111 protein-coding genes and 1 pseudogene (2 of these 112 cut by a window edge) are annotated in these 115343 nt (G+C 38.6%); 49 read left to right on the plus strand and 63 right to left on the minus strand.

Translation table 11 applies throughout. From position 1 onward, the window contains the following. Positions 1-296 carry the end of an SUMF1/EgtB/PvdO family nonheme iron enzyme gene (locus A6E06_RS18715; RefSeq protein WP_065592839.1) on the plus strand. 1552 nt of this gene lie to the left of the window's left edge, so 296 of the gene's 1848 nt are visible here — the last part of the coding sequence; its start codon lies off the left edge, out of view; it ends in the stop codon at positions 294-296. Between the two features lie 59 nt (positions 297-355). On the opposite strand, the gene A6E06_RS18720 is transcribed toward A6E06_RS18715, so the two are convergent. From A6E06_RS18720 to A6E06_RS18740, 5 genes are all read right to left on the minus strand, one after another. After that, entirely contained in the window at positions 356-1255 is a 900-nt protein-coding gene (locus A6E06_RS18720) for a hypothetical protein (protein WP_065592798.1), read from the minus strand. Next, positions 1248-3662 carry a fimbria/pilus outer membrane usher protein gene (locus tag A6E06_RS18725; RefSeq protein WP_065592797.1) on the minus strand — a complete coding sequence of 805 codons (2415 nt, stop codon included), beginning with the start codon at positions 3660-3662 and terminating at the stop codon, positions 1248-1250. The genes A6E06_RS18720 and A6E06_RS18725 overlap by 8 nt, the downstream gene beginning before the upstream one ends. A gap of 31 nt (positions 3663-3693) precedes the next feature. Beyond that, a complete protein-coding gene (locus tag A6E06_RS18730) occupies positions 3694-4353 on the minus strand; it encodes a fimbria/pilus periplasmic chaperone (RefSeq protein ID WP_065592796.1) in 660 nt (219 codons plus the stop codon). 50 nt (positions 4354-4403) lie between these two features. Beyond that, a complete protein-coding gene (locus A6E06_RS18735; protein WP_065592795.1) occupies positions 4404-4910 on the minus strand; it encodes a hypothetical protein in 507 nt (168 codons plus the stop codon). Between the two features lie 144 nt (positions 4911-5054). Then, a complete protein-coding gene (locus tag A6E06_RS18740; protein ID WP_065592794.1) occupies positions 5055-5714 on the minus strand; it encodes a response regulator transcription factor in 660 nt (219 codons plus the stop codon). Positions 5715-6240: 526 nt separating this feature from the next. On the opposite strand from A6E06_RS18740, the gene A6E06_RS18745 reads away from it, so the two are divergent. From A6E06_RS18745 to A6E06_RS18765, 5 genes are all read left to right on the plus strand, one after another. After that, positions 6241-6714 (plus strand): hypothetical protein, encoded by a 474-nt coding sequence (locus A6E06_RS18745; RefSeq protein WP_065592793.1) that lies wholly within the window; start codon positions 6241-6243, stop codon positions 6712-6714. A gap of 284 nt (positions 6715-6998) precedes the next feature. Further along, the gene (locus A6E06_RS18750) at positions 6999-7268 is read left to right on the plus strand and encodes a PTS sugar transporter subunit IIB (protein ID WP_012552104.1); all 270 of its coding nucleotides are present in this window, start codon (positions 6999-7001) and stop codon (positions 7266-7268) included. Between the two features lie 12 nt (positions 7269-7280). Beyond that, complete coding sequence (locus tag A6E06_RS18755; protein WP_065592792.1) at positions 7281-8537, plus strand: PTS ascorbate transporter subunit IIC; 1257 nt, start codon at positions 7281-7283, stop codon at positions 8535-8537. After that, positions 8534-8983 (plus strand): PTS sugar transporter subunit IIA, encoded by a 450-nt coding sequence (locus A6E06_RS18760; RefSeq protein WP_065592791.1) that lies wholly within the window; start codon positions 8534-8536, stop codon positions 8981-8983. Before A6E06_RS18755 ends, A6E06_RS18760 begins: the two co-directional genes overlap by 4 nt. A gap of 169 nt (positions 8984-9152) precedes the next feature. Beyond that, the gene (locus A6E06_RS18765; RefSeq protein WP_065592790.1) at positions 9153-9944 is read left to right on the plus strand and encodes an ABC transporter permease; all 792 of its coding nucleotides are present in this window, start codon (positions 9153-9155) and stop codon (positions 9942-9944) included. A 29-nt stretch (positions 9945-9973) separates the two neighbouring features. On the opposite strand, the gene A6E06_RS18770 is transcribed toward A6E06_RS18765, so the two are convergent. Then, positions 9974-10183, minus strand: a complete 210-nt coding sequence (locus tag A6E06_RS18770) for a hypothetical protein (protein ID WP_255312108.1) — start codon at positions 10181-10183, stop codon at positions 9974-9976. 246 nt (positions 10184-10429) lie between these two features. On the opposite strand from A6E06_RS18770, the gene A6E06_RS18775 reads away from it, so the two are divergent. Beyond that, positions 10430-11482, plus strand: a complete 1053-nt coding sequence (locus A6E06_RS18775) for an aldo/keto reductase (protein WP_065592788.1) — start codon at positions 10430-10432, stop codon at positions 11480-11482. 82 nt (positions 11483-11564) lie between these two features. Here A6E06_RS18775 and A6E06_RS18780 read toward each other — a convergent pair whose 3' ends face one another. Further along, positions 11565-14621, minus strand: coding sequence for a DUF748 domain-containing protein (locus A6E06_RS18780; protein ID WP_065592787.1), 3057 nt, complete (start codon positions 14619-14621; stop codon positions 11565-11567). A 358-nt stretch (positions 14622-14979) separates the two neighbouring features. On the opposite strand from A6E06_RS18780, the gene A6E06_RS18785 reads away from it, so the two are divergent. Further along, on the plus strand, positions 14980-15888 hold the full coding sequence (locus tag A6E06_RS18785) for a M15 family metallopeptidase (RefSeq protein ID WP_065592786.1): 909 nt from the start codon (positions 14980-14982) through the stop codon (positions 15886-15888). A gap of 61 nt (positions 15889-15949) precedes the next feature. Here the strand turns inward: A6E06_RS18785 and speB are convergent, their stop codons facing one another. Further along, positions 15950-16876, minus strand: coding sequence for an agmatinase (gene speB, locus A6E06_RS18790; protein WP_065592785.1), 927 nt, complete (start codon positions 16874-16876; stop codon positions 15950-15952). After that, complete coding sequence (gene speA, locus A6E06_RS18795) at positions 16876-18768, minus strand: arginine decarboxylase (protein WP_176703493.1); 1893 nt, start codon at positions 18766-18768, stop codon at positions 16876-16878. Before speA ends, speB begins: the two co-directional genes overlap by 1 nt. Positions 18769-19111: 343 nt before the next feature. On the opposite strand from speA, the gene A6E06_RS18800 reads away from it, so the two are divergent. Beyond that, a complete protein-coding gene (locus A6E06_RS18800; protein ID WP_065592783.1) occupies positions 19112-20371 on the plus strand; it encodes a hydroxymethylglutaryl-CoA reductase in 1260 nt (419 codons plus the stop codon). 47 nt (positions 20372-20418) lie between these two features. On the opposite strand, the gene A6E06_RS18805 is transcribed toward A6E06_RS18800, so the two are convergent. From A6E06_RS18805 to A6E06_RS18815, 3 genes are all read right to left on the minus strand, one after another. Further along, positions 20419-20931, minus strand: a complete 513-nt coding sequence (locus A6E06_RS18805; protein WP_176713304.1) for a lipocalin family protein — start codon at positions 20929-20931, stop codon at positions 20419-20421. A 120-nt stretch (positions 20932-21051) separates the two neighbouring features. Further along, the gene (locus A6E06_RS18810) at positions 21052-22083 is read right to left on the minus strand and encodes an HlyD family secretion protein (protein ID WP_065592781.1); all 1032 of its coding nucleotides are present in this window, start codon (positions 22081-22083) and stop codon (positions 21052-21054) included. Further along, complete coding sequence (locus A6E06_RS18815; protein ID WP_065592780.1) at positions 22080-22391, minus strand: Mg2+ and Co2+ transporter; 312 nt, start codon at positions 22389-22391, stop codon at positions 22080-22082. The genes A6E06_RS18810 and A6E06_RS18815 overlap by 4 nt, the downstream gene beginning before the upstream one ends. A gap of 189 nt (positions 22392-22580) precedes the next feature. Between A6E06_RS18815 and A6E06_RS18820 the strand changes: the two genes are divergently transcribed. After that, on the plus strand, positions 22581-23495 hold the full coding sequence (locus tag A6E06_RS18820; protein WP_065592779.1) for a LysR family transcriptional regulator: 915 nt from the start codon (positions 22581-22583) through the stop codon (positions 23493-23495). Positions 23496-23536: 41 nt separating this feature from the next. On the opposite strand, the gene A6E06_RS18825 is transcribed toward A6E06_RS18820, so the two are convergent. The 8 genes from A6E06_RS18825 to A6E06_RS18860 all read right to left on the minus strand — a co-directional run bounded on the left by A6E06_RS18825 (position 23537) and on the right by A6E06_RS18860 (position 34655). Continuing rightward, positions 23537-24715 carry a patatin-like phospholipase family protein gene (locus A6E06_RS18825; RefSeq protein WP_065592778.1) on the minus strand — a complete coding sequence of 393 codons (1179 nt, stop codon included), beginning with the start codon at positions 24713-24715 and terminating at the stop codon, positions 23537-23539. A 141-nt stretch (positions 24716-24856) separates the two neighbouring features. Then, on the minus strand, positions 24857-26338 hold the full coding sequence (locus A6E06_RS18830; RefSeq protein WP_083190374.1) for an efflux transporter outer membrane subunit: 1482 nt from the start codon (positions 26336-26338) through the stop codon (positions 24857-24859). After that, positions 26325-29420 (minus strand): efflux RND transporter permease subunit, encoded by a 3096-nt coding sequence (locus A6E06_RS18835; protein WP_065592777.1) that lies wholly within the window; start codon positions 29418-29420, stop codon positions 26325-26327. Before A6E06_RS18835 ends, A6E06_RS18830 begins: the two co-directional genes overlap by 14 nt. 9 nt (positions 29421-29429) lie before the next feature. Further along, complete coding sequence (locus A6E06_RS18840) at positions 29430-30524, minus strand: efflux RND transporter periplasmic adaptor subunit (RefSeq protein ID WP_065592776.1); 1095 nt, start codon at positions 30522-30524, stop codon at positions 29430-29432. Positions 30525-30614: 90 nt separating this feature from the next. After that, complete coding sequence (locus tag A6E06_RS18845) at positions 30615-31505, minus strand: LysR family transcriptional regulator (protein WP_065592775.1); 891 nt, start codon at positions 31503-31505, stop codon at positions 30615-30617. A 365-nt stretch (positions 31506-31870) separates the two neighbouring features. Beyond that, positions 31871-32980 carry a GGDEF domain-containing protein gene (locus tag A6E06_RS18850; protein WP_176713308.1) on the minus strand — a complete coding sequence of 370 codons (1110 nt, stop codon included), beginning with the start codon at positions 32978-32980 and terminating at the stop codon, positions 31871-31873. Between the two features lie 52 nt (positions 32981-33032). After that, positions 33033-33686 (minus strand): hypothetical protein, encoded by a 654-nt coding sequence (locus A6E06_RS18855; protein WP_065592837.1) that lies wholly within the window; start codon positions 33684-33686, stop codon positions 33033-33035. 168 nt (positions 33687-33854) lie between these two features. After that, positions 33855-34655: a hypothetical protein gene (locus tag A6E06_RS18860; RefSeq protein ID WP_065592773.1), complete on the minus strand. Its 801-nt coding sequence runs from the start codon at positions 34653-34655 to the stop codon at positions 33855-33857. 224 nt (positions 34656-34879) lie between these two features. Here A6E06_RS18860 and A6E06_RS18865 point away from each other — a divergent pair, with 224 nt between their 5' ends. Beyond that, positions 34880-36070: a leucine-rich repeat-containing protein kinase family protein gene (locus tag A6E06_RS18865; RefSeq protein WP_065592772.1), complete on the plus strand. Its 1191-nt coding sequence runs from the start codon at positions 34880-34882 to the stop codon at positions 36068-36070. Positions 36071-36131: 61 nt separating this feature from the next. Here A6E06_RS18865 and A6E06_RS18870 read toward each other — a convergent pair whose 3' ends face one another. The 6 genes from A6E06_RS18870 to nirB form a co-directional block, all read right to left on the minus strand. Further along, the gene (locus A6E06_RS18870) at positions 36132-36581 is read right to left on the minus strand and encodes a hypothetical protein (RefSeq protein ID WP_369688549.1); all 450 of its coding nucleotides are present in this window, start codon (positions 36579-36581) and stop codon (positions 36132-36134) included. Between the two features lie 32 nt (positions 36582-36613). Beyond that, positions 36614-38758 (minus strand): LruC domain-containing protein, encoded by a 2145-nt coding sequence (locus A6E06_RS18875; RefSeq protein ID WP_083190376.1) that lies wholly within the window; start codon positions 38756-38758, stop codon positions 36614-36616. Positions 38759-38913: 155 nt separating this feature from the next. Further along, positions 38914-40692: a bifunctional protein-serine/threonine kinase/phosphatase gene (locus tag A6E06_RS18880; protein ID WP_065592770.1), complete on the minus strand. Its 1779-nt coding sequence runs from the start codon at positions 40690-40692 to the stop codon at positions 38914-38916. Positions 40693-40728: 36 nt separating this feature from the next. Beyond that, positions 40729-42198, minus strand: a complete 1470-nt coding sequence (locus tag A6E06_RS18885; RefSeq protein WP_065592769.1) for a NarK family nitrate/nitrite MFS transporter — start codon at positions 42196-42198, stop codon at positions 40729-40731. A 9-nt stretch (positions 42199-42207) separates the two neighbouring features. Next, on the minus strand, positions 42208-42540 hold the full coding sequence (nirD, locus tag A6E06_RS18890; RefSeq protein ID WP_065592768.1) for a nitrite reductase small subunit NirD: 333 nt from the start codon (positions 42538-42540) through the stop codon (positions 42208-42210). A 23-nt stretch (positions 42541-42563) separates the two neighbouring features. Further along, positions 42564-45122, minus strand: a complete 2559-nt coding sequence (gene nirB, locus A6E06_RS18895) for a nitrite reductase large subunit NirB (RefSeq protein WP_065592767.1) — start codon at positions 45120-45122, stop codon at positions 42564-42566. Positions 45123-45506: 384 nt separating this feature from the next. Here nirB and A6E06_RS18900 point away from each other — a divergent pair, with 384 nt between their 5' ends. Continuing rightward, positions 45507-47993 carry a molybdopterin oxidoreductase family protein gene (locus A6E06_RS18900; protein WP_065592766.1) on the plus strand — a complete coding sequence of 829 codons (2487 nt, stop codon included), beginning with the start codon at positions 45507-45509 and terminating at the stop codon, positions 47991-47993. Between the two features lie 103 nt (positions 47994-48096). On the opposite strand, the gene astB is transcribed toward A6E06_RS18900, so the two are convergent. Further along, entirely contained in the window at positions 48097-49431 is a 1335-nt protein-coding gene (gene astB, locus A6E06_RS18905) for an N-succinylarginine dihydrolase (protein WP_065592765.1), read from the minus strand. 347 nt (positions 49432-49778) lie between these two features. Here astB and A6E06_RS18910 point away from each other — a divergent pair, with 347 nt between their 5' ends. Then, positions 49779-50963 (plus strand): putative manganese transporter, encoded by a 1185-nt coding sequence (locus A6E06_RS18910; protein ID WP_065592764.1) that lies wholly within the window; start codon positions 49779-49781, stop codon positions 50961-50963. A gap of 111 nt (positions 50964-51074) precedes the next feature. On the opposite strand, the gene yghU is transcribed toward A6E06_RS18910, so the two are convergent. Together yghU and A6E06_RS18920 are read right to left on the minus strand one after the other, a co-directional pair. After that, a complete protein-coding gene (gene yghU / locus A6E06_RS18915) occupies positions 51075-51935 on the minus strand; it encodes a glutathione-dependent disulfide-bond oxidoreductase (RefSeq protein ID WP_065592763.1) in 861 nt (286 codons plus the stop codon). A gap of 53 nt (positions 51936-51988) precedes the next feature. Continuing rightward, the gene (locus tag A6E06_RS18920; protein WP_065592762.1) at positions 51989-52606 is read right to left on the minus strand and encodes a DsbA family protein; all 618 of its coding nucleotides are present in this window, start codon (positions 52604-52606) and stop codon (positions 51989-51991) included. Between the two features lie 152 nt (positions 52607-52758). On the opposite strand from A6E06_RS18920, the gene A6E06_RS18925 reads away from it, so the two are divergent. Beyond that, on the plus strand, positions 52759-53610 hold the full coding sequence (locus tag A6E06_RS18925; RefSeq protein WP_065592761.1) for an EamA family transporter: 852 nt from the start codon (positions 52759-52761) through the stop codon (positions 53608-53610). Here A6E06_RS18925 and A6E06_RS18930 read toward each other — a convergent pair. Next, positions 53597-54466, minus strand: coding sequence for a GyrI-like domain-containing protein (locus tag A6E06_RS18930; protein ID WP_065592760.1), 870 nt, complete (start codon positions 54464-54466; stop codon positions 53597-53599). The two genes, A6E06_RS18925 and A6E06_RS18930, sit on opposite strands and share 14 nt — an antisense overlap. 116 nt (positions 54467-54582) lie before the next feature. On the opposite strand from A6E06_RS18930, the gene A6E06_RS18935 reads away from it, so the two are divergent. Both A6E06_RS18935 and A6E06_RS18940 read left to right on the plus strand, forming a co-directional pair. Next, a complete protein-coding gene (locus tag A6E06_RS18935; protein ID WP_065592759.1) occupies positions 54583-55737 on the plus strand; it encodes a PLP-dependent aminotransferase family protein in 1155 nt (384 codons plus the stop codon). Positions 55738-55792: 55 nt separating this feature from the next. Beyond that, positions 55793-56917, plus strand: coding sequence for a M14-type cytosolic carboxypeptidase (locus tag A6E06_RS18940; RefSeq protein WP_065592758.1), 1125 nt, complete (start codon positions 55793-55795; stop codon positions 56915-56917). A gap of 90 nt (positions 56918-57007) precedes the next feature. Here the strand turns inward: A6E06_RS18940 and A6E06_RS18945 are convergent, their stop codons facing one another. Beyond that, on the minus strand, positions 57008-57976 hold the full coding sequence (locus A6E06_RS18945) for a hypothetical protein (RefSeq protein ID WP_065592757.1): 969 nt from the start codon (positions 57974-57976) through the stop codon (positions 57008-57010). Positions 57977-58125: 149 nt separating this feature from the next. Between A6E06_RS18945 and A6E06_RS18950 the strand changes: the two genes are divergently transcribed. Beyond that, positions 58126-58590: an Lrp/AsnC family transcriptional regulator gene (locus tag A6E06_RS18950; protein ID WP_065592756.1), complete on the plus strand. Its 465-nt coding sequence runs from the start codon at positions 58126-58128 to the stop codon at positions 58588-58590. A 75-nt stretch (positions 58591-58665) separates the two neighbouring features. Here the strand turns inward: A6E06_RS18950 and A6E06_RS18955 are convergent, their stop codons facing one another. Continuing rightward, positions 58666-59325 carry a hypothetical protein gene (locus A6E06_RS18955; RefSeq protein WP_065592755.1) on the minus strand — a complete coding sequence of 220 codons (660 nt, stop codon included), beginning with the start codon at positions 59323-59325 and terminating at the stop codon, positions 58666-58668. Between the two features lie 83 nt (positions 59326-59408). Beyond that, on the minus strand, positions 59409-59768 hold the full coding sequence (locus tag A6E06_RS18960; RefSeq protein WP_065592754.1) for a hypothetical protein: 360 nt from the start codon (positions 59766-59768) through the stop codon (positions 59409-59411). Between the two features lie 211 nt (positions 59769-59979). On the opposite strand from A6E06_RS18960, the gene A6E06_RS18965 reads away from it, so the two are divergent. Then, positions 59980-60321 (plus strand): helix-turn-helix transcriptional regulator, encoded by a 342-nt coding sequence (locus A6E06_RS18965; protein WP_065592753.1) that lies wholly within the window; start codon positions 59980-59982, stop codon positions 60319-60321. A gap of 173 nt (positions 60322-60494) precedes the next feature. Next, positions 60495-61538 carry an ACR3 family arsenite efflux transporter gene (gene arsB / locus A6E06_RS18970; RefSeq protein WP_065592752.1) on the plus strand — a complete coding sequence of 348 codons (1044 nt, stop codon included), beginning with the start codon at positions 60495-60497 and terminating at the stop codon, positions 61536-61538. A gap of 93 nt (positions 61539-61631) precedes the next feature. Here arsB and ccoP read toward each other — a convergent pair whose 3' ends face one another. The 4 genes from ccoP to A6E06_RS18990 are packed head-to-tail and all read right to left on the minus strand — an operon-like array spanning position 61632 to position 66164. After that, complete coding sequence (gene ccoP / locus A6E06_RS18975; RefSeq protein WP_065592751.1) at positions 61632-63788, minus strand: cytochrome-c oxidase, cbb3-type subunit III; 2157 nt, start codon at positions 63786-63788, stop codon at positions 61632-61634. Positions 63789-63790: 2 nt separating this feature from the next. Beyond that, positions 63791-64405 (minus strand): cytochrome-c oxidase, cbb3-type subunit II, encoded by a 615-nt coding sequence (gene ccoO / locus A6E06_RS18980; protein ID WP_083190377.1) that lies wholly within the window; start codon positions 64403-64405, stop codon positions 63791-63793. After that, positions 64405-65820 carry a cytochrome-c oxidase, cbb3-type subunit I gene (gene ccoN / locus A6E06_RS18985; protein ID WP_065592749.1) on the minus strand — a complete coding sequence of 472 codons (1416 nt, stop codon included), beginning with the start codon at positions 65818-65820 and terminating at the stop codon, positions 64405-64407. The genes ccoO and ccoN overlap by 1 nt, the downstream gene beginning before the upstream one ends. 5 nt (positions 65821-65825) lie before the next feature. Continuing rightward, positions 65826-66164 (minus strand): cytochrome c, encoded by a 339-nt coding sequence (locus tag A6E06_RS18990; protein WP_060992176.1) that lies wholly within the window; start codon positions 66162-66164, stop codon positions 65826-65828. A 287-nt stretch (positions 66165-66451) separates the two neighbouring features. Here A6E06_RS18990 and norR point away from each other — a divergent pair, with 287 nt between their 5' ends. The 3 genes from norR (at position 66452) to A6E06_RS19005 (ending at position 71018) form a co-directional block, all read left to right on the plus strand. Beyond that, positions 66452-67981, plus strand: coding sequence for a nitric oxide reductase transcriptional regulator NorR (gene norR, locus A6E06_RS18995; protein ID WP_065592748.1), 1530 nt, complete (start codon positions 66452-66454; stop codon positions 67979-67981). 249 nt (positions 67982-68230) lie between these two features. Next, positions 68231-69892 carry a hydroxylamine reductase gene (gene hcp / locus A6E06_RS19000; protein ID WP_065592747.1) on the plus strand — a complete coding sequence of 554 codons (1662 nt, stop codon included), beginning with the start codon at positions 68231-68233 and terminating at the stop codon, positions 69890-69892. Positions 69893-69986: 94 nt separating this feature from the next. Beyond that, positions 69987-71018, plus strand: coding sequence for a hybrid-cluster NAD(P)-dependent oxidoreductase (locus A6E06_RS19005; protein WP_065592746.1), 1032 nt, complete (start codon positions 69987-69989; stop codon positions 71016-71018). 95 nt (positions 71019-71113) lie between these two features. Here the strand turns inward: A6E06_RS19005 and A6E06_RS19010 are convergent, their stop codons facing one another. After that, positions 71114-71581 (minus strand): YhcH/YjgK/YiaL family protein, encoded by a 468-nt coding sequence (locus A6E06_RS19010; protein ID WP_065592745.1) that lies wholly within the window; start codon positions 71579-71581, stop codon positions 71114-71116. A gap of 163 nt (positions 71582-71744) precedes the next feature. Between A6E06_RS19010 and A6E06_RS19015 the strand changes: the two genes are divergently transcribed. The 3 genes from A6E06_RS19015 (at position 71745) to A6E06_RS19025 (ending at position 74486) form a co-directional block, all read left to right on the plus strand. Next, complete coding sequence (locus A6E06_RS19015) at positions 71745-72773, plus strand: AraC family transcriptional regulator (RefSeq protein WP_065592744.1); 1029 nt, start codon at positions 71745-71747, stop codon at positions 72771-72773. A 107-nt stretch (positions 72774-72880) separates the two neighbouring features. Further along, positions 72881-73270: an MFS transporter gene (locus A6E06_RS19020; protein WP_065592743.1), complete on the plus strand. Its 390-nt coding sequence runs from the start codon at positions 72881-72883 to the stop codon at positions 73268-73270. Further along, positions 73263-74486 carry an HlyD family secretion protein gene (locus A6E06_RS19025; protein WP_065592742.1) on the plus strand — a complete coding sequence of 408 codons (1224 nt, stop codon included), beginning with the start codon at positions 73263-73265 and terminating at the stop codon, positions 74484-74486. The genes A6E06_RS19020 and A6E06_RS19025 overlap by 8 nt, the downstream gene beginning before the upstream one ends. Positions 74487-74574: 88 nt before the next feature. Here A6E06_RS19025 and A6E06_RS19030 read toward each other — a convergent pair whose 3' ends face one another. Then, positions 74575-75372 carry a RecX family transcriptional regulator gene (locus A6E06_RS19030; protein ID WP_065592741.1) on the minus strand — a complete coding sequence of 266 codons (798 nt, stop codon included), beginning with the start codon at positions 75370-75372 and terminating at the stop codon, positions 74575-74577. Positions 75373-75477: 105 nt separating this feature from the next. Beyond that, a complete protein-coding gene (locus tag A6E06_RS19035) occupies positions 75478-75690 on the minus strand; it encodes a hypothetical protein (RefSeq protein ID WP_065640704.1) in 213 nt (70 codons plus the stop codon). Here A6E06_RS19035 and A6E06_RS20170 point away from each other — a divergent pair. The 4 genes from A6E06_RS20170 to A6E06_RS19050 all read left to right on the plus strand — a co-directional run bounded on the left by A6E06_RS20170 (position 75670) and on the right by A6E06_RS19050 (position 77992). After that, positions 75670-75870 carry a hypothetical protein gene (locus A6E06_RS20170; RefSeq protein WP_255312109.1) on the plus strand — a complete coding sequence of 67 codons (201 nt, stop codon included), beginning with the start codon at positions 75670-75672 and terminating at the stop codon, positions 75868-75870. The genes A6E06_RS19035 and A6E06_RS20170 overlap by 21 nt on opposite strands. 122 nt (positions 75871-75992) lie before the next feature. Beyond that, positions 75993-76277, plus strand: coding sequence for a hypothetical protein (locus tag A6E06_RS20175; protein WP_255312110.1), 285 nt, complete (start codon positions 75993-75995; stop codon positions 76275-76277). Between the two features lie 126 nt (positions 76278-76403). Further along, on the plus strand, positions 76404-77120 hold the full coding sequence (locus A6E06_RS19045; RefSeq protein WP_065592740.1) for an ABC transporter ATP-binding protein: 717 nt from the start codon (positions 76404-76406) through the stop codon (positions 77118-77120). After that, positions 77120-77992 (plus strand): hypothetical protein, encoded by an 873-nt coding sequence (locus A6E06_RS19050; protein WP_065592739.1) that lies wholly within the window; start codon positions 77120-77122, stop codon positions 77990-77992. The genes A6E06_RS19045 and A6E06_RS19050 overlap by 1 nt, the downstream gene beginning before the upstream one ends. Positions 77993-78036: 44 nt before the next feature. On the opposite strand, the gene A6E06_RS19055 is transcribed toward A6E06_RS19050, so the two are convergent. The 5 genes from A6E06_RS19055 to A6E06_RS19075 form a co-directional block, all read right to left on the minus strand. Next, a complete protein-coding gene (locus A6E06_RS19055; RefSeq protein ID WP_065592738.1) occupies positions 78037-79482 on the minus strand; it encodes an EAL domain-containing protein in 1446 nt (481 codons plus the stop codon). Continuing rightward, positions 79466-79786 carry a hypothetical protein gene (locus A6E06_RS19060; protein ID WP_065592737.1) on the minus strand — a complete coding sequence of 107 codons (321 nt, stop codon included), beginning with the start codon at positions 79784-79786 and terminating at the stop codon, positions 79466-79468. The genes A6E06_RS19055 and A6E06_RS19060 overlap by 17 nt, the downstream gene beginning before the upstream one ends. 248 nt (positions 79787-80034) lie before the next feature. Beyond that, entirely contained in the window at positions 80035-81315 is a 1281-nt protein-coding gene (locus A6E06_RS19065) for a hemolysin family protein (protein WP_065592736.1), read from the minus strand. Between the two features lie 192 nt (positions 81316-81507). Beyond that, positions 81508-82059 (minus strand): sugar O-acetyltransferase, encoded by a 552-nt coding sequence (locus tag A6E06_RS19070; RefSeq protein WP_065592735.1) that lies wholly within the window; start codon positions 82057-82059, stop codon positions 81508-81510. A 110-nt stretch (positions 82060-82169) separates the two neighbouring features. Continuing rightward, positions 82170-83555: an MATE family efflux transporter gene (locus A6E06_RS19075; protein WP_065592734.1), complete on the minus strand. Its 1386-nt coding sequence runs from the start codon at positions 83553-83555 to the stop codon at positions 82170-82172. A gap of 209 nt (positions 83556-83764) precedes the next feature. Between A6E06_RS19075 and A6E06_RS19080 the strand changes: the two genes are divergently transcribed. Then, on the plus strand, positions 83765-84208 hold the full coding sequence (locus tag A6E06_RS19080) for a dCMP deaminase family protein (RefSeq protein WP_065592733.1): 444 nt from the start codon (positions 83765-83767) through the stop codon (positions 84206-84208). A gap of 71 nt (positions 84209-84279) precedes the next feature. On the opposite strand, the gene A6E06_RS19085 is transcribed toward A6E06_RS19080, so the two are convergent. Both A6E06_RS19085 and A6E06_RS19090 read right to left on the minus strand, forming a co-directional pair. Continuing rightward, a complete protein-coding gene (locus tag A6E06_RS19085; RefSeq protein ID WP_176713303.1) occupies positions 84280-85134 on the minus strand; it encodes a mechanosensitive ion channel family protein in 855 nt (284 codons plus the stop codon). 135 nt (positions 85135-85269) lie between these two features. Beyond that, positions 85270-85464, minus strand: coding sequence for a hypothetical protein (locus A6E06_RS19090; RefSeq protein ID WP_065592731.1), 195 nt, complete (start codon positions 85462-85464; stop codon positions 85270-85272). A gap of 465 nt (positions 85465-85929) precedes the next feature. Here A6E06_RS19090 and A6E06_RS19095 point away from each other — a divergent pair, with 465 nt between their 5' ends. Genes A6E06_RS19095 through A6E06_RS19105 form a run of 3 tightly spaced genes read left to right on the plus strand, consistent with a single transcriptional unit; the run spans position 85930 to position 88268 of the window. After that, complete coding sequence (locus A6E06_RS19095; RefSeq protein WP_065592730.1) at positions 85930-86667, plus strand: nucleoside recognition domain-containing protein; 738 nt, start codon at positions 85930-85932, stop codon at positions 86665-86667. Then, positions 86667-87134: a YjiG family protein gene (locus tag A6E06_RS19100; RefSeq protein WP_065592729.1), complete on the plus strand. Its 468-nt coding sequence runs from the start codon at positions 86667-86669 to the stop codon at positions 87132-87134. Before A6E06_RS19095 ends, A6E06_RS19100 begins: the two co-directional genes overlap by 1 nt. Before the next feature lie 9 nt (positions 87135-87143). Beyond that, positions 87144-88268 carry a M20 family metallopeptidase gene (locus A6E06_RS19105; RefSeq protein WP_065592728.1) on the plus strand — a complete coding sequence of 375 codons (1125 nt, stop codon included), beginning with the start codon at positions 87144-87146 and terminating at the stop codon, positions 88266-88268. Between the two features lie 75 nt (positions 88269-88343). Here A6E06_RS19105 and A6E06_RS19110 read toward each other — a convergent pair whose 3' ends face one another. Both A6E06_RS19110 and A6E06_RS19115 read right to left on the minus strand, forming a co-directional pair. Then, positions 88344-89129: an AraC family transcriptional regulator gene (locus tag A6E06_RS19110; protein WP_065592727.1), complete on the minus strand. Its 786-nt coding sequence runs from the start codon at positions 89127-89129 to the stop codon at positions 88344-88346. Positions 89130-89177: 48 nt separating this feature from the next. Continuing rightward, positions 89178-89696, minus strand: coding sequence for a YbhB/YbcL family Raf kinase inhibitor-like protein (locus A6E06_RS19115; protein ID WP_065592726.1), 519 nt, complete (start codon positions 89694-89696; stop codon positions 89178-89180). Positions 89697-90022: 326 nt separating this feature from the next. Between A6E06_RS19115 and A6E06_RS19120 the strand changes: the two genes are divergently transcribed. From A6E06_RS19120 to A6E06_RS19135, 4 genes are all read left to right on the plus strand, one after another. Further along, complete coding sequence (locus A6E06_RS19120; RefSeq protein WP_065592725.1) at positions 90023-90238, plus strand: hypothetical protein; 216 nt, start codon at positions 90023-90025, stop codon at positions 90236-90238. Positions 90239-90423: 185 nt separating this feature from the next. Next, positions 90424-90810, plus strand: a complete 387-nt coding sequence (locus A6E06_RS19125; protein ID WP_065592724.1) for a nitrous oxide-stimulated promoter family protein — start codon at positions 90424-90426, stop codon at positions 90808-90810. Further along, on the plus strand, positions 90810-91691 hold the full coding sequence (locus A6E06_RS19130; protein ID WP_065592723.1) for a LysR family transcriptional regulator: 882 nt from the start codon (positions 90810-90812) through the stop codon (positions 91689-91691). The genes A6E06_RS19125 and A6E06_RS19130 overlap by 1 nt, the downstream gene beginning before the upstream one ends. 12 nt (positions 91692-91703) lie before the next feature. Further along, a complete protein-coding gene (locus A6E06_RS19135; protein ID WP_065592722.1) occupies positions 91704-92534 on the plus strand; it encodes an SGNH/GDSL hydrolase family protein in 831 nt (276 codons plus the stop codon). A 98-nt stretch (positions 92535-92632) separates the two neighbouring features. Here A6E06_RS19135 and A6E06_RS19140 read toward each other — a convergent pair whose 3' ends face one another. Beyond that, a complete protein-coding gene (locus tag A6E06_RS19140; RefSeq protein ID WP_065592721.1) occupies positions 92633-93292 on the minus strand; it encodes an HAD family phosphatase in 660 nt (219 codons plus the stop codon). A 154-nt stretch (positions 93293-93446) separates the two neighbouring features. Next, a complete protein-coding gene (locus A6E06_RS19145; RefSeq protein WP_065592720.1) occupies positions 93447-94061 on the minus strand; it encodes a LysE family translocator in 615 nt (204 codons plus the stop codon). A gap of 76 nt (positions 94062-94137) precedes the next feature. On the opposite strand from A6E06_RS19145, the gene A6E06_RS19150 reads away from it, so the two are divergent. Continuing rightward, on the plus strand, positions 94138-94662 hold the full coding sequence (locus A6E06_RS19150; protein ID WP_065592719.1) for a porin family protein: 525 nt from the start codon (positions 94138-94140) through the stop codon (positions 94660-94662). Positions 94663-94739: 77 nt separating this feature from the next. Here A6E06_RS19150 and fruA read toward each other — a convergent pair whose 3' ends face one another. Genes fruA through fruB form a run of 3 tightly spaced genes read right to left on the minus strand, consistent with a single transcriptional unit; the run spans position 94740 to position 98630 of the window. Continuing rightward, complete coding sequence (gene fruA / locus A6E06_RS19155; protein ID WP_065592718.1) at positions 94740-96479, minus strand: PTS fructose transporter subunit IIBC; 1740 nt, start codon at positions 96477-96479, stop codon at positions 94740-94742. Positions 96480-96509: 30 nt separating this feature from the next. Then, a complete protein-coding gene (gene pfkB / locus A6E06_RS19160) occupies positions 96510-97490 on the minus strand; it encodes a 1-phosphofructokinase (protein WP_065592717.1) in 981 nt (326 codons plus the stop codon). A 3-nt stretch (positions 97491-97493) separates the two neighbouring features. Next, entirely contained in the window at positions 97494-98630 is a 1137-nt protein-coding gene (gene fruB, locus A6E06_RS19165; RefSeq protein ID WP_065592716.1) for a fused PTS fructose transporter subunit IIA/HPr protein, read from the minus strand. Between the two features lie 272 nt (positions 98631-98902). Between fruB and cra the strand changes: the two genes are divergently transcribed. From cra to A6E06_RS19185, 4 genes are all read left to right on the plus strand, one after another. Further along, the gene (gene cra, locus A6E06_RS19170; RefSeq protein ID WP_065592715.1) at positions 98903-99880 is read left to right on the plus strand and encodes a catabolite repressor/activator; all 978 of its coding nucleotides are present in this window, start codon (positions 98903-98905) and stop codon (positions 99878-99880) included. A gap of 574 nt (positions 99881-100454) precedes the next feature. After that, positions 100455-101456, plus strand: a complete 1002-nt coding sequence (kdgT, locus tag A6E06_RS19175) for a 2-keto-3-deoxygluconate transporter (RefSeq protein WP_065592714.1) — start codon at positions 100455-100457, stop codon at positions 101454-101456. Positions 101457-101521: 65 nt separating this feature from the next. After that, positions 101522-101995, plus strand: coding sequence for a hypothetical protein (locus tag A6E06_RS19180; RefSeq protein WP_065592713.1), 474 nt, complete (start codon positions 101522-101524; stop codon positions 101993-101995). A gap of 212 nt (positions 101996-102207) precedes the next feature. Beyond that, positions 102208-102681, plus strand: coding sequence for a YhcH/YjgK/YiaL family protein (locus tag A6E06_RS19185; protein ID WP_065592712.1), 474 nt, complete (start codon positions 102208-102210; stop codon positions 102679-102681). A gap of 143 nt (positions 102682-102824) precedes the next feature. On the opposite strand, the gene A6E06_RS20180 is transcribed toward A6E06_RS19185, so the two are convergent. The 8 genes and pseudogenes from A6E06_RS20180 to A6E06_RS19220 form a co-directional block, all read right to left on the minus strand. Continuing rightward, positions 102825-102998 carry a hypothetical protein gene (locus A6E06_RS20180; protein ID WP_255312111.1) on the minus strand — a complete coding sequence of 58 codons (174 nt, stop codon included), beginning with the start codon at positions 102996-102998 and terminating at the stop codon, positions 102825-102827. A 35-nt stretch (positions 102999-103033) separates the two neighbouring features. Continuing rightward, positions 103034-103183, minus strand: a pseudogene (locus A6E06_RS20240) (hypothetical protein); the annotation flags it as partial. A gap of 8 nt (positions 103184-103191) precedes the next feature. After that, positions 103192-103827: a DUF2931 family protein gene (locus A6E06_RS19195; protein ID WP_369688557.1), complete on the minus strand. Its 636-nt coding sequence runs from the start codon at positions 103825-103827 to the stop codon at positions 103192-103194. Next, the gene (locus A6E06_RS19200; RefSeq protein WP_065592710.1) at positions 103824-104429 is read right to left on the minus strand and encodes a DUF2931 family protein; all 606 of its coding nucleotides are present in this window, start codon (positions 104427-104429) and stop codon (positions 103824-103826) included. Before A6E06_RS19200 ends, A6E06_RS19195 begins: the two co-directional genes overlap by 4 nt. Further along, complete coding sequence (locus A6E06_RS19205; RefSeq protein ID WP_255312113.1) at positions 104426-106180, minus strand: DUF2235 domain-containing protein; 1755 nt, start codon at positions 106178-106180, stop codon at positions 104426-104428. Before A6E06_RS19205 ends, A6E06_RS19200 begins: the two co-directional genes overlap by 4 nt. Positions 106181-106224: 44 nt before the next feature. Further along, positions 106225-107022, minus strand: a complete 798-nt coding sequence (locus A6E06_RS19210) for a DUF4123 domain-containing protein (RefSeq protein WP_065592708.1) — start codon at positions 107020-107022, stop codon at positions 106225-106227. A gap of 5 nt (positions 107023-107027) precedes the next feature. After that, the gene (locus A6E06_RS19215; protein ID WP_065592707.1) at positions 107028-109064 is read right to left on the minus strand and encodes a type VI secretion system tip protein VgrG; all 2037 of its coding nucleotides are present in this window, start codon (positions 109062-109064) and stop codon (positions 107028-107030) included. Between the two features lie 158 nt (positions 109065-109222). Continuing rightward, positions 109223-109741 (minus strand): Hcp family type VI secretion system effector, encoded by a 519-nt coding sequence (locus tag A6E06_RS19220; RefSeq protein WP_045104268.1) that lies wholly within the window; start codon positions 109739-109741, stop codon positions 109223-109225. Between the two features lie 366 nt (positions 109742-110107). On the opposite strand from A6E06_RS19220, the gene A6E06_RS19225 reads away from it, so the two are divergent. The 7 genes from A6E06_RS19225 to A6E06_RS19255 all read left to right on the plus strand — a co-directional run bounded on the left by A6E06_RS19225 (position 110108) and on the right by A6E06_RS19255 (position 114898). Next, a complete protein-coding gene (locus tag A6E06_RS19225) occupies positions 110108-110842 on the plus strand; it encodes a DUF1538 domain-containing protein (RefSeq protein WP_065592706.1) in 735 nt (244 codons plus the stop codon). Further along, complete coding sequence (locus A6E06_RS19230; protein WP_065592705.1) at positions 110839-111630, plus strand: DUF1538 domain-containing protein; 792 nt, start codon at positions 110839-110841, stop codon at positions 111628-111630. The genes A6E06_RS19225 and A6E06_RS19230 overlap by 4 nt, the downstream gene beginning before the upstream one ends. A gap of 23 nt (positions 111631-111653) precedes the next feature. Beyond that, positions 111654-112004, plus strand: a complete 351-nt coding sequence (locus A6E06_RS19235) for a P-II family nitrogen regulator (protein ID WP_065592704.1) — start codon at positions 111654-111656, stop codon at positions 112002-112004. Beyond that, the gene (locus tag A6E06_RS19240; protein WP_045104272.1) at positions 112001-112399 is read left to right on the plus strand and encodes a CBS domain-containing protein; all 399 of its coding nucleotides are present in this window, start codon (positions 112001-112003) and stop codon (positions 112397-112399) included. Before A6E06_RS19235 ends, A6E06_RS19240 begins: the two co-directional genes overlap by 4 nt. Before the next feature lie 233 nt (positions 112400-112632). Then, positions 112633-113487, plus strand: a complete 855-nt coding sequence (locus tag A6E06_RS19245; protein ID WP_065592703.1) for an ABC transporter ATP-binding protein — start codon at positions 112633-112635, stop codon at positions 113485-113487. After that, on the plus strand, positions 113487-114419 hold the full coding sequence (locus tag A6E06_RS19250) for an ABC transporter ATP-binding protein (RefSeq protein WP_065592702.1): 933 nt from the start codon (positions 113487-113489) through the stop codon (positions 114417-114419). Before A6E06_RS19245 ends, A6E06_RS19250 begins: the two co-directional genes overlap by 1 nt. Beyond that, entirely contained in the window at positions 114419-114898 is a 480-nt protein-coding gene (locus tag A6E06_RS19255) for a transcriptional regulator (RefSeq protein WP_065592701.1), read from the plus strand. Before A6E06_RS19250 ends, A6E06_RS19255 begins: the two co-directional genes overlap by 1 nt. A 119-nt stretch (positions 114899-115017) precedes the next feature. Here the strand turns inward: A6E06_RS19255 and A6E06_RS19260 are convergent, their stop codons facing one another. Continuing rightward, positions 115018-115343: the 3' portion of a metal ABC transporter solute-binding protein, Zn/Mn family gene (locus A6E06_RS19260; RefSeq protein ID WP_065592700.1), read on the minus strand. 559 nt of this gene lie beyond the right edge of the window; 326 of the gene's 885 nt are visible here — the last part of the coding sequence; its start codon lies beyond the right edge, outside the window — the gene reads right to left on this strand; its stop codon occupies positions 115018-115020.

The following is a 115343-nucleotide window of genomic DNA, read 5'->3' on the forward strand; positions in this document are numbered from 1 at the left end:
GTAAAGACGCTTACTGGTGGGGTTCTGACATCGGTTCAGGTAACGCAAATACTGGTTGGGGTGGATCGTCTTGGGCAAACAAATCAACGTCTCCTGTAGGCAGTTTTGGTGCTAACCCTTATGGTATTTATGATACCGCGGGTAACGTTTGGGAATGGACAAGCGCTAAATCAGGTATCGTTCGTGGTGGAGCTTGGAACTTTGCTCCAACAAAAGCAAAAGTGTATGAGTCACTAGAATTATCACCTTCGACAAGTGCAAACTATACTGGTTTCCGTGTTGTTCGTTCTTTATAATCTGCTTTAATGCATACAATAAAGCCGCTGATTCTACAGCGGCTTTTTTATATCACACTTTATTGGGCAAATAGGCTCATTGTCATCACATCTTGATAAATACCAGCCGTTGCATAAGGTGAAGCTTCATTCTCAACACCTATTTTTAAAGGTACTCCTTTCAAATTAGAGGTATTGTAAAGGTTATATTCAATTGGTGATGCTAATGTATTTCGTCGCCCACCAATGATAATAAAATAAGGGATTGTTCGATGAGGCGCATCCATATTAACCAGTTGTCCTTTATTTTCCGACGTTAACCATACCTTCACGCTCGTATTACTTTGCACAATAAAATCTAAAGTATGATGATTTTTTTTCGTTAAATTCCCTATATCTAAACGTATACTACTTCCCGTATAGCTCAACCCATTTTGACCTTGCCCATTAAGTCTCGCTTTCACATAAGGCTTGGCCGTGTATTGGAATGATGCATAACGCTCAGAGTTATGTTCTGTATTCGGGTTAATGGCAAATCGTAACTCACTGTTATACATTCCAGGAGAAAGGTGCTTTCCTTTAGAAATATATAGCCAAAAATTAATACGGCGTTTACCCAGAGTTTGTAATACATAAGATCCTTTGCCATTTTGAATTAAAGGAACTCTTTTTTCATCAGACAATGAAGACGCCACATCTCCTTGTGGTCCTCTAACAATACGATCTACTCCTCGCCCCATAGATTCAATTTCAACCGTTTTCACACACATTGCTAATGATTTACTCAATTCAATAGACGCAGGAAACCAAAAGTCGCCCCTATCTCTTAGCGATGTATCAACTGGATTATTAGAAACGGACACCGACCATTCTCCTCCACATGTCACAATATTATTAGCAAGTACTGGAGAACAAAAAATGATAATTAACCCACCTAATATATACTGAATCCACTGGCACTTATGTTCTTTACTATTCATTACATACTCCTTTACAGGTGATATGAAAGGTTCCGACATCGATCAAGTTATTCTGTCCTTTAGAAACTTGAACAGTAATCGGAGATAACGTCTTAATTCCATCAATCTTAATAACGTATTTTCCAGGAATTAAACCTTGAACAAAAAATCGACCTTTTTTATTGGTAAATATAGGAAGACTTTGCCCCTCCCCATCTATCTTTCCTTGATAATAAATAAGTGGTTCTCCATCGATAAATTCCAAGATCCCCTTTATGGTATAAGATGCATCTGACCCTATTTCCATAAAGTGCCCAGTAGCGACCCCTGGCATGAAAGTGATCTGCCCCTCTCCCCAGTCATAACCTAAAGGGGCATCTTTCATATTATAATCAATGCGATTATTAGCATAAGGTTGAGTTAATGGGTATAAACCATCAATTAACGATGTCGCTTGAGCCGTTGCCGTTCCATCTTGGTCCACATCTAAATCTGCTGTATTATTCGCCAATGAAGGATGCAAACCAGCCACAACAAATGGGCCAGATGACGCTCTTCCCCAACCAATATCACCATCAACAATACCTATTGCAGTATTGGCTCTAAAGGATGCTTGATAAGTGTCATCATCTGTTGATTTTGAATTATTCCTTGTAATTTCAACTTCAGATCGATAACGATTATTGGTATAGCTTGCTAATATATTTTGCTTCTCTTGATATGGGTCAGTTTCTATTTCTGCTCTTATACCCATATCCCCGACTTTTTCAGACCCTTCATTGCTTAAATAAAAACGAGATCTCTCATCTTTAGCATTATAAGAAAGTCCAATTCTGTAATCATCGCTTGATGAATACCAACTCCAATCTACTGTAAATAACAGTCGAGAGTCAGCCTCTGAATATTGTTCAGACTCTTCATATTCAACCCCTACCCCGATAGATAAATTATTTTTACGCCAATTAACCAAAGAAGAAGCGGTAAATTCATTTTTTAATTCTGGAAAAGTCGTTAACCTTCCTGACAGTGTAAAATCAAATTGTGGGTTTATTTGCCAATAGTAATTCCCTAAATACCGAGCAAACTGATTCATGTAATCATTCTTAGCCCAAGGTTGACTTGTGAAATCATCTGAATATTCTATTGCTAAACGTAAGTTAGGCGACTGAGTTTCACCTCGACCTATTACACTATGTTCATAGTCAATTGATACTATATTCCCTGTTTCTTGCTCCTTAATGTGGCTCATAGAGAAACGTCCTGTAATATTTCCCCAATCACTACTTAGTGTCACTACGCTACCAATAACAACCCCATCATCGGAGCTTAACCCGTTCGCACCAATAGTTAGCCAATCTAAGAAACCGTATTCAACAAATCCCGTAGTTACCCACATATCATTGTATTCAATACCACTTTCACCATAATTGAATGGCTGCCCCGTTGAGAATGAATAATCAAACAACCCTTTTTCTAGTAAGCGACTATTATAAAATTGAGTGAATACCAATGTTTCTTGCTTACCAGAAAGGTAGGTAACATAAACAGTGATGTCATTTGCACCATTGCCTAACATTAACTTTTGTAAATTATATCTCCCAGGTTCAAGTCTACCTCCAGAGATCCTTTCTCCATTAACATAAACATCAACATCGGCTGACTCTAAAAGAAATAATTGCTGACTACTCTCGGGGCTAATATCTCTATTAGGTTGAAGATCCGCATAACGACTTTCTATCGTAAGACCTCCAATGGCTATACTGCTTATATGTCCCGATTCTCCAGTCGATACATCACCAACAGAAATTCGCATTGGGGCATTAGGATTATCATAAAACGCTTTCCATTCACCTCTATGAAAATCAGTTCCAACGTCATCATTATCGATATAATTTGCCATTTGAACATTAAGTCCATTAGAACCACCGATGTTCAATTGAGATAACCAATCTATAGACGTAGCGGATTCTTGAAGTGAATCACTCCATATCGAGTCATAACGAGCATTAAAACTATTTAGCCAAGCAAAACGTCCACTTTCTGATGGTATGAATAAGGGATATTGGTTCGCTAAACTAATATTCTGTTCAGCTAAGGTTTCTGGAGAAATAAACAAAGCGACCACTAATGTATCTTGATTTAATTTAGCAGACACACCTAACTTAAAAAGTAATTCAGTACTAACAAAACCGTTTTTATCTGTATTTTTAGCTTCTAATTCTGCCCACCAACTCTCACTTAACCGCCCAGAAAGTAGTTTTTTTAAGTCTGGTATTGATAGCGCGGTTAGCGTCATGCCATCAACTCGCACTGGCAATTGCCCTAATTCAGAATCACCATAAACAATAGGAAGGGTGACATTAAATGCCGCTGTAGTTGGTAATGATAAACACAGTAAAGAACAAAATAGCAGCATCAAATGACGCATGGGCACCTACTCCACCATCCGTGGTGATAATTTACTGCTCTACTAATTCAGTAACAGGGATACTGACATTTTGGCCGGGAACCAAATAATGAAGAGGGATAAAAGGTTCAATTTGTTCCCATTTCCAAGTGTATGAATTTTCTTTCCACTCGTTTTTAAATGAATGTTTACTGATCTCAATGACACTACTACCTAAATTATCAATCTTAAGTACTGGTTCTGCTTTTTCATTTAATAATATGTGACTCACTATCTTCTCTTCAGCATTCTGAGGGGACACAAAAATTAACCCTCCTATCCTAAATAACATTTGAATGCTGTCATCGCCCATATCATCTTTTAAGGGTAACTGGCTTACGATTAAGCGATACGATTCGGCATGTTTTTTAGGAGAACCAACAAACTGAACTCTGACCGTTTGAGATGATCCCGGAGCGATCATGGCTTGAGGTGGAAAAACGAAAATATCATCAGTATTGATAAGCTCTTCGGGCTGGTCTCCACTAATCAATCTTTGATTAACCACAATTTCGATAGGAAGTTGTTGTAATGACGTATTCGTGATTTTGAAAAAACCAGACGTATTTTTTCCAGAATCACTAAAAAAATTAACCATTGGAAAAAGTTCAAACGAAGATGCTTGAAAAGAATATAAGGCTATAAATAACAGGGCATAACATTGTTTTTTCATAACAGGTCTCATTGGGGAGTCGTTTCTCTCCCCAAACTGCGAAGAGTAAATTACATATGGAATAAACTTACGTACATTGCACCATTATATTCACCGTGGCGCGCACCTTTTTGCGGTGATGATTTAATCGTTAATTCGTGTCGATCAGACATTGATTTATCTATGTCATTACTAATATCGATAACTTGATCAATACGTATAGATACTGTGTCAGCCGTATTTATTTTTTCATCGCCATTAAACTTATATGTCATTGGAATTACATCACCGTTACCATTCTTAAATTGGAAACCATCAATGACTAACTTCCCTTTACTGCCATACGAGTTACACCATGCTTTAAATGCAAATTTCTTAGTGTCTGATTTTTTTTCCAGATCAAAAGTTAATGTTTCTAAATTTTGATTCGCACGCATTTCACAGCGTTTTGGAACTTCACCATTAAATTTCACATAAAAATCTGCGCGACCTTCATCGCTACCGACAACCCACGTACTTGCACTTGCTCCTGTTGAGCATAACAATGCTAACGCAACGCCACCAATTAAACGGTTCATATTCTTCCTTCCCTAGTTGACTTATTTTGTACAATCCAAGATGATTGCATGCAACAAATATAAGGGGCAAAGGTAAAATAAAACATAGGCCAAATGGCCAGTTTGGTGCTTAAAACCGTTTATTTATGGCCTATATTGAGAAATTTAAGACACACTATATTCTGAAACATTATCTACTAATAATGAACTGAGTTGACTACGGCTGTGCTTACCTGTTTTTAATAAAATATTGGAGACATGACATTTTATTGTGCTTGGACTTACACACATCTTTAGTGCTATTTCTTTATTAGTAAACCCCTGTAATAACGATAAAAAAATCTGTTGCTCTCTTTGGGTCAGTTTATATTTCACCGCTAAGATATTTACTGAACTTCCAGAATGCTTACCCACTCGAATAATCTGCCTAAGAGATAAAGAAAGCGCCTCTCGGCTAAACCATAATTCACCATCAATAATAGTTCGTATTGCTTTAGGTAACATTTCAATTGTTGATTCAGACACAATTAAACCTGAAAAGCCTAAAGCGATTAAACCAGGACACGCTTCAATATCATCTCGCTCTCCATTCACGATTAGCCATTCTCCCCCCCTAGCCCCTGGAGATACTAATTTTAAACAAGGGTTTCCAAGGGTTTCTTTATCATAAATAACAATCGCTATATTAGATAAGTCCCATAATTCATCTATTGTCTTTACATGATAAAAAGCTGAATCATTAAAAATTCTAGAGAGCCAGCCTTTCATTGCATCAGCCCATCCAACATTCTCTGAAACAATATATATTTCATTGGTTTTAGTCATGGCCGCCTATGTATATAATTAAATTATCATTGCTGCGTACTAATAAAAATTCAGCCATATTTTCGACTTTTAAAATCACTACTAGTCCGTTGAAAACAACCTAATGCCAAATATAGAAAACTAATCATTACAAAGATATATTTTGCGAATTTTAACCATTAAAAAATTGAAGTCAGCCGCAGACATTGATTATATAAAAACACTATATATCAATGATATAATTAACATTAAGAAAATAAGAAGTCTCTAGTAATAATCAAAAAACACACTTAGAGAAGTATGATTTACGCTTTAAACCTTTCTCTTTATTTCAGCTAAAATCCTCCTTAATATTTCATACTAATGTTGTTATAAACTCAATAAAAAGTAGATTTTTTTACTCATTATCAGTTAGCATCTTCTTACTTAATACCCTATTTTTAAGTATGAAAGCGTTACCGCTCTCCATCATGCAGTAGAAAAACACAATAAAAATATTAAAAAATTACTGTGTTTAAATTTTTAGAGAGGACACGTAGTGAAGAAAATGGAAGCTCCACTTGATATGGTTAACGGAGCTAAATTCAAAACAAACAAGCATGGCTATGTAACCGTTGTAGATTATTATAATTGCCACACTGTTATTATCGCTTTTGATAACACTGGTAATGTAAGAGCCATCAGCGCTGCGAAGCTACGAAATGGTTTAGTGACTGATCGTGATGTGCCACCAGAGTCCATTATGGTAGGTGAACAATTTGAATCAGCAAAACATGGGTTATTAACGATTACTCAGGTTGAGTCTGAAAATATGGTTGTACTTACAACGGTTGATGGCGAAGAAATTCGAATGTTATGGCCTACCGTTCAAAAAATGAAAGATAAACTAGAACAACTTGATGCAGCAAGAAATACAAAAAAATCACCAACATCATTAAGTGATCTCACTAAGAGAAATAAAAAAACAAAAGAAATTAATAATATGTTTAATAAAATACTTAAAGACTATGGAAAATATTAAGCCTTCCATATAAATATCAATGGAGATGATGTTATATCGTTTCCATTATTAATCCTTGCCTAGATCACATTTCCTATAATACCGATTACCACTAAACTTATTTAGTCTAAATTATTAACTTCTTTTCTATCAATAAAGCCTCAAGTAATAGATCTCCATCACAATCTCATTCTGCGTATGTGACCAAGATCTTATTTAGATCGGTTTTATTCAATTATGATTCTCACACAAACTTCAAGCGATGCAATTTTGCATTTTGATTTATCCAACTGAGAATTAATATTATGAAAAAGATTTTAGTGGTATGTGGCAACGGTTTAGGTACTTCATTAATGATGGAAATGGCAGTAAAAGAAGTCGCAAAAAAAATCGGTTTTGAAGCCGAAATTGATCATGAAGACTTATCATCAGCAGCGTCAAGCAATGCAGACATCTGGGTTGCAGCAACTGACATCGCCGTTCAATTAGAAGACGCTGGAAAGCAAAATATTATTCGTTTAAAAAATATTTTTGATAAAGCGTCAATCGAAGAACAATTGAAAGCATTCATGTAAGGTTTTAATACTATGGCAAACTTTTTTGAATTCATGCTCGGCTTATTAAAAGAGCCAGCAATCATGGTAGGTCTTATTGCGTTTATTGGCCTAGTTGCACAAAAATCTGATCTTTCTACTATTTTAAAAGGCACCATTAAAACCGTAATGGGATTCTTAATCCTTGGCTTTGGTGCTGGCGCTCTTATTGGCGCATTGAATAACTTTTCAACCGTATTTACTGAAGCCTTTGGTGTAAGTGGTGTTATTCCAAATAACGAAGCGATTGTGGCATTAGCACAAGAAGCGTTTGGTTATGAAATGGCATTAATCATGTTCTTCTCTTTTATCGTTAATATTGTATTGGCTCGTATCACTCCTTTGAAATATATATTTCTGACGGGTCACCACACAATGTTCATGTCTATGCTTGTTGCGGTAATTTTATCAACAGCAGGGATTCAAGGAACGTTGTTAGTGGCGATTGGTTCATTAATTGTTGGTTCATTGATGGTTATCATGCCGGCGTTAGGCCAAAAGTACACAGAGAAAGTAATGGGCACTGACCAACTTGCTATAGGTCACTTCTCTACTTTGTCTTACATTGTTTCCGCTTACATTGGCAGTAAATTTGGTGATACATCAAAATCGACAGAAGACATTAACGTACCAAAAAGCTTAATGTTTTTACGCGATACACCAGTAGCCGTCGCAACAACCATGTTTGTGTTCTTTATGTTCGCATCAATTATTGCTGGTGGTGAATTTGTTGAAACCGTTTCTGATGGCCAAAACTGGGTTGTATTTACCTTTATGCAGTCACTTACCTTTGCTGGTGGTGTGTACATTGTTCTGCAAGGTGTGAAAATGCTAATCGCTGAAATCGTTCCTGCTTTTAAAGGCATTTCAGACACATTAGTTCCTGGTGCTAAACCTGCACTGGATTGCCCAATGGTATTCCCTGTTGCTCCAAATGCAGTATTGATTGGTTTCTTATCTTCATTCTCTGCAGGCCTATTAATGATGGGTGTGCAAGGCATGATGGGCTGGACTATTATTGTTGCTGGCGTTGTTCCTCACTTCTTCGTGGGTGGTGCATCGGGTGTTTATGGTAATGCAACGGGTGGTTTACGTGGCGCGGTATTAGGTGCGTTTACCCAAGGTATCTGTATTTCTATCTTACCAATGTTACTTCTTCCTGTTCTTGGTGGTTTAGGATTAGAAGCGACAACGTTCTCTGATTTTGACTTTGGTGTTGTTGGCCTACTTCTAGGATGGATTGTGTCATGAGTTTATTTGACTTAATTGGTAACGACGGCATTGTTATTACCTCAGATAAAAACCTAACGGTTGATACTGCACTTGATTTAACGTGTTCTGCGCTATTAGCAAAAGGAAAAATCAAACAAAGTTATTTAGAGGCAATTAAACAAAAACATAAAGAAATTGGTGCGTATTATGTTCTTGCTCCTAAAATTGCCATGCCACATGCTCGTCCTGAAGACGGCGTAAATGAAGCGGCACTGCAAGTCACTGTGTTTAAAAATGGCGTGAATTTAGAATCTGAAGATAACGGTGATGTGTTCATTTCTATCACGTTAGCGGCAATGGATTCAGACAGTCATATTCATACGATTATGGCGTTATCTGAACTGTTCCAAAATGACGACGATATTGAAAAAATCATTAATTCTGATTCAATCGAAGAAATTGCTGAGATCATGAAGCAATACTAATGCTCTAGCTACGTTCAAAGCCGTTGACCGATTTATCGCTCAGCGGCTTTTTTATTTCCCCTTCTATTTCATTTTTTGCACTAAAAGCCACAAAACCAATTATTATGTTTAGAAACTTACGCATTCTTGAGATAATAATTAAACCCTCAATTTTACGAGTACAACACCAATGCAATCAGCCTTAGACATTAGTTGGTCACTCATGGGTTTATTCAGCCTGACTCTCCTTATCCCATTCTCTATCAATCGTTTCTATCAATTAAATCTCGCTAAAGATATCACTGTCAGTGTGCTTCGAATGGTGGCTCAGCTTGTATTCATTGGTTTATATTTAGAATTTGTGTTTCAACTGGATAATCCCCTATTAAATGTGGTTTGGATCATCGCGATGATCTGCATTGGCTCTAGCTCTATTGTGTCTAAAGCCAAGCTTCCAAAACGTCATATTTTCTTCCCTGTACTTATAGGGCTTCTTATCGGTTTATCGCCTTTGCTCCTGCTATTGAGCGGGGTAATTATTCAACCTACTCCATTTTACAGTGCTCAATATCTGATCCCTCTTGCTGGCATGCTATTGGGCAACAGTTTGAGTGGCAATATCGTAGCACTGCAAAATCTCTTCACTTCGTTTAAAGAGCGAGAAAGTGAATATCACGCAGCGATTGCGCTAGGGGCATCTCCTCAATATGCTTCAATTCCGTTTGTTCGTGCTGCGATGCAAAAAGCGTTTGCTCCTATCATGGCATCAATGGCTACCACAGGATTAGTTACGCTACCGGGCATGATGACAGGCCAAATTTTAGGCGGTGTAAACCCAATGGTTGCCATCAAATATCAATTACTGATTTTAATCGCCATTTTTGTCATGCTGACTATTTCTGTCACCATCACTCTGCAACTCACCATTAAAAATAGCATTACAAAAGAAGGGAAAGTGTTGGTATCACTACCGACTGATTAATCCTTTTCTCTTATTATTGGGTTCTACGCTCATTTACGTTGAACCCTCTCTATTAGTTGGTATAACGCAAACAAAATAAACAACGTAACGGTAAGCTCCCAACCACGCAAAAACGTTCTTTCTAATCTATCGTTTATGCTGGTGATATAGAGTTGGATAGACAGCATCGTTGCGAGTAATGCGTCGCCATGAATGTCACGTTTGATGCCCACTTCATTGACCATTGCTTTGGCAATCACATAAATAACCATCGCTAAAGAAAGACCATAAAAGCCAATAACTGTTGTTCTATTTTATGCGTTGATACTATCAATTATGGAACAATAACAAGAACCGCAACCAACACTTCCATTTATGGGATTGAAGCAACGAATATCAACTAAAATTCATGATTATGAGATTTATTGAACACTCAAAAACAAAAAACACAAAAGATGGTTTAAGTACGATAAGATAATAATAAAATAGATTAAGGAACCCGCTCAATGGAATATTCAACACTTGGTAGCAGTAATCTCTCTGTTTCTCGTATCTGCCTAGGTAGCATGACTTGGGGTCAACAAAACTCTCAAGAAGATGCCAACCAACAAATTGACTACGCGCTTAGTCAAGGCATTAATTTTATCGATACAGCAGAGATGTATGCGGTTCCTCCTTCTCCTGATACCTATGGAAAAACAGAAACCATTATTGGTAACTGGCTTGCCGCAAATCCTGAACGCCGTAAAGAGATTGTGCTAGCAACAAAAATTGCAGGCCCTGGTTTACCTTGGGTTCGCAATGCAGGGCCTATCACAGGTGAAGCCATTATTGCCGCGGTAGATGCCTCATTAAAACGTCTGCAAACCGATTATATCGACCTGTACCAATTGCATTGGCCTAACCGTACATCACCACATTTTGGTAAGCAATTTCCGAATCAATTCAAATTCAGTGATTTTGATGCGAAGAAAGAAGAAGCCGATATGCTTGAGATCTTACAAGCATTAAACGAATGCATTAAAGCCGGTAAAATTCATCACATTGGATTGTCTGACGACACGCCTTGGGGCATCAACACTTACCTTAAACTGAGTGCTAAATACGATTTACCAAGAATGGTATCAATTCAAAATGAATTCAGTTTACTACACGCTAAAGATTGGCCTTATTTAATTGAAAATTGCCTTCACGAAGACGTGGCCTATTTACCGTGGTCGCCGTTAGCAGGCGGTATGTTAAGTGGCAAATACTTAGATGGAAAAATGCCAGAAGGCAGCCGTTGGACCTATTCACAACGTAATGGGATCTTCCGTGATACTCCCGCAGCAAACGAAGCAGTTAAGGCATACATGGAGGTGGCAAAAAAACACGGTTATACACCTTGTCAGCTTGCATTAGCATGGTGTGACCAAATTGATGGCGTGACTTCTACCATTATTGGTGCCACTTCTCTAGAGCAGTTAAAAGAGGACATTGACGCCTTTTCTAAACCATTAAATGATGAAGTATTAGCTGATGTTAATACGGTCTTTAGAAAATACCCAATGCCGTTTTAATGATAAACACTAGATAAAAAAATAGCGCATCCCTTTAATGGTGCGCTATTTTTTCGTCATTTTTACAGCTATCTAATCGATATTATTTAGCTTCTAACGATAGTAATACACTGCTCGTGTCTTGTTCTATATCGAATCGGCTATCGAGTAAAAACACACGAGATGCATCGACTTTAACGATATCTACCAAATAGGCTTTTACTGCTTGAGCGCGTTGTTGAGCCAGTTGTCCTAGCTCACCGTTATCTACTTCTTGCTTATTTAACGCTAAGTTATACAACGCGATATGCCAACGCTTCGCTAACTCTTCATCTGTTAACTCTACGCCTTTTTTATCTTGATCGTCTTCAATCTTGTCTTCTACTGAGCTTGCACTTTCCCCAAACTCTTGTTTGTATAAGCGTTGTAAGGCATCTGAAAGCTCGCCTGAAACAGGCATCGTCGTTGCACTTAAATTCGCTGGTAATTCTGTAATATTAATTTCTGCAGTATCCGCCAACAATTGATTAAACTGCGTTAGCGCTAACGCTTTACTGTCTTCTGGTGCATTCACCGCACCATCAACCGTCAATTTTAATTTTGGTCGAGTTTCTAATGCTTTACCTAACGTTTGTAGCTTCTCTTGCTCTTCCGCGGTTAACGTATTCGCACCAAAATCAAACGCAATCACATTCAATTCTTCATCTGAATCGGCAAGACCAGCAATGAAAGAAAATGGTGCAGTAACGGCTTTAGTTATGATATTAGAAATCGTACTCCAAATAGCAGCACCAAGGCTGAATTCAGGGTCGTTCACATCACCAGAAACTTCAACCCCTAAGTCAATCACCCCATTATTATCTTGCAATAAAGCGATTGCTAACTCTAACGGCAGTGAAGTCGCTATATCACTATCACTGGCTTTACCCAATTGTAGTTGGTCGATAATGACGTGATTCTCACCCTTTAATTGGTTGTTTTCTAATTTATAGTTAAGCGCTAACGTTAATTGACCTTTATCTATGTAATGCCCTGCATACGTACCAGAATATGGGTTTACCGTCGTTAATTCGACACTTTTAAAAATAACATCTAAATCCAAATAAGGCTCTTTAAGTAATGGATTGATCTCACCTTTAACCTTTACTGGTGCATATTTTTCAATATTACCGCTGATATCTACCGTTGCCTTAGTACCAGGAATACTCGATACATGACCAATATTTCCTTTTAGCTGTTCGATACCCGAAGAAAAGTTAGGCGTTAAAGAGTTATCGGCAAAGAATGCCGAACCATTATTAAACGCTATTTTCCGAACGCTTAATGCAAATGGCTTCTCTTTCTTATTACTAACTGCTTTTGTTTTTTTCTTTTTGCTCTTCGGTTGAGCAACAATTAGTTCGCCAATATTAGTAGTACGATCTTCGTTTATCACCACTCGGGCATAAGGCTGGCTTAAACTTAATGTATCAATGCTTAGTTTTGATTTTTGTAAGTCTAAATTAAACTTATTCACCGCCAGTGAACGCCACTTAACAAAGGGTTTTCTTAATTTCTTATCACGGATAGAAAGGTGATTAACTTGAATGCCACCACTCACTTCTACTTTACCTTTAGCATTAGCGTCTAACTTCGCTTGTGTATTGATTTCACCATTGGTTAGTCTCGCATTTACCGCAGTTGCTAGATAAGGTTGGAATTGCGCTAACTTCAATGATTTCACATCAATATCAGCTAATACTGCTTGTTGTTTGGCATCGGCTTGGCCTTTAACACTGATATCACCTTTACCATTTATAGAAGTAAAGAAATCAAAATCTATCGGTTTAGATAAATCACTTACGATCTGACTTGTGGTTAAGTTAATTGGAGATATCTGCCATTGGTTGGCTTTTTTAGTCACGACTTTCTCTTCGACGTTTAACTGGTAGTCTTTAATTTCTACGCCATCCAGTGTCACTAACCATGAAGGAGCATCAACAGTTGATTTTGGTTCTTTTTCTACAGGTTCTGCTTTATTTTCTTTTGGTGCTTCAGTAATAAATTTAGGAGTGAATAACCTAACAAGATCGGCCCCTTTATCATCAACCTTTGCTGAAACATTTAAACCATGAGAAGTAACAGAATCAATGTTAACGGTTTGCTTCTCTACATTCGTCGCAATACCATTGACTGAAAAATCAGGCAAAGAGACAATCGATTTAGCCTCAGCATTAAAATTCAAATCATTAACAGAGAATATGCCCTTATCTGTAGTGATGCTCATCGAATCATCACGCTCGGTATCACCGATGGTTTGAGCCAAATGGTAGTTCGATGAAAAATTCACATTACCCGAGGTTAATTTGGCAATAATGTCTTTTTCAATAAAGCCCCATAAGCGTGGTAACTGAATATGCTGAACATCAATATTACCCACAACTTCTAATGGCTTTAATTGAACCTGACCGGTCAATTCAACCGTACCAGAATCTACATCGGTAATGTGTAAGCGGTAATCGTTCTTTTTCTCTACATCCGTCAATAAACTTTGAGTCGAAAATTCACCAAGCGTGATAGTAATATTTGGGTAAGCAAGTTGAGTACCTGTGACGCCATCTAATAAGCGAACCTCACCTTGAGTTAAGGCGGTGTGTTTGATTAGCACTGGGAATAACGGGGCCTTTCTATCAATAACCTCATCCGTTTTTGGGGTTGGTTCTACGTCTTCTGAAGTAACCGTATTACGTGCAACAGCATCAATAATATCACTGAAATTAAATAATAATTCATCCGTATTATTTACACGTTCAAGATTAATGTAAGGCTTATCAAGGGAAATATTCTCAACCGAAATAGCCGCGTTAAAAATGGATTGCCAGAAATTGATCTGAACGCTGGCATGTTCAAATTTAACGAAGGGTTTGGTGTCTTCCAAAATAGCAAATTGATGAAGATCTAATTGAAGCGTAAATGGATTGATAGTGATGTCGGTTAACGTAACAGGACGCTCAATCAATTTAGACACTTGCTCTGGGATCTGTTGTTTTGCAATGTAAGGGACCAGTAACCCTAACAAAGCGGCATAGAAAAGGTATGCGCTTACTGTATACGTAGTCCATCTTACCGCTCTTGGAAAAGAACGAAAACTAGCAACTGCTTTTTTAAATTTGTTCGACATTATGACTCTCTACTCCTACGTCTATATCGACAATACTTTAATACTCATTTGGATAAATCACCGTTCAGAAACTTATCCAAATAAATATATTCTTCCGAGCGCCATAGAAGCATTAAAATAATAATAATTTTTTCGCTATGGACACCGACTAAATAGTGTCAAAATTTTATCCCTACCGCATGGTGATGTCTACAACTCTCATCTCATCTCGTCACAAAATATCAATATATTTAACTTGGGATGAAGATCACAGCAATATTCAGATAAATAATACGTATTTTCTTCTTACTAGGATCATAAAGTAAAGCATGGCATAGTCATCCAAAAACAATCAATACTCAATTCGCTAGGATGATTCATGAATAAATATTATCTTGTCAGCTCTCTGATCCTTGGCTTTATCTCTACGCCTTCGTTAGCAAATGTAGCCAATTTAAGTGCGGCACAATGCAAAGAGATGACAACTAAAACCGTAATGGCGACTAAAGCACCAATCCAATGTAACCGCTTAAGAAATGTCTCATTCAAGCACTATGATTTTAAAGGTCAGACAAAAACAGGTTCCGTTGTAGTTCTAGATGCTGTAGCCCCTTCTGTTGACCGTATTTTTAGTGAGTTATACCGACAACATTTCCCTATTGCCCAAGCAAAACCCATCGAGTATTACGCTGGCAACGATATTAAATCAATGGATGCCAATAACACCTCAGCATTTAACTATCGCCCTATTACGGGCAAATCGTCTCTCTCATTACACGCCTATGGCGTTGCGATTGATATCAATCCATTGCAAAACCCTTTTGTCGAATTTACCTCTTGGGGAACCGCAACATTTAAACCGTTAAAAGGCCACGAATATTCAAACCGAATGTTACAACGTTTAGGTAAGGAAGATAGAAAAGGATTTGCTGAAGAGGTCATTACTCTTTTTGCTAAAAACGGATTCATTTACTGGGGTGGCTATTGGGACACGCCAATTGATTTTCAGCACTTTCAGACCAGCCGAGATATGGCGTATTTGATGACAGCAATGCCAGCCAAAGAGGCATCTGCATTTTTTACGAGCTACGTTAATTGGGTTCAATCTTGCCAGAACAACTATGGCTCAGAAAATATGAATAAATTCAAAGATTACAGTTCATACTTACAAACAGAGTTAAAGACAACGACTTCGTTAAATAGACTGTATAAAGCAAATCCTAGCGCGGTTATGCAAGCAATAAACAAGAAAGCACAAGTATCAGAATCTCGCTGCTTTAAATCCTGAAAAGCATAAACCCGTTGAACTCTCATTCAACGGGTTTATTTTTACTCAAAGCTTATAATTCTTATTTGTTTAGACGATTCGCCGTCCAAACATATAATAATTCAAGAGCTATCGTCGCGCCTGCTAATGCTGTGATATCACTTTGGTCATACGCAGGTGATACTTCTACCACATCCATACCAACCATGTTGATACCTTGCAAACCACGGATGATTTTTAAGATCTTATCTGAGTTCAAGCCACCACACACAGGGGTTCCTGTACCCGGAGCAAACGCAGGATCAAGACAATCAATATCAAAGGTTAGGTAGACTGGCTTGTCGCCAACAATACCTTTTACTTGTTCGATAATTGCATCAACACTCATGTCATTCGCTTGCATCGCATTGATCACATTAAAGCCATGATCTTTTTGGTCATACTCTGTACGAATACCAATTTGCACTGAATGCTCAGGCGAAATCAAACCTTCATTCGGAGCATGGTAGAACATAGTACCGTGATCGTAACGGCTACCATGACTGTAAGTATCAGTATGTGCATCAAAATGAATCAATGCCATTTCACCGTATTTTTTCGCGTAAGAACGAAGTAATGGCAGAGTAATAAAGTGATCACCACCTAAACCTAGTACTATTTTTCCGCTATCCAGAATTGCATCAGCCGCAGCTTCAAGGCGTACAGTAAAGTCTTCAGCATCGCCAGTATCAAATACTAAATCACCGGCATCAATCACTTTAGTATGATCAAAAACGTTAAAGTCCCATGGGAATTTTTTGCCTTCCCACGCTAGATTTACCGATGCACGACGAATGGCATCAGGCCCTAAACGCGCCCCCGGACGACCAGAGGTTGCCATGTCTAATGGCGCACCTAATACAACAATATCAGCATCGTTATCAATAGGATTTTGCACCAATGGACGACGCATAAATGTCATTGCATTTGAGTACAATGAATAATCTTTTTTAGTAAATAAATCGTTCATTAAAAATCTTCCAAATAGGTGTAACCCATCAAGCCTTGCTCTAACTCTTCAAGCACGCTTTGTTGTTCTTCTTTTGCCACTTTCGCTGTTACCATGTCTTTGTAGTTTTGGCGGATCAAATCTACATCGATATGCACATAACGCATCATATCTTCAACGGTATCGCCTTCATTGATGTAATCAATATTCGCTTCGCCGTTTTCATCAACATTCACAACCACGCTGTGGGTATCACCAAATAGGTTATGCATATCACCCAAGATCTCTTGGTATGCACCCACTAAGAAGAAGCCCATTAAGTACGGTTCATCAGGATTCCATGCTGGCACTGGCAACGTGGTTTCAATACCTTGACCATCTACATATTGATCAATAATACCGTCAGAGTCACACGTAATATCCAGTACAACGGCGCGATGTTCATCGGCATTATCCAGACCACTTAATGGCAACACAGGGAAAACCTGATCAATACCCCATGCATCGGGTAATGATTGGAACAAAGAGAAATTCACAAAGAATTTATCCGCTAAACGCTCACTCAATTCATCAAGAATAGGACGATGGTAACGGTTTTTTGTGCTCATTTTTACGCTTAACTCGTAGTTAATACGTAAAGATATTTGCTCTGCCCATGCGCGGTGTTGAAGGTTAATCATGCCTGTTGCAAACTGATTATGCGCTTCGGCTACGTCACATTGAGTATCATTATAGATCTCAATTAATGCACGGTCATCACTGCCATTCTCTAGCTGTTCTAGGTTACGCCACATATTGTGTAATAACAGAGGATCATCACCATGAGGCTTTTCAATTGCTTCTGGCGTGTAACTTTCTGTACCAATAACGTTGGTAATTAACACCGCGTGATGCGCGGTTAGCGAACGTCCAGATTCAGAAATGATCACTGGCATTGGTTGTGAGTAAAGCTGACAAATGTCACCAATGGTCATCACGATATTGCGTGCATACTCAGCCAAACCGTAGTTCATAGAGTTAGATGATTGACTACGAGTACCATCGTAATCCACCGCCAAACCGCCACCAACATCGAGGTATTTTAGCTCTGCACCAATGTCACGTAATTCACAATAGAATCGTGCTGCTTCACTTACGCCATTACGAACATCACGAATGTTTGCCATTTGTGAGCCAAGATGGAAATGCACCAACTCTAAAATATCAAGCTGATCTTCTGCTTTTAGACGATTAATTACCGTCAATACTTGAGAGGCCGACAGACCAAATTTCGATTTTTCACCACCACTTGCTTGCCATTTTCCTGCACCTTGAGAAGCAAGACGAATACGCAAACCAAGGCGTGGTTTTACACCTAATGCTTTGGCTTCAGATAGAACTAAATCTAATTCTGATAATTTTTCTAGAACGATAAAAACACTGTGACCAAGTTTCTCACCAATCAACGCTAAGCGTACGTACTCACGGTCTTTATAACCGTTACATACAATCACTGAACTCGCTTTTTGAGCTAATGCTAATACGGCTAATAATTCAGGCTTACTGCCCGCTTCTAAGCCTAATTGCTTTTGTTCTAATTGTGCCTGACTTGCAAGAATTTCATCAACCACTTCTTTTTGTTGGTTTACTTTAATAGGGTAAACAAGAAGATAATGGTTTTCATATTGGTATTCTTCAATCGCTTGGTTAAATGCACTACAAATATTATGCACACGCTGATGTACGATTTGAGGAAAACGAACCAAAGCAGGCAATCCAATATTTCGCTGCTCTAATTGATCCACAATATGACTTAGTGGGACTTGATGATCTGATTCACTGCGTGGTGAAACATACACTTCACCATTATCATCAATACCGTAAAAACCTTGGCTCCAATGCTTTACATTATACTCAGCACGGATGCGTTCCAAATTAACCGAATGTTCCAAATCTAGAGACCTCACACAATAGGGCCATCAACAGAAAATACCTCGTTGGAATATCGAGGCATAACCCAACAAACATCGTAATCTAACGAAGTGTTGACGGCATTAACTAACATTATTAAAAGGTAGTCCAATAATGAATATTTATCGTGATAATCAAAAAAACTTGTCGATAAATGTGAAATATAATGGCCTTATTTACAGCCTCCTTTTAGCACTAAAAAGCATCACACATACAAGCAAAATGTAACCGTTTATATCTACCCCTTGTTTCTGATTTATTACCCAGTAAAATCATCCCCAACATTTTCTGTTATATACGTTTTTTATGCCAAAATTGAATCTGCACCGCCGTGACTATGTATCAATCTTAGGGAGTGATATCTCTGCAGATAAATTAGAGCAATTGCTCACGCCTCACTTTGAAAAACCAACCAAGAAACTGACACCGAGTCCTTACTTAACCGATAAAAACCTTATCCGTCGTTGGGACAAATTAGCAAACCCTGCGTTGCAAGCTGAACTACTTGATGTTCATACCCAAGCACAAAGCCAAGCCTACGAAAAAAACATCGAGTACTTTATTGGTACAGTCAAAGTGCCTGTTGGACTGACTAGCCCTTTACGTGTGAATGGTTTATTTGCCAAAGGTGATTACCTCGTTCCCCTTGCGACGACAGAAGCAGCATTAGTGGCTTCTTATAGCCGAGGTTCACAGCTAATCACTGCCTGCGGCGGTGCAAGTGCTATGTTATTAAATGAAGGCGTAACTCGTACTCCTGCATTTGCATTTTATAACTTAGCCGAAGCTGGACAATTTGTGGCGTGGGCCGTCACTCAATACGATACGTTCAAACAATTAGCTGAAGCGACCACTTCTCACGGTAAACTCAGCGACATTAATATCAGTATTGAAGGTAATCACGTTTACTTAGTGTTTGAATTTTTAACCGGTGACGCTTCTGGTCAAAACATGGTGACCATTGCGACTAACGCTATTTTTGAATTCATCATGGACAACTCCCCGATCACGCCTGAAAATGCGTATTTAGATGGCAACTTATCAGGCGACAAAAAAGCCAGTAGCCAGTCTCTCCGCAGTGTTCGCGGTAAAAAGGTAACCGCAGAAGTGCATATTCCCGCCGAACTGGTTAAGAAATACCTGCACACTACACCAGAAAAAATGATGCAATTTACTCAAATGAGTACGGTTGGAGCAACGCTCAGTGGCACGATTGGCATTAATGCTCATTACGCCAATGCACTTGCTGCTCTTTATATAGCTTGCGGGCAAGATGCCGCGTGTGTTGCTGAATCGGCCATTGGTATGACACGAATTGAAGTGGATAGAGATGGTGGATTGTACGCAAGTGTAACACTGCCAAACCTAATGCTAGGAACGGTTGGCGGTGGTACCGGATTACCAAGTCAAAAAGCCTGTTTGGAAATCATGGGGTTACACGGTTCAGGTAAATCTCAAGCATTAGCGGAAGTATGTGCAGCATTATGTCTTGCTGGCGAATTATCTATTGTGGGTGCATTTTGTGCGGGACATTTTTCACGAGCGCATCATAAATTAGCGCGCTAGTTAATCAGTTGGATTTACCAAACCCCATTAACTAACGCGACAATCAATTATTGCTCAACAAAGATCAGTTCATTTGTTTTAAAGCCTAGAGATTGAGCCGTTGATACAAAACGCTCAATCACTTCTTGGTCAACGTCTTTTGTTCGAGATAGTAGCCATAAATAATCGAGATCAGGGCCTGATACAAACGCATATTGATAATTTTCTTTATCTAATTCAAACACCACGTATGAACCGTAGAAAGGCCCAAAAAACGAGACTTTAAGATAGCCTTTATCTTCTGCATCAATAAACTTAGCTTTCCCTTCTGCTTCATTCCATTCTTGATCTTCTTTTGAATAGCCTCGGTTAATGACTTTAACGCTTCCATCTTCATTAACACTGTATTCGGCACTGACTTGGCTTAACCCTTCTTCAAAAGAATGGTTTAGCCGCGCCACTTCATACCATTTACCTAAATAACGGTTTAGCTCAAAGCCTGATACGGGTTCAACACCCTTTGGCATTCCCAAACAACCACTAAGCGCTAACATACTTATCCCTGCAAATAATATTCTCATTGTGTTTTTAATCATCGTTAACTCCCTTAACTTAAGTATGTAAACTATATACAGCAGCCATGATGAAAAAGGTCACTTGCCGTTATTATTCTTTTATCACACCTATTTAGCTCTATCCATTTACATTGCTTGTAAATAAGACTTTGCCGCAGTTAAACGAACGGTTGCTCCGCCAATAACATCAATAAAACCTAATAATGAATATGGTTTATTTGCACTTATCCACGCTGAACCTGTTGCCCCAATGGGTAGCATATCCATCGTATGTTGGTCTATTTCTAAAATAACAGTTCGGCCTACAGGTGCAGAACCTCGTTGAATATGGCTAGATACCGATTGCTCTTGAGGTAACAAACTGCCTTGAGCTTCACCCGTTGCATTCACAACACTGTGTACTTTTGCTCTAAAAATCTCACCTGGGTATGCCGTTACAAAAAATTCACTAAATTGTCCCGGTTTAATGTTTTTATACGCTTGATCGGGAATGCGCATTTCAACAAACTTTTTACTGGTATCCCATAAATGAAGTGAACCAATGCGAGATCCATCAGCAATAAATATGTGCGTCACCATGCCATCAAAAGGAGCGGTAATCGTTAAACGGTCTAATTCAAAATTTAGGTTTGTTAATTGCGCTTCTAACCCAAGCTGCTTCGCTTCAAGTACATGAATATCTGCAATCAACATTTCAACCAAATCTAAGGACTCTTCTGTATCACGAATCGATACGTGTTCTTTCATACCTACATTACGTTTATGATTGCGCTCTGCTTGTTGTAATGCCACTTGTTTGGCTTCAACGCTTTTTTCTACCTCAAGCTGAGCAGATTCCACCTCAATAATGGCAGACGTAATTTTGTCATCTTTAAGAAGGTAAAGTACTTCCCCTTTTTTTACGTGTTGGTTGTGATCAATATAAATCTGATCAATATGCTGCCCAACGGATGGAGAAAGTACAGCATGAGGGGCTTTTACTGTGGTTGAATTGGTTAAATCTGCTGGAGAATAAAAACGATGACCCAAAAACAGAGCCAATGCCAATATCACCCCAACAAAAGTAGTAATGAAATAATTACGACTTGTTGGTTTAAGTACCTTAAATTTAAACAATAACCACACAATTAAGATGTAAGGCAGCATAATCTCTTTCATGATTGCGCTCCTTTGAACCAAGATTGAACTTTATCCCAATCCGTCACAATTGCGAGCACAGCCAGCACCCATAATGGCTTCCATATAAGGCCTAAAATACACATCCAAAAAATCAATTTAGCTTGAGCTAATCCTTTTTCTTTTGCCAAATACTTAGGAAGCGAATGTATATGCCAAACTTTAACGACTACCCACGTGAGTATGCCGACAGTAACTAAAACGACAAACCACATAAACATAATTGAATCAAGCAATGGATAAACACTCGGCAGAGTATCAAATTCTAAACTGGTTGGATGTATTTTCATAAATCACCTATAAATAAAACGTATGACTCTTCCTGAGACGTATGTATCCATGAATAAAAACAATTCACGTTACCCAAAATCATCAACGCAACCAATGGCGAAACTGTATATCTGATATGACAAATTTGATATTTAAAGTTGTATGATATAAGTTAAAAGAATGTGTATTGTGCGAGGAATAAAATAGCAATGGATATCTCAAAACTGGATTTAAATATACTGAAAACATTACTTGTTCTGCTGCAAGAAAAAAACACAAACAAAGCAGCAGAACGATTAAATACCAGCCAACCCGCTGTTAGCCGTACCTTAGCAAAAATACGTGAAGAATTTGATGACCCACTGTTTATTCGTCAATCGAGAGGATTAAAACTTAGCCCAAAGGCTGAAGAACTGGCGATAAGTTTGCCTAAAATCTTCTCTGATCTGCAGCACACACTGCAAGGAGATTCTTTTTCTCCAGAACAATTAACAGGGCAAATGAAGATTGCGATGAATGGGTTTATTATTGAAACTCATGGTTATCAGATCTGTGAAGCAATAAACAAAGATGCACCTAATCTAAACATTGAATTACATAATTTTAGTCCAAAAACCGCTGCCGAATTGATTAATGGGGAGTTTGATTTTGCAATCAATTATTACCCATTAGATATATCAAAAGAGCTTAGACAAGTACCCATTGGCTTACTAACGTTTATAGGGATCTGTCGCGTTGATCACCCTTTAGCTCATCAGCACATTCCATTACAAGATATTTATAATTACGATTTGGTTGGCTTAATTGTTCCTGAATTCAATCTACATACTATGTTGGCACAAACGTTCTCAACTCAAGAAGTGACTAAACATCCTAATTTCCGTAGCCAAACGGTAAACCCTCTGCTTAATTACATCGAACACAGAGACAGTATTTTTATTGCCCCAAAAAGCTTGTTAGAAACATTAAATAACCACAAATTTTCTTATGTGACTATTGATGATGAACAAAAAAGAAACCAAATTAAAGTAGGCTTGTTCTACAATAGCAAGCACATGAACTCGGCCAAATTTAAGTGGATAGAAAAAATTGTGGATAATATCCTTCCTCCTAAAATGACCTAATTTAACATCACATCGTCAAGGCATCTCATTAAGCCAAAGCCTTAAAGATCAACCGAAAAGGTATTAAATTGGGGTGGTTTATCATCCCAGACATTACCGATTAGAGTTTGTTCATACCCATATTTATATAAGTGCTGCATGTAGGTAGAATCAAACGGCTGATCAGGGTCTTGCTCTACCGCCAATGCCATATCACTTTCCATGTGACTAAAATAAAAATCAATGTTTGATCGCTGTGCTAAATTATAAATTCGCATGACATCTCCTCGACCTTGATACTTAATTAACGTAGACAATGAGCGTGAAGCCACGTAATTCAAGTTCAATTCTGGATCATCGACCTTAGGCTCAAATTCCCCATTTCTTATCACATAAATATGATGGTTTTTATTTTGATTATTCACTACTGATAAAGAATCAGAGATTAAAAAAACTTGTCTTGTAACCCCACCATCAACATGAAGCTCTTGGTAAGTATCGTCTTTTCCTTCAACGTTAATCCGCACCGCTGGGAACGCTCCAGGAATTGATGCTGACGCTAAAATAATGTCTTCAAATAAGCGTTGGCTCTCGTCAGATTTTAATGCCGCAATTTCCCCCATGTTCCAAATTGACAATCGCTGACTGCCTAAATCGGTTGTGCCTACCAATAATAAGCGACCTTGGGCATTATATTCAGCCACTTTATCAAGCAATTCTGTTGTGACGGTTTCTCTTATTGTGTTTTCCAATGGTGAACTGTCTAACAATGCCGTTCCACTCAACACATTAAGGATTCGTTTTGTAATAAAAATATCATCCGTTTCAGTTGTGGTATAAAACTCAGTGAGTTCGTCATCATAGTCTTCACCTAAATACGCAAAAACTGCAATTAATGCTCCAGTACTTACCCCTGTCACGATATCAAAATCAGGTCTTCCACCCATCTCGCTCCATGCGGTTAAAATACCTGCGCCATACGCTCCGTTTGCACCACCACCAGATAGCGCTAAGTAATGATGGTCGTCTTTTTCTTGTTGGAAATTAGATAAATAAACTTCATCAAAAAACAGATCACTGCTGTCTCCCCAATAACGTAAATTGTCTTTTCCTAACGGATACACCAGATCGTTTTGTTCATTTGGAACGGCCGAAAAAGGGACGTGCGCAGCACAACCAATTAAAGATGTAGTGCATAAAATAATCAAAGGCCATTGCCTAAGTATTGAAATAATGGACATAGTGTCATTCTCTTATGTTGAGAAAACGTAAAGGAGTACGTAAACGGTACTTTGATAGCCGTAATAACGTGGTGATTTGATGCAACTCGCACCGTGAGCTATCAATGAAAGTTCACGGTGTAAGCCATTTACTGTATGACGCTAGATCTCCCACTCTCCACCCAGAGCTTTATGTAACCCCACCACTGATTGCGCGGTTTGTAACTTAGCGGCCACGACTCTGTCTTTCATCATATTGTGTTGTCGTTGTGCATCTAATACCGACAGATAATCAATCAAGCCTGCGTTATATAAAGCGTTGGCTTTGCTTAACGCGGTCTCTGTTTGTTGCTGTGCTTGAGTAATACTTGCTTGGTATTTCTGACTATTACCATAAGCAAACAGCAGTGTTTCTACTTCTGCAAAGGCGCCATTTACTGCGTGTTGATAAGTAAGCACTGATGTTTCAAGACGCGCTTCTTGAATATCAACCATTGCGGCGCCTCTACCACCATCAAATACCGTCCAACTTACGCCCGCACTTGCCATCCAACCAAAAGAGTCACTGTTAAACAAATCATCAAAATCTCCTGCAACGAGTCCTGGCGTGCCGGTTAAAAATACTTTCGGATAACGACTTGCGATAGCGGCACCTAACTCTTCATTCATTGCCGCTATTTCTCGCTCTGCCATACGAACATCAGGGCGACGTTGCAATAAATCTGACGGCAGCCCTGTAGGGATAATACCGGCTAATTCTGGAGTGACTTGTTCAATCGAATCATCACCTAGGTTTAATGAACGGGTCGGTTGCCCTAACAAAATAGCCAATCGCTGTTTGTGAATATTCGCCGCAATATCTAGTTGGGGAATAATCGCCTCTGTCGCCGCCAGCATGGCGCTTGCCTGAGAGATATCAAGCTCTGAGCCATAACCGTTATCAACCACTTTTCTTACCAGTTTCAACGTGCTTTTTTGATCTTCAATCGTTCCCATTGCAATCGCTTTACGCTCTATTGCGCCGCGATATTGCAAATAGTTACTTATCACATCCGCCGTTACCAAGGTGTTTAACCCACTACGGTAAATCTCGACTTGTTCTTTTCTTATTTCAGCGGCATCTGCTTGGCTATCAATACGACCAAATAAATCCATTTCCCAAGCGATGGTAGCCCCAACACCAAAACCATCTTGTTGTTGGTCCATTAATGTCACGCTAGAACCAACAAGAGGCTGAGCCGCAGCAGGCACTCCAATAGGGGAAACCGCAGCGCCTAATAAAGGATCATTTTCACTGATTTGATAATTGACATACCCAGCACCAAGGCTGACGGTTGGTACTTTAAATGACGACACCATTTCATGATAAGACTGCGCCATTTTAATGCGCTCAGAAGCAATTCGTAACGGAATATTCTGCTGCTGCGCGTCTGCAACCAATTGGTTTAATATTGGGTCATTAAACCCTTTCCACCACGCTAGATCACTTGATAATGTTTGTGAGCCATTTACGCCTTCAATCTGGGTATAGGCTTCACTCATGGTCATTTCTGGCGGAGTATAATCTGGTGTCATGCTACAACCTGTCAATATACCAGCCAAGAAAAATGCTTTCGTTATTGTCGATACTTTATGCATTTTCATGGTTGATATCCTTCATATTAATTTCGTTTTTGATTGATGTCATTTCGACATTTATATCGGCATTTGAGCGATCATTTTTATAGAACAATTTATACATTGCAGGCATTGCTAGCAGTGATAAGAACGTTGCTGCTGCAAGGCCACCAATAATGGTTGCTGCCATTTGGTCAAATAATCTATCTGATAATAATGGGATCATGCCTAATGCGGTGGTTAATGCGCCTAATGAAATCGCCATGGTTCTGTTTAACGTTGCATCTTTAATCGCATCATCTAATAACTTGCCCTGCTTACGTTCTAGTTCAATTTGGTCCATCAATACAATGCCGTTTTTCACTATCATGCCAGACAACGCTACTGCACCAATTAACGCCATGTAACCAAATGGTTTATCAAACAACAGTAAACTTAAACTTGCCCCCGTCGCCGCCAAAGGCACGGTGGTTAGAATAATCACTGGTTGCTTAAAGCCGTTAAACATAGCCACCAAAATAACCACCATAAAGATCAATGCTTTTGGCAGTTGTGAGAAGGTATCCATGATTGAACGATGTTCGTCATAATATTCACCACCCCATTCCAATGTGTAACCATAAGGCAGTTGAATTGCTTCAATCTCTTCGAGTACTTGTGAGCGTACTTTCGCTGCGGTTTGATCTGTAATCGCCGCTTGAGCCGTAATTGATGGCACACGGTCACGTCGCCAAATCATGCTTTCTTCATTTTTCAATTCAAATCCATCAACAACTTGGCCTAATGGTACAGAATGAATACCTAACAATGATTTTACCGGGATGGTTTCTAATGATGCCATACTTGATTCAGGGCTTTTTAATAGTAATGGAATTAACTCATCACCTTGCTGCATTGCTCCTAATATCATGCCATCTGACGAGCGTTTTAATGCCATTGCAATATCGGCACGATTAATCCCCGCACGACGCGCCTGTTCTTGGTTAATGATGGGTACTAATACTTTACTGGTTTGACGCCAATCATCACGCACGTACTTGGTGTATGGGTTCTCGTTAAAAATCGCTTGAGCTTCTTGAGACAATCCACGTAATACATCTGGATCTGGCCCTGTAAACCGCGCTTCAATGCTGAACTTATCTTTCGTTGCCAGTTTCAATGAACGGAATCTTGGTTCAGCTTGAGGAAATTCACTCTCTAACCACGCATCACCACGTTTAATTAACGGTTTAATTGCGTCGTAATCAGCCGTATTAATCACTATTTGACCATAACTTGGGTCAAACGGTTCTGGCTCTACCGTCACTGAGAATCGAGGAGCACTTGCGCCCACATAAGTTGAGATTAAATCCACTTCAGGTTGTTCTAATAACCACGCTTCTATACGCTTCATGTCTTTTGAGGTTTCTTCAATTTTAGCGCCATTTGGCAACCAATAATCAAGGAATACAACTGGACGATCCGAACTTGGCATAAAGTTAACCGAGATTTGAGGGATAACCACCGCCGTCATTAACAGCAACGGAACCACCGCAGACAACGCTTTTTTAGGATTATCTACTGTCCAACCTATCACCTTTTTAAAACGACTTGGCTTCACGACCTCTTCACTGCCCACTTCTGGTTTTAACCATAACCAACACATCAGTGGCGTAATGGTCATTGCAACAAGCCATGAAAGCAGCAACGATGAACACATGATTTTAAACACAGACCCGGCAAACTCAGCCGCATCGGTTTGAGAAAATAACACCGGGCTCGCACCCATAATGGCAATGAACGTTGCCCCTAATAATGGCAATGCCGTTTCGTGAATACAATCGGTCGCGGCTTTGGTTTTTTCAATGCCACTTTTTACTTTTGAGGTGTACATATCGGTAATAACAATGGCGTTATCAACCAGCATACCCAGAGCTAAAATGAAGGTCCCTAATGAGACTCGCTGTAAATCAATACTCGCTAGGTACATATAAACAAGCGTTAATAATATCGTAACGAGCAAGCTGGTTCCAACAATGGTCGCACTTTTGAATCCCATAAAGATCCACAATACAACGACAACAATCAGCACACTTTCTAATAAGTTTAAAACGAAATTATCAATCGATTTTTGTACTTCATCGGGCTGAAAAGCAACAACCCCAATTTCAACGCCAACAGGCAATGTTGATTGATACTCAGCAATCACTTCATCAATACTAGAGCCTAAACTCACTACGTTAATACCACTCACAGGGCTCACCGCTAACGTCACGGCATCAATGCCATTATAACGACTTAGAGATAACGCAGGCGTTTGATAACCCATTGATACATCTGCAACATCTTGTAATCGGATAAGTCCTGTACCTAGCTCACTTATCCCCCCTTTTAGGGTGAAATTTTGAATATCTTGCAGCGATTGGAATGAGCTACTTTGATCAATACGAATACGTTCATGACCTGCTGCCATACTGCCTGCATCGAACACCATGTTTTGGCTATTTAATTGGTTCAATACTTGAACGGTAGATAAACCATAAGCCGCTAAACGCTCATCGGTAATATCAATATTCACCACTTGGTTTTGAACACCATGTAGCTCAATTTTTTTAATCCCATCGACGGTTTTTAAACGACGTTGTAACTCTTTCGCGTATAAACGTAAATCGGCAGGTGACGTATCTTCTCCATAAACAGAGAAAAGCATCCCGTACACTTCAGAGAATTCATCTTGCACAATACTTATCTGTGCTGTGGCTGGTAAACCAAGCTTCACATCCGAAACTTTACGGCGTAATAAATCCCATTCTTGAGGTAATTGCTTTGATGAAATCGATTCTTTCAAATCAATAAACACCATCGACATACCCGGTTTAGATAGCGATCGTAATTTCCAAAGCGAACCCATTTCTTGTAATTTGGTTTCGACTTTGTCTGTCACTTGCTGTTCAACTTCTTCAGCAGAAGCGCCAGGATATAGCGTGACAACCACGGCACTTTTTACCGTAAAGCTTGGGTCTTCTAATTTACCCAATTTAAAATACGATAACCCACCCGCTATCACACACAACACGGTAAAGAAAATAACGAAGGTTCGTTGTCTTATAGCAAATTCAGCTAAATTCATCATAACCTCCTATTGAGTAACAAAGCGCAGTTGACCAACAGGGTCACCGTCTTTTAGATAATCAGCACCCGTAACCACTACTTTATCGCCAACCATTAGTCCCGTATTAATACACGCTTGGTTTGCATCTAATGAAGCCAGTTCTACGTGTCTGCTTTCAATTTCATGGTCATTCGCCAATAAGACTTTTTGTTCGTCTTTTTGTCCGATAAGTGCAGAATAAGGTAAACAGTACGCATTATTTGCATAGGCAAAAGGAACTGATACTTTTACGGCTTTACCCGGAAGTAAATAGGCCGGCTTTTCTGACACATCAAATCCATCTAATTGAAAAGTGACTCGGTAGGTTTGCTTAATAGGATGAGGTTGCGTTCCAACCTCTTTTAATGAGGCACTGTAAATCTGTTTTTCTTGATACCAACTGATATTGGCACTTTGATTTTCTTGGAATAAATGCGCGAGGTTTTCAGGTACATCAATCACCGCTTCTAACTGGTTTGGTTGGTGTAAGGTAAATACGCTGATCCCTGGAATCGCTTGCTCAAACTGTTCAAATTTTTGATTCGAGATCACGCCATCAAATGGGGCTTTTAATTCGGTATAACCTAACGCATCGTTTGCTCTGATTAGGTTTTGTTTCACCACTTTTACCATTGCAGCACTGCGTTTGTAGCCGCTTAATGCGCGATCAAGGTTCACTTTTGCTATCGCATCATCTTGAGTGGCTTGTTTTACTCGAAGGTATTCTGATTTCGCTAATTGGTGTGCGGCTTTGGCTTCACTTAGTCGCGCTTCTATTTCTAATACTGATATTTTGTAATCGTGTGGGTCTAACCGTGCAATCACATCCCCTTTAGAAATACGTTGGCCTTCTTGTACTAAGATTTGATGAATAGTGCCGGGAACACGGAATGACAACTCCGCAGTCTCACTGGCTTGTAACGTACCAGAAAACTGTTTAATGCTATGAGTTTGCTGTGAACTTAACTCGACAACTTCAATTGGGCGTGGTGTTTTCTTTATAACCAAAGGCTGAGTTTGATTACAGCCGACTAACGCTACACTAGATAACGCTAATACACTTATTAAATGTGTTTTTTTCATCACTGACTCCTAAGATTTTACGTTAGAGCCAGTGTATAGAGATAAAGGGCCGAGATAAGCTAGCAAACGTGACAAACACTGTCTCAAAATTCAGGACAATAATGCCAACTTAGGTATTTCAATTAATAGGTGATCTATTAATAATCGCGTTACTCGGGATATCCCTTTATTTTCAGGTGAAAGCAACCAAATATCTTCTTTTGCAGAACAATATTCTGGTAGGATATGAATGAGCTGTCCATTACGAATTTCATCACCAATCAACATTTGTGGTAAAAAACCGACTCCACGGCCATGAATAATGGAATTTTTCACAAAATCAATACTATTGCTGGTGAGTTTGGTTTTTATCTGTAGGTATTCATCATTCAAATGCCATTGGTTTTCTATTTCGCCACTTGGCCAGCGATAACAAATGCAGTCGCACCGTTCAATATCTTGTATCTTATTGATATTTTGATTCAATGCGAGGAACTCAGGACTCGCAACTAACACGCGTTTAAGTCCAAAAACTTTCCTCGCAATAATATTACTGTTATGCAATTCCCCTCCATGCATTGCCAGATCTAAACCTTGAGGGTACATCTCTAAAAAGCCATTATTAATAATGCGAATGTCTAACTCAATGTCTGGGTACTTATCTTGAAATGAAAAAATAATGTCTTGCAATGGACCGTCACTTTGCGGGAGTAAACCAAATTTTATCTTTCCTTTAGGTGAGTCGGACACTTGCTGAGCCGCATCGTTAGCTTGTTCCAATGCTTCCAAGGCTTTCAATAATTTTTGATGGTAAGCTTCACCATGTTGAGTCAGAGATAATTGTCGAGTAGTACGAAAAAATAATGCCACACCTAAATGCTGTTCTAACTCACTTATTCTACGGCTTACGTTCCCTCTTGGTAGATCCAAAGCATTAGCCGCCGCAGTAAAACTGCCAAGCTTAACGACCACAGTAAATAAGGTTAAATCTTCAACTTTCATCTTAATTCTCCAATGAGCAAGCCCTCGACTGTGTCATAAATATTGTGACAATTCTAGTCGCATTTATAAGAGGAATAATGAAATAGCGACGACTGAGAGCTATATGACAAATTTGTTATATTCTGTATAAGCAATGACGATTAGCCAGTGACCTAAAGAACCATAAGAATAGAGACAGATTCTATCTTCCCTGTTTTTGAATTATATATAGAACCTCATCAAAATTTAACCGCTATATACCATGACCGACTACCAAAAATAGAGCCAAGAAACATTCTTTTATATAGTAATTATAAATACCGTAATGACCCTTACTTTCACTGGCTACAAGGCCAAATTACGACATTAATCCAACAGATAATTAATCATGAGTAACGCAAAATACAAGCGCCATCTCGCCCATTATGCTTTACCCTGTACAAATTCTCGTCAGCCTTTTTGATAAATGCTTTTTTATCCGTAATTTTATTAGAGGCAACGGCACCACCAATACTGACAGTGACACGATCCATAAATGGGTGCTGTAGATTTAATCTACGAATATATTGATTAATATAATTAGCAAGACTCAAGGCTCCAGCAATGTCTGTATTAGGCAATAAAACAATAAACTCTTCGCCACCATAACGAGCAACTACATCGTCTTTTCGTGTTACACATTGATTAAGAGCTGTCGCTATTTGACAAATACATTGATCACCTCGTTCATGACCAAAACTATCATTTACGGCTTTGAAATGGTCTATATCAATCAATAGCACCGCCAATGAACGGCAACTTCGATTCATGCCGTTAAGTTCATCATTATAGGATTTTTCAAAGAAACGTCGGTTATATAATGTGGTTAATTCATCCACATTCGACCTGCGCTCTAGCACCATATTATGAGATCTAATCAACATACTTTGCAGAGTGATTTTGCTTAATTGGCGAGCTTGTCTTCTTTCATGTACAAACTGATTTTGCTCTTTTTTATAGTGATCTAACCCCAGATAAAGTAACCAAAGAAATAACATCATTAAGAAAAAATAAAACGGAATGCCTAAGGCTTCTATATCATGAAACTCTACAATGGTTAAAAACCCAAAAAGAACATAACTACCAAAAAGAAAAATCAACGATATCGTTTTAAGAATAAATATTTTTGCCATTAATGTAATGGCTATAACACTAATAGGAGAAAAGGTTAATGCCTCGGTTAATATGACGGTATGTATCGCTGCAAGAGTGGCGTTTAGTGAAAAAATACCTAATATATTCAAAGTTTTACTTGGTAAAAAAAACCGAAAGATCAAACCAACACATAAGCATATAATTGGTATCTGCATTAATAATGTATGATATAACACACGCACTTCATGTTCAGTATCAATAATTGCGCTTCGTGAGATCCACAAATCTAAGGTTAATCCTAAAAATACAGAAATGAGTGTAATTATCAATGAGATAATAAAAATACGTTGATGATTATGCACATTCACATAATCCGTAAATTGTTTATTATAATCTATCAACATATTCAAATGATTACTCAAACTCGTAAGTGTAAGAGACGCCGACCTTTTCATTACTACCAAAGTCATCTTCGCTGACGACTCCATAAAAATTAAACGATTGGTTTTCATTTATCTTATAGCTCAAACCACCACCGCCCCAATAACTACTGTAATCATCAGAGCCTAACGCCCCTCCACCAAAAGCAAGTACACTCCACGTGGCTGTTAGTGGTTTTAACGCAAACGCTCCTAAATAACCACTGTGGCTTGAATTAGACATCAAAACGTAATCACCCGATTGCATTTCGCTCTGTTGTTCAACGGCAAATTCACCATCATTGTAAGCGTAGCCCGCCATAGGAAAAATCTGCCATCCCATTGGTTCAATACCAAAATAAGACAATGGAATAAATGTACCAATGCTGTAATTATTTTTATAGGCATCGTTATCATATTCGGTGCGACTGAAATTGACATTAACAATACCTATCGGTAATAACCATGAACCACCAATACGCCAATCATCCCCATCAGCATTTGTTCTGACGTTCACCATTCGCACAGGGTCTAACCCAATAGAGCCAGAAATAGTAAGATCATCGTTGTAACCAAGACCCAATTTGGTCACTATTTTTGTTGGATCGTCTTGGTGTTTTTCCTCTGCAGAAACTGATGGTAATGTCATGACAAAAAACAGAAGTAAAAATGAAAATAAAGCATAATCTAATTTAGATAGGTAGTTCATTAAACGCTCAATAAAAGAATATTAATAGAAACAGAAAAACCAACCCATTTAACAATGAATTGGTTTATTAACACACGTTAGCAACGACAATGCTTAATCATGCCATTATTAAAATTGATAGTTAAATTCAATACGGTGATCGCCATCTGAATAGTGTGTATCTTCTGTCCAATTAGCAAAATAACGAACATTTGAACGCTTGGTTATTTGATAACTAATTGCAGCTTCATGAGTTAAAATTGCATCATTATCAATACCATAAGCATTATCTTTATATTCTTCAGAACCAGAAATAGTTCCTAAATACATTGGATTATAGTTAATCCAGATCTTATCGGTAATTTCAATTTTACTGTAAAGGCCGGCAACATAAAAAGATCCATGCAAGTCATAACGATCTTGTGCTTGTGCAGCCCCTTCATCTTGAGGATCGTATGCTTCACCAGCTGCCAAACCTAATCCCGCTAAAGGGTATAAACTAACAGGTCCCATTTTTGGAAGTGCCTGTATAAAACTGTAAGAAGCTGAGCCTTGATTGGTATCAAAGTTCCAATCGACATCAACCTGAGCGCCGCGCCCATTGGTTAAATCGACAGTAAAATTACGGTAGCGAAGGGAATCTATGCTGTCATCGTTATTTTTACGAGCATCCCCATTCCATCCAACCGCTTCACCACCGATGCCTTTAATTTCGATGATATTCATGCCCATACTGGTTTCGCTACCAGTATCGTATGTTTGACCTACTTTTAAGTTCAATCCTTTATCGGTATAACCCGCACCTGCTTGAGTATAAACAGCTAAAGGATCAGACATATCCTGCACTTCTTTCTCTTCTGCAATAACAACGCTTGAAAATACGCCGGTGAGCGCCACGGCTAAAATTGATTTTTTTACTATTGTCGTCATTTGGGTCTTCTCCTAATACTGCGAAGTAAGATCCCTTTACTTCTATTTCATTCATATGCATCATTTGATGCTCAATAAAACAACAATACGTTAATATTAAATATACGACTAATGCCATCTCGTTATATCATTTATACCAAAATTGATATAATAGATTTCTGACTCTAAAAACCGTACAATCCACGGCTAATTTCCGTTAACATTTCAATATTAGGAAGATAAGTTTGCATACATTAGCTCAGTTAACCTCTGGTGAATTACAAGGTATTACTCGACTTCAATTAAGTGACAACCTAACCGAATTTCCATTAGAAATTTTATCTTTGGCTGATTCTTTAGAGATCTTAGATTTATCGAATAATCAATTAACCACGCTACCAGAAGAAATCACCCAGTTAACTAAACTAAAAATCTTCTTTGCTTCTAATAACCCATTTACTGTTTTTCCTGATGTATTAGCAACACTGCCAAACTTAGAAATGATTGGTTTTAAATCATGTAACATTAAGCACGTTGCTGAAAACGTATTTCCGCCTAAATTGCGCTGGTTAATATTGACGGATAACCAAGTTGACGCCTTACCAAATACTTTAGGTGAGTGTCATTTAATGCAAAAGCTCGCATTAGCGGGGAATAACCTAACAACGCTACCTAGTAATTTATCTCAGCTACACAATCTTGAGTTATTGCGTATTTCAGCAAACCAATTAGTCGAATGCCCAGAGCAACTGTTTGATTTACCAAAATTGGCGTGGTTTGCGTTTGCGGGTAATCCATTCTGTAAATCTGATTTAAAAGTAAAATCAGTACCTAGTATTGCCTCTTCAAGCTACACCTTAGAAAAGGTATTGGGCCAAGGCGCTTCTGGTGTAATTTCTAAAGCACATTGGAATAACGAAACTACTGATTTCCCTAAAGATATTGCAGTAAAAGTATTTAAGGGCGAAGTCACAAGTGACGGTTATCCTGAGGATGAATTGCAAGCGTGTTTGAAAGTCGGTAATCACCCAAGCGTGGTGCAATCATTAGCGCAAGTAAGTGAAGATAATTACTTAGCATTAATCATGAATTTGATCCCAGCGCATTACAAAAACTTAGGGTTACCACCAAGTTTAGAAAGCTGCACGCGTGATACTTTTCCTGAAGGGTTTACCTTATCACTTGAACACATCAATAAAATGACCAATGAAATGCGTAATGTGTTTAATCACCTGCATGATAATCAAGTGTGCCATGGCGACTTATATGCGCACAATACGCTGTTTGATGCTGACGCAAATATTATCTTTGGTGATTTTGGTGCAGCAAGTATGTATCACATGCTGAACGACGATCAGCAAACAAAAATCAAAGCCATCGAAGAACGAGCACTGAATTACTTTATCGATGATTTAATGAGTGTATGCGCTAGCTAATAACGAAAAACAGCCCTTAACATTAAGGGCTGCTTTTTATCTGATTACTTTATAGGTCTTGTTAATTAATTACCCACGAGCTCTCTTTTTCGTTGTTGTGAGATAAGGTATAAATAAGAGGATCACGGTCTTGCTCCATTATCCAAATAATAGTAACTAACTCTTCACAATGGTTCGCAACACGAAGATCAAACGATCCAACACCTTGTTCTAATTTTCCTTTAAGTAAGCACATATCAAAGTCTACTTTAGATAAATCGCCTTTCGCTGTGCTGTTATCACATACCGAGATAAACGCATCCTTCGTTGAGATTTCAGATATATCGACATCAATATCCACAGTGTAAACAGAAGTCAAACGGTTCTCAGTACTTATCTCTAAATCCAATACCGACATGGAAGAAGGTGAAGACCCAGATGAATTTGATCCACCACCACTATCTGAACCGCCACTGTCGCTATTACACGCAGTAAGCAGACCAAGGACAAGTATCAAAACCAAACGGTTCATTATATTTCCTATATTATTCATAGCCTATCTCCTTAATCTATATAAGTTTTGCCCGTATTTGGAGTGATATACCAATCTGGTGCAGTTTGCCCTGTTTCATCTTGAGCGAAATCAGCAAATTGGGGATAAGCGTCTAAAATACTGACAGACTCACTTGGGTGCTTCCAATCCATTGGTATTTCAATTGCCCACGGAAGACCATTACTGGTATGAAAGTAGGTGTCATTAGCAACGTTGGTTGCATCATCACTGTGCCCAACGTAACCATAGTTAAATTTTGACGTCGGTTTGTTATTTTTAAGGTGAACCTCGACGCTTCTCCCCGGATTTCCTCCCCCTATTTGAAAACTCGTACCACCATAGTAATAACCAGGAGTAGCAAAGATAAATGGGTCATAAGGTAATTCTGGCATTTGAGATTGTGGAATAGGCGCTTCAAATGGAACGATTAATGACCATGTTGGACGGTGTTGCGTACCACAGCCAGACTGAGTTCGGTACATATCACATCCATCTTCTTCGCCTGATTCAGTAAATGACCAAAGATCTTCATGCACAATAAGCACGGCATCTATTGTTCCACTTTCAAGCACTTCCGTATTTTTTAATTCACCATTAATGAACAGCTTTGCTGAACTTGATTTGATTTTATCTGGGCTTATCCCCGGTAAACGAATCGCGAATCCTGAATGATAAGTCCCACCGATTGCGGCTATTTTACCTTCAATTTTAAGCTGAATAACTTGGTTACTGTGGCTAAACTCCGTGTATTTTACGTTCATAAGTACATCATTCATATCGTAATCACCCACTTTAGGGTACTGATCTTCATATGCAAAAGTGGTGTATCCTGATCCCGCAGGATAAAGCTCAACAGAAACGCCTTGGTCAGTAACAATGACTTGATAATCTTCAACTTCCCCAGCGCTTACCCCCCCATTAGGGCCAACATCATAAGTATGGCTTAAACGAAAACGTGCCCATGTTTCGCCTGCAAGCGCCCAACTTGGTACTTCAAAGTACAATTGGTTTTGGCCATCATCAACCCATACGCTATCAAGAATAATTTCATCATCATTAAACTCACCATTTTGGTCCCAATCAATCCACGCACTGATTACACCTTCTCCATCTGCACCATTAACGTCGGCATAGATAAAACTGGTTTCTTTGATTTCTAGAGGCACAGGGAAAGAGATACCATCATCATCATTACTTGAATCCGAAACGTCATCTGACAGTGGGTACGCATAGCCCTCACTTTCTCCATCAACAATTGCACCTAATGTTAAGCCTGTTATGCCATGACGAGCGCCAAACGAATCATACAGTGTGCCGTAAGTATCTGGAGCATCACCAAAATCACTGTTCTCATTTTGTCCAACAGGAGCAAACGCACAACGGGCGCCATCATTTGAATTACTTGATGGTCCATAAGCGAAAAAATCAGAGCTAGAGTTGAGTTCATCAATACTTACCCTGTAAATATAGCCATTACCGTTATTACTAAGGTATAGGTTGCCATCCACATCAAAATATTGCGCCCCAAACGCCAAACTATGACCAACGTTACTGCTAGAAATGACTTGGTTTAACTGAGTGCTAATGCCAGTATCGGGAGCGATTTTATACAAATAACCGTTATTATCGACACTGTAAAGAAGACCGTCATCAGGATGAAAAGCCATGTCTAAAATTCTAAGATTACCAACGGTGGCTGAACTCGCAATTTTCGTCATTACAAGTGTGACTAAATCAATTCGAAAGAACCCTTTATTCACTCGGTAGCCATACCATGCATTCTCAACGGTTGATACATCACCTACATAAAATGACGTTGGACCAAGTTCTAAATTCGCAACAGATAAGGGTGTTGATATAAAGTCAGACCCAATTCGAGTCAGTGTTTGTGCGCCATAATCCCATCCATAGATATAATCATCATGAACACTGTAACCAACACCATTGATTTTTCCGTCACCGATCTCCCAAGACAACGTATTATAGCTACCTACATCAAGGCTTATACCATAAGCAATCGGAGTTCCTGATGGGTTCTGCACCATAAAGGCTTGGCTTGGACAAGAAGCAAATGGAACAGCCGCCTGTGATTGAACACTGAAACCTAATACAACAATTAAGGCTGTCACATAAGGTATAAAATAGTTCTGCATCATAATGTTCCTTCATCATACTTAGTTTGTATAAGAGAAGAAGCACAGAGCATGCCTAAAATTTAACGCATTGTTTATTAAAGGATTTCATTTGTCACTATCAAAATGAAAGACACTATAATTCTATTTTGAGAATCAAATTGATAATAACGATGAGTCTATATTAATAACCCAAATTCAATCAGTACCATAATACCTAAAACAATCGACACACCTTTCCAAAATAGAATGGGATCTCTTTCCATTAGTGGTTGGTCTTGCTTATTACGTAATAACTGAGCATTTGGCGTATTTAAATCGGCCATAAATTCACTCATGTGCAGATACCGTTGGGATGGTAAAGCATGACACGCTTTTTTAATGGCTTCATCTACCCAAACGGGTATTTCATCTCGCTGGAATAACAATGAATGGTACGTCCATACTTGATGTCTTTTAGCGTGTAGCGATTGTTGAGTAATGTGCTTGTAAGGTAACGTTTTATCCGCTCCTCTGCCTGTCGTTCTGTTGTCACTTAGTAACTCATAACAAAGCACACCAATAGAGAATATATCTGATTGGTGTGTCGCTTTATCGCCATTAATGTATTCAGGCGCACTGTAATTCACCTCACCTAATGGGCATTGGAGTTCAATGGTTGATAATGCTTCTTCAAATCCATCAGCCGTTGCCGCACCAAAATCAATCAACACGATATGACCGTCTGGCATGATCATGATGTTTTCGGGTTTTAGATCTCGATGTACAATATGTAAACGCTGTAATACCCTCACCGCTTTCATTACACCATTAATAATTGCTCGTACTTCATCAAGCCTTGGAACAGGGTTATCAAACATCCATTGCCGTACCGTTATTCCTTCAAGGTAATCACACACATGATAAATAAAAGAAGAAGTAAGCAAGCGTGGGTAAATACGCATAATACGGTTGCTTTTTACCTTTTCTCCTATCCATTGCTCTTGAATAAAAGAACTCAAATAATCACGATCTTCTGCAAATTGTTGTGACGGAACTTTCAACACATAACGTTTAGACGTTTCTTCATCAATCACTTGATATACGTGACTACGGACACCTGAATACAAGATCTGTTGAACTCGATACTCATCAATTTTTTGACCTACTTTTAATACAGGAGGAATATGACATTGATTCAATAATTGAATTAATTCCTGTGGGGATTTACGTGGCAAGTTAACAACATCAATCAATAGACTGCTGCAATTATCTAGCGATCCTTTTTCTATCGCTAATGAACATAAATGTGACGATATAGATTCTAAAGGTCTCTTTTTCTCTGCTATTGTGACCAGTTCAACACTCAATTGATGCTCATTCAATACATCATGAATGCCATCGGTCGTCAGAATAAATTTATCGCCTTGCTCTAATGCAATGGATTGATAATCAACTTCTATATGACTATCCATCCCCAATGCTCGAGTTAAATATTGATGATGTTTAATCCCTTGTCGTTGATGATCTTTGGTTATTTGTTGCAATTTCTTATTGCGGTAAAGATACACCCGGCTATCACCCACATGAAAAATATGCGCGGTATTGGATTTAATGATCACACTAGAAAATGTGGTTAACCAACCATTATGTAGCAATTCATTGTTTTTCTGTTGCTGATACAACCATGAATTAATGGTTGATAATATACTGGTTGCGGCTTGCTTTACCCCCCAACTGTCTGGGGTTGAAAAGTAATCATCAACAAACTGTGTGACGGCGGTATGGCTTGCTTGCTGACCTTTATCACTGCAACTCACACCATCCGCAATACACGCAACGTGACCTTTAAATTGTTGCTCAGACAATAAGGCTTGCTTAACAATGAAGGCATCTTGGTTGTTCTCTCGTTTTCCTTGAGTTGAGTATCCACCAACACGTAAAACTAACTCATGTTGTAAGTCTACAACCTTCTTCATTTAACAAACCTCCCTGTCTGTTAATTACGATAATAATTAGTTAGATACATCTATTAACGTAATACTACCGTCTTCATTCACTTCCGTTATTTTTCCGTTTGGTTCTTCCATTTTAAGCAGCACCACAAAACCTAAAACGGCGGTAGCGGCAATCACTAAGAAGAAGGTTTGGTAACTAACAAAAGACAACACGGTAAGATAAACCACAGCACCTACATTGCCATAAGCGCCTGTCATACCCGCTATTTGTCCTGTCATGCGGCGTTTAATTAAGGGGACGGTTGCAAACACCGCGCCTTCACCGGCTTGCACAAAGAAAGAACACCCCATTGCGGCAGCAACGGCTAACCATAACGGCCATTCACTGTTGACTTGTCCCATCAGAAAATAACCGACGGCTAACCCTGCGGTTAATATCAATAACGTTGGTTTACGGCCAAATTTATCGGAGATCCAACCGCCACCAGGACGAGACATTAAATTCATGAAGGCATACGCTGAAGCAACCATACCCGCCATTACAGGGGTTAATTCAAAGGTGTCTGAAAAGAACAATGGCAACATAGATATTACCGCTAATTCAGATCCAAACGTTGCAAAGTAAAGCACATTTAATACCGCAACTTGTTTAAATTTATACCGATGATGTGGTGCAACATCATTACTAAAAATGGCTTTATTCACTTTCCAAACTTGTGTTATTTCGTAGATATAAATCCCAACTAACAACAAATACACCCCATTAACCACGGTATTAGATAACATTCCAATTCCCGATGACGATAACTTCCATGTTAATAATGCTAACGCCGCGTACATTGGTATTTTCATTATCAAAAGAAAATAGAAATCCCCTATAGAAGTCACTTCCATCGCAGTTGAGTGGGTTGGTTTAAAGTAAGTTGCGCCTTTTGGTGTATCAGTCACTTGAGAATAAAAAATGAAAGAAAATAACAGACTCATTACCCCCGTAATTGCTACCGCGTAACGCCACCCTTCATCTCCTCCAAACCATAACGCTAAGGTTGGTAAACTAAATGCCGCCGCTGCCGAACCAAAGTTGCCCCAGCCGCCATAAATCCCTTCAGCAGTACCAAGTTCATTATGAGGAAACCATTCAGATACCAAACGAATACCAATCACAAACCCTGCGCCAATAAAGCCAAGTAAAAAACGGGCAATAGCCGCTTCAATAAATGAATCAGCAAAAGCGAACATGAAACAAGGAATTGAACACACCGCCAATAAAATTGAATAGACCAATCTGGGCCCGTATTTATCCGTCAGCATGCCTATAATGACACGAGCTGGAATGGTTAAAGCGACGTTTAAAATCAATAAGGTTTTGATTTCTTCTGTGCTTAACCCCAAGGTTTCTTTTACCATTTGCAATAAAGGCGCGAAGTTAAACCACACCACAAAAGTAATAAAAAAGGCCATCCAGCTTAAATGCAGCGTTTTCATCTTGCCTGAAAATGAAAACAGAGAAAATTTATCTTCCATCATTAATTCCTTTTAATGAACTAGCTTAATTTGTACTTGGTTATCTGAAATACGCACAGGGTAAGTTGTTAATGTCACTTCCGGTAATTCAATGCAAACCCCTGTTTCTAAATGAAAATGATGCTTGTAAAGTGGTGATGATATATAGGGTTCGCCTTCTAGAGAGCCCATCATGCCTCTTGATATTACATTGGCTTTTCCAATAGGGTCATAATTTGATAGCGCATATAAACGTTCACTTCGTTTGCAATAAAACACTGCCACTTGTTGGTCGAGTACTTTAGCACATGCCCCCAATTGCGGCGTTAATTCATTCTTGTTGCATACCGTGATCCAATCACTCATAAATCCGTCCTTATTTTAGCTAACTAAACGTTGTTTGTTTCAATCATTTTTTCGTGCTTTCTCAAGCCTTCTTCTAATTCAGGCAGCCCTTTTTTAGGGAACTTCTGCTCGCGCTGTTTTACAAACTCCACCCCATCATCCGTCTCTTTACTATTGATAAAATGTTGGAATCGTTTTAGTTTTTCAGGATCTTCAATCGTAGTTTTCCATTCACATTGGTATTGAGCGATGTTGTGCTCCATCTCTGCCTCTAGGGTTTCGCCAAGATTAAGAGAATCATCCACAATGACCGATCGTAAATACTCTAAGCCTCCTTCTAAGTTCTCTAGCCAAACAGAAGTACGTTGCAAGCGATCAGCGGTACGAATATAAAACATTAATAATCGGTCGATGTATTGCACTAAGGTAGCTTCATCTAAATCGGTAACAAACAAGTCCCCATGACGTGGTCGCATTCCACCGTTGCCGCACACATATAAGTTCCAGCCTCTGTCTGTAGCAATAATACCAATGTCTTTCGATTGGGCTTCTGCGCATTCACGAGTACACCCTGATACGGCAAATTTTATTTTATGAGGAGATCGTAAGCCTTTGTAACGATTCTCTATTTTTATTGCTAAACCAACACTGTCATTCACTCCATACCGACACCATGTGCTGCCAACGCAAGACTTAACCGTTCGCACTGATTTCCCATAAGCGTGACCCGTTTCAAAGCCTGCATCTATCAATTTTCGCCAAATAATAGGTAATTCGCTAACATGAGCGCCAAACAAATCCACGCGTTGTCCACCAGTGATCTTGGTGTATAAACCAAACTCTTTGGCGACTTCCCCCAACACAATTAATTTGTCAGGGGTAATTTCCCCCCCAGCAATACGTGGGACCACTGAATACGTACCGTCTTTTTGCATGTTACCAAGGTAGATATCATTGGTGTCTTGCAGTTCTGCAAGGTTATCTTCAAGTACGTAATCATTCCAAAATGAGGCTAAAATAGAGCCAATGGTAGGCTTACAGGTAATACAGCCTAAACCAGAACCGTGACTCTCTAATATCTCATCAAATGTTTTGATTTTATTGATACGAATAATGTCGGCCATTTCTTGTCGAGAGTAAGAAAAATGTTCACATAAATGGTTATTAACCTCGACACCTAGTTGGCTCAATTCACTGTCTAATACTTGTTTTGCTAACGCTGAACACCCACCACAACCGGTTGATGCATTGGTGCTTTCTTTTAGCATTGTCATACTGGTGCAGCCAGAAGAAACCGCTTGTTTTATATCGCCTTTCGTCACATCAAAACACGAACAAATGACAGCAGTATCAGGCAAGGCTTCTACTCCCATTCCCGCAGATTCATCGTCTTTCACATTGGGTAAGATTAAGACCGAAGGTTGTGCAGGTAATGGCATGTCGTTTTGCTTAATTTGCAGTAATGTCCCATAGGCATCCGCATCTCCAACCAATACAGCACCAACAATTTTTTTACCGTCTTTTGAGATGATTAGTCGCTTATACACTTGCTCAATTTCATCATGATAAGTGTACGACTGTGCGCCTTCTGTTTTTCCATGAACATCGCCGATACTGGCGACATCAACGCCTAATAACTTCAGTTTGGTGCTCATATCTGCACCAGCGAATTCTACTGCTTCTCCTAAAATATGGTTAGCTGCGACTTTTGCCATTTGGTAACCCGGTGCCACTAACCCAAAAATCTGTTGCTGCCACAATGCACATTCACCAATCGCATAAATACGGTCAACCGAGGTTTGACATTGGTTATTAATGACAATGCCGCCACGCTCTCCTAATTGAATATTGGTCTCTTTGGCTAACCCATCTTGTGGACGAATACCGGCAGAAAACACAATCATATCGGTTTCTAAATGAGATCCATCTGCAAAATTCATACGATAACGAGACTCTTCACCAGTCACTATTTCTGTTGTCGCCTTCTCTGTGTGAACCGCAACGCCTAGCCCTTCAATTTTACGGCGTAATAACGCGCCACCACCATCATCTAACTGCACCGCCATTAAGCGTGGTGCAAACTCGACAACGTGTGTTTCTAGCCCTAAATTCTTAACCGCATTCGCCGCTTCTAACCCTAATAAACCACCACCAATAACCACGCCTTTTTTACTCTTCTTACTCGACGCTTCTATTGCGTCTAAATCATCAAGAGTTCGATAAACATGGCAATGTTCTTGGTTATTTCCAGGGATGGGGGGAACAAAAGGAAACGAGCCAGTAGCTAGTACCAATGTGTCATACGGTTCTGTTCGTCCACTCTCCGTAATCACCTGTTTGTTCTCAACATCAATGACGGTTACTTTTTCATTTAAAACAAAACTAACGCCATTTTCTTGATAATACGTATCGGTTGTTAACGCCAAATCCTCAGCTGTTTTGCCTGTTAAATATGACGTTAATTGCACACGGTCATACGCTAATCGAGACTCATCAGAGAAGGTAATGATTTCGTTATTTTCTTGCCCAGAAGCAAGTAACGTCTCGATGAATTTGTGACCCACCATGCCGTTTCCTACCACTACAATCCGTTGCTTTCTCATCGGCCTATCCTTTGTAAAATGTATAAACACATTCAGCAAGGAGAGTGCCAACTAATGACAACACAATTAATAAAAGTAAATTTAATTAATATAAACAATGAGATAAAACCAATCACTCCTATATAGAAAGAAAAAAACAACATTATAAATAGTAGAAATTAATAATAAATGTACTGTTGTGGTGCATTTTTAACTAAAACAGTGCAATTGTTTATTCTTTCTCATTTACATCAATTAATCCTAAAAAATAAAATCTGAACAAACATTTGTAAGTTACTGATTTAAAATTATTTATTCACTTTAAAATCTTTATTGTTAACGTATTAAATAATGGTTCATATTTTGCTCTATTTTTATTAAGCTAAAATTATTAAGGATTGGATAATGAGCAATGAAAAATGGATAAAAACGACCTGTGCCTATTGTGGTGTAGGCTGTGGCATTGATGCGATTCCGACTTCTGATGGCAAATTAGAGATACGAGGGGATAAAACTCATCCTTCCAATTTTGGACGATTATGCACTAAAGGCGCCGCATTAGGCGAGACGGTTGGCACTGAAGGTCGTCTGCTTTATCCAATGATCCGCCATGATAAAAAACAAACAAGAAAGCGCACTCCTTGGACAGACGTAACACAACATATTGCTGATAAATTTCAAAAAACCATAGATGAAAACGGGCCAGATTCTGTCGCTTTTTATGTCTCAGGCCAATTATTAACAGAAGATTATTACGTCGCCAATAAGTTGATGAAAGGATTTATAGGCAGTGCCAATATCGACAGTAACTCACGCCTTTGCATGGCATCGAGTGTGGTTGGTCATAAACGTGCTTTTGGCAGCGATACCGTTCCAATCTGCTATGAAGACATCGAACACGCCGAGGCCGTGATCATTACAGGATCAAACCTCGCATGGTGCCACCCTGTTTTATTTCAACGTTTACGCGCAGCCAAACAATCAAACCCAGATTTAATCGTTATTGTTATTGATCCAAGAAGAACTGAAACCTGTGATATTGCCGATCACCATTTAGCAATAAAATCGGGATCTGATGTCGCCTTATTTAATGGCTTATTGACTCATATTTCAGAGAATACACAACTTAATCACGAATACATTGAACAGCATACCACAGGGTTTGATGCGGCTTTAACGTTAGCAAAAAAAGAACATAGCATTGTTGATGTTACTGGTTTAAAAGAACATGAACTCACTGAATTTTATGATATTTTTACGAAAAACAAAAAAATACTGACCATTTATTCTCAAGGAGTCAATCAATCTTCTCAAGGATCAGATAAAGTTAATTCGATAATCAATTGCCATTTGGCGATGGGGAAAATTGGCTATCAAGGGTGTGGGCCTTTTTCGATCACAGGGCAACCCAATGCAATGGGGGGACGTGAAGTGGGTGGCTTAGCAAATACACTTGCAGCACACATGGAATTTAATAATCCCAAGCACCATCAGCTTATCTCCGATTTCTGGAAAACCGATACCTTAGCAACAAAAGAAGGCTTAAAAGCCATAGACTTGTTTGATGCGATGGCAGAAGGAAAAATCAAAGCCGTATGGATAATGGCAACGAACCCTGTGGTGAGCTTACCTAATAGTAAAAAAATAATGACGGCGTTAGAAAAGTGCCCATTGGTTGTCGTGTCCGATTGTATGGATAATACCGATACCATGGCTTTTGCCGATGTGGTTCTTCCCGCCCAAGGATGGAGTGAAAAATCAGGCACAGTAACCAATTCAGAACGCAGAATCTCACGTCAACGTCGGATTTTACCAAGCCCAGGAGAGGCCAAGCCGGATTGGTGGATAATCTCTCAAGTTGCTCAGAATATGGGATTTGAAACCGCGTTTACTTATCGTCATGAAGGCGAAATATTTAAAGAATATGCTCAAATGACGACACTAGGACAGGACAAGCAGCCAAGAGATTTACACTTACTTGGGTTAACTACTCTGGATGATAAAGGATACAGCGAGTTGACTCCTCAACAATGGCCAGTATTAGAACAGCAACCAAATATACAAGAAAAAGCAGATATACAACACATACGGTTGTTTTCAGACGCGCAGTTCTTTACTCCAGATAAACGAGCACGATTTGTACCGATAAGCTATTCATCGCCTCAGCATGCCACTTCTATGAGCTATCCTTTACTGCTAAATACAGGTCGTATTCGTGATCATTGGCATACCATGAGTCGCACTGGATTATCTGAAACCTTAGCTTCTCACACAGCGGAACCTTTTGTGCAAATCCACCCTAAAACCGCCATTGAGTATCAACTTGAAAACAACCATATAGCTGAAATTTACAATGTAAACAGCGCAATTCAAGCTCGCGTCTGTGTTACCGAAGAGATAAGCGAAAACTCACTGTTTATTCCTATTCACTGGAACAGCGCGACCGCACAAAACAGTAAACCTTGTTTGTTGATTAACGATGTCGTAGACCCCGACTCAGGTCAGCCAGAATTTAAGCATACCCCAGTAAATATTAAACAATGGCACTACAACAGTGAAGCCTTGTTTATCACACCTCATAAAATAGAAATGGATAATATTGAGTATTGGGTATGCGAAAAAACTAATGGGGGGTACTTATATAGAATTGCCAGTAAACAAAATACCATGGCGCTTATTATTCAACTCTCCTCTCTGCTCGATAACATAAATAAAGAGAGTAAATTAACCTCAGAGTTAACTCATGAATACCGACACGCTATCATCAGTAATACCAAATTACATTCTGCTTTTGTTGTCAGTGAAAAAACCACTAATGCACAAAAAACATGGTTATTTAATCTCTATCAACATAATGAAAAAGATAACATTAAAACCATGTTTTCATCATAATTAACGGTGTAAGCGCCATACAATGTCCATCAATATCAATAAAAATGGCTTCGATTTTATGGAATATCGAAGCCATTGGCGTATTTTAAAGACTTACGTAATGTTATTTCTGGAACGGATACACAGAGCCAAGCTGCATGATCTGCGTTAACTCATCGAGTGCAGCACGTGATTCTAATAGCAATTGAGGATCCGCAAGATCTTTGTCTTCAATACGATCACGATAGTGTTTATCCGCCCACGCATTCAACGTTGAAAATAACATATCATTCATTAATGTCTGCTGGTTTACAGCCTTCTGTTCAGCTTGATTCAATACGACACGTAAACGAAGGCAGGCTGGGCCGCCCCCATTTTGCATACTCTGTTTTAAATCAAAGGTATGTAGCTCATCAATGCCACGTTTTTGCTCTACAAGCTCGTTTAAATAAGCCCACACTCTTGGGTTCTCACGACAATGTTGTGGAAGAATGATCAAGGTTGTACCATTCGGCTTTGTTATTAATTGGCTATTAAACAAATACGTTTCTACTGCATCTTGAAGCGACACTTCATCAGTTGGCACTTCAATAACATTAAAGCCAGAACCATAAGAAGCACTTAACTCAGATTTCACTTGTTCTTGATTCAAAAACGCTTGTTGATGACAAAATAACGTATTCTTATTACCGACAGCAATAACGTCGTTATGGAAAACCCCTTGGTCGATAACGTCTGGGTTCTGTTGTGCAAAGACCGTAAATTGCTCACGTAGACCATGCGTTCGTGCAATCGCCTCACTCGCTTCTAATGTTTGTCTCGCAGGGTATTTTTTAGGTGCTGGGTAACGGTCATTAAATGCACTCTTACCAAATACAAAAAACTCGACACCTTGCTCGCCGTACTCATTACAAAAACGTGTATGATTCGCTGCGCCTTCATCGCCAAAGTAATCACTGTGTGGCAAGGCTTCGTGATGTGAGAAGTGTTTTTCATCTGCGAACGTGGCTTTTAGAATATTGCCGGTCACTTCATCTTCAATTGAGCGATGAAATTTATTAATGAGATTTGCAGGCGTAAAGTGAACTTTGCCATCCGTCGTATCCGCACTTGGGGATACGGTCGCTGCGTTTGCTGTCCACATACTTGATGCCGAGCTACAAGCCGCGAGTAACTGAGGAGAATATTGATGTGATTGTTGCAATACATTAGCGTCTGACCCAGAAAAGCCTAAACGGCGTAACGTAGCAATATCAGGACGTTCTTGAGGCGCTAATACCCCTTGAACAAACCCCATATCATACAGGGCTTTCATTTTTTCTAAGCCTTGCTTCACCGCTTGCTTTGGGTTTGAAGCACCCGATTTATTATTTTTAGAGGCAATATTTCCAACCGATAAACCACTGTAGTTATGCGTTGGTCCAACAAGACCATCAAAGTTCGCTTCAACTGCTTTCATATATTCCCTCATAATTGTTCTGTGTTTTTTCTTGGCTTACCTATAATAAAAAGTAATCGTCCAATTCACTCTATTGAGTTTGATTGTTCAAGATACTAGCAAATCTAATTCATTCGGCAGCATTTAATCTCATCAAACAAGCGCACAATCACAACTTTTATTTAACATTTATTCGCTTTTAATTAACTATTCTCTGTAATTAAATAACTATGCAGCTTTTTCTTCTCTTTTAAAATAAGAAACAAAAAACACATATCAATAGGTAATTCCTATTAAAATGATTGTTGATAATAATTCTCATTTACATATACTAATAATCATTCGCATTTACTGATGGCTTTATAATTATGATGACTACTAATTCATTTTCACAATCGTTCTCGTTTTCGCAGTTCTCACTGCAACACAAGCGTCTATTATTGCCTATTACATTACTCGCGTTAGTCGCGGCAGAAACAACACGCACCATCACTGTCACGACTCTTTCTGATGCATTTTGGGCAGTTTCTACTTATGTGGCCTTCACGTTGGTCATTTATCATTACCTATCTAATATTATGGGTAAAACCAACCGCATTACGGCCTTATATAATAAATCTCGTACCAACCAAGTTGTTTTCTCTTCTTTACTTGGTGCATTACCGGGCTGTGGCGGCGCCATCGTTGTTACCACGCAATACATTAGTGGCAAAGTAGGCTTTGGGTCAGTGGTTGCTGTTTTAACGGCTACCATGGGTGATGCGGCTTTCTTATTGATTGCTGCACAACCTAAAGTCGGATTTGGTGTGATGGCGTTAGGTGTGGTTGTGGGTGCCGTATCTGGCATCATCGTAAACGCCCTGCATAAAGACGACTTTTTACGCCCAGAAGCAAAAGAAATGGTAGAACCTAAGCGTGATATTCCTTGCTTACAAGTTAAAGCGATTAATCTACAAGGTGCATTTTGGAAGTGGGTATTGGTTCCTGCGACTGTCGTTGCGGTGTTAGGCTCTTTCCAAGTTGATATCAACCAATTGCTTCATGTTCCTGAGCACACGATTGAGTGGATTGGCGCTGCGTTAGCCATTGGTAGTATGTTGTTATGGTCATTAACCAAAGAGATCGGCGATTATCAATCAACAGTTTCTGAAGACAATAAATGTGTGACTTCTCATCCTATTCAAAAAGCAGCGCAAGACACTAACTTTGTTTCAGCTTGGGTGATTGTGGCTTTCTTAATTTTTGAACTGACTACCTATTTCTCAGGTGTCGATTTACACACCGTATTCTTAGGTTACGGTATGTGGATGCCTTTAATTGGTTTAGCGATTGGTTTATTACCGGGCTGTGGTCCTCAAATATTAGTCACGAGTCTGTACCTATCTGGTGCAATGCCGATGTCTGCACAGCTTTCAAATGCAATTTCAAATGATGGCGATGCACTTTTCCCAGCGATTGCATTAGCACCAAAAGCGGCAATGGTCGCGACCTTCTACTCAGCAGTCCCTGCCTTTGTGGTTGGTTATGGTTACTACTTCTTATTTGAAATGTAACCACCTTACTGATTCATTTAGATAGAGTAGTTAACTAAATAAGTGCGAATAAAAAACAAAGGCGACAGTATTCAACTGTCGCCTTTTTTGATCTAAACATCGTCACTATGATTATTTTGGCTTCTTGTTTAACACCACATCAATATCCGCAGCACTATGACGCTCCGGCACTTGCTCCCACTCTTCACCCCAAGAACGGTTTACAATTTTCCCTCGTTGAACGCCTTCTCTTGCATCAAGCATTTTTGCCCAACGCACTACATTGGTATAGCCCTCTACTTGCAAGAACTCAGCCGCATCATACAAGTTACCTAGCACTAGGTTGCCATACCACGGCCAAATCGCCATGTCTGCAATGCTGTACTCTTCACCTGCAACATACGTATTCGTCGCTAGTTGTTTATCAAGAACGTCTAATTGGCGTTTCGCTTCCATTGAAAAGCGGTTAATTGGGTATTCCTGCTTTTCATCAGCATACGCGTAAAAATGACCAAATCCCCCCCCTAAAAATGGGGCAGAGCCTTGCGCCCAAAATAACCAATTAAACGTTTGTATTCTTGCACTGCCTTCTTTTGGTAAAAAGTGACCGAATTTTTCAGCTAAATGAACCAAGATAGAAGCCGATTCAAAAACATGAACTTCAGGATCAATCGAATGATCCACTAACGCTGGAATTTTTGAATTTGGATTTGCATCAACAAACCCTGATGAGAATTGCTCACTTTCTCCAATATTAATCAGATACGCATCGTATTCAGCCTCTTTCACTCCCAATGCTAATAACTCTTCTAAAAGAATCGTTACCTTTTGTCCATTAGGCGTGGCAAGGGAGTAAAGCTGTAAAGCATGCTCCCCAATAGGAAGATTTTTCTCATATCTTGCACCAGATTCAGGGCTATTTATATTAGCCCACTTATTGCCACCATTAGTGTCATTAACCCAAATTTTTGGAGGAGTATAATCTGTGGTCATTATGGTTCCTTATCCACTGAGGAAATCGAAAATTTATTATTTTCTAGCATTAATCATAGACGACTTTTTAGTAAAGCAACGGTTCCTTCTGATTTTTCATAATCAATTGGCATTTCAGTAAACTCACCGTCCTTTTTAAGAAATAAGGAAGGGAAGCCATTACTGCCTATCGATCGAGTAAATGCAATTTCATCTAATAACATTTGGTGGGTATCTGGCGATAATAACGCCAATTCAAAGCGTTCCATGTTTAACCCAATATTACGGGCACATTCGAGTAAAACCTCGTTATCACTTGGGTTTTTGGCATTCAAATAATACGCTTGTTGAATAGCTTCAAGCATTGATAATTCTGCCCCTTGCTCACGAGCAGCAATTGCCGCGCGACAAGATGGATAGGTTGAACGACGAGGGGTGTTATCTTCCCAAAAATCATGGTTAAACTCAGTGCCTAGATAGTTTTCTATTTTCTGCCAGTAGGAGGCAATTTGAGTTTGCATTGCTTTAGGCATTGGTTCGTTAGAATCTGGAGCTAACCCACCAAGGACATACACGATATCAATATCACCAGACACCGTTTTTTTTACTTTATCCCAGGTTGGTTTATAGCCCCAACACCATGAACACATTGGGTCATATACGTAATAGAGTGTTGCTTTTTCTTCTGACATAATTTAATCCCTTTATATTAATATCAGCAATCGTTACTTTCATCATATGGGATGCATAACTTAATAGCAAAATTTCAAATAAGGGCATAGAATCAGCGCCACCGCAACTGTGCGTAATTATTGCTCTATTATTGATTTTAAAAAGGTTCTTTATGTATACATTTTTTGGGGCTTTAGCTTTTATGATATGGGGGTTGGTCCCTATCTACTTTCATCAATTAGGTGAGATGAGCCCTGCATTAATTCTGTCTAACCGTATCTTTTGGTCTGCCATTATTTTAATCGTTGTATTCTGCTTAAAACCGAATTTATTAGATAAAGCGCAATGTAGCGTTAGAAATATTTCTCTCGCTTTTGTAGCGGGTATTCTAATGAATTTATCATGGCTTGGTTTTGTTTATGCCACCATCACCAATAACATCATGGCCGCATCATTAGCATTTTACATTACCCCTGTTTTCGTCTTCTTTATGGGCTTTGCCTTTTTTAAAGAGACTCTAGGATCACCACAAAAAATTGCTTTATTTTTAATGGTATTCGCTATTATCAGTTATGTATATTTAGATAAGCAATTACCTGTTTTGAGCTTGGCAATTTCACTCTCTTTTGCAAGTTATATTGCGATGAAAAAATTAATGAAATTTAATACATTTGGGGCAGTTTTTTTTGAACACATCATTTTTGCACCACTTGCTTTATGGTATATCTTGACGCATTCAGAAGGGCTTAGTGTTATTAATTGGGCAACATTAATGGGTTCTGCCCCATTACAATTAATTCCTATTTTATTATTAAGTATATCTATACTTAAAACACCATTAAGTAAGATAAGTTTACTTCAATATATTGAGCCTACTTTCCATCTTGCTTTGGCAGTGTGGATTTATCATGAGCCCATTTCAAACGGTCAAAAATGTGCCTTAATTATTGTTATCATCTCAATCATGGTATCAAGCATTAAAATAAGAAAAACAGATAATCACAATCTGGCTAGTAAAAACTAATCGGCAAATAGAAATCCAATTCAAACATTTCTTCATCATTTAGAAAATGATTTCGGTGATAACGAACATACGCCGGCGTTGATCTCAATTTAAAACCTGACGCCGGTAACCATTTTTCTAATACCGTACTAATTTGTGGTAATAATTGGCCATAGACACCATACAATCGAAATACCGCATGCAACCCTCCTGGAATGACCATTTGGTTTACCACACCACGATATTTCAGCGGTTTATCAATCGCAATACACGCCACATATCGACACTTATCTAGATTAATCCATGCTGGATTTGAATGGTGTAAACCAAACTGAGTTGAGAAGTCACGGTTTTCTGAATTTGCCCACGCTTTTAATACTAACCATGCATTTCGGATAGAACGGTTATAACCATCGTGCCTCACATAAGCCGCTAATAATTCTGAAACCTCTGTAATTTTGGGTTGGGGCAACACCCTATCCGCCACACTTAAATACCCGTCAGCAATTTCTGGATCTTTCAAATACGGTTTATCTGATATTTGTAAATCATGCTTACGCCACTCTCCCGGAGACATATCAAAGGTTGATTTGAACGCTCGACTAAATGAAGACAGTGAACTAAATCCACATGTATTCGCAATATCCAAAACGGTCGATTTCGTATCAAACATTAGCTGATTAGCTGCATATTCCATGCGTGTTCGACGAATATACTGATGAATAGACTCCCCAACCACTTGTTTAAAGATGCGATGAAAATGCTGTTCAGAGTAAGCGGCAACTTCAGCTAAGTCTTTTGCTGCAAGTTCTTGGCTTATGTCTTGATGAATATAAAACAAGACGTCATTAATTCTTGATATGTGTTGTTGGCTCATAAATTCAAAATAGCATAAATGGACATATTTATAAGCATAAACGGACAAACAAAGTTAATCAACGCCTTGTAGTATCAAGAGATAAAATAAATACGTTAATTTTACTGGGAACATATATGGAAATAGCTCATTCACTGCAACAAATCCAATCGTCTTACATTCGAGAGATTTTAGCGGCAGCCACGGACAAGAATGTCATTTCACTTGCAGGTGGATTACCTGATGAAAAGACGTTCCCAATTGATTTAATGAAACCGACATTAGAAAGCCTATCTGATATGCCAGAAGTCTTTCAATACGGAGCAACAGCAGGTTATGGGCCACTGTTAGAATTACTAACGGAAAGCTACCAATTACCAGACACGCATATGCCGATGATCTGTACGGGTTCTCAGCAAGGTCTAGATCTTATTGCACGAGCTTATGTGAACCCAAATGATACCGTAGTAATGGAAGCGCCGAGCTACCTTGGCGCTATGCAAGTATTTGGGTTGGTTCAAGCCAATATTGCAACCGTATCTCAAACAGATTTTGGCCCTAATCTTGAAGAGCTAGAGCAATGCTTTATTCAAGATTCACCAAAAATGTTCTATGCCGTGCCTGATTTCCACAATCCAACGGGTGTATGTTGGTCATTAGAAACACGCAAAAAAGTGGCTGAACTGTGTATTCAATACAAGGTCGCCTTCATTGAAGATGCGCCGTACCGAGAACTTCGATTTACTGGTGAAGCGCTTCCAATGGTGTCAACCTTCTGCCCAGACGATTCTATTGTGCTGCGTTCATTCTCAAAAATTGCCTCTCCGGGTTTACGTATCGGTGCGGTAACAGGTAAGAAAAGTTATTTAGAACCACTGATTAAAGTAAAACAAGGCGCTGATTTGCATTCAAGCGTACCAATGCAAGCACTACTGGTTGGTTTATTAAAACACGCTGATTTTGGTCTGCACATGGAACAGATTCAAGCATTGTATAAAACTCGTTATGATGTTTTATTCGCAGAGCTGCAAAAGCAATTGCCTGAAACCTGCGTACTAAACCCTGTTGATGGCGGTATGTTTATTTGGTTATCTCTTCCAGATTGCGATACCTTTGCCCTAGCTAAAACATTAATAGCCAATGGCGTTGCGGTGGTTCCAAGCCCTGTTTTTTATCCAAAACCTGAAGGCGCACCGTCAGCACTACGTTTAAATTTTACTAATGCTAATGCTGAAGAATTAGTTGAAGCGGTAAGCCGTTTAGCTAAAGTATTAAATGAGACCTTAAATTAGTCCTCTTCAATTACAAACTAATGGTCATCATCTTTATAATTTGAGTAGTATATAAATGAAAATATTCAGTAATTTTGAAAGTGGTAATATCCATGTAGTCGCGGCAAATACGCCAGATGATATCCAATTAACTATCCCTGCCGATAATCAAACTGAGATCGCTCAATGGTTTCACTTTCGCCTAGAAAGCCAACCTCAACAGCAGCATTCATTTAAGATCTTAGGGTTGGCAAATTCTGCTTACCCTGAAGGCTGGCAAGATTATGATGTTGTCGCATCTTATGATCGTGAAGAATGGTTCCGCATTCCAACAGAATTTGATGGTGATACGCTTAGCTTTAATGTGATGCCAGAGTACCGTTCAATGTACTTCGCGTACTTTGCACCTTACTCGTACGATCGCCACCAAGATTTATTGCACGGTGCACAAACGCATCACAGCTGCCAATTAGAAACTCTGGGCGTTACGTTAGACAATAATGATATTAGTATTCTGACTATCGGTGAACCTGCTGAAGGTAAGAAAAATATCTGGATCACAGGACGTCAACACCCAGGCGAAACAATGGCTGAATGGTTCATTGAAGGTCTATTATCTCGTTTATTAGATGAAACTGACACCGTTGGCCGTGCCCTACTGGATAGCGCAGTATTCCACATTGTTCCTAACATGAACCCAGATGGCAGTATCCGTGGACACTTGCGTACTAATGCGATTGGCGTGAACTTAAACCGTGAATGGCAAACGCCGTCAATGGAAAGATCTCCTGAAGTATTCTTAGTTCGTGAACGTATGTTAGCTACCGGCGTGGATATGTTTTTAGACATTCACGGTGATGAAGCAATTCCATACAACTTCGTGGCTGGTGGTGAAGGTATTCCTTCTTACAATGACCGCATTGCGAAACTAGAAACTACGTTCAAACAAGCTCTATTGGTTATCACTCCTGAATTCCAAGACGAGATTGGTTACGATAAAGACGCACCGGGTACTGCAAATTTAACGGTTGGTTCTAACTGGGTGGGTGAGCAATTCAACTGTCTTTCTTATACTGTTGAAATGCCATTTAAAGATCACATTAGCCACGCGGATGAGCTGTATGGTTGGTCTCCTGAGCGAAGCGTTGCCTTTGGTCAAGACGTATTAGCTGCCGTTTGGGCAACCGTTGGCGAGCTTTAATTAGCCACTAACATCCCCAGACCGACAGGTTATAAAATGAAAAAAGCCGATCTTATGATCGGCTTTTTTGTGTCCTAATCATTTTCTACCTTAATGAGATAACGCGACGTTACGATAGAAATATTTTTCACACAATTGAGGACTTAATCTTCTCACACCCGCAGCAATGGCTGATATAACCACCACAGAAAAGACTAATCTTCCCCAAAAAATCGTATTAAAATCCGCACCGATTAATAGGATCAATAACGTATCTTCTATTAAGCTGTGCAGTAAATTGAGCAACATAATGGCAGTAAACACGTCTCTTGCAGGTATATGTCCCGTTTTTGCTTCATTAATCAATAATCCCCCACCAAACGACAATCCTAATGTAATGCCAATAATAGTTAAGTTGGTTGCCTCTTTACTTATCCCTAATATTTTCAAAAAAGGCCTTAATAAAACGGCCATCAGTTTTTCAATTCCAAGTAATTTCAGAACTTTCAACGTAAACAACAACCCAGAAATAACCCCAAAAATAACGCCGAAGTTTTTAATTTGCCCGATCCCCCATGCCAGATAACTCGTATCGGTTACTGGATCCGGCTGCCATAAGGTCACTGCAGGTTGGTTAAGATAATCACCTGTTTGATATGTTTGGTGAAGTAACCAAGCAAGTACAAAACTACCTCCAATTCTTATGAGTAAGGTCATGGATAAATTCACCCCTGCTTTTTTCGCTATCGCCGCTTCAATCGGTAACGAGTGGGCTAACAGCATCATGCTGCCCAATATAGAGACTTGAGCCACACTTAATGGCATATCGGTATTAATAAACACGATTAGCCCACCATAAATATTGGTTAATAGCGTCGTTGCCCATACTAAGCCCATTTCCTTTGGCAAACCGACCGTTTCCATTAAAGGACTTAATAAGTTACTAAGGAGTACGATCCCTCCCATCTCTTCCACTATTTTAATAAGAATAATGATTGGTATCATAATCTTAAACAGTGTCCATGTTACGTTAATAATATCTTGAAAGAGCGTTTTGAAAAAATTAAGAAAAGGAGTCATATCACGTCCATATGTGAATGTAAGAAGACTCTATTCTACCAACTTAATCGTGACGTATATTTCAAAATCAGCCATAAAAAGTACAATTAATTTCTTACTTTAATTATACTGAAAAATATTAAGTGTAAAAAATAGAGTTATAAGAAATTATGGAATTAGACAGAATTGATCGTAATATCTTAGTTCGTTTACAAAAAAATAATCGAATTCCTAATGTTGAATTAGCCGATCTTGTCGGTCTATCGGCTCCTGCTTGTTTGAAGCGCATTAAAAGATTACGCGACAATAACGTAATTATTGGGGATGTCTCCCTCGTTAACCCTGAATTAGCAGGAAAGAAATTGACCTTCTTAGTCTCTGTAGAAATGGAGCGAGATCGAGGTGATATATATCAAAATTTCCGTCAATCAATGAAGGCTGCACCAGAAGTGACCCAATGTTATCAAATATCTGGTAACTACGATTTCATGTTAATCATCATAGTTAAAGACATACAAGCCTACGAACACTTTGTAGAGCGCGTGCTTCATACCGATTTGAACATTCGTAAATTTCATACGTCCATCTCATTAAGAACCATCAAATTCTCTACAGAAATTCAAATCACAGAATAGATAACACATAAGTTTGATAGAAAAACAAAAAAGCCGATCGAATAATCAGCTTCTTTATTACTTCTCATTTGCTATTTATTGTTGCACTTTAGATTGGATCTCTGTACCTGCTTCTCTTAATAAATTAAACGGTGATAAAATCACGCCTTTTACCGCGCCTTGAGTCGCTTGCTGAGAAAGTTCTTCGGTCTTATCAATAATCTGATCCGCCTTGATCATTATAGGTGGGACTTCTTTACGTAATCTTTCCGACTCTTTGATTACCGCAGGAATGGTCGTTACCCGGTACCCCTTACTCTCTACAAACGCTTTAGGGAAAACTTGCTCACGATAATGTTTTAATTCTACCAAAGCCGCCGGCACTGTCTTGTCATTGACCGCGTTCATTACCGTAATAACATCAGGCAAAGATTCAGTGCGAATGGATTTTACTTCATTAAGAATAAGAGGGATTTTACTGTCTAGCGAGGCGGCGGTTAGGTTTACATCACCCACCGTATTTTTAACTTCATTAACTAAAGTGAGAACTTGAGGCGTCAGTTCCTCAATATGCTTTGCTAATAACAACCATTGTTCTATTTCAAGTTTCTCCGCGGTTTTATGAACTTCTTTCATTAACTCAGGGTAGCGATCAACAACCGTATTGATTGAATGCGTAAAAGAGTAAATAGTGTAGCCCAAGTAGAAAATTGAAATCGCCAATAAAGCTTGCACTGCCATTGCTAATCTAGCCATAAGTATTGCCTATAAAATAAGTTACATGACTTACCTTACGTCACTTATAAAAATAAATACAACTAGTTATAAAAAATTAATGACTACACTAACGCTAATAAGATACCGCCGACAGTAAGCGCAGCTGAAACGTATTGACCGGCAGAATAAGAAGAATCATTTTCCTCTTCGATTGTATCCGGATGATCAATACCTAGTGCACCATGAGCAAATGATTCTACTTGCTCTGTCACGTCTGTATTTTGTTGTTTTTTAAATTGATTATCTCGCTCAATTTCTTGTAGTGCATACAATAAAGCTTTTCCTTCATTAGATAATGATACTTGGTTATCTTGAACCTTAATTGTATTTATTGATGAGGTAGATACAGGGACTGAACTCAAATTCGCAATAGATCTTGAATAAGGATTTGCCATTGAATGAGTTGAAATTCCATTTAACATTTATCTACCCTACAAAATGATTATTTATCTAAATACTGTATCGGTCGTTATATGAAAAACTTGTGTGAACTTCACTATTTATTGATTAAATTTTGAACTTAATCACGATTCTACTGAAACGAATTTTATTTTTCGGTACGCATTACTTGACCTTCTTTTTTAATCAGACTATTATCAATCGTAATTTAACGATTAACTTAATAAGCAGATAATGACAACTCAATGCCAACCGACAGATAAATGCACTTTTTCAAGTTCTGGTCACGACCTAGAGCAAGAAAAAGAGTTTGCAGCCTTAGCGAAAGCCTTAGCGCACCCTGCCCGTGTTCGTATTTTAAAAATCTTATCGACATTAGAGAAATCAGGTGGCTGCTTAAACAGTGACTTAGTGTCTGAGTTAGGATTGGCTCAATCAACGGTATCCGAGCATTTAAGAGTGTTAAAACAAGCAGGTTTTATCACTGCTGAATCAATACCACCAAAAATGTGTTACCGAATTAATCGAGAATGCATTGCGCAATTTGATCAATTAATGAATCAAATTTTAATGTAATTTCTAATCATTAAAAATTCAAACATCATCACGTTACTTATTTAACGCCTATAATTAGTATGAATGAGAACGTGATTATTTTTAGTTATATCAATCGTAATTCGACGATATTCGATTGATGCGCACTATTTACGAAACTAATCATTTATTAGATAAAACCGTAAGGAGGTTTTATGCAACCTAAGCTCAGTTTTCTTGACCGATACTTAACACTATGGATTTTTCTAGCGATGGCTATCGGCGTTCTTATTGGCGTTCAGTTTCCTCAAGTTGCTGAATGGAATGAATCTATGTCGGTCGGCACAACCAACATACCTTTAGCCATTGGTTTGATTTTAATGATGTACCCACCACTGGCGAAAGTGAATTACAATTTACTTGGCCCTGTCATGAAAGACAAAAAAGCCATTACTCTTTCACTTATTATGAATTGGATTGTCGGACCTATTCTGATGTTCATTCTTGCGCTGACATTCTTAGGCGATCATCCTGGTTATATGGTGGGTATCATCCTTATTGGCTTGGCTCGCTGTATTGCAATGGTATTAGTTTGGAACGACATTGGCGGGGGTAATAAAGAGTATGGTGCGGCATTAGTTGCCATTAACTCTGCATTCCAAATCGTCACTTACAGTGCAATGGCGTGGTTGTTTATCAGCGTTCTACCACCGATCTTTGGCTATGAAAGTATGGTTGTTGATATCTCAATGATGGATATTGCACACAGTGTACTTATCTATTTGGGTATCCCTTTCCTTGCTGGTTTCTTAAGCCGTAAGATCTTAGTCTCACAAAAAGGCGAAGAATGGTACAACACGGTTTTCATTCCGAAAATCTCACCTATCACCTTGATTGCTCTATTGGGTACGATTGTTCTGATGTTTAGCTTAAAAGGTGAAATGATCCTTGAGCTACCAATGGATGTGGTTCGCATTGCCATTCCACTGACGATCTACTTTGTATTAATGTTTTTCTCTAGCTTCTTTATCGGTAAGAAAATAGGGATCCCTTATGATAAAAATGCATCTATCGCATTCACTTCAACGGGCAATAACTTTGAGTTAGCCATTGCGGTATCTATTGCGGTATTTGGTTTGAATTCAGACCAAGCATTTGCAGGCGTTATTGGGCCTCTAATCGAAGTACCCGTATTAATTGCCTTAGTAAATGTCGCATTGAGATTGAAAAGTACATATAAAGTGAAAGCAGTGGCTTAGTTTTAAGTTAAATTACCAAATTAAAATGGGTCGTTGATATTATCTATCAACGACCCATTTTTTATCTTTCTATTCTTATCGTACTAAAAATAACTATTCCACATTAATATTACGATCACGCTTATCGTACATGTCAGGCGTAGTATGGAAATTGCCAGCATAACCTGCTTGTTGTAATTTTTCTCGTACCGCTTTCACTTCTTCAATAGTCACAACCTCTGTGCGATCCCCCAAGTAGTTACGAATAAAAGAGATCAATTCAGATAACTGAGCATCCGTTAATATATTTTGAAAGCTCACCATCGGCATAAAGTTTCTTTCTTCATTAAGATAACTTGGTTCAAGCCCTCGAATGACCACCGCAATGGTATTGTATGGATCTCGGTGCATGATAATACCGTTATTTAACAGCGTCGGAGCAATAGGATCTCGCCCTTTACCGTCTTCACCATGGCACGCACCACAAGTGGATACAAATAAAGGATACATATCAGATTGTTTGGCTTCTTCTGTGAATCCTGTTGGTTGCAACTGTTTCGTATTTGGTGGAATAGTATTGTTCTCATCGCCCACCAATAGATACGTCGCCATTGCTTCAACATCTTCACGCGTCATAAAGCTGGTGCTGTTCTTAACCACATCAGCCATCCCACCAAACGCAGAGCCTTTATCTGAATGCCCAGTATGTAAGAAATCAGTCAGGGTTTTCACATCCCAACGATCTTGATATAACTCACGTGACGAAATATCTGGTGCATTCCAACCGTCAATAATATTACCTTGGAAGATCTTATCCGTTTCTAATGCCTGAGCAATATTACGTGGCGTATGACACTCCGAACAATGCCCAAGCCCCGCGACTAAATATTTACCACGAGCCCAAATATCCGCCTCTTCTTTTGTGGACCCTTCTGGTATGTTGCTGGTTAAATCAAGAGGGTCTCTGTCCATAAATACGATATTCCAACCTAACAACCCTAATCGAATATTTGACGGAAACATCATGCTATTTTCATCATTACGACGTGAAACCGCAGGTATTGATTGCAAATAATCCCACAGTATTTTTACATCTTCTTCTGTCACATATTGATAAGACGTATAAGGCATTGCAGGGTACAGGTAGCCATGTTTTCCTTTACCATCATAAAGGGCCGCTTTGAATTCTTCATAACTGTAATCACCAATCCCTTCTGTGTAATGAGGCGTAATATTGGTTGAATACACAGTTCCAAATGGGGTAACAAAAGGCAGCCCTCCTGCAAATGGCTCACCTCCTTCAGCACTATGACAAGCCACACAATCCCCTGCATAAGCAAGGTATTCGCCTTGTGTTAATTCCTCTTGTGGAATAGCGGCCATTTTTTCATCATAAGCCACACGTTGAGCAGTAATAAAAGCCCCTAACGCTAGGATATCGTTATCACTGAGTTGCTCTTCAAACGCAGGCATGATGTTATTCAAACCATAATTAATGGTGTGCTGTATTTCTTCAATGCTTCCTCCATGCAACCACACATTATCAGATAAATTTGGTGCCCCAATCGCTTGGTTTCCTTTTGCATCCACTCCATGACACGCAATGCAACTTTTCATAAAGGCGGTTTTACCAAGATCTATCTTTAATGAAGGGGCATTAAGTGGGCGCTGCTGTAAAGAAGCCAGATAATAAGAGATGTTTTGAATATCCTCTTTAGGAAGAATATTTATCCACCCGGCCATTGCTCCATAACGCCCCTTTTGAATCGAATGCAAAATGGCATCATCAGACCCGCCATATAACCACACATTATCAATTAAATTAGGGAAGTGCTTTTGACCTTGTCCATTCGCTCGGTGACACGCCGCACAGTGAGTTTGAAATAGCCCTTTACCGGAAGCCACAATGTTTGGTTCGGCAGCGAGTACCGTTAAATCAGCCTCACCTAATTGAGCTATTTGTTCATCCAGAGACTTATTGTGATCCTGAACCGTATCATCACTTTGCTGCCACCCTAACAGCCCTTGCCAGTTACCCAGCCCCGGATATAAAACGAGGAAAACCAAAGAGCAAGCAAAAGCGACAAAGTAGCCCACAAACATAATGCGTGGCGGTGGTCCGTCGTTTTCATCAATATCATCAAATGAATCAATCGTTTTGTCTTTATCGGCAAGGTGATTGGTACGCCAATATTTAATCACCACATAGACCATTAGCGCTAAGAAGATAACAGTAAGACTAATGACCCATACGTTCCAAAATCCAGTCATAATTATTCTCCCTGATCTTGCATGGTATCAACACCCAAGCTCTGCAAGTAACGGATTAACGCTTCACCTTGAGTTTTCCCAATAACTTGAAGTCGAGCTCCATCAATGTCTGCGTCCGTATAAGGTACACCAAGCGTACGTAACGCTCGCATTTTGTCAGAAATGGCCTCTCCATCGAGTGTTTGTTCAAACAACCATGGATAGCTTGGCATGATAGACGTTGGTATCACACTTCGAGGGTTCATTAAATGAATCACATGCCATTGATCGGAATACTTACGTCCCATGTTCGTCAAATCAGGACCGGTACGTTTTGAGCCCCATAAATTTGGAAACTCATAAATATCATCAGCTTCTTTATTGGCACGACCATTACGCAGTATTTCTGCTTCTAACGGACGCACCATTTGAGTATGACAAACGTGACACCCTTCACTGATATAAATATCTCGTCCTGCAAGTTCAATCGCCGTCAGTGGTTTAGCCAAGGATATTTTCTTTAAATCAGAAGCCATAAATACATTAGGCACAACCCAAACTAATAGCGAAAAAGACGCAACAATAACCGTTGAAAGAATTAAAATGAATACCGATTGGGTAAAGTCTTTACTTAAGATCATGATTTACCCTCCATTGCTGTTGTGGGAACCGAATTTGAGGTAACCGTTTTATACAGATTAAAGACCATCATCAATAAACCGACGACAAAGAACACACCACCAAGGAATCGAACAAACAACCACGGCGCTTTAAAGTCCATCGCTTCCACAAAACTGTAAGCAAGTGAGCCATTATCTAGCTGGGTAAGCCACATGTACCCTTCACCAATCCCTGCAACCCATAGGGCTATCGCGTAAAGGGCAACCCCAATATGAGCGAACCAGAAATGCCATTTTAGTAGACGGAGTGACCACAGATCTTCTTTTCCCCATAAACGAGGAATAAAGTAATAAAATACAGCAATGGCAGACATACCAACCCAACCTAAGGCAGCAGAATGCACATGACCAATGATCCACTCGGTATTATGAGCAACCATATTAAACCAACGAATCGCCAATAATGGCCCCTCAAACGTCGCTAGACAGTAATAAAGAATGGCCGAGAAAAAAAACAACATAATGTAGTCTTTCTTCAGTTTTGCTTTGTTAGAAAGTAAGGTCATCGCACTATTAAATGCGCCTGCCCATGATGGGATCCACAAAATCAGCGACATAACGATACCAATATTTTGCACCCACTCTGGTACTGAAGAATAGATCAGATGATGCGTTCCCGCCCATGTATAAAAGCCCACTAATCCCCAAAAATGAATGATAGATAAACGGTAGGAATAAATAGGACGTTCTGACACTTTAGGAATGAAGTAGTAGTTCATGGCAATAATGCCCGCAGTTAACAAGAAACCTACTGCATTGTGACCCCACCACCACTGAACAATGGCATCTTGCGCACCTGCATAGACAGAATAAGATTTCCACATCGACACGGGTAATGCCAAATTATTAATAATAAAAATCATCGCGATAACGAGAATAAATGCCCCGAAAAACCAATTGGCGACAAAGATATGGCTGACGGTTCGTTTCGCAATAGTACCGAAGAACAGGACCGCATAAAGCACCCAAACTAAGGCGATTAATATATCGATTGGCCACTCTAACTCTGCGTATTCTTTCGTCGTTGTGTATCCTAATGGCAGGGTTATCAAGGCGAGAATTAAAATAAACTGCCATCCCCAGAACACCATCCAAGACAGGCTTTTATTAAATAACTCAATCTTACTTGTTCGTTGAACAATATACAGCGAGGTCCCCATTAATATATTAACGACGAACCCAAAAATAACACCTGAGGTATGCAGTGGTCTCAACCGTCCAAACTGAAAATATTGTGAATCAAAATTGAGTGATGGCCAATAAAGCTGGGCGGCGAGCATGACACCAACGCTCATGCCAATAACCGCCCAAATCACCGCGGCAATAATAAAATAGCGTACAACTTTTGTATCGTAATCCCTGATATCTGTCATCGCCTTCACTCCATTTTATCTTGAGACTCAGAACCTAACATCGAGTAATAGTAGGCAATATCTTTCATATCTTGATTGGATAAAGTATCTGCTTGCTGCTGCATTAGAATGGCTAACCCACTCGTTCTCTCGCGGGATTTATAATCTTTTAGTGCAGACACAAGGTAAGAAGCGCGCTGGCCTCGTAGGTTTGGGTAGGGATCAATCAATGCAATGCCATCAGCACCATGACAAGTCATACATACTTTGGCTTTTTGTTTTCCAATCTCAAACTGATTTGACTCTTCAGCAGAAAGAAAACCACTAAATAAAAAAGCAAAATAAACGACAAACCACTTATTCATATTTAAAACCCTTATGAATCAACAATAACAATAAGCGTAGGTTATTTATTTCAAGAGTGCTTAATTTACGTCAGATAAAGTCGTAAACATACACGTTAAATGTGACTTACTCGTGCACAACTCACTATTTTAAATAGCCTAAATACAAGGTATAAGAGCCAATAGCGCCTATTAATGATAGTTTTATCTGCTAATTCACTTTTCCTTGATATAGATTAACCTTTGAATGATGTATTTTTAACATCATTTGATACTCTTGTTTTCTGTTTCTATTTTGGTGTATCACAATGAATCCTTCTATTGAAAAAGTCTTATTGCAAATCGCATTGGATCTTAGCTCTAACCTATCCAGTGATCTGCACTATCAACGCTTAATCTCTTCGATTCATCAAGTGTTTCCTTGTGATGCCAGTGCCCTGTTTGTATTGGATAATGATGGGTGCTTAAAACCGGTTGCCGTGCAAGGTCTATCCACCGCAGTATTAGGCCGTTGCTTTCCACCAAAGGTACACCCTAGATTACAAGCAATTTTAGAGAGTAAACACCCCGTTAGATTTGAATCAAATTCAGATTTACCAGACCCTTTTGATGGCCAATTATTAGTGGATGAACACATAAGTATTGAGGTGCATGACTGCTTAGGATGCAGCTTATACGTGGAAGATACGTTAGTTGGCGTATTAACCTTAGACGCACTAGAAGTTGGGGCGTTTAAAAAGATAGATAACATCACCATTGAAACCTTCGCGGCATTAGCGGCGGCAACCTTACATAATAAAGCCTTGATTGAGACACTTAAAAACAGTAACCAACAACAGAAATCCATCAACCAAGCCTTAATCCAACAAGCCCGAAATCAAAAAGGCGAATTAATTGGGATTAGCCCTCAAATAGAACGATTACGCAATAATATCAAAATGGTAGCTCATTCAGATTATGCGGTATTGATCAGCGGTGAAACCGGTTCTGGCAAAGAATTAGTCGCACATGCAGTGCATGAGCAATCTTCTCGAAATGACCAAGCAATGATTTATGTAAACTGTGCAGCACTGCCAGAATCTCTCGCAGAAAGTGAATTATTTGGTCATGTAAAAGGCGCATTTACTGGCGCAAATAACCATCGAGCAGGCAAGTTTGAATTAGCGGATAACGGCACGATCTTCTTGGATGAAATAGGAGAACTGCCCCTATTAATTCAAGCCAAATTATTACGAGTTATTCAACAAGGTGAAGTTCAACGTGTTGGCTCGGATAAAAACGTGATGGTGAATGTGCGTATCATCGCCGCAACCAATCGAAATTTAGAACAAGAAGTAGAAGCTGGACGCTTTCGAGCTGACTTATTTCACCGTTTAAATGTGTTCCCAATAAATGTGCCACCACTGCGTGATCGTGACGGAGACATCTCTGTATTAGCGGGGTATTTATTAGATAAAGTTCGCACCCAATTTAACGTGCCTAATCTTCATATTCATCCACGTACATTGACGCATTTAGAGAACAGTCCGTGGTTAGGAAATGTACGAGAACTTGAACATACATTAATGCGTGCAGGACTTAGAGCTATCCAAGAAAGTGATACCACCATTACCTTAGCGCACTTTCTTGGGGATATAGAACACCCGGCCGATGTTAAAAATACATCACTGCTTTTACCTAAAGAAAGCCAACCAATGCGAGAGCTTGTAGAAAGTTATCAAAAACAACTCATTGAACACGCTTTATCCGAATCGAATGGAACTTGGTCAAAAGCGGCTGAATTTTTACAAATGGACAGAGGTAATTTATATCGAATGGGAAAAAAATTCGGGCTATAAAAATCAATCAATTACCTCTAGCGATGTACTTATAACAACATTGCCGATGTTATAAGTACATCGAGCAATATTACAACCAAATAAATACACTTTAAAATCAACAACTTAAAACTGGCACACCTTGTGCAATAAGGAACTCATCAATGTCGATTCAAATCGAGACGGGTTCAGCAATCTTCTTATATAAAGTAGAACACACTGAACTAGCATGATTTGAACAATAAGTATTCAATGACTGGAGTTCCAACTATGTTCTGTATCCAATGTGAGCAAACAATTCAAACGCCGACAACGAAAGGTTGTTCTTTTGCACAAGGTATGTGTGGTAAAACAGCAGAAGTATCTGACTTACAAGATATTCTAGTTTACACACTACAAGGGGTTTCTTTCTGGGCAGAACAAGGTCGTAAAGTAAACGTAGTAATTGATGAAATCGATCACTGGGCACCAAAAGCCTTCTTCGCAACACTAACAAACGTTAACTTTGACCCTGAGCGTGTTATCGAATTCGCACTACAAGCACACGCTTACAAAAAACAACTTGAAGAACAAGTTCGTGCAGCGGCATTGTTATCAAACACAGAATTATCTGAGCTTTCTCCTGCGGCATTATTTGATTTACCAACAAACGTAGAAGAACTAATCGCATTGGCACCACAAGCGGCCGTTAACCGTGGTCACGATTCAGAGCATGAAGATGTGATTGGTCTACGTCTACTTTGTCTTTACGGCTTAAAAGGCGCAGCTGCTTACATGGAGCACGCACGTGTTCTTGGCCAAACTGATGACGCTGTTTTTGCTGAATACCACCAAATCATGGCATGGTTGGGAACGGACCCAACTGAGCTAAGCGCATTACTAGACTGTTCTATGCAAATCGGTTTAATTAACTACCGCATCATGGAAATGCTAGATTTAGGCGAGACGGATACCTTTGGTCACCCAGAGCCATCACAAGTAAACGTTAAAACCATCGAAGGTAAATGTATCCTTGTTTCTGGTCACGATTTACATGACTTAGAAAAAATCCTTCAACAAACAGAAGGCAAAGGCATCAACGTTTACACTAACGGTGAAATGCTTCCTGCTCACTCTTACCCTGAGCTGAAAAAGTACCCTCACCTAGTAGGTAACTACGGCAGCGCATGGCAGAACCAGCAAAAAGAATTTGCTAACTTCCCTGGCGCAATCGTAATGACGTCTAACTGCCTATTGAACCCAAATGTAGGTCTATACGCCGATCGCCTATTCACCCGTAGCATTGTTGGCTGGCCTGGCGTTGCTCACCTAGAAGGTGACGATTTCACAGCGGTTGTTGATTGTGCACTAGCGCAAGAAGGCTTCAAACATAACGAGATCGAACAAATGATCACGGTTGGGTTTGGTCGTAATGCTCTAATGGCAGCAGCGCCTGCGGTTATTGAACAAGTAAAAGAAGGCAACATCAGCCACTTCTTCCTTGTTGGCGGGTGTGATGGTGACAAAGCGGAACGCAGCTACTTCACAGACTTTACTGCTCAAGCACCTGAAGATTCAGTTATCTTGACGCTTGCTTGTGGTAAATACCGTTTCAACAAAAACCAATTCGGCGATATTAATGGTATCCCGCGTTTATTGGATGTTGGTCAATGTAACGATGCTTACTCAGCGATTCAACTCGCACTTGCACTCGCGAAAGAGTTTGATTGTGGCATTAACGAACTTCCATTAACGCTGGTACTTTCTTGGTTCGAGCAAAAAGCGATTGTTATTCTATTAACTCTATTCGCTCTTGGCGTAAAAGGCATTTACACAGGCCCGACTGCCCCTGCGTTCTTAACCGATAACCTACTTGCAATCATGCAAGAGAAATTCGATATGCGTAGCATTAGCAACGTAGAAGACGATTTAAAAACGATTTTAGCCGCATAATCGCTGATTTTCGCACTTAATGAATGTATGCCTCAGTTATCTGGGGCATTTTTGCTAATACCAATCCTTGAAATAAACTGAATAGAGAAAAACCATGACACAATTTATTTGGCCGACAACCGCCGCTCAACTTCGCTGTGATAAAAAATGGCTAGAGACCGATGATACTATCAGCCTTCAACTTTCTTCAGACAATAACAACACGTTTGATTTTAAGCCGGGACAATTCATCAGTCTTGGCGTTGAATTAAACGGGAAAATGGAATACCGAGCTTACTCTATTAGCTCAATACCAAATCAAGATTTCCTGCAATTCACCATTAAACGTGTTGATGGCGGTAAAGTTTCTAACTATTTAATTGATCAATTCAATGAAGGCGAGAGCATTTTAGCGCTAGCTCCTACCGGTCCATTCAACTCTGTTGATTGTTCAGCTAAACCTAAAATTGCATTATTGAGTGCAGGTTGTGGTATTACTCCTGTCATGTCGATGGCACGAACTTGGTTAGCAAATAAAACCAATGTGGACATCACGTTTATTCATATGGCGAGATCACCAGAACACACGATTTATTTTGATGAATTACAGTATCTAAACGAAAAACACACTCACTTTAACTTGCAGCTCCTCTTAAAAGATCCTCAACATACTGATTATCCTCAAGGGCGATTAGATCAAGAATGGTTAGCCACACTGTGCCCAGATCTAACAGAAAGAACGGTTTTCTTATGTGGCCCAACGGGCTTTATGCAAGACATGAAAGCCTATGTTGAAGCCATGGGATTAAACATGGATAACTTCTACCAAGAAAGCTTTACCCCGATTGAAGCCGAAGTAACAGAAACGGCAGGAAACACTGGCGTAGTGCAATTTGAAGTCCCTGCTTTTGGCGTTTCAAAAGAAATAACGAAAGGGGCAACACTGGCCGATGTTTTAGAAGAAAGCGGCGTTCCGATCATTATCGCCTGTCGCAGCGGTATGTGTGGTTCATGTAAATGTAAAGTAGATAAAGGTGAGGTAAGCCGCACCAGTACTGAAACACTAAGCGAAGAAGATATCGCTCAGGGTTATACGCTTGCGTGTTCAAGCCAAGTTCAATCAGATGTTGAAGTGAGTTTAGTGTAATTACTCGCTCTACAATAAATCTAAAAAAGCCGATGAATAACTACTTTTATAAGGTAAATCAATCATCGGCTTTAACTCTAGATATATAGCTATAACTACACCAACAGCGCACTATTCACTTTAATAATCAGCTTCTTCACCGCCGCAGGTTTATCATCAACCGCCACTAATGGACGATGCGGTTGCTTAGGAGTGAAGATAATAAACTCCCCCGCCTTCAATGTAACAAATTGTTCATCTTGAACATCGTTGCTAAAAGCGATGTCTTTCTCTGCAAGATAGTCATCTTCAATCGACAGTAACGGATAGTCACTGTATCCAAAGGTTTCTGTGCCTTCTAATATCAATTGTACATCAAGGTATTTGTGATGAATTTCAGAGCGACGTTTTTCTCTTAACTCGGTTTTATCATCGACAATAAAATAGACTGACTCATCTTCTAATGGGTAGCTACCTACTTCTGTATTTTCTATTGTTTGTTCTTTTACTTTTTGAATGATCTCAATGATAACAGGGTGTAATGCTGCCCCTTGAATATCGTCACTCCATTTACCTCTAAACACGATAACCTCTCAATAAATACCTATAATAGGTTGCTGAAAATAGTAGCATAATAAATTGATTATCCTTACCTTTCTTAATAAATTCACAACATAAGTATAAATTACAATAAGGTTCGATATAATCACCTCTACGATAACCAAAAATGATCATTGAAGGGGTTCCATGGCAAAGCTCAGTGCGACTTATCTTGTTCGCGTTCATATCGCAAAAATGCTGATTGATCATGCAATGAAGCACTATGGCTTAACTCATTCTGATTTTAATATCCCATCGCATTTACTGGATTATCAATTAAAACTAATGCCATTAAGAGATCTAGAATCTCTACTTTGTAAAATTGAGCACTTAACTCAAGACCCTGCCTATACCGCAAAGCTAACTCAATCAGGTAGCTTGACACTGTTTGGCCCTTTTGTGCAATTGCTTGCAAGTTCGACTAATTTAGGAATGGCGATAAAACGCCTAAATACAGTGCATAATGCTCTGCAGTCAGGCGTTCAAGTTAATATGTTATTAAGTGGTTCTATCGCTAAATGGCGAATACTCACACCCACATTAATTCCTCAGGCTCGCATTCATGAAAGTATATTAGCCGCAGGATCTTTCTTACGTTTACTTCAATTGTTTCATGGCAATAATTACCAGCCAATAGCTATTCACTTAGCAGGAGGGCCTATTGGTGCATTAGGCGAAATAGACGCTATTTTTAACTGTCCTATTGTATGGAACAGTCCAAATACTCAAGTCTGGTTTCCTGTAAAAGACATCACTTACCCAAGAAAATTTCAGTTACCTGCGTCTCAGGTAAAAGCATTTACTGTTGAACAAGCCATGAGTTATATGCTTATTCCTCTTCCTCAAGATATTTTAAAAATTGTCTTTGAATTAACAAAATACGCGCTATTTTTTGGCTATCCAACACTTGAATTTGTCGCAGAAAAAATGGGAATGCGCCCATTAACCTTACAACGCCGCTTACAGGATCAAAGTATTTCATTTACGGATATTGTTCAGCATAGTATTTGCGATGAAGCCATCGCCTTAATGAGTGGTGACTTATCAATTCACCACATTGCTCAACGTGTTGGTTATAAAAATACCGCGTCTTTTTCTGTTGCTTTCAAACGTCTGTATGGTGTGACTCCTATTCAATACAGAAACACGTTAATCACACCAAACAAAAACAGTTAAATACATCACAAATGCTAAAATATAGATACAATTAAACCTATCGTATCGACTCAATGTGCCATTAGCCCCCATGCTTACCCTTCATTATTTTTGAAGGTAAATCATTTATGAGTTTAGTCAGTATGCCCTTTGTTGGATCAGGTCAGGATCTCGGGCTACATGTTGTTGCAAGCGTTGTTATGATTGGAAGTATTATTGCGCTTGCTTATGGTTTTTGGAAACTTCATGAATTACCAATTAACAAAGCACACAGTAAACAACACCAACAAATAGGGTTAATTACCGCCCTCACTTGGATAGGGTTTGTCTGGCATTGGGTTTGGGTATTAGCGGTCATTTGTGCTTTTGTCGATGCAGAAAAAGCATTAATTAAAATTCGTGATATTTGGCATCAACCGACTTCACCATTACAGACACAAGCGCAAGCACAAGGGCAAACACCAATAATAGAAACCGGCACAACAACATCAACTCAAGAGGAGAACCACAATGCTTGAGGGATTAGCGGTATGGGCTTTGTTTATTTACCTACTGCGAATGATAGGTATGCCTTGGAATAAATTCACACAAGGTTTTGCTTACATTGGCGGCGGATCTTGGTTGTTGTTTGTATGGGCTGGTTTATTGAACTATACGCCAATGGATTTATCTGGTGGTTCCGTCGTCCAATCTCCTCACATTCAATTACGACCGGCAAGTACCCAGATTAAGGGCACAGTCAAAACCATTTATATCAAACCAAATCAAGAAGTGAAGAAAGGCCAATTGGTGTATGAACTGGATGACGAGCTTTATCAAATCGCGCTTAATAAGGCGAATGTGTCACAAGAAGCCAGTGAAGTCGGTCTTGATGTCGCCAAACAAAATGTAAAACTCGCACACCAAGCAATTTCAGCATCTGAAAGTGACATTGTCGTAAGTCAAAAACAAATCGAATCTAAAAACCAAGATTTAAAATACAAAAAAATCACGCTAAAACGCTACGTAGACCAAAATCGTAAAGTAAAAAATACGATTACACAAAGCGCATTAGATGAACAAGGCACGTTAGTTTCTATCGGTGAAATTGATGTTGCTAGTGCCGTTGCTCAATTAGACAAAGCAAAATTAGCAAACGAAAAAGCGATTTTAGATTTAGACAATGCGAAATTCGGTGTAAAAGCCAAAGAAAATGAATTAGCTAATGCGAAAGAAAACGTCACCCAAGCACAATGGAATTTAGACAATACGAAGATCTATGCGCCTGCTGATGGCTATGTGACTAACTTCATTCTTCGTGAAGGGCAATACGTCGGTACTGTTCCTCGTATGCAAATGTATACCAATGAGAAGTACGTATTAATGCGAGTTAACCACCAAGCCATTCGTAATGTCAAAGTGGGTCGCCCTGCTGAGTTTTCAAGTGCGGTTTATCCGGGTAAAGTATTCATCGCAGAAGTAGAAGGTATTATCGAAGCGACAGGGGAAGCACAAGCTAATTTACTTGGTCGTGAAACCAATGTTCGCCAAACTACGGGATTAAACGTCAATAACAAACACCATTTTGTTCGTTTGAAACTGCAAGAAGACCAAGGCTATGATATTCCTGTTGGCTCAGTAGGTTTAGCGTGGATATCAGGTGAAAAACCCGTTGGCTTTATGGCTTTCTTAGATGTTATTCGCGGCATTATTATTCGAATGAAATCGCAAATTTACTTCTTCTATTCACTGTAGATAGTCATTAATCATACCAAAAAGCCCTGCTGTCCTTTATTTTGAACAATAGGGCTTTTCTAACAGGTATAGCGTAACTGGTCTTTATCTAATTATTTAATGTTTCTTTGATCTCATCAGAACTAAAACCATGAGAATAAAGGTAGGCATACGCTTTGCTTTTTTCTTTTGATTTACTTAAATCAAAGCGTTTTTTATCCAATCTTGCTTGGCAATTCTCGTAAAAATCAATGGTTCCATCCAATTCTAATTTTTCAATTTCTTCATCAAAATTCGATATATCAATCAGTTTTTGTTTTAGCTCTCGCTTGATAATTGACTTACCTTTTAGCTTACGAGCCAGCTTTTCTATTTCTTTTACAATATCCGCTTTGTCGGCTTTAATTTGCATTTTTGATGACAACGTTGACGCTACTGGGTGAGATTTTATCGCTTCTCGAACGTCTGCTGATTTAAACCCATATTTGGTTAAGGTTGCGTACAATTTATCACTAGAGAGTGACTCTAAATTCATATCCGCTAATCGATTATTAAGTAAAGTCACTTCGCAAATTTCATCGCGATTTGTCACATAAGCAATCGCCTCGTTAACAATCGATTCATTGATCCCTTTTTCTCTCAACTTAGACAAAATGAACTGACTGCCTTTTTCAGAACTAAAAGCCATCTCAACAAATTTAATGGCAAAATCGTTATCTGGTTTTAAATAACCGCGTTCAACTAAGTCATTCAGAACCGTATCAATCCACTCTTGATTGTCTGTTTTCGCAATCAATTTCTTTCGTAATTCGTTTATGGTTCGATCTTTAGCTTCAAGGTGATAAAAGGCACTGCCATAGACATTATCAATGGTTTTAGCTGGCTTAACGGGACGTTGACTGAACATGGTAACCTCTGACTTTGGTGAGCTAATGAGAACCGAATCTAACGTATCTCAAACTAAGATGCCATCTATTACGCTAATTACGTCATAGATGATGGTTAAGGGGATTTATTTACAGTGTTCCGCAATAATTTTAGCCAATGTCTTTATCCCGTTGTTCCATTTTTCATTATCGCGATAAGAGGCAAAGCTAATACGGATGCAATGCTTAAATTGATCTTGAGTACAGAACATGGCTTTGCTAAGAGATAATAAATCAATATCAGACGGCGCATTTAACGTCTTTGCTTGAAATTCTCGATGAACATTAATAGTTGCCACGGTATAACCAGAGCGATCACGAGCTACCAACAACGTTTACTTCCCCTGCATTGGGTCGGTCTATTCCTTGGCTTACTTGGGATCACGTTGGTACTGCAAGGTAACATGGAATGGCAAGACACCAGCAACCAATACACTGCGTATCTTTTTGCCTTCATTGCCTTCATTGCCTTAATTTGAATTACTTTTGGTACGTTATATCAAAAAAAATACTGCCAGAATTCAGATCTCATTAGCAGTATGGTGTGGAAATACAGCGCAGCCTCATTGGTCTTTTACCTGTCGCGTAATTAAATGAAACGATGGTAGTGACATGGAATGCGCAATTCATTTTTGGATTAATGTGGTTAGTGTTAGTTGTCTCCGTTACGGCTATTCTATTGTTGCTTTATATGATCAAACAAGGTGATTCTTCAAGTGTGGCTTCTACTTTTTATCTCATCCCGCCAATGACGGCATTTCAAGCATGGATAATCTTTGGTGGACACTTTGATACGCAAGGGGCGGTAGGGTTCGCGCTTGCGGCTATTGCGGTCAATTTAGTAATAAGAAAACCCAACGTACACTTAACTAAAGCGACTCAATAAAGCACATTCTAGAATAGGTGAATACTTATCTAATACAGATGATCTTCACCCTCTTCTTTCTTTATGGAACTTATCATGGTATTTCTACTCAATAGTACTAAGTAATTCAATAATGTAAGGCACAGAATGACTTCTCTTGTCCATGTAGGAAACGTCTCAAAACACTATTCAGATTCAAATAAGAATCAACAAGCATTAAGTAATATCAGTTTTGATTTGCAGGCTGGCCAAGTGCTTGGTTTACTCGGTCATAATGGCGCGGGAAAATCGACATTGATTAACGCCCTATTGGGGGCTCATCGCTATGAGGGTGAGATCAGTATTAATGGTCTGCACCCTATCGATCAACACGCCGAATTAATGCAGCATTTAGCGTACATTTCTGATGTGAACGTGTTACCTGAATGGATGAGTGTAAAACAGCTTTTAAAATATACCTCGGGGATCCACCCAAGCTTTGATATTAATAAAGCGACTTCGGTGTTGAGTAATACCAATATCAAATTAAATAGCAAGATAAGCTCACTATCAAAAGGCATGAAGGTACAAGTCCATTTAGCGATAGTGATAGCAACCGATACTAAAGTTCTGATTTTAGATGAGCCTACCTTAGGATTAGATTTATTATATCGCGACACTTTTTATCAGCATTTAACGACTTGGTTTGATGCAGGAGAACGCTGTTTAATTATTGCGAGCCATGAGGTGGCCGAAATTGAGCATCTATTGACGGATGTATTGATCTTAAAACAAGGTAAATGTGTAAAGAAAGAGAGCATGAATAACATACCTCAAGGTACGTTAGCTGAATTCTTTATTGCCCTTCAAAAGGAATCTATTTAATGCGCCCATCATTATATATGCTTGAAAAAGAGCTTATTGAACACAAGACGATTACTCGTGTTCCTCTGTTTATTCTTCTTTGCGGTGCGATACTTTTCATTAGCTTAATGATGAACACTAGCCTACAAGATAATTTGTTTATTTCAGTCGAAACTCAAGGAAATGTCACTCCGTTTGGTTCTGAATTTTCAAATGACCTACAGCTCGGGTTAAGCTTTATCGTTGGTATTTTATCATTAGCACTAACAACAACTTACCTTTCAAAAACATTACGAAAAGAGCGTAATGAAGGCAGCTCTGCCTTTTGGCGTAGCATGCCTATCTCCAGCCAATATACGCACGCGATAAAACTGGCTTTTGGTTTAATTGTTATTCCATTGATTTTTTCTGCTCTGGTACTTATCGCTAATCTATTCTTTTGGATAATGAGCTTATCAAGTGACACTGTATTAGTGATGCTTCATGAACACTCCTCATTAATGTCAGTGATTACCAATTGGCTGCAATTTATGGGAAGAATGCTACTGGTTAGTGTGGTGATGTTACCTATTGCAGGATTAGTTTTAGCGGTCTCTCAAGTCAGTAATTCACCTTTAATTATCTTACTATTAGGCGGTTATGCACTGAAACTGCTTTCAACTTGGGTGCTAAGCTGGGATGGTATTGCCGTATTTCTAACTCATATATATAAAATCCCAACAACGATTTTACTCTCTTCAGATCCTTTCATGAGTTTTTCACAAGCAGGGATTGGATTCTTAAGCTTGTATAGTTTACTTGGTGCTATTTCACTGTTCATTAGTATTTCGTTGTATCGAACTACTGAGATCTCTTGGCAGTCATTAAATCCAAGTTGGTTATTAAATAAGTAAATAATAAGGGAGAGGGAGACACACAGTCGCCTCTCCCTATCATTTTACTTAGCGTTAATTATCACGTTAAAATCATTAAGTGGCATTGGTTTAAAGTACAAGAAACCTTGATGTGATGAGATCTTCAACTCATTCAATATCTGTTGTTGATTCTTATTCTCTACCCCTTCCGCAACCAATTTAATATCCAGATTATTCGCCAATAAAATAATATTTTCCAGTATTTTAAGTGACTGTGAATTGGTTTCAATATCATCAATAAATGATTTATCAATCTTAATAAAATCGAACTGATAATAATTTAAATACTGCAACGAAGAGTAACCAGTACCGTAATCATCCAATGCAAACTTCACTCCAATCGCTCGAAATTTTTGCATATAACTTGTGATTTTTTCTCTATTTTCAAACTCGGTTGATTCAGTAAATTCTAAAACTAAAATACACTTTTCAGATAACTGCTTACATAAGCTATAAATCTCATCATTATAAAGACAGCTTTCAGTCAGGTTTACACTTATTCTTAAACCATTATGACTCGAATTTTTATAACTATCATAAAGCTGGCGTAGGATCGATTTTGTCATTTCACCGATAAGTCCAAACCGCTCCATTTGAGGGATAAATTCCAGAGGTGATATGATGGTGCCACACGGTTTAATCCATCGAGCTAATACCTCACCACCAATAATTTGCTCTTTTGCACTGACTATCGGTTGAACATACGGCGTTATCTGATTTTGTCTAATTGCGCTCCTTAATTTATAAAAATTAAAATTAAATCGCGTACTTGTGTTCGACAAAATACGTAACAACGCCAGCATTAAAATCAACATTAACAATGAGATAACAATATCTAGTCGCTTATCAACGATATAAGATTTAATAGAACTCCATCTATCGTATTTAAACAATAAATGAAAGTCATACTTATTTGATGAATATACTTTCTCATCAGTTAAAGCATGAATGCTAAATACATTCCCTTTCGATATTACATATTGTGAATTTGATAACGAGATCTGCCCAAATCGAGAATCCTCTAACTCTAAAGGTATTTCTTTCATATAAAATTGAAGGCCATTTTCATCATCATAGCGATGATAGTATGAAATGCTTGGTTGACCCGTTAACAGATTCTTCTCTTTTATGTGTATCTCTTTTTCTGGTATGCTTTTTTTCGATATGTTACTACCAACAATCGAACTACAAAAATACTGACCATCTTGGATCACAGAGATACTATTAATTGACGAAGAACGTGCCACCTTTTTTTGTAATGGCAACATCATCTCTTCGCAAGTTTTGCCTTTGAGATCGATGAGTTCATCTACTGATGCTGCTGCTTTATCAAACCTTAGATCAATTTTTTCAATCGTTTTTTTGATATTTGATTCAACATACCGTTGATAATCGACACAGATTGCATATTCAAACAAAATAAAGATGATAATAACGCTAACCACATATTTATTAAAAATAAATTTCATTTAGATTACGTCTTCCAATACAGTAACTGTCCATATATTTTATATTCATTACTTCAGATAATATCTTATACAATAAATTTATCGAAGGTGATAACACTTCTACCTTTCCTACTTTATTGACAATAACACCTACGCTATTTTCTTTTTTATAAATATCCGCACTTTTTATTGTTTCACTTTCATTAATACAATAGCCATAAGAACGCTTTGCCACACCCGCAACATATTGATATTTAAGGTTTATTTTAACCCTGAAATTTAAACGGATAATATATTGTAATAAAACAAAACGAAAAAAAAGCAAGGCTTAAAAATCCATAAATTTTTTATATTATTCATAACGTTTATTTATATCACTAATCATTTATAACTAAATGCACCATTAACTAGACAGTGTGATGCATTACAAATGAAAGCACTTATACGATCTCTCATCGCTTTCAACATATCCTTTCTTTTTGTTTAATAACAGCCTCAGTAACCAGTTCGATAAAAAAATTACTACGATATAGTTATCGTAGTAATTCGGTTGTTACTGAATTGATTCTATTTTCAAACCTGAGTAACTCTTACTTTATTTGCTCTATTATTATCAATTGAAAGAACATCAAAATTCCAACCTTGATACTGAATAGTGTCACCAATCATAGGAACATTCGTTGTTAACCACATAAACATTCCCGTTAATGTTTGGTAATCAGCTTCTTTCTCTTCAGGTAACGAGTCTAAATTTAAGGTATATTTCAACACCGTAGTAGGGATGGAACCATCAAGCACCCATTCCGTTTCTGATATTTGTTCAGCCCATGAATCATTCGGGTTTTCGGATTTAAATTCACCCGCTAATGCCTCAAGTAAATCTTTTTGAGTCACGATCCCTTGAGCATCACCATATTCATCAACAACCAATGCAATCTCATCACCTGTTGTTTTCAATAACTCAAGCAGTTCACTGGCAAATTTATTTTCTAAAATAGTTAAACATGGTAATAAATTACGCATTACCCATTTAGTTCTATGCTCTTGGTGCGCAGCTTTCAATAAAAACCGAGCGGTTGTAAACCCAAGAACATTATCCATTCCACCACGAGTCACAGGGTAAATTGAATTATCTGAACGCAATAACTTGGGTAAATTTTCATCCCATGATTGTTCAGTATCAAAATAAACAAGCTCACTTCTTGGCGTCATTAAGGATGCCACTTTTCGATCATCTAACTGAAAGATATTGCGTACCATTGTATGCTCTTTTTTCTCAATGACCCCTTGCTCAGAACCTTCATGTAACAGAGCATGGATGTCATCTTCCGTAATAGAAGCTCCATCTTGATTTGAGCGGCCAAGCAAGCGCAGCAAAGCATCCGTAGAAATCGAGAGTAAGAAGACAAAAGGTCTAGAAATAGACGCTAACACACTAATTAATGGTGCGATAACTGTAGATATACGCTCAGCATGGAACTGTGCTATACGTTTTGGTACTAATTCACCAACAACAATAGAAACGTACGTAATAACAACAACCGTAGAAATAGTTGAGATAGTTGGTGCTATCGTTACAGGAACACCTAACGATATGATCAGCTCTGATATTGGCCCTGCCAGTGCGGCTTCGCCTAAAATACCATTAAGAATACCAATAACGGTTATTCCTATCTGCACAGTAGATAGAAACTGTGTTGGCTCTTCAGCCAATTTGATTGCTTTAGCTGCAGATGAACTTCCTTCTGCTGCCAGTTTTTGTAATCGACTCTTTTTTGCTGTCATGAGTGCAATCTCAGACATAGCAAACACACCATTAATCACAATTAAAAAAAGTAAAATGGCAATATCCAATGTAAACCTCGAATTAATAAAATAATGAAAATCAACATAAAGTATGCTGAAATTTTCTACACTTATATTCCTGATTTACAAGAAGGTCAATCATTATATTGAACTATTTTTAAACAACAATCTTACTATGTACATATAGAAATAAGTTGAAATAATTCAACATTAACCGTTCACTATTTTATATATTAATCGCTATTTTTGATCTAATTTTTTAATAAATTTGGCAGGACTTCCACCATATAAGCAATCCGCTGGAACATCATGATTTACTACAGAGTTGGCTGCAATCACTGAACGAGCCCCAATCGTCACGCCTTGGTTAATAACTACACTTCCCCCAATCCACACATCATTTTCAACTATAATTGGCTTACAGAAAGTCTCCCAACGTCGGCGACTTTTATAATCAAGAGAATGTGACGCGGTATAAAACTGAACATTTGGTGCAACTAATACATTATTACCAATCGTAATCTGCGCACCATCAAGCATAATCACATTCATATTAATGAACGTTTGCTCTCCAATCGAAATGGTTTTACCAAACTCACAAGAAAATGGAGATTGAATTACGCTATTTCCAAACTGATGAAATAACTCACTAAGCAACTCGCTACGCTTATGTTGTTCTGTTGCTTGGTTAAACGCAAATAAAGTTTGAGTGGCTCGACTTCTAATGGCATCTATCTCAGGATCACCACCATTAAAGATCTCTCCATTTATCATTTTCTCAAACTCTGTCATTTTTCTTCCTTATATAAAAAATCGAATAGCTCACAGAGTCTATTCGATTGGTATTAATTTAAAAGAGTAAATAATGAGATCAAATACTTCCTCTTTTTTGAAGTATTGCCCTATTCTACTGATGCACTACTTTGATGCTCAAATACGTGCGATAAAGGCAATGGTTTGATGATTTTTTGTGCTTTTAAATGGCCCCACACCATCGGCGTAATACAAATAATCAAAGCAATATTAGAAATAGGCATCGCTAACCATACACCATCAATTCCAAACCATTTAGGTAAGATAAGTAAAAATGGCAATTGAATTATGATGTTACTGATTGAAATCACCATCGCTTTTTTACTTTCACTGACAGATAAGAAGTAAATGGTCACTAACACAATAATACCATCGAGAAATATGGCAAACAGGTGATAACGAATACCAACAATGGTTTCAGCAATTAATGACTGATCGCCATTGGTAAATAGTGCCGTTGTTAGCTCTGGTGAAATATTTAGAATACCAACCCACGCTACTCCTGTAATCGTTACCCATTTAAGCGCCAATTTAAATATCTGATATACTTTCTTATTTTCTTTAGCGCCATAATAATAACTGATTGGCGGTTGAGCACCTTCCGCAATACCCTGCGCAAGTAGGTAATACAACATAAACAGATAACCAACTATCGCATAAGCTCCTACTGTTGTAGCTGAACCATAGTGCATCATTAACGCGTTATGCATAGCTACAACAAAGCTGCCATACATATACATCACCAATGCAGATGAACCTAATGCTAGTGATTGCTTTGCTTTATTTTTAGAAAACAAAACGTCTTTAAGTGATAACTGAATACTTGAACGTTTAGTAAAGAAGTAGCGAATACCAAGAACGGTTACAACAGATTGAGCAAGAAGTGTCGCCAATGCGGCACCTGATAAGCCAAGGCCCATAACACCAATAAATAGATAATCTAATACAATATTAATTAACGCACCAACAACCAATAGAAATGTCGCTACATTCGGAGCTTCGTCGTTTCTGACTAGCATAGGTAATGCCGTTGCACACGCAGTAAAAAAACCACCAAACATTAAGACATTGATGTAATCCATCGCGAAATCAAAGTTCTTACCTTCAGCACCTTGAGCATGCAAAATATTTTCAGCAAAAAAGACAATACAAACAATAGCAACAATACTTAATATTGCTAATAGCCAAATCCCCGTAGTTAACGCGACTTTTGTTTTGTCTAATTTATTCTCACCACGGTAAATAGACATTACACTGCCGGTTCCCATGCCTATCATGACACCAAGAGCCCCTAATATACATATAGCAGGCCAGGCCATATTAATTCCAGCAAGACCTTCAAAACCAATATAATGGCCAACAAAGATCCCATCGATAATTTGATACAGGCCACTCACCACCATTGCAGCTATAGAAGGGATGGCATAACGCCAAAAAGTACGAGTAATGGATGAGTCTGCATGAAATGTTGTCATAATTTACCTCAGTAACAACAATGAATTGAGGCAATTCTATGACAGTATTTAAGATTGAAAAAGTTAGTATCCATCCGGTTTCCGGATAGATTGAGCGTTATTAATAACGATTGATGCTTTACGCTTATTGACAGTCACAAACTGTGTTATAAGCTTATGATATAGATAAATTTATATTGACTAATACTATAGAGACAAAAGGCGAAATGATGGAAACTAAATGGGCAAAACGATTTTTCCAAATGGCAGAATTGGTCGGTTCGTGGAGTAAAGACCCTTCTACACAAGTCGGGGCGGTGATCACTAAGCATAACCGTATTGTTTCTGTTGGCTTTAATGGCTATCCACACGGAGTGTCAGACAGTGCTGATACTGATGAGCGTGAACTGAAATATTTAAAAACACTGCACGCTGAAGAGAATGCAATTTTGTTTGCTAAGCGAGATTTAGAGGGTTGTGATATTTGGGTTACTCATTTTCCTTGCCCTAACTGCGCGGCAAAAATCATTCAAACCGATATTTCAAAGGTATATTGCCCAGAGCAAACTGAAGATTTTTTATCTCGCTGGGGTGAAAAAATTCAAATTAGCCAAGATATGTTTGCACAAGCAGGCGTAGAAGTCACTTGGTTGCCATTAGATACTCTGAAATAACTAACCTTACTTCCTGTCTTGATATATCGAGTTCTGAAAAGAACAAGCAAGACAGGATTTAATCTTATCTTTTATAAATTATCTTTTTCTTCTTTCGGAAATCTCTTCTCGTACGCTTCCATAAAATCCTGACGGATAAGCTGCTCTAAATGAGAGGCTTTCTCTGTAGGACAGAAAATCATGTAGTAGACTTTTTGCTCACCCATTGAGGTTGTAGTGATATGAATGTGTGGCTCTGAACCAGGAAGATCAACCCCTGCATGCTTTTCAATCACACTGTTATAACGGCGAGCAACATCAATAAATTCTTCACTATGGACGTCAATTTTATGCAGTAACTCAGGTAACATTGGGTACAAATTGACAAAGTCTCTCACGCAGATAAAGAACTTATGGTAAACATAGCGCTTCATAAAATTGAGGTTTTTGACCGGATAGGTGAAGAACATACTATTAGGAAGAGTGGCTGTTTTTCCAGTGTAATCGTATTGTCCATGGTGTAAATCAATTTCTTGAATCACTGTCGCCATCATATTGTGTTCAATGACTTCTCCACTCAAAGAACCAACTTCAATCCAATCACCGATACGAAATGAACGAGAACTGGCTCGTTGAATCGAGCCTGTAAAACACAAAATTATTTCTTTCGAGGCAACAACAATAGCAACGGCAATGGCCGTCACTGATAAAGCAAATTCATTAATCTCTGATTGCCACAGAATAAATAAAATAATGAGAAGGAAGCTGAACGAACCATTTTTAGTTCGAGAAATCCACTTACGCTGATCTTCGGTTAAAAATGCAATATCTCCTCGGATATGCTTCACCATAAAATGACGTAGTAGAAAAATAAAACTGATAATCAGCACACTAAAAATCATCTTATGTGCTAATAAGAAATCTATGACTAGTAACAGTCTCTCCACGCTCACCTCTTCTAAATTATTACTGCATACTTAATATCAGCAGTAAATATCCCATAGGTACGCGATAATTTCACCCTTATCTCTCTATTTCCTCGAACTTGATTCACTAAAATACAACGAATTAAACGTCAATGACTAAGAATTCGTCACATCAGAATACTCACCTTCGATGATTCTTGATTCTCTATCCATTATTTGATCTACTTTTTTACTGTTCGTTTTCGACATAATAAAAGCAACAATGCTAAACCCAATCGCAAAGAATAAACTCGAAACCAATACAAAAAAACCAACCAATAAAGCAACAATAGTAGTTAATAGCTGTTTCATAATATGACTCTCTTTTATAAATGAGCATTCACTTTAGCACTCTATTTCTGAATCGAAGATGAACAACTATAATCGGTCTAACAATCTCACAAAAAAACGATACACTCTAAATAAATTCAAACCTCTCCCTATGTTTTCTTCAAAAAAGTGATAACACATCAAAATAACAACAACTTATAGATAATTAACTCTATGCTATCGCAAGTATCACTTACAATAAAGATGCACCACTCTATAAAACAATACAACTACCTACCATTTCCAACCAAGCATACAAAATTCTAATAAATCAACATAAAAACCTACATTTTCAGATAGATCACAAAATAAAAAACTACTTATGTAATCTTATACTTTTAGAAATACTTATTGATAATAATCAAATCATGAAAAACGCATTCCCTCACAATACCCCTAAATGGTTAATCCATCACAATTCCTAATCTTAAATTAAACGAGGTAATTATGACTCAATCGGCTGATAAAGCTCGTAAAGTCGGTATTGGCAGCTATGTGGCATTAGCCTTCGCTGTTGTGTTCTTTTCTGGCGTAATGCAATCTAATGAATGGTACGGTGTTCTTGACTTCACCACACTAAATGGGTCTTTTGGCCAAGTCGCTTATTCTGTTTCTGAAACAGCAGACGGCGTCCAAGCAGCAACAACATCATTACGCGGCAAAGGCGGTAGTGGTGCTCGTGACGGTTTCATTTTCGCATTGACTCTTATTCCTACTGTTATGTTTGCTCTTGGTATGATCAACGTTCTTGAGCATTACGGTGCACTTGATGCTGCTCGTAAGCTTCTGACTCCTCTTCTTCGTCCTTTAATGGGCATTCCTGGTAACTCTGGTCTCGCTTTAATCGCTTCCCTACAAAGTACGGATGCGGGTGCGGCTATGACTCGTCAGTTAAAAGATGAGAAGCACCTAACCAAGCGTGAAACCGATGTTTTCACTATGTTCCAATTTACAGCTGGTGCTGCAATTGTTAACTTCTTCTCTTCTGGTGCGGTATTATTTACATTAACTAACCCAGATGGTTCTTTAGCCGTTCCTTCTTCTATCGGTCTTGCTGTTGTTGTGATGTTTGCCTTCAAATTTGTAGGCGCAAACTTATTCCGTATTTACCTAAATATTACTGAGGGTAAAGAAGGCCAAGACAACGATAAACAAGACAAGAAAATGACTGAGGAGACAGTATAATGAGCGACGTTAAAGCAAAAAAACCAATGGTGACAGACATCTTCGTTGAAGGCGCTAAAAAAGGCTGGGTTATTGCAACGACTTCTACTGTTCCTAACGTATTAATGGCATTCGTTATTATCAAAGCACTGCAAATTACAGGTGCATTGGATTTAATGGGCACTCTATTCTCTCCTATCATGGCTATCTTTGGCTTACCGGGTGAAGCTGCTGCAGTATTAATTGGCGCATGGATGTCAATGGGTGGTGCGGTAGGTGTTGTTATCACACTGTTTGACCAAGGCATTCTGAATGGTACTCACATTGCGATTCTTGCTCCTGCTATTTATCTAATGGGTTCTCAAGTGCAATACATGGGTCGTATCATGGGTCCTATCGGTACTGAAGGCCGTTATATCCCTGTAATGATCGCTATTTCTGTACTGAATGCATTCGGTGCGATGTTTGTTATGAACATGATTCTATAAGGATTCAAGATGAACTTTTCTTTAAACGATTACTTAGAAGAACTACGCCCTCTTATCAATGTGGATTGCGGAACGTACACCGTTGAAGGCATCGAAGTAATAGCTAACCACATGGCAGCTAAATACGAAGCAATGAACGGCTGGTCTGTAAAACGCGTTGATTGTGGTAAAGCAGGTGTTGGTCTTGAAGTTCGCAACAAGCCAGACGCTGAGCATATTGATGTAATGATGATTGGCCACATGGATACGGTTTTCCCTGTAGGTACTGCGGCTGAACGCCCAATGTCTATGGATGCTGAAAAAGCGTATGGCCCAGGGGTTTCTGATATGAAATCTGGCCTATTAAACGTAGTTTATGCACTGCGTAATCTAGACCAGGCTGTATTAGATAAACTGTCTATCTGCGTATGTATGAATCCTGACGAAGAAACTGGCTCTTTAGATTCTGTCGATTGGATCCAAGCAACGGCGAAAAATGCGAAAAACGTATTAGTTGCAGAAGCAGCACGTGCTGATGGCGGCTTAGTTAAAGCGCGTAAAGGCATGGCTAACTACAAAGTGACTTTCAGCGGTAAAGCAGCTCACGCAGGTAATGAACCAGAAAATGGCCGCAGTGCAATCACTGAAATGGCTAACTGGATCTTAGCGGCGAACGCAATGACTAACTTTGAATCAGGCACTACGTTAAACGTAGGTGTGGTTTCTGGTGGTGCTGGCGCGAACATCGTTCCTGATTCTGCAACAGCAGTGATTGATGTTCGTTTCTGGGATAACGCGGAATACGACCAAGTGGATACGGCATTACATGGCATGACTCAAACGCCGTTTGTTGATGGCGTATCTATCACGGTAGAACGTGAAGCCTACAAACCATCAATGGTTCCGTCAGTTCAAACTGAAGGCCTAATGGCGATGATTGAAGAATCAGCTCAAGAGCTTGAAATCAGTATTAACTGGCAAGAAGTGGGCGGCGGTTCTGATGCGAACAACACGGCAATTTTAGGTGTTCCAACATTAGATGGTTTAGGCCCTATCGGTGCAGGTTTCCACAGTGCTGATGAGTACTTACTGCTTGAATCAATCGAACCTCGCATTAAATTATTGATGAGTGTGCTGACGAAACTGGCTAAGTAGACCTCTACTTATTCATGATTGAAAATAAAAACAGCGAGCCTAAGTGCTCGCTGTTTTTTTATTTATACAACCTAATCAATACACCACCGTCTTCATATACTGCTTCGGAGTGATCCCAAACTGCTGATGGAAACGCTGACTAAAACGACTTTCCGATTGATAACCACACTGTAATGCCAAATCTAACTGGGTTTGCCGTTTATCTTGCATTAAGGACAGTGCATGACCCATTCTAACGTTCGATAATACCGTTCTAAAATTGGTTCCATCACGTTGTAAGCGACGGATTAGTGTCGCTCTGCTCATTGAAAAATCATGACAAACCTCTTCAAGCTGATAAGGTTCAGCTGGATCTCTTGAGAAATAAGCGCTTAATTGATTTTGAAAAGAGGCATGAGATTCAGAAAATAGGACATGTAATACACCTAACTCTACTAATTGTTGGTAGAAAGCCATTACATGCAGTTTTTGTACCTCTTCACTCAGTGAGTGTGTACTCATCTCAAGTAACATCGTAAAGCCATAAGCTAACGCAGACGAGATTTTTAATGCATGAACATGCTCACGATTAACCTCACGATGTTGACTCTCTTCTAGCATCTCTTTTGGTGGCGCTGATAAAAAAGAAAGCTGAACAGAATAGAAATGTTCATAAGAGGCTTTATTAACGAAATTCAGCTCTTGGTTAGCTGAGGTTAATAGCCACGATCGTGCATCAATATCAAATGAATCTGTTCCTTGAAAAACGCTTTTACAGCCCGATTTAACCCAAATAATACTCGGAGCATAAATATGAACGTTACGTAAATGCTGATCATTCAACCCTGAATAGGTTTGTACTTTAAATAACGTATTACCCATATCATACTCCTCGTTTATTTATCATTCTTAGCCTTTGTATAAAATCAACTAACGAACGTAAGTGGCAGTCAACACCGCTTTGTCTAATGCCATACTATTTAATGTATAACCGACTACCGCAGGTGAGATATCTGCCGGTAAATCGATTTTCTCTTGTGGTAATGCCCACACTGTATATTGGTATCTGTGCATCCCATCACCAGCAGGAGGACATGCGCCACCATAACTCATTGTGCCAAAATCATTTTTAGTTTGTAGTATATCTTTCATTGGAGAGCCTTGGGCAACACTGCTTACATTCGCAGGAATGTTAAGTGCTAACCAATGCCACCAACCACTGCCTGTTGGAGCATCTGGATCAAATACGGTAATAGCAAAGCTTTTTGTTCCTTCTGGTGCATCTTTCCAGCTTAGTTGAGGGGATATGTTTGCCCCCGTACAACCCATACCAGAAAAGGTGAATTCACTGTTCATTAGCTGACCTTCGTGAATATCTTTACTTGATACCTCAAAAGCTTGGCTAGAGAAAGACGCTAAAGTAAGTAACACTAATAATGCTTTGTTCATAATAATTTCCTTTACTTTTAGAAAGAGAGTTAAGTAAGTACAAAAACAATATTAGTCTATTTACACAGATAGAATTACCACAAAGTATCATTAATAACTAATAATTAATATTAAATGATACTTATAGTAACCTTTACGTATAAGGTGTTTTATTCGATACAAAATCACAGATCAAAACATTAAATACTAAAATAGTGAACACGTAAAAAGATCGCTGATTGTAGTGACGCCCATCTAACTATTCATGTTTTTAGCTATCAACCGCTTTTAATAAGCGTATTGTGATTATTCAGATATCCGTTTATATATTATTTTTAGAGGTAATTATGAGTTTATTTTATGTTGATAAAAACGAACAAGATAATGGCGATCATGAAGTCCACACCGCAACATGCACCCACAGCCCTGGCATTACAAAGTGTGAACCACTTGGGTATCATACTGCGTGCAGTACTGCACTAAATGCAGCTAAAGAAATATACCCAAAATCAAACGGCTGTTATTACTGTTCATATTCAAGCTACACTTCTGAAGATAAATAATCACAAATAAAAAAGCCATTCAGAAATAAACTAAATGGCTTTTAGCGCATATACTTAGGAGCAATATGCTTTATGGGATAAAGATATACTAAGCTAGAATCGATCTCTGAAAAAGTGAACACTTCACCCAATATCATTTCCCCTTTATACTGGTTCAATAATGACTGATTAAGAACGAGTGATGCATGAAAACCAGCAATATTCTGCTTGGAAAGCTTAATACGGAATTTAAAACCGTTTCTGCAATGATTGAAATTTATTGCAAAAAAAACCACCACTCTCACTCCTTGTGTCCAGAATGCCAAACCTTAATGGATTATGCTGAAGTACGTTTAGATCGCTGTCCATACGGTGAAAACAAACCCACTTGTAATACCTGCCCTATCCATTGCTATAAGCCTGAGCCTAAAGAGCAGATGCGATTAGTAATGCGTTTTTCTGGTCCTCGAATGTTACTTTATCATCCAATATTAGCCATTAGACATTTACTCTCAGAAAAAAGAGTCGTTAATCCTAAGCCTTCACCTAATTGCTCTAATCGTCATATCCGCCTACAGAAAAGAGAAAAATAATGAATTGGACATTAGATCAACTCAATGCCTTTGTTACTTCAGTTAAATGTGGTTCATTCTCTGCCGCTGCACGTAAAATGGGGAAGGCACAGTCTCGAATAAGTACCGCAATTGCAAATTTAGAAGCTGACCTTGGATTTGATCTATTCGATAGAAGTGCACGCTTACCTGTTTTAACACAAGATGGCGAAGATATGTTTATTGAGGCTCAGGCAATTCTTGAACAGTGTGAACGCCTACAAGCTCGTGCAGATACAGCTGCGACCGGTGAAGAAATAGCATTAACGGTTGCTTTGGATGAAGCCGTTCCTATTGATGTATTTGAGGATTTCTTCCAAAAAATATCGGTTACTTTTCCTTTATTAAAATTGACAATTATTAATGGGTCTCAAGCAGATATTGCAAAATGGGTAGAAGAAAAAAAAGCTGACCTTGGCTTTTTATTTCGCGTGAATACTTTATCTGATTCGTTAGAATACCGCGCTCTTGGCTTTTTCAATCAAGCATTGGTCGTCTCCCCAGAACATCCTCTTGCTGAACACAAGACCCCGACTCTCATCCAGTTAAACCAACACCGACAATTAGTTATTCGAGATAGAGTTGGTCACTCACATGAAAAAGCCATCTCTGCCAATCATTGGTACATCGACAGTTATTATTACATAACCGCATTAGTGATCCGTAATGTTGGTTGGGCTCTCGTTCCTGAACACGTATTAGAATCTGAATGGTATCAAAACAAAACCATTCGATTGTCGACTTACCATATTCCAGATGCCTTGCAGATTGAAATTGGAGTGGTAAAACGTCGTGATAGTGGCATAGGTAATGCCATGGAATGGATGTTAGACGAGATTGAACATACTTTTGAAAAGTTATAGAGACAACTACCAATGAAAACAAAACTAACCGCTTATTTACTGAAAAATGATAGCATTGATTTATATGATCTTTTTCACCAATTTCAATCTATCTCAGTGTATACATTAATCAATGAGCTACATGCTTTAAAAGAAGAACTACAACTCACCACCAAACTAAGCTCTCTTACCTCTCAGATTGATGGACTATTGCCAAAACTGGGTGCCATTGAAGATCCAACCCAGCAAGTTAAGTTTCTTTGCAAAGAAATAGATATCGCTCAACGAGGACATAGCATGAGCCGTTATATTCATTTAGTCGACTCACATCAGACATTTACGCCTGAAGTAGATATGGTTCTATTTGGTGACTCAATTACTGAATGGGGACCATGGCAAGATGTTTTTACTCACATTCCGCACGTAAACCGAGGAATTGCTGGTGACACCACGTTTGGAATGTTACGTCGAATAGAAACGACACTAGCCGTTAAACCTAAACTCATTTCAATCATGGCAGGGATCAACGATTTATCTCAAGGTTTTACTGTTGATTCTGTTTTTGATAATTACATCGCAATGCTAACTTATTGGCAAAAGAATGATTGTCCTATATTGGTTCAAAGCACTTTATATTGTGGTAATAAACTCGCTCATTTAAACCCAAAAGTGACAGCGTTAAACTCTCGTTTAGAATCTTATTGTCAGCAACACAATATTCATTATTTGAACGTTAATCAGATCCTGAGTCCTAATAGCTTCTTATCGAATGAATTTACCTGTGATGATCTACATTTAAACGCTAATGCCTATTCTGCTTGGATTAAAGTACTTCAACCTAAATTAGAAACTCTATTATCTTAATCCTGATCATATCTACTGATACACGTTAAACAAAAAAGGCGGACACTACACAGTGATCCGCCTTTCTTTTACTTCTACATTATTTAGTTCAAAACAAGCTAGGCTTTGCGGTTTTTTAAATCAACCAACACATCAATCATAGACGGTAGGATTTGATGACCAAGTTTGATGACCTCTGCACTTGGCTCTACTAAATCTGGGATTTGATAGGTGATCATATTTGCTGCAACGGCGGCGTGAGTTCCGTTATTAGAGTCTTCAAATGCAAGGCATACTTCAGGAGCAATACCTAAACGCTCTGCCGCTAAGAAATAGATTTCAGGATGAGGTTTGCCATGCTCAACTTCACACCCCGTCGCTAATACATCAAAATAACCATCAAGACCGGCTAATTCCAATTTTTTAATTGCAATATCATGCTGTGTAGATGTCGCAACCGCCATTGGGATTTCATTTGCTTTTAGCCACTCTAGTAGCTCAATAATCCCTTCTTTTACTGGGATAGCTTGATGCTTAACTACAGCAGTGTAACGTACTCGCCACTCTTGATTTAATGCTGGGTAGTCAACACTTGGTCCATAACCTTCGCGAAACAGTTGTTCAATACGCTTTGCATTACAGCCAATAATAGAAAGATACAGTTCTTCAATAAATGGAACATTTTGAGCTTCACATGCCTCTTTAAAGATCCCCATACACACACGTTCAGTGTCTAATAGCAGTCCATCCATATCGAAAATTGCAGCTTGAAATGTCATGAGAAACCTTATGTATTAATAACAAAATAATAGAATGCGTTACGCATACCTTGTATGCACTGAGGCGTTATATTAAGTGAAAATACACATCAAAAAAAGTGAACACTTAATATCAATCTATTTCCTCTTTCGTATCAATGACTAAACAAGGAATTTAAGTATAAAAAACAACCCGCACTGCCAATAAAATAAGCACAACACCAGAAAGGCGATCTATCCATTTAGCTTGGGCTCTTAACTTATCAACAATTTTAGGTGCCGACAGCAAACAGCTAATAATGGTGTACCACAGACCATCAACAATAATAGGCGTAATCACTATAATTGCTTTATCTAATGGGTCATTACCTACAGCCACAAATTGACTGAACAATGCGATAAAAAATAAAGCGATCTTAGGATTCAAAAGAGAGATAAGTAAACCTTCTTTTGCCGATTCAATAAGACTTACTTGCTCACCAGATTCTAACTTTGCGGCAATACCTCCTGTTGATCGTAATGCTCCGTAGCCTAAATAAGCCAAGTAAGCGGCCCCAAAATAACTGATCGTTTTAAACAATATTGGGGATTGTTGCAGTACCACCGCCAAGCCAATAACCGTCACAAAAGCATAAATACCAATACCGACCGAATGTGCCCATGCAGCTGCAATACCATTAATTCGTCGGCCAGATAACGTGTGCTTTGCAACAGTCGCCAGACTCGGCCCTGGTGACATTGCTCCAAGCATTGATACTAATAATAATGAAAACCAAATAGTTAATGTCATTTCAATCCTTAATTTACTTTACAACCTTGTCTCATTCACAATAAAATCGCGCATTAGGTAAAAAAACGAGCTTATAATGAAAAGGTTACTCCCATTTTTGTTGCTAGGTGCAACAACCTCTGCACAAGCTACAGACACTTTACACCAAATCTACATTCAGCCAAGCTTTGCTAACCTGAAAATTGATGACTCACATGGTAGTGGTTTAATGACTCAAGTTGGTTATAACTATCATTTCGCACCAATGCTTGCGATGGATCTAAGTTACTACATGACAGCATCAATGAATGATATTGTAACCAATAATGATAAAGCATCAGCGACAGGTGCCACTATTGCTGCAAAAATGTATTTTCCTATGTCTTATTACGGCTCTTTCTATGGAAAGTTTGGCTTAAACCACACCAATGTTGAATATCAATATAAGGTAAATAATCAAACCTTAAAACAAGAGGCGGAGTCAACTAAACCTTATGTTGCTGTAGGTACAACAATGATGCTGCTTCCTTCTGTAAGCTTCAATCTTGAATATCAATATATGTCACTCGCTTCTGACGATTACATCTCTTCAATTGGTGCTGGCGTAAACTTCATGTTTTAAGGACAATCACCAAACATAAAAAATGGGCGCTTCCAATACACTTGGAAGCGCCCATTTTGTTTTAAATTATCTGTTTATTACGCAGCGACCACTTCTTTCGCATCCGCTTTATTTTTCAAGAAAGCATAAGTGAAACCCGTTACCGCAGTACCTGCTGCAATTGCTACCAAGTACATGAATACTGGTGTAATCGCGTTTGGAATAAGAAGTACGAACAGACCACCGTGTGGAGCAAGTAGTTGTGCACCAAATAGCATAGATAGACCACCGGTTAATGCACCACCTGCCATACAGCTTGGAATAACACGCATTGGATCTTTCGCTGCAAATGGAATCGCACCTTCAGAGATAAAGCATAAGCCAAGCACAAATGAGGCTTTACCTGCTTCACGCTCACCGGCTTCAAACTTGTTCTTAGCAAGGAATGTCGCTAAACCCATACCTAGCGCAGGAACCATACCAGCCGCCATAATAGCCGCCATTGGACCGTACGTTTGTGAAGCCAGAAGACCAACACCAAATGTATATGCTGCTTTGTTTACTGGACCACCTAAGTCGAAACACATCATACAACCAAGAATAACACCCAGTAATACCGCATTAGTTGAACCCATGTTGTTTAGGAACTCTGTCAGTGCAGACATGATACCTGCTACAGGGCCACCAACAATGTAAACCATTACTAGACCGGTGAATAAACTCGCCACGAATGGAATGATTAAAATTGGCTTAAGTGCTTCCATTGATTGAGGAAGGGACACTTTGTCTGCAATGAATTTTGCCGCATAACCCGCAATGAAACCAGCCGCGATACCACCAAGGAAACCAGCGCCAGTTGAGCTAGCCAACATACCCCCGATTAAACCTGGCGCTAAACCAGGACGGTCAGCAATTGAGAACGCAATGAAACCGGCAAGAACAGGGATCATTAACGCAAATGCCGCGCCACCACCAATATCCATTAATGTAGCAGCGATTGTGCCCGGCTCTTTAAATGCTTCGATACCAAATACAAAAGACAGTGCAATCAACAAACCACCAGCGATAACAACAGGAAGCATGTGTGATACCCCTGTCATAAGGTGTTTGTACATGCCTTTATTCTCTTCGGTTTGAGAAGATTGCGCTTTACTTGATGATTGGAAAACAGTCGCATCAGAGAAAGCTTTACCCATTTCTTGTTCTGTTTTCTTTAGTGCTAAACCTGTGCTTGTTTTATACAAGCGCTTACCATTGAAGCGATCAAGGGCGACTTCGATATCCGCAGCGATGATGACTAAATCAGCCTCTGCAATTTCTTGGTCAGTTAACTGATTTTTTGCACCCACAGAGCCACGAGTTTCTACTTTAATAATGTGGCCTTGACGTTTACCTTCTTCTTCTAGCGCTTCTGCCGCCATGAAAGTATGCGCAACACCCGTTGGACATGCAGTAATCGCAACGATTTTCTTAGGACCTGTCGCATCAGCGGTAACCGTTGACGTTGTCACAACATCAGATTCGGTTAATTCCACGGCCTTATTCACTGCATCTTCTAGCCATGCTTTAGGGTCTGTTGTACATTCTGAAATTGAGCCTTGATATACTTTTTTACCTACAAATCGAGTGTTATCTACCGTTGTATTTGCTGCAATAATAATGGCATCTGCAGAATCAATGACTTCTTGTGTTAATACATCAACAGGTAACACGCTTGATTGACATTCAATCGATGCTTTCCAGTTCAGTTTTGTTGCTGCTTGTTCTAATAAACCCGCAGCAATAATGCTGTTTGCTACACCACTTGGGCATGCTGTTACGATAGCTATGTTTTTCATAATTTGTCCTTAATCTATGACTAAACGTGATTACACGTTTGAAGAAATAGGGTTGTGTAGGGTTACTTGTTGTTGTAATTCTTTTACGTCTTCGATATTTGGTACACCAACGCCAACCTGCGATACAGCTAAAGCAGATAAAGCGGTAGCAAAAGATAATATTTGTGAACGATCCCAATCTTGCTGCATGTGACCCCAACAAAGGCCAGCAACTAACGTATCACCAGCACCTACCGTGCTTACCACATTCATTTTAGGTGGTTGGGAATACATCCACTCTGGTTGCTCTTGGTCATTTTTCCCAAGCCACATTACGCCTTTAGAGCCTAACGACACGACGATATTTTCTATGCCTTTTTGTGCAAGATCTTGAGCGGCTTGTTGGCATGCCTCTGGTGTATCTAATTCACGACCAACAAACTCAGATAACTCTTCATCGTTTGGTTTAATTAACCAAGGGTGAGCGTCTAAACCTGCAGCCAATGCAGCACGACTGCTATCAAATAAGACTTTTTTACCCATTTGATGCAGCTTTTCAATCCACTCAGCACACTGTTCAGGAGAAATGCCTCTTGCTAAGCTGCCAGCTAATACGAAGAATTCATGTGTTTTTGCTAATTCAAACAAACGAACTTCAAACTCGGCAATTGCTTGTTCAGAGACTTCAACACCCGGAAAGTTGATATCACTCACTCGACCATCTTGCTCTACTAATTTCACATTAATGCGAGTTGCACCATCGACACGAATGAACTCATCATTGGCTTTCATCTCTTCAAACAGTTGACAGAATAGCTCTTCATTATCACGGCCTAAAAAGCCAGTAACCGTCACTTCAGCACCTAAGTCAGACAGCACTTTAGCAACGTTTACGCCTTTACCCGCCGCATGAAGTGAGCCTTTACTAACTAAACTCACAGAGCCAACCGATAACGCATCTAAACTGCCCGTTAAATCTAACGCAGGGTTTAGCGTGATAGTAACTACTTTGCTTTTTGAATTAAGACTCATCAATTAACCCTCGCCTAAACCAGAAGAAATAGCAGCACCAATACCCGCTAATGCTTCTTTTGCATCAGCACCGTCTGCTGTAAATTGCAGCTCGTGACCGTGTTTAACACCAAGCGCAATCACTTTCATTAAGCTTCTTGCATTCACCGCTTTGCCATCACCATTTAAATTCAACACGGTGATTTTTGATTCGTATTTCTTCGCTTCTGCAACTAACATTGCACCTGGACGAGCGTGTAAACCATGTGCATTTTTAATTTTAAAGACCGCGGTATTATCTGCATCAACGTCAGAAACCACATCTTCTGAAGACGGTGCAAACATCGAAAGTAATTGCTCTGAAGTCGCAGACAAAATCGAATCTTGTTGCTGCTCAGAAACTGCGTTAATAATCGTCGTTAAGAATGCTTTATGAGATGAATTACATGATGCAATCGCAATTAACCCTTTAACTGGTAGATCATTAAATTCACAACTATTAGCGGTAGTAACAATCGACATACCTGAGCGTTTAACGCCTTTGTCAGTACTTACCAACCATAAACCATTACCTAAATGCGTTGGTTCTTTAGTTACTAATTCCGCAACAAATTTACTTTCTGCATTACCGCTATTTTTTAATAAACCGCCCGCAACCGCACTCATTTGAATCATATCGCTTGCAGGGAAAAGCAATTGAATTAATGAGGCGTCAAAATCAGCGTCAAACTGTACGTCACCATTTAATAAAGCAATAATATCGGCTTCTGTTTTCGCTTGTTTTAGCTTCTCTTCTACGCCATCAGCAGACAATACTTTAGTCAGTTGCTTTAAAATACCTAGGTGCTCATCTGATTTAGCCGCAATACCAATGGCAACATAAACCACATTACCATCACCCCAGTTAACGCCTTGTGGGAAATGATGCACAGCAACGCCGGTGTTATTGACTAAGTCACGGGTATCGGTTGTACCATGAGGGATAGCAATACCATTACCTAAAAACGTTGAGTTTTGTTGCTCACGATTTAGCATTCCGTCTACGTACTTCTCTGCAACTAAGCCTTTTTCTGTTAGTTGCTTTGCAATCGCTTTGATTGCTGTTGTCTTATCCGTTGCTTCTTGTTGCAACGTAATGTCATTCTTTGTCAGTGTCAGCATGGGTCTTAGCCTCTCGCTTAGTTTATCAATCAATATAAGGTCATATTTACACCCTGCTAAATCGATTCAGCAAAGCATTAAAAAAAAGTTCAGCAAATACATTTACTCAAAAAATTTATTACTAAGAGTAAAAATAGCGCAAACTTCACGCTTTTCAAATTTGCTGAATCCTTTCAGCTTTTATACTGAAACGATTCAGCATATAATTCAACTCATAAAATGATTGGATCTAAATTTATATGATCCGACCCACAAATTTAAGGATCTGCACCATGACATTAGATCAAATAGCCAAACTTGCTGGCGTTTCAAAAACAACCGCAAGCTATGTCATTAATGGTAAAGCACAGAAATACCGCATCAGCGAAAAGACACAGTTAAAAGTAATGGCGGTGGTTGATGAACATAATTATCGTCCAGATCATGCTGCTTCTGCATTGCGTGCAGGCAGCAGCCGTTCATTTGGATTAATCATTCCTGATCTTGAAAACACCAGTTACGCTAAGCTAGCTAAATTATTAGAGTACAATTCTCGTAAAGCTGGCTATCAAATTTTAATTGGCTGCTCTGATGATGATCCTGAAACAGAAAAGAATGTCGCACACGCGTTAATCAGTCGCCGTATTGATGCCCTATTCGTTGCAAGTTGTCTACCTGATGGCAGTGAGTATTATTTAACGATTCAAGAAAAAGGCACACCCATTATCGCGATTGACCGCTCATTAGATGATGAGCACTTTGGTTGTGTGATCAGTGAAGATTTTGATGCGGCTTACGAACTGACCAAATCAGTGGTTAATGAGAACGTAAAATCAATTGGCTTAATTGGTGCTTTACCTGAACTGAATATATCTCGTCAGCGTCAGCTGGGATTTGAAGCTAAAGCCAAAGAAAAAGGCTTAATGAGTATCACTGGCTATGGCGAGCACTTTAATAGTGAATCAGGCAAAGCAACCTTTGAACAATGGATAAAAGAAGACACGATTCCAGACGCGATTATCACTACTTCTTATATCCTACTTGAAGGTATTTTGGATGTACTGATTGAGAAGCCAGAGTTGATGGGAACAGTGAAACTTGGCACCTTTGGTGATAACCGTTTGCTTGATTTTTTACCTATTAAAGTAAATTCTCTACCACAGCAATTCGAACTGATTGCAGACAGTGCCTTAGCGTTAGGGTTGAATGCTTCAGCAAAACGTTATCAAGCAGGGATTGAGTTAATTCCGAGGAAGATTGTTATTCGTTGATAATGACACTGGCTGTTATGGCCAGTTTAGTTCTTTTTAATGCGATAAAAAGACTACTCTATCTTTTAAAAAACCTACTCACTTCACCTGATTTGGACAATAACTCCAATATATCTTAATAACCCCACCAATTAAAAATATAATAACACAAATCAACCAATAAAATACCAAGAAAACCTACCAGCCATACTATCCCATAGATATACTATCGAGTAAAAATCACAATATAATTACTACAAGCGACTGAATTAAAGAATATTTAATCAAAGATGCCATTAACCCTACTTTTACAAGGGATTTATAGATCGCAATCACAATATTAAAATATAATACTACAAATAAAATAAATACTTGATAAATTAGGATGGTAGATTTGGCTTATATCAATAAGTAGTGCCCTGTCAGGTGTATCTGATAGAAACAAAATTTAATTGTTATTTATATCAAATCTTAAATGCACGGAAGATAAAAAGTAAATTAGTTGTTAACGCAATGTATTCAATGGATGAAATAATTAAGGTATTTGAAATTATTTCAATTCTTAATGGTTTAAAATAACGAGAGTTAAATTGAAATGAAAATAAAACAAACTATAGATAAAATTCCCGGAGGTATGATGCTAGTTCCTTTATTACTAGGAGCTACATTAAATACCTTTTTTCCAGGAACTGGACAATATTTTGGTTCATTTACTAATGGTATAATTACGGGGACAATACCAATCTTGGCGGTCTGGTTTTTCTGTATTGGCGCCTCTATTGATATTCGCTCTAGCGGTATTATTATGCGTAAATCAGGTACGTTAGTTATTACTAAAATTCTTGTTGCATGGGGAGTCGCAATTATAGCCTCTCGATTACTTCCGGAATATGGTGTTGAGGCTGGTTTTTTTGCAGGATTATCGACATTGGCTCTTGTTTCAGCCATGGACATGACGAATGGTGGTTTATATGCCAGCTTAATGAATCAATATGGAACAAAAGAAGAAGCAGGTGCATTTGTTTTAATGTCTGTTGAATCTGGTCCCTTAATGACTATGATTATTTTAGGCTCTGCTGGTCTAGCTGCATTTGAAATGCATCATTTTATAGGTGCTATTTTACCATTTATCATTGGCTTTATTTTAGGTAACTTAGATAAAGAGCTAAAAGCATTTTTTAGTCAAGGCACTGCTGTATTAATTCCATTTTTTGGTTTTGCATTAGGTAATACAATTAATTTTTCTGTGATTATGGATACTGGTATTTTAGGCCTGCTTTTAGGACTTGCTGTGATTATAATTACGGGCATCCCATTAATTATTGTTGATAGATTGATTGGTGGTGGTAATGGTACTGCGGGTATTGCGGCATCGTCTACAGCCGGCGCCGCTGTTGCTAACCCATTTATCATTGCTGAGATGAATCCTCACTTTGCACCAATGGCTCAATCAGCAACAGCATTAGTTGCTGCATCTGTAATCGTAACAGTAATTTTAGTACCAATAGTAACAGCTCTTTATAGTAAACGATTCGCTAAGCAAGGACAGGTAGATATACAGAATCAATCACCTAAAGCGTTGAATACTCAACCTTAATCACCATATTTATGTCTAAATAAATTTTTAATTAAATACTACATACAATATAAAATAGGTAAGTAATGAAAACACATATTGATATTATCAAAGATGCTATTAACTTGGTGAGCCCATCAATTCAAAATCTTTTTGGACGAACTAATCGAAATCAACTTCATATTGTAGTGATGGATCCTCGAGTAAAACCGTGGGAATCAAATTTTGAAGACGCTATCCTATATGAACATACAATAGGTCAGCCAGAAGAGTGGATAATTCCCTTTGATCAATTTTCTCGAAATAAAGCGAAACAAGCGTGGCGGAATCAACGTGCAAACATTCAAAATCAAACAGCACAAACAGCATCATTAAAAGAGGATGATCTTCTTTTTTATGGATCGTTTGTACATGGAGATATTGTTGTAGCTTGTAGTGGTGTTGAGCAATGGTTTGATATGCTTGTTAGTGGTTGGGTCGCAGTTACATTTGAGCAACTTTGCTTAGCTGAATATCAACGATGTAAAGCTGAAACACCGACACAAGCGCACCGTAACTAAACTCATATAGCTATAATTTTCCTTGTTAAGCATTTTATTAACTATTGATAAGAAAATATAACATACATAATTAAGATAAAAGACCATCATCAAAGAGTGATTAATCATTAGGATGATGGCCTTTATACTTTTAATTCAGAACTATGTTATCGCAATGTCTCATTAATAATCAATGCAACATAAAATAAAACCTCAATCAAAAGGATTAGACCATGAATATTGGTAATTTAGAACAACTTGATATGGCACTATTACCTCAGCCATTATTAAATTTGTTACGTAAAACAGAATATTCCTTCGAGAGATTGCTTGAAAAAGAAGACGGTAAGTATGACATTATTGATGACTCTGTTTTTTATCTTATACTTACCACTGTGACAAGTCCTGAAGGCAATTGTAAAAGTGAATTCCATAATAAGTATATTGATATTCAAGTACTTCTTTCTGGAGAGGAAATCATCGCAGTGAGTAATTCGATAACTAATCCTGAAGAGTATGATGAGATAAAACCAGACCTTATCTTCCTTGAAGATGATTCACTGACAACACGTATTGTATTAAAGCCCGGTGACTTTGCAGTTTTTTACCCTGGAGAAGTACATAGACCAACATGTCAACTTAATGGTCCAAGTAACATAAAAAAAGCAGTGTTTAAAATTAGTAAAACGTGGTTATCAAATAATTAAGGCCATCATTTTAATATACTTGTTAGATAATATTTATTAAATAGTAGTGGTTATATAAAAATAACCACTGCTTTATATTTTTGGCTTGAAAGTTGAATTTAAGTTCATTATTAAACCTCATTTCATGATATTCACACATTTTATTACGAATATTTTTTGATAGTTTTTTTGTCTATTTTCTTATTCGCTAATGAATTCCAACGAATATAAACTAGTCCAGGCAATTCAGTACTTTGAATTGAATAACCTGAATTGTATCTTTCTCTTCCCTCCCAAGAGTTTGGATGTTTAGAAAACTTAGTAGATTTTGTAACCATCCCTCTCCACCCACCTTGTTTTTTTTACTAGTTATTAATAAAATATCAATGTATGCGGAGTAATATTTAGGAGCTAGCGTAGATACTGTCCATTCAACTAATTGCTGAGATTTAACTTGATGTTTAGCGGAACAAGCACTAATCAATAGACAAAAAATAATAAGAAGAGACTTATGAATACTCATCACAAGACTCACCAAATACCAACGGGAACACCGTGCTCATCAACATAAGCTTGGGCTTCTTCGCTTAACTCTGGATACACAAAATCATCAACTACTTTATATTCTACGGCTTGTACTTTAAATTGAAGTTCGTTATCAAAACATCCACCATTAAGAAATACGGAAATCATTCCATCAGGAGCCAGACCCAATAAAATATTATTCTTATATGGAAGTAATAAATCATAATAACCGCAGCGTATATCGTGATATTCACGCATTTTATTTCGTAAATCATCAGAAACCACAACTGTCTTATGATAACTTTTTTTATTTGCTAATGAGTGCCAACGAATATAAAGCGATCTGGGTAATTCTTTACTTTCAATAAAGTAACCAGAGTGAAAACGACCCAACTCATTCCAACTTAAAGGTTGCTCTGACTCCATAGTAGCTTTTCCAATCATTCCCCTCCACCCCCTTTGTTTTGTCTCCCCTTCTATCAATAAAATATCACCTCTTACTGTATAATATTTTGGTGATATAGTTGAAACCGTCCATTCACTTAACTGCTGAGATTTAACTTGATGTTTAACGGAACAAGCACTGATCAATAAACAAAAAATAATAAGAAGGGACTTATGAATACTTATCACAAGCCTCACCAAATACCAACGGGAACACCGTGCTCATCAACATAAGCTTGGGCTTCTTCGCTTAACTCTGGATACACAAAATCATCAACTACTTTATCTTCTACTGCTTGTACTTTAAATTGAAGCTCGTTATCAAAGCATCCACCATTAAGAAATACAGAAATCATTCCATCAGGGGCTAAGCCTAATAAAATATTATTTTTGTATGGGAGTAATAAATTATAATATCCGCAGCGTATATTGTGGTATTCACGCATTTTATTACGGATATCTTCTGATACTTTAATGCCTTGGTGATATGTTTTTTTATTTGCTAAAGAATGCCAACGGACATATAAAGAGCCAGGCAACTCAATACTTTTAATTGAGTAACCGGAATTATAACGTTCCCCTCCCGCCCAACCTAAAGGATCCGATGAAGATACCGTTGTCTTTCCTACCATTCCTTTCCAACCTATTTTTTTCTTTTCTCCAAAAATAAGAACGGTATCCACTCTTACAATATAATACTTTGGAGCTATTGTAGAAACTCTCCATTCATTTAACTGCTGAGATTTAATTGAGCAAGAGGAAACTAATAAACAAAGAGTAATTAAAAGGTACTTATTCAAAATGGATATCCTTTCTGTTTTTTATGAGTCCAAATTTGTCGTTCACGTTCACCGTATTGATTAACCCTAGGCTTCATTGTATACATCCCGGTATCTAGCGCCCAATGATCTGAACAATGAATATATTTTTTTAAAACGTAAGATGATAAAGATTCGGGAATTTCTTTTATAATTGATAATCCTGAAATATTTTTTGAATGATTATAACAATCTTCATAATATGAGTAGAGTTCTGTTAATTTATCATCAAAATTTAGAGTATTATTAGAGAGTGGCACCTTATTTTGGATCGCTATTTTATGCATTAAATTAAATGAAAGTAGCTGAAGATCAGGTGAAATGTCTCGCGTCATTGATAGTGTTGATCTAAATCGACAATGCTTATTCGTGAGCCTTGTTTTCAGTACATTATTTTGTGAAAAACAACTTGTAGAAACAACATAAGGCAAAAACTCTTGTTTCATCTCTTCTATTTTATCTGCTGCTTTGTTATTAAATTTCTGTTCGGCATGCCAATCACCTTCACTAATGGTACGCAGATATGGTTTCATAATCATCACACTATCAATCGGATCTTTATATCCACCACCGATATCTGAATGAACACCAAGTAAGGCGATTTCTTGATGTTCAGGAGCAACTGAATTTAATGCAAAATTATCTCTACACTCATGATGCGCTGTAAAGTGCACTACTTTACTGGCAATATCTTTAGGTAGATATAGGTTAATACCATGATTGTGTTCGTCTGTTGTATCGAGTAAATCTTTTATACAACCAATAGCAGCCACTGTGTCGTATAAGCCAATAAAGTTAATACTTGTTTTAGAAAAACTATTTAATTGTAATTTCTCATATACCAACCCATCTTTTTTCTTATAAATTTCATTAGCAAAATGTCGAGCTGTCGCAGCACCTCGACTAAAACCAAAGATATCAAAACTTAATTTTATAAGGTGAATATTCATGCCTAATTTATTCAATTCCAAAAGAATAACATCAATAGCTTTCATGGAAATAGCAATAACACCACGATCACCAATACCTAGTCCCATGTCTGGAAAACGTTCATCTTCTTCTAATGCTTTAGTCCCAACCCCTTCCATATAAATTCGATAGCTTTTTTTATCTTCTGCTTTATATTCATCATAAAGACGTCCTATATTTGTTACCGAATTATTATAACTACCACGGTGCTTATCCGAAAAAGTAACTAACTCTTTGCATACATCTATATTTTCATCCGGCACAAAGCCGTCTTCTTCACACGCAGCACCAAAATCAGCGTTAAACGAATTGTTACCCGTTCCATCAAAAAAGACACCAAAACGAATTTCTTGCTTAGTAAAATCTAAAATTTCAATAACGTAGCTTTCATTATGAACAAAACTTAGATTTCCTAGCTTTCCTTTATGGTGTTCTTCAGGAAAGTGATAATCAGGCGCTTTACTCCATAAATCACCTATTGTGACTTGCTGGTATACCTTATTTACATCACCTTCTAAGCCACCTTTTTCTTCTTTAGAAAAATCAACAACTGGGGAGCTTTCTGATTCAACTCGCTTATCCCGGTCTTCAACAAGATCAATTAACTCTTGAGGCTCCATGCTAACTTTTATTGGGCCACTCGCTATATTCTCAATAAGGTTCGAGCCTGCTTTTAAACTTATGGTTTGAATGGTTCCAACAGCGTCTTCAATGGTGACTTCAATGCCCTCATAAGGTTGATTATTTTCATCTCTGAAATCCAATTCAACCCAATTGGTTACTTTTTCACAGGGAATACAACGATCACTCATACTTCACTTCCTTGTTGAAAAGCGTTATTCATTGTCAGCTTCCCTGCTTTTTTAACCGTATTTATTTGCTTATCATCCAGATACCAAGCATCAAAAACAGTTTGCTCTTCCCATTGTGTATTTTTAGAAAGCATAACCATAGAATAAGCTTCTAATTCTTCGTTACTAAGTTGGTAAGATCTACCTTGCTTAAGAAAGCCAATTAGCTTCAACTGAATATCAAAATTTAAGTTATAAACTGTTTTCATTAGCTCCGGGAAACGCTGCCACCCTAAGCGCTCAACAATCCATGCGTGTCTTTTAAGTGAGTAAAGAGAATGATGTTTTTCTATTCTCCACCATGGTTCAAGCTGATGAGTAAGCCTTGGAGCGCTATTCTTAAAACTAAAAGGGATGTCATTAGATATAATCTTAATCCGATTTGCCGTCCCAAGAAACGTTGATAATTCTATTTGGCTAAAAGCTGACAACATCGGTTCTAAGATTATTCGATCATAATATCGAAACAAAACAAGCTCACCGTCAAGCCCTGCAAACGTTAAGCTTTTCCAGTGTTCTATTTGGGTTTCAATACTGTCGGAGTAATAAATAACAAACCCAGATGGTTGCCCTTGAAAGTAAAATAAAAAATCATCAGTAGGGTTAGGCAGCAACCATGGACCAATCTCTTTCTGTGCATCAAATTCAGAATCTAAATACAGAGGGAAAGCATCATTTCCACCAAAATGATAAAAGCGTTCAATAACATTCTTATCTTCAAGCGGATTAACAATAAGATAACTTTGCTCACGCATTACTTTTATTCCTCTCCACAAGATTTAACAGCGATTGCATTGAGCTTTTGAGCATTCTGCATTGAACTTTTTGATGCTTTCATTGGCAGGGCGCCAGCTTTCTCTAACTCTTTCCCCATAGGCAATAGGGCTACTTTGCCTGCATAACCGCTGCCACTTCCTGCGCTACCACCGGAGTTTAGGTTAATAGCAGACCCAATAAGATGAACGCCTGCGGGGTCAATTTTTACGACACTGCCACCGGCTTTAATGGTAATTTCAGTTCCTGCTTCCAATACAATTTTTTGGCCTGATTTTAAATGCAATTCAGAACCAATCTCTTCTAATCGTTTTTTACCGACTTTGCTATGAACAGAGCCATGAACTTGATGATGAGAATCTCCTTTAATGGTTTCAAACTGGCTACCATCAACGGTTGTATTTCTATTGTTTTTTATCTCATTGAATTGATTGTTATGTACAACTTTATGCTCATCATTAAACACTTCTACCGTTTGGTTGTTCTGAATTTGGCAGTCCATGTCTTTTGCTGCATGTATATAAACTTGCTCGGCGTCTTTTTTATCTTCAAAACGCAGTTCATTAAAATTTTCACCACCAAGAGAGCTTGAGGTTTTAAAGGTACTGCGCGTCTTGTGCTCAGGCAAAGTATAAGGGGGTTTATTATTACCATTGTAGAGGGAGCCTGTAATGATTGGTTTATCTGGGTCACCATGAATAAAACTAACAATTACCTCGTGTCCTATTCTTGGTAAGATAAATTGACCATATTGATTTCCAGCCCACCCTTGAGAGGTTCGTAACCAACAACTTGTCTTCTCATTTCCTTGACCGTTTCTATCCCAATGAAATTGTACTTTGACTCGTCCAAACTCATCACAATAGATCTCTTCATTCTCAGGACCTGTAACAATCGCAGTATCTACATTATGAATTAGTGGTTTAGGCTCTGATTTTCGCTTAAACGGAAGATGCCAAGGCGAGCAACGGAAGCTGGCGTGATACTGAGAACAACCATCAGCAAACGCTTCAAGAACTTGAGGTTGTTGCCCACTATGGAAAACTTGCGTCAGTAGCCATGTATTATTCCATTCTGGATTGGGATGCTCTTGAACAGGTTGAAAATGACCTACCGTTAACTGAGCACAATCACTCTCACCGACCAATTCTATATTGCTATTTCTATGCTGTTGAAGTAATCGTTCCGCCTGCTTAATTGCTGTTTCGGATGTCTTTTTATTTGCAGGATACTCGAACTGTTCTAATCCCAATTCTGACGCTTGATTTTCTTTTTCCTCCTGTTGAGCAATTCCAATAGGGTAACGTTGTGGAGTTTCAAAATAGAAATCTTTTACTGATACTTTACCGACACTAACCTTCTGATTTTTAATTAATGAGGTAATGGTATTACCATCTTTTACCATTCCATTATCAGCGACAACACAAAGCGGATGAAGCTCAGTATAAGTCTCGGGGCCATCAGATATAATGAGTTTAGACCCTACATCAGAATGCTCAAAATAAGAAACTAAGCCTTCTTCTGACATCAATCGTTGAATAAATCCAAAATCTGATTCACCATACTGAACGCAATATTCTCGCGGTTGATGAGCGTTAAATAATTCGATTTCAAAATGATTTGTTAAAATTCCAGCTTGCTGATAAATCTCACTAATTATATCTGGGACTGTTTTATTCTGAAATATCTGAAAATTCGTTCGATAATTAAGAAGGGAAAAAATAGGAACAAAACTTAGTTTATAAGTACTATAGCGAAATGAAGATCCTAATTGTTCTATAGACTCAATAATGCCATGTATATATCGAGGTACTGAGTGGGGGTCATTTTTATGATGAAGCGTCAAACAAACCGGTAACTGAAGCCACTCGCCTAATGCTAATTCAGGATCGTCACAAATAAAGGTAACATCAAATTCATAGTCATCACCTAATGTCTCCTGTCCAGAAAACGCATAGACTTGTAAAGGCATATCTATCGTGGCGACATTAATTTCAAACTGAGCTTGGTTTGCATCCTGCATAATGATCCTTCCTGAAACACAAATGTATATTCAACTCATATACCAACAGCACTATCACTAAATTATATGAAGTCAGTACAACTAAAACGCAAAAAGGGAGAGCCATCATAAACAGCTAGGGTTGTTTATGATAATGACTCTCCCGAAAATGCGAGTGGTTACGCTTTCATTGCTGTACGCCAGTCATCATTACCTGATGTGCCTGCGACTTCATGTGTCCAATCAATAGCGCGGTATGTCATGAACACATCTTCTAAGTGTGTAAAATGTGCTTGCGCTGGATCTTGACAGTTTGGCATTGATGCCGTGATATCAACGATAATCGCATCATGCAGAACCGTCGTAAAATAATGCTCTTGCGTACCTGTTGCAGAAGTACGGTACCATTTGATTTCAACTTTTGGTAATTTTTCACCAGACGTTAATGCGTTATACATTAGCGGTGATGCTTTATCGAATACCTTAGTAATACGTACTGGCTTATGCACACGTTGACCTGTAGGTTGGCCAGATTGTGGGTCACGAGGTAATAAAACTTGGTGCTCAAAACCTTGAACAAGCACTTCATCTTCATGACCTTCTTGGTAAATGTTACCTACTGAATCTTCAGTAAATGTACCTGCAGTGATCAGTCCTTGTTTTTCGCCTTCGATGCGCATATAAGCTGGGGTTGGCATACTATCTTCCTTTTAAATAAAATTAATAAATGTTCACCTTTCCTATAGCTAAAGGCGTGCCAATTTTTAATTAAAGTAAAATCAACAAGTTAATAGAATTATAAATATAATTGTAGAAAATATCGTTTGAAAACCAATCAAAGAATCTCAAAATACAATCAAACTAAATAACATGCCAATTTAAACTAAACGATATACGCAAAGGAAAATCTTCGACCCACATAGCAAAAGAATCCATTTACTATCTAGTTAACATTTTGAAACATTATCTCTGAGAATAAACCAAAACTAACCTTTGCTCACACTCTTACATCCATTCGTACAGTATAAATAATGTACGTACAGTAAAATCGGAGAGGAGAGTAAGTGAACGCTATTAAAGCCATGTTAATCGCCATGCTTGGAAGTTTTCGCGATCTTCTGCCTATTATTCTTGTTATCGCTTTCTTTCAATTGGTCGTACTACAAGAGCCCCTGCCAAACCTTGGTTCTATTCTCTTTGGCTTGCTACTTGTGGTATTGGGTCTGACCTTTTTTATCTTTGGTTTAGAAATGGGGTTATTCCCTATTGGCGAGTCGATGGCACAAGCCTTTGCCAGAAAAGGTAGCGTGGCTTGGTTATTACTTTTCTCTTTTTGTTTGGGTTTTGGAACGACTATTGCAGAGCCTGCACTCACAGCGGTAGCGGCAGAAGCTGCTGAAGTCGCCGCCGAAGGAGGAATGATCCCACATACAGAAAATGATATGGATGATTATGCCAACGGACTACGTTTGACCGTCGCACTCTCTGTTGGTTTTGCCATTGTGATTGGGGTGTTACGTATTTTAAAAGGTTGGCCAATCCATATCATGATCATCAGTGGTTATATTACGGTGGTCGCTCTTACATGGTTCGCACCCGAAAACATTATTGGTATTGCTTATGATTCTGGAGGCGTGACGACATCTACCATTACCGTTCCCTTAGTTACCGCTCTTGGTGTCGGTCTTGCTTCTACCATTAAAGGGCGAAATCCTATGCTTGATGGTTTTGGTTTAATCGCCTTCGCCTCCCTCCTTCCGATGATTTTTGTCATGCTCTATGGGATGGTATTAGCATGAACAGTCTGACTCTATTTTTTGAAACCTTCTTATCAACCATTCGTGATGTATTACCGATTGTCGTTATTATTTTTGGTTTCCAATTTGCAGTATTAAAAAAACCAATAGCCAATTTACCTAAAGTCATTCTAGGGTTTTTCTACGTAATTTTAGGATTGTCCCTCTTTTTAATGGGATTAGAACTCGCGTTGTTTCCACTCGGTGAATCGATGGCTGCGCAATTAACCGCGCCTGATTTTATCTATGAAGGAAAAGACTTATTAATCCAAACCTTTGATTGGGTTGACTACTATTGGGTCTATATTTTTGCGGCGACTATTGGTTTTAGTACCACTATTGCTGAGCCATCACTCATTGCTGTGGCGATAAAAGCCAATGCAGTTTCTGGCGGGAGCATCAGTATTAATGGATTACGAATAGCCGTTGCTTTAGGTGTTGCCTTTGGTATCTCACTAGGAAGTTATCGTATAGTTGTGGGCGACCCCATTCATTATTACATCATGGTGGGCTATGTCATTGTGGTTGTTCAAACCTTCTATGCCCCTAAAATGATCATTCCACTGGCTTACGATTCTGGTGGTGTAACAACCTCAACGGTCACCGTACCTTTGGTAACCGCACTAGGGTTGGGGCTTGCTTCAACTATTCCCGGTCGAAACCCAATGATTGATGGCTTTGGATTAATTGCCTTTGCCAGCTTGTTCCCCATTATTTCTGTTATGGCTTATGCTCAGATCAGTGCTTATAGAGCCAAAACAAAATCTAGATCTCAAGAAAATACGAATTAATCGATTAATTTAGGAGAAAGCTGATGCGCTTTAAATTGTTACTCGCTTTTGTAGAAGAAGCCAAAACCGATGCGGTTCTCGATGCTGCGCGTAATGCAGGAGCAACAGGAGCAACCGTGATTAATCATGCTCGTGGAGAAGGCTTAAATAAGAAAACAACCTTTTTCGGGCTTACTCTTGAGGTTCAAAAAGATGTTTTATTGTTTGTCGTTGAAGAACACCTTGCTCGGTCTATTTTAGAAAAAATTAACGAGGTAGGAGAATTTGATACTGAATCAGGCCAAGGAATTGCCATTCAAATAGATATTGAAGATGCAGTAGGAGTGGCACATCAAGTTGAGACATTAACCAAGGTCGTAGAGGAAAAACTATGAATACGATTAAAGTAGAAAACGTTATGTCGAATACCTACGTCATGGTTGATGGCTTAATGACGGTAGCCGAAGGAATTCAATTAGCTAAGCAGAAACAAGTAAAAGCACTGATTGTAAAAAAACGCCATGATGATGATGAATACGGCATTGTCCTAATGAATGATATTGCTAAAAAAGTACTCGCACAAAACCGTCCAACAGAGAGAACGAATATTTATGAGATCATGACAAAGCCTGCGCTTTCTGTCTCTCCTGATATGAACGTAAAGTACTGTGCACGATTATTCGAACGCTTTGGGATAAGCAGAGCACCTGTCATTAAAAATGGTCAGATAGTTGGAATGGTCAGTTATAACAACATTGTTTTGAATGGGATGGCTGGCGTAAGTCCCTAGTACACAATTACTTTGGTGGTTTGACGATTTAATATCTATAAAGCCACCACACCCAATACCCTATTCTCCCTACATATACATAACACCATCGACAACTCCAATTGTAACGAACAACAAATTGCACTAATACTTCGAGTCACTTCACTAATTAACCTTAGCCCCCTTTCTTACCTAAAGAGTGCATGTTAATACTAATGATAATTATTATCTTTTAGGTTTTAACGAGTGACTACATGAGTAATATAAACATCACTAACGGCTCTCACCCTGATCCGTTAATTCAAATAAAAGAACTCTGTGTTGATTACATCACTGATAATGGTGATTTCAATGCCGTGAAATCCGTCAGCTTTGATGTCGGTAAAGGAGAAATATTTGGTCTTGCGGGAGAATCTGGTTGTGGGAAAAGTACCATTGCCTTTGCTATTAACCGTCTTCATAAGCCACCGGCATTTATTTCTGGAGGGAGTATTTTATTCCAAGATAAAGACTTACTCCGATTATCTGATGGACAATTAAATGCAATCCGATGGAGTGAGATAGCAATGGTTTTTCAAAGTGCCATGAACTCACTGAATCCTGTTCTTCCTATTCAGGAACAATTTGCTGATGTATTACGCCACCACAAGGGCATGACAAACGAACAAGCGAAAGACAGAGCAGAGAAACTATTGGATTTAGTTAATATCCCTCGTGAACGCTTAGCCGATTATCCCCACCAATTTAGTGGAGGGATGAGGCAACGTCTAGTCATTGCCATTGCACTTTCTCTAAGCCCAAAACTGATCATAATGGACGAACCAACAACCGCTCTCGATGTGGTTGTCCAACGAGAAATCTTGCAACAAATCTATCAATTAAAGCAAGAATTTGGCTTCTCAGTCTTATTTATTACCCATGATTTGGCGCTAATGAGTCAGCTTTGTGATCGCATTGCGATTATGCGATACGGTGAAATTGTTGAAGTTGGTACATCATCAGACATTAGAAATAACCCACAACACCCTTACACTCAGAAATTATGGGCTTCATTCCCAAATATTCATGAAGAAAGACGTCAATCCCCAACATTAGAAGGAGTTTTATAATGGATAAGCCTCTTATTCAAGTTAAGAACATTGTTAAAGAATTTACTGTTGGTGGCGGCTTCTCAAAGGAAGATACCTTTAAAGCATTACAAGGGATCAGTTTTGATCTCTATGCAGGTCGCACCTTAGCCCTGGTTGGAGAATCTGGTTGTGGCAAAAGTACCTGTGCTCGCTTAATTACTAAGGTTTACCCTGCGACGAACGGGGAAATTCTGTTTGATGGAAAAAATATCAATGAGATAACATCATCAAAAGAGATCTTGAAGTATCGCAGCCAAGTACAAATGATATTTCAAGACCCATTTGGTTCACTAAACCCAACGCATACCATTGCACATCATTTAACTCGACCACTTAAAATTCATAAACAAATAACGAATGATAAAGACATACCTGCACGCCTACTTGAATTATTAGATTTGGTTGAATTGGATCACGACACTTTAGCGAAATTTCCTCATGAACTCAGCGGTGGTCAGCGTCAAAGAGTCAATCTTGCCCGCGCTTTAGCGGTTGGTTCTAAGATCATTCTAGCTGACGAGCCTACCTCGATGCTTGATGTATCGATTCGATTAGGCGTTCTTAACCTAATGCAGAACATGAAAAAAGAGCTCGGTATTGGCTTTTTGTATATCACACATGATCTCGCCACTGCTCATTATATCGCCGAAGAAACCGCAGTGATGTACAAAGGCCAAATTGTAGAATGGGGAGACACTCGCTCAATTTTACGTAACCCTCAGCACCCTTACACCAAGCTATTAATCTCAGCAGTGCCTGATCCTGATTTACCGTTTGGCAATTTAATCGAAAGTGAACCAAACTATTCTATAGACGCTGATGAAATTAGAAAACGCAGCAGTATTGTAATAGAAGGGTGTAAACAGGTCGGCGATAATCATTTTGTTAAACATTGGGATGAGGCAGCATAATGACATTAGATACTTGGTTAGTTTCAATTTCTAATTGGTATGAAGCAAAGCAATATGACCAAATAGAAACGCTTGAAACACTCTTATATTCTGCACCTAATTCGGTGTGGGGACCAACATTGACAGATGATCAAAGTAAAGCAATAGCCTGTTGGTTAGATGGCTGTTTAAGAGTGTTTGAGCACACTAAGTATCATAATACGAAAAAAGCATACCAAACATTACAATACGCCAGTGCAAAGTTAGAAGTGGCCGCCTTTAACTCTGCAACGGATATTGATATTAAAGATTGGTGCTTAAAACGATTACAACATCTGACCGTACTCAGTTTGGAGTTTTGTAATCAACAACAAGATCAATCCACATGGAATAAAAAAGCCCATTCACTCATTGAAATACACGTTAAATTAATGGCAAGCCTTTCTTGGAATGAATCGTTAAATAGCAGTAACACTCCAAGTTTAATGTCCCCCCATTAAATGTATTACCTTATAAAATGACCATAATAAAACCATAAAAAAAGCAGTAGGTGCTAGATCGTAACAATAAGCCCCTACTGCTTTTATTTTTAGAGTAAACTCGCCCAATCTAGATAAGGCTATAACGCTAATTGCCATCTCTGTAATGGCGCTTTAGTGTTTATTCCTGCTCTGCCCCAACGATCAACCGCATCAACAACCAATACACGATCCATTGGCAGCAACGCTTGCATCTGCTTGTTTGGTTTTTGAGTTGTGATAATCCAAACTGACTCATCTTCTTCAATTAAGTCTTTCAACTGTGCTTTATCATCTTCAGTCCATTCAAGAGCAGGTTTTGTTAAACGATCAACCACAAATAATTGATTGCCAGAAGCAAAGTCTTCTAACTGCTCAGACAACAAAATAACCGAGTCGATATCATTCTCTAAAATCACTTTTTGCT

Source organism: Aliivibrio sp. 1S175 (assembly GCF_001690985.1).
Lineage (GTDB): Bacteria > Pseudomonadota > Gammaproteobacteria > Enterobacterales > Vibrionaceae > Aliivibrio.

Bases quoted from the DNA above. Each gene is read 5' to 3' on its own strand.
- A6E06_RS18720 (WP_065592798.1), bottom strand. From the start codon at position 1,255: ATGAATAGTAAAGAACATAAGTGCCAGTGGATTCAGTATATATTAGGT.
- A6E06_RS18725 (WP_065592797.1), bottom strand. From the start codon at position 3,662: ATGCGTCATTTGATGCTGCTATTTTGTTCTTTACTGTGTTTATCATTA.
- A6E06_RS18730 (WP_065592796.1), bottom strand. From the start codon at position 4,353: ATGAAAAAACAATGTTATGCCCTGTTATTTATAGCCTTATATTCTTTT.
- A6E06_RS18735 (WP_065592795.1), bottom strand. From the start codon at position 4,910: ATGAACCGTTTAATTGGTGGCGTTGCGTTAGCATTGTTATGCTCAACA.
- A6E06_RS18740 (WP_065592794.1), bottom strand. From the start codon at position 5,714: ATGACTAAAACCAATGAAATATATATTGTTTCAGAGAATGTTGGATGG.
- A6E06_RS18745 (WP_065592793.1), top strand. From the start codon at position 6,241: ATGGAAGCTCCACTTGATATGGTTAACGGAGCTAAATTCAAAACAAAC.
- A6E06_RS18750 (WP_012552104.1), top strand. From the start codon at position 6,999: ATGAAAAAGATTTTAGTGGTATGTGGCAACGGTTTAGGTACTTCATTA.
- A6E06_RS18755 (WP_065592792.1), top strand. From the start codon at position 7,281: ATGGCAAACTTTTTTGAATTCATGCTCGGCTTATTAAAAGAGCCAGCA.
- A6E06_RS18760 (WP_065592791.1), top strand. From the start codon at position 8,534: ATGAGTTTATTTGACTTAATTGGTAACGACGGCATTGTTATTACCTCA.
- A6E06_RS18765 (WP_065592790.1), top strand. From the start codon at position 9,153: ATGCAATCAGCCTTAGACATTAGTTGGTCACTCATGGGTTTATTCAGC.
- A6E06_RS18775 (WP_065592788.1), top strand. From the start codon at position 10,430: ATGGAATATTCAACACTTGGTAGCAGTAATCTCTCTGTTTCTCGTATC.
- A6E06_RS18780 (WP_065592787.1), bottom strand. From the start codon at position 14,621: ATGTCGAACAAATTTAAAAAAGCAGTTGCTAGTTTTCGTTCTTTTCCA.
- A6E06_RS18785 (WP_065592786.1), top strand. From the start codon at position 14,980: ATGAATAAATATTATCTTGTCAGCTCTCTGATCCTTGGCTTTATCTCT.
- speB (WP_065592785.1), bottom strand. From the start codon at position 16,876: ATGAACGATTTATTTACTAAAAAAGATTATTCATTGTACTCAAATGCA.
- A6E06_RS18800 (WP_065592783.1), top strand. From the start codon at position 19,112: ATGCCAAAATTGAATCTGCACCGCCGTGACTATGTATCAATCTTAGGG.
- A6E06_RS18805 (WP_176713304.1), bottom strand. From the start codon at position 20,931: ATGAGAATATTATTTGCAGGGATAAGTATGTTAGCGCTTAGTGGTTGT.
- A6E06_RS18810 (WP_065592781.1), bottom strand. From the start codon at position 22,083: ATGAAAGAGATTATGCTGCCTTACATCTTAATTGTGTGGTTATTGTTT.
- A6E06_RS18815 (WP_065592780.1), bottom strand. From the start codon at position 22,391: ATGAAAATACATCCAACCAGTTTAGAATTTGATACTCTGCCGAGTGTT.
- A6E06_RS18820 (WP_065592779.1), top strand. From the start codon at position 22,581: ATGGATATCTCAAAACTGGATTTAAATATACTGAAAACATTACTTGTT.
- A6E06_RS18825 (WP_065592778.1), bottom strand. From the start codon at position 24,715: ATGTCCATTATTTCAATACTTAGGCAATGGCCTTTGATTATTTTATGC.
- A6E06_RS18830 (WP_083190374.1), bottom strand. From the start codon at position 26,338: ATGAAAATGCATAAAGTATCGACAATAACGAAAGCATTTTTCTTGGCT.
- A6E06_RS18835 (WP_065592777.1), bottom strand. From the start codon at position 29,420: ATGAATTTAGCTGAATTTGCTATAAGACAACGAACCTTCGTTATTTTC.
- A6E06_RS18840 (WP_065592776.1), bottom strand. From the start codon at position 30,524: ATGAAAAAAACACATTTAATAAGTGTATTAGCGTTATCTAGTGTAGCG.
- A6E06_RS18845 (WP_065592775.1), bottom strand. From the start codon at position 31,505: ATGAAAGTTGAAGATTTAACCTTATTTACTGTGGTCGTTAAGCTTGGC.
- A6E06_RS18855 (WP_065592837.1), bottom strand. From the start codon at position 33,686: ATGACATTACCATCAGTTTCTGCAGAGGAAAAACACCAAGACGATCCA.
- A6E06_RS18860 (WP_065592773.1), bottom strand. From the start codon at position 34,655: ATGACGACAATAGTAAAAAAATCAATTTTAGCCGTGGCGCTCACCGGC.
- A6E06_RS18870 (WP_369688549.1), bottom strand. From the start codon at position 36,581: ATGAACCGTTTGGTTTTGATACTTGTCCTTGGTCTGCTTACTGCGTGT.
- A6E06_RS18875 (WP_083190376.1), bottom strand. From the start codon at position 38,758: ATGATGCAGAACTATTTTATACCTTATGTGACAGCCTTAATTGTTGTA.
- A6E06_RS18880 (WP_065592770.1), bottom strand. From the start codon at position 40,692: ATGAAGAAGGTTGTAGACTTACAACATGAGTTAGTTTTACGTGTTGGT.
- A6E06_RS18885 (WP_065592769.1), bottom strand. From the start codon at position 42,198: ATGATGGAAGATAAATTTTCTCTGTTTTCATTTTCAGGCAAGATGAAA.
- nirD (WP_065592768.1), bottom strand. From the start codon at position 42,540: ATGAGTGATTGGATCACGGTATGCAACAAGAATGAATTAACGCCGCAA.
- nirB (WP_065592767.1), bottom strand. From the start codon at position 45,122: ATGAGAAAGCAACGGATTGTAGTGGTAGGAAACGGCATGGTGGGTCAC.
- A6E06_RS18900 (WP_065592766.1), top strand. From the start codon at position 45,507: ATGAGCAATGAAAAATGGATAAAAACGACCTGTGCCTATTGTGGTGTA.
- astB (WP_065592765.1), bottom strand. From the start codon at position 49,431: ATGAAAGCAGTTGAAGCGAACTTTGATGGTCTTGTTGGACCAACGCAT.
- A6E06_RS18910 (WP_065592764.1), top strand. From the start codon at position 49,779: ATGATGACTACTAATTCATTTTCACAATCGTTCTCGTTTTCGCAGTTC.
- yghU (WP_065592763.1), bottom strand. From the start codon at position 51,935: ATGACCACAGATTATACTCCTCCAAAAATTTGGGTTAATGACACTAAT.
- A6E06_RS18920 (WP_065592762.1), bottom strand. From the start codon at position 52,606: ATGTCAGAAGAAAAAGCAACACTCTATTACGTATATGACCCAATGTGT.
- A6E06_RS18925 (WP_065592761.1), top strand. From the start codon at position 52,759: ATGTATACATTTTTTGGGGCTTTAGCTTTTATGATATGGGGGTTGGTC.
- A6E06_RS18930 (WP_065592760.1), bottom strand. From the start codon at position 54,466: ATGAGCCAACAACACATATCAAGAATTAATGACGTCTTGTTTTATATT.
- A6E06_RS18935 (WP_065592759.1), top strand. From the start codon at position 54,583: ATGGAAATAGCTCATTCACTGCAACAAATCCAATCGTCTTACATTCGA.
- A6E06_RS18940 (WP_065592758.1), top strand. From the start codon at position 55,793: ATGAAAATATTCAGTAATTTTGAAAGTGGTAATATCCATGTAGTCGCG.
- A6E06_RS18945 (WP_065592757.1), bottom strand. From the start codon at position 57,976: ATGACTCCTTTTCTTAATTTTTTCAAAACGCTCTTTCAAGATATTATT.
- A6E06_RS18950 (WP_065592756.1), top strand. From the start codon at position 58,126: ATGGAATTAGACAGAATTGATCGTAATATCTTAGTTCGTTTACAAAAA.
- A6E06_RS18955 (WP_065592755.1), bottom strand. From the start codon at position 59,325: ATGGCTAGATTAGCAATGGCAGTGCAAGCTTTATTGGCGATTTCAATT.
- A6E06_RS18960 (WP_065592754.1), bottom strand. From the start codon at position 59,768: ATGTTAAATGGAATTTCAACTCATTCAATGGCAAATCCTTATTCAAGA.
- A6E06_RS18965 (WP_065592753.1), top strand. From the start codon at position 59,980: ATGACAACTCAATGCCAACCGACAGATAAATGCACTTTTTCAAGTTCT.
- arsB (WP_065592752.1), top strand. From the start codon at position 60,495: ATGCAACCTAAGCTCAGTTTTCTTGACCGATACTTAACACTATGGATT.
- ccoP (WP_065592751.1), bottom strand. From the start codon at position 63,788: ATGACTGGATTTTGGAACGTATGGGTCATTAGTCTTACTGTTATCTTC.
- ccoN (WP_065592749.1), bottom strand. From the start codon at position 65,820: ATGACAGATATCAGGGATTACGATACAAAAGTTGTACGCTATTTTATT.
- A6E06_RS18990 (WP_060992176.1), bottom strand. From the start codon at position 66,164: ATGAATAAGTGGTTTGTCGTTTATTTTGCTTTTTTATTTAGTGGTTTT.
- norR (WP_065592748.1), top strand. From the start codon at position 66,452: ATGAATCCTTCTATTGAAAAAGTCTTATTGCAAATCGCATTGGATCTT.
- hcp (WP_065592747.1), top strand. From the start codon at position 68,231: ATGTTCTGTATCCAATGTGAGCAAACAATTCAAACGCCGACAACGAAA.
- A6E06_RS19005 (WP_065592746.1), top strand. From the start codon at position 69,987: ATGACACAATTTATTTGGCCGACAACCGCCGCTCAACTTCGCTGTGAT.
- A6E06_RS19015 (WP_065592744.1), top strand. From the start codon at position 71,745: ATGGCAAAGCTCAGTGCGACTTATCTTGTTCGCGTTCATATCGCAAAA.
- A6E06_RS19020 (WP_065592743.1), top strand. From the start codon at position 72,881: ATGAGTTTAGTCAGTATGCCCTTTGTTGGATCAGGTCAGGATCTCGGG.
- A6E06_RS19025 (WP_065592742.1), top strand. From the start codon at position 73,263: ATGCTTGAGGGATTAGCGGTATGGGCTTTGTTTATTTACCTACTGCGA.
- A6E06_RS19030 (WP_065592741.1), bottom strand. From the start codon at position 75,372: ATGTTCAGTCAACGTCCCGTTAAGCCAGCTAAAACCATTGATAATGTC.
- A6E06_RS20170 (WP_255312109.1), top strand. From the start codon at position 75,670: ATGAACATTAATAGTTGCCACGGTATAACCAGAGCGATCACGAGCTAC.
- A6E06_RS20175 (WP_255312110.1), top strand. From the start codon at position 75,993: ATGGTAGTGACATGGAATGCGCAATTCATTTTTGGATTAATGTGGTTA.
- A6E06_RS19045 (WP_065592740.1), top strand. From the start codon at position 76,404: ATGACTTCTCTTGTCCATGTAGGAAACGTCTCAAAACACTATTCAGAT.
- A6E06_RS19050 (WP_065592739.1), top strand. From the start codon at position 77,120: ATGCGCCCATCATTATATATGCTTGAAAAAGAGCTTATTGAACACAAG.
- A6E06_RS19055 (WP_065592738.1), bottom strand. From the start codon at position 79,482: ATGAAATTTATTTTTAATAAATATGTGGTTAGCGTTATTATCATCTTT.
- A6E06_RS19070 (WP_065592735.1), bottom strand. From the start codon at position 82,059: ATGACAGAGTTTGAGAAAATGATAAATGGAGAGATCTTTAATGGTGGT.
- A6E06_RS19075 (WP_065592734.1), bottom strand. From the start codon at position 83,555: ATGACAACATTTCATGCAGACTCATCCATTACTCGTACTTTTTGGCGT.
- A6E06_RS19080 (WP_065592733.1), top strand. From the start codon at position 83,765: ATGGAAACTAAATGGGCAAAACGATTTTTCCAAATGGCAGAATTGGTC.
- A6E06_RS19090 (WP_065592731.1), bottom strand. From the start codon at position 85,464: ATGAAACAGCTATTAACTACTATTGTTGCTTTATTGGTTGGTTTTTTT.
- A6E06_RS19095 (WP_065592730.1), top strand. From the start codon at position 85,930: ATGACTCAATCGGCTGATAAAGCTCGTAAAGTCGGTATTGGCAGCTAT.
- A6E06_RS19100 (WP_065592729.1), top strand. From the start codon at position 86,667: ATGAGCGACGTTAAAGCAAAAAAACCAATGGTGACAGACATCTTCGTT.
- A6E06_RS19105 (WP_065592728.1), top strand. From the start codon at position 87,144: ATGAACTTTTCTTTAAACGATTACTTAGAAGAACTACGCCCTCTTATC.
- A6E06_RS19110 (WP_065592727.1), bottom strand. From the start codon at position 89,129: ATGGGTAATACGTTATTTAAAGTACAAACCTATTCAGGGTTGAATGAT.
- A6E06_RS19115 (WP_065592726.1), bottom strand. From the start codon at position 89,696: ATGAACAAAGCATTATTAGTGTTACTTACTTTAGCGTCTTTCTCTAGC.
- A6E06_RS19120 (WP_065592725.1), top strand. From the start codon at position 90,023: ATGAGTTTATTTTATGTTGATAAAAACGAACAAGATAATGGCGATCAT.
- A6E06_RS19125 (WP_065592724.1), top strand. From the start codon at position 90,424: ATGAAAACCAGCAATATTCTGCTTGGAAAGCTTAATACGGAATTTAAA.
- A6E06_RS19130 (WP_065592723.1), top strand. From the start codon at position 90,810: ATGAATTGGACATTAGATCAACTCAATGCCTTTGTTACTTCAGTTAAA.
- A6E06_RS19135 (WP_065592722.1), top strand. From the start codon at position 91,704: ATGAAAACAAAACTAACCGCTTATTTACTGAAAAATGATAGCATTGAT.
- A6E06_RS19140 (WP_065592721.1), bottom strand. From the start codon at position 93,292: ATGACATTTCAAGCTGCAATTTTCGATATGGATGGACTGCTATTAGAC.
- A6E06_RS19145 (WP_065592720.1), bottom strand. From the start codon at position 94,061: ATGACATTAACTATTTGGTTTTCATTATTATTAGTATCAATGCTTGGA.
- A6E06_RS19150 (WP_065592719.1), top strand. From the start codon at position 94,138: ATGAAAAGGTTACTCCCATTTTTGTTGCTAGGTGCAACAACCTCTGCA.
- fruA (WP_065592718.1), bottom strand. From the start codon at position 96,479: ATGAAAAACATAGCTATCGTAACAGCATGCCCAAGTGGTGTAGCAAAC.
- pfkB (WP_065592717.1), bottom strand. From the start codon at position 97,490: ATGAGTCTTAATTCAAAAAGCAAAGTAGTTACTATCACGCTAAACCCT.
- fruB (WP_065592716.1), bottom strand. From the start codon at position 98,630: ATGCTGACACTGACAAAGAATGACATTACGTTGCAACAAGAAGCAACG.
- cra (WP_065592715.1), top strand. From the start codon at position 98,903: ATGACATTAGATCAAATAGCCAAACTTGCTGGCGTTTCAAAAACAACC.
- kdgT (WP_065592714.1), top strand. From the start codon at position 100,455: ATGAAAATAAAACAAACTATAGATAAAATTCCCGGAGGTATGATGCTA.
- A6E06_RS19180 (WP_065592713.1), top strand. From the start codon at position 101,522: ATGAAAACACATATTGATATTATCAAAGATGCTATTAACTTGGTGAGC.
- A6E06_RS19185 (WP_065592712.1), top strand. From the start codon at position 102,208: ATGAATATTGGTAATTTAGAACAACTTGATATGGCACTATTACCTCAG.
- A6E06_RS20180 (WP_255312111.1), bottom strand. From the start codon at position 102,998: ATGGTTACAAAATCTACTAAGTTTTCTAAACATCCAAACTCTTGGGAG.
- A6E06_RS19210 (WP_065592708.1), bottom strand. From the start codon at position 107,022: ATGCGTGAGCAAAGTTATCTTATTGTTAATCCGCTTGAAGATAAGAAT.
- A6E06_RS19215 (WP_065592707.1), bottom strand. From the start codon at position 109,064: ATGCAGGATGCAAACCAAGCTCAGTTTGAAATTAATGTCGCCACGATA.
- A6E06_RS19220 (WP_045104268.1), bottom strand. From the start codon at position 109,741: ATGCCAACCCCAGCTTATATGCGCATCGAAGGCGAAAAACAAGGACTG.
- A6E06_RS19230 (WP_065592705.1), top strand. From the start codon at position 110,839: ATGAACAGTCTGACTCTATTTTTTGAAACCTTCTTATCAACCATTCGT.
- A6E06_RS19235 (WP_065592704.1), top strand. From the start codon at position 111,654: ATGCGCTTTAAATTGTTACTCGCTTTTGTAGAAGAAGCCAAAACCGAT.
- A6E06_RS19240 (WP_045104272.1), top strand. From the start codon at position 112,001: ATGAATACGATTAAAGTAGAAAACGTTATGTCGAATACCTACGTCATG.
- A6E06_RS19245 (WP_065592703.1), top strand. From the start codon at position 112,633: ATGAGTAATATAAACATCACTAACGGCTCTCACCCTGATCCGTTAATT.
- A6E06_RS19250 (WP_065592702.1), top strand. From the start codon at position 113,487: ATGGATAAGCCTCTTATTCAAGTTAAGAACATTGTTAAAGAATTTACT.
- A6E06_RS19255 (WP_065592701.1), top strand. From the start codon at position 114,419: ATGACATTAGATACTTGGTTAGTTTCAATTTCTAATTGGTATGAAGCA.